The sequence below is a fragment of the Parapedobacter composti genome (assembly GCF_900112315.1).
Classification (GTDB): Bacteria; Bacteroidota; Bacteroidia; order Sphingobacteriales; family Sphingobacteriaceae; genus Parapedobacter; species Parapedobacter composti.
Window position 1 is genome coordinate 57,672 of the sequence record NZ_FOLL01000004.1, and the last position, 115,343, is coordinate 173,014.

Genomic DNA, 115,343 nt, shown 5'->3' on the forward strand with positions numbered 1-115,343 from the left:
AGACGCTGAATAGATAGGCTACCCCCGTGCTCAGTGCCACCAGGGTATCCATATTGGCCGAGCGGTGCTTGGCCTGCTTGTAAGCACCGGCAAAAAACTGCCTGCCGAAGATGAAGATGATGGGGGTGGCCATCAGCCACATGACGTAGTTAGCCCAGGCCTGGGCCATCAGCGTGGGGGTCATGCCGATGATGATCAGCGGAACCGCCAGCACAATGGCACTTACGGTTCGCCTTTTCAGGGATCTGAAATGTGCCTGCCGCAGGGTCGCCAGTGAGTCGGCTGCTTCCTCGGTTTCCTCCACCATCAGGTCATACCCAACGGACTGCACGGCGGCTTTCAGTTGCCGGGCGTCCGTGATGCCAGGTACATATTCCACCCGGGCGGTAGCGTTAGCATAGTTGACCGATGCGGAAACCACGCCGGGCTGTGCCTTAAGGATGGTTTCTGTACTGCTGGCGCAAGACGCACAGGAGAGATTAAGTACGGGGAACGTTTGCTTAACGGTATCCATGCTATATTCCATTTAGCTATTATCTGCATACAAATATCGGTCAATGCGGGTTCAAGGGTTTATGGTATATTGGGAAAAGTTTATGTTTTACTTGGGAAAAACAATACATTTGGACACAGAATTTTTGGACACATGTATTTTAACCAACGCACATGCTTTGCAATGGTGCTGCCATTGCTTTTTTTGCTGACTTCTTTACAGGGCTTGGCCAAGCCCGTCGGTTTGCCAACAGACACCCTAAACTACACCACTGCACTGCCCATGGATACCGGCGTGCTCCGGGGAACACTGCCTAACGGATTCCGGTATTATATACGCCACAATGCGGAGCCGAAGGATCGCGTGGTGATGTATTTGGCCACCAAGGTGGGTTCTATATTGGAAACCGACGATGAGCTCGGTTTGGCACATTTCCTGGAACACATGCAGTTTAACGGCACTAAGCATTTCCCGAAGAACGAACTTGTTGATTACCTTCAGAAAGCGGGGGTGCGCTTCGGTTCGGATCTGAACGCCTATACGTCTTTTGACGAGACGGTATACCAGCTGCCCATTCCATCTGACGATCCGGAGCTGCTGAAAAACGGGTTGCAGGTGATGCGCGACTGGGCCCAGGACGCGTTGCTCGACGGGGATGAAATAGACAAGGAACGCGGCGTGGTGCTTAACGAGATGCTGGGCGGGCGTGGAGCACAGCAACGCATGCGCGACCAGTATTTTCCGATGATCCTCAACCAATCGCGCTATGCGGATCGGTTGCCCATAGGTACCAAAGACATCATCGAGGGGTTCAGCCACGAGACGTTGCGTGATTTCCATCGCAAGTGGTACCGGCCGGACTTGCAGGCGCTCATCGTGGTGGGCGACATTGACGTGGTGGAGATGGAGCGACAGATAAAGGTGCTCTTTGCAGACCTTAAGCAGCCGGACAACGCGCCCGAACGCGAGGAATACAGCATTCCCCTGACGGGCAAGAACCAATTTATGGCTGTAACGGATCCCGAAATGCCGCAAACCGTGATGCAGGTGATCATCAAACACCGGGAGGCCGACGTGAAAACCGTGGGCGACTACCGAACACAACTGGCCAAATCGCTTTTCAACCAGCTGGCGGCGGCTCGGTTTTCAGAACTGACCCGGCAATCCGACCCGCCGTTCATCCAGGGCGGGGGCAGCATCGGCGGCTTCCTTCGAGGGCTGGATGCGTTTACCCTCTACATGGCAGCCAAACCGGGCGAAATAAAACGGGGATTTGATGCCGTGGTAACCGAGTTTGAACGCATCAAGCGGCATGGCTTTACGGCTACCGAGCTGGATCGGGCAAAACGCAATTTCATCACCAGCGTGGAGTCTGCTTATGCAGAACGTGATAAGCGGAAGTCCGAAAGCTATGTGGCCAGTTACCTCAACCATTTCCTGCAAGACGAGAACGTATTGAGCAATGAAGACCGTTACCGGCTGGGCAAACAGTTAATCGGCACGATAACGCTTGACGAAGTGAATGCGCTTGGCCGGGAATACTATGTAGACCGTAACCGGGACATCTTGATTATGGCACCGGAAAAGGATAAAGAGACGTTGCCCGATGAACAGACAGTGGAAGGCTGGCTTGCCGCAATCGGCCAAAGCGATATCGCGCCGTATGATGACAATGTGCAGGATATTCCGTTGCTGGAAGAACAGCCTTCGGCCGGGACCGTAACGGAACGCAGGGAGCGGCCTGAACTGGGTGTCACCGAACTGACACTGAGTAATGGTGTGAAGGTGGCCCTTAAACCCACCGACTTCAAAAATGACGAAATCAACATAACAGCGTTCAGTCCGGGTGGCACATCGTTGTACAGCGACGACGAATTCCTGTCGGCTACTTATGCCGCCACCGTGGTGGGAGGAAGCGGACTGGGGCCTTACGACGCCACGCAGCTGACGAAGTACCTGAGCGGCAAGAAAGTGTCTGTACGCCCATATATCGGCGAGCGCAGCGAAGGATTCAGCGCTTCCAGCGGCAAGAAAGATCTGCAGACAGCCTTTGAACTGATACACGGGTACTTTACGGTACCGCGCTTGGACTTGGCGGTGTTCCAGGGATATATGCAGCGCGTCAAAGCGTCACTCGCCAACAGACTTGACGACCCCAATGCAGTGTTCGCAGATACCATAAACGCCGTGCTGTATAACAATAATATCCGACGGACGAGTATGACCGTGGAGCAGGTAGACCAGATAGATCCCCAACGGGCTTTCGATATCTTCAAGGAACGCTTTGCAGACGCATCGGATTTTACCGTAACCATTGTAGGCAGCTTTACCGAGGATGAGATCATGCCGCTGGTGCTGCAATACCTGGCGAGCCTACCTGCAGCCGGACGGGAAGAGGCGGCGCCTGATTTGGGCATCTATCCGCCTGAGAAAGGCTTGCAGCAAACCGTTTACCGCGGAAAAGAGGAAAAATCGAGCGTACGGCTTTATTATTTCGGCGATTACGATTATTCGGAAGACGAAAACCTACAGCTGGACGCGCTGGAAAGTATCCTGAACATCAAATTGATTGAACGGTTGCGTGAAGCGGAAAGCGGTGTGTATGGCGTTTCTGCCAGTGCGAGCTACGCAAAATATCCCCGCCATCGCTATTCGTTCAGTATAGCCTACGGCACCAGTCCGGACAAAGTGGAACCGCTGATGGCTTCGGCACTGGATGAGGTCGATAAGATAAAACAGCAGGGACCGGAACAGGTGGATATCGATAAGTTCATCAGTGAGCAGAAACGCCAACTGGAAGTGCAACTGCGGGAAAACGGATTCTGGCTTGGGCACCTGTCTAATTCCTACCAAAATGAAGAAGACCCGGCCTATATCTTGGCGTATCTGGATAAATTGAGCCAGGTAACTACTGAAAGCGTGAAAGCCATAGCGAACAAGTATTTGGTCGACGACCGTTTGTTCCGGTTTATATTGATGCCGGAAGCAGCGGCCGAAACCCCATAGCGCAGCGGCCCGGATTAAGCCGTACTGACGAATAAAAAAAACGCCCCGCGAAAATGCGGGGCGTTTTTTTTTGGGGCTATACCTCGTATAGGCTAACCCAAATAAGATTTCAAAATACGGCTGCGCGACGTATGGCGAAGCCGTTGCAAGGCTTTGTCCTTGATCTGCCGCACCCGTTCACGGGTGAGGTTGAATTTCTCGCCGATTTCTTCCAACGACAATTGATGGTTGGAACCGAGACCGAAGAACAGGACGATAATCTCGCGTTCCCGTTCAGTCAACGTAGCCAGCGAACGCTTGATCTCTTCCGAGAGCGATTCGTCAATCAACGTGCTGTCCGTATCCGGGTCGCTGTTTTCCAATACATCAAGCAGCGTATTTTCTTCGCCCTGTACAAAGGGAGCGTCCATGGACACGTGGCGGCCGGAGTTGCTCAGCGTATCGGATACCTTGTCTACCGTGGTTTCAAGGATATCTGCCAACTCTTCAGGTGAGGGTTCCCGTTCATATTCCTGCTCCAGCTTGGAGAAGGCTTTGCTTATTTTACTCAATGAACCTACCTGATTCAGTGGCAGGCGCACGATACGCGACTGCTCGGCAATGGCCTGCAGGATGGATTGTCGAATCCACCATACGGCATACGAAATGAATTTGAATCCCTTAGTCTCGTCAAAACGTTTCGCCGCTTTGATTAGACCCAGATTCCCTTCATTGATCAAGTCGCCCAAAGTAAGCCCCTGGTTCTGGTACTGCTTGGCTACGGAAACCACAAAACGCAAGTTGGTTTTGGTTAACCGCTCCAAAGCAGCCTGATCCCCTTCACGGATTTTCTGGGCGAGAATGACCTCTTCTTCGGCTGTGATTAAGTCTACTTTACCAATCTCGTGCAAGTATTTGTCTAACGACTGTGACTCACGATTGGTAATGGATTGTGTGATCTTGAGCTGTCTCATTTAATCTGTTAAGTACCTACCTTTCTAAAAAGTTCGCAAAAATACGGATTTCTTAATCATAATAACTGATTTTTTTGGAAAAAGTTGTCTGATTTAGAGGAAATTATAAGATATTTTTGCACTTTTTAAAGCATCAAAAATTGTTCCAAAAACAGGAGCGTGGCAGTAATGATCAGCCAAATCACCAATTATGAAGGAAATGTGACAGAAGAAGGGCGATATCCCCGAAGAAAGGACACCACATCCATTCGCTTTTTGCCCTCCAATTGCAGCTCTAAAACCTGAATATAACCGTCTGTACAGGCAAATTTCAGCAAGGTTTTACCGTCTGTGAAGTAAGTGCCCGGCTCATGCTGCACGGCTGTTTTCTCTTTCTTAGCCCTGAATATTTTCAACGTTTTGCCATCGAACGATGTATAAGCCGTAGGATAAGGACTTAGTCCGCGGATGTGGTTATGGATGGTATCCACTGGGCGCTGCCAGTCAATTTGACAGTCTTCTTTGAAAATTTTCGGAGCATGCTTCAGCGCAACGCCTGCCGCCAGTACTTCTTGGGGTACCGGCACGGCAGTGCCCGCGGCGATGGCCCTGACCGTCCTGACCAACAGGTCAGCACCGACAACCATCAGCTTGTCGTGGAGGTCGCCCGCCGTATCGTCAGCCGCAATGGGCACTTTCTCCGAAAATAGGATGCTGCCGGTATCGATTTCGTGGCGGAGCATGAATGTGGTGACGCCGCTCTGGTTTTCCCCATTGATTATGGCGTGGTTGATGGGGGCTGCGCCGCGGTATTGGGGCAGGAGGGAAGCATGGAGATTTACCGTGCCAAGAGGGGGCATATTCCAAACCGATTCGGGCAGCATACGGAAAGCAACAACTACCTGTAAATCGGCTTTCAAAGCCGCCAGTTCGGTCAGGAAACCGGGGTTCCGCAGCTTCTCCGGCTGCAATACCGGCAGCCCCCGGGCTAAGGCAAACCGCTTCACGGCCGATTGGTGCAGCTTCTGCCCCCTGCCGGCCGGCTTGTCCGGCGCGGTAACGACAGCGACGACGTTTTCTCCTGCCTCAAGCAACGCCTCCAACGAGGCTACGGCAAACTCCGGTGTACCCATGAATACAATGCGCATAGAACTGATTACCTCCGATTCTTCGAATTGTGATTTTTTCAAATTACCTTTGCGAAGGTACAAATTATATCGAGAGGCTTGAACTTCCCGTATTTTTTAGCGAAAAGAATTGCTGTAAGCGGCCAGCGGACGTTTTCCAAACTCATTGTGCGGGTCGCCATCGGTGCTATCGCGCTCGGTGTAGCCGCAATGATGCTTTCCATAGCGGTATTAAAAGGATTCAAAGGGGAAGTGACGGCCAAGCAACGCGGCTTCTTCGGAGACATCATGCTGAATACATACGACCTCAACACGTCGTTCGAGCAAGCGCCGTTTCGGCTCAGCCCTGCCGATATCCAGGAGCTGAAGTCTATACCCGGAGTGTCTGACCTGCGGTATTACGCCACCAAGCCGGGTATCATCAACGTTAATGATGAGGTGGAAGGTGTCTTGTTCAAGGGAATCGATGCCCAGTACGACCAACGCTTCCTTGCCGATGTACTGGTGGCGGGAAGCTCCCTGGATTTTGCGGACAGCATCAAAGCAAACGGGCAGATACTGATTTCTCAACACACGGCAAACAGGCTGCAGTTGCATGTGGGCGATGATTTTATCATGTATTTTGTGCAGGAGCCGGTGCGGAAACGCAAGTTCGAAATTGCGGGAATATACCACACGGGTGTGGAAGAGTTGGATAAAACCTATGTGGTGGGCGCATTGCCCTTGATTAGGCGGCTGAACAACTGGGAAGATGATGAGGTAGGGGGATACGAGATTTCCATCGCTGATTTTGATGGCCTTTATGAAGTGACTGCCGAGGTGCAAGATAAGTTGCCCATAGAAGTGGATGCGGTGAACGTGCGCGATCAGCTGCCCGAGATATTTCAGTGGCTCGATCTGCTGGACGTCAACACGGTGATCATCCTGGTGCTGATGATGGTTGTAGCCGTAGTAAACATGGTCTCTGCTTTGCTCATCACTATTCTGGAACGCACATCCATGATTGGTGTACTGAAAGCCTTAGGATATACGGATGGCGGTATCCGGAAAGTGTTTTTGTACCACGCTGCGTACCTGGTGGGGTTAGGGTTGCTGCTGGGGAATGTACTGGGCATCGGATTGTATGCTTTCCAGCACAATACGCGCTACTTCAAATTGGATGAGGCATCCTACTACGTGTCTTATATCCCCGTCAGCATCACCACCCTCGAAGTGGTATTGCTTAATATGGGCGTAGCCGCTATCGCCCTGGCTGTACTGCTGGTGCCTTCGTACCTTATTAGCAGGATTAGCCCTGTGAAGGCCATCCAATTCCGGTAAAATGACGGTTGGCTAGAAAAACGGCTTAATTTTAACTATCTTTGAAGCAGGGTTGACGTGGTAAGACGGAGAACGGATGTATTAAATTGAATTTATGGGCAGAGATATTTTCAACCATTTAAACCATGCTTTTGAAACGCCGCTGAGTAATCCGGTGCTTATTTTCGCTCTAATCCTGTTCATTATCCTGCTGTCTCCGATACTCCTGCGCTGGATCAAGATACCCGGCATCATCGGGCTTATACTTTCGGGGGTGATTATCGGACCGCACGGGCTTAACCTGCTGGAAAAAAATTCGGCGGTAGACTTGTTTTCCACCATTGGGTTGCTGTATATCATGTTTATCGCCGGTTTAGAGCTGGATATGAACGAATTCCGCAAAACGCGCCATAAGAGTGTGCTGTTCGGTTTTTTCACGTTCGCTATCCCGATTGCCATAGGTTATCCCGTATGCCGCTATGTCTTGGAATATGATGTGCTTGCCAGCATCATGATTTCCAGCATGTTTGCAACCCACACGCTGGTGGCCTATCCGGTGGTAAACAGCTACGGTATATCCAAGAACGAGGCGGTGGCCATTACGATAGGGGGAACCATCCTGACGGACACGGCCGTGCTGATCATCCTCGCCGTGATTATCGGTGCTTCGCAGGGACAGCTTGACCAACAGTTCTGGGTTACCCTGGGTATATCGTTTGCGATATTTCTGTTTATCATGTTTGGCATTATCCCCCGCGTGGCAAAATGGTTCTTCCAGAAAGTGGAAGCAGAAAAGACCTCTCATTATATTTTTGTACTGTCTGTGGTGTTCCTGGCTGCTTTCCTCGCCGAGCTGGCCGGACTTGAACATATCATAGGGGCATTCGTTGCCGGATTGGCGCTGAATAAGCTAATCCCGCATTCTTCGGCGCTGATGAACCGTATCGAGTTTATCGGCAATGCGATATTCATTCCGTTTTTCCTGATAAGCGTGGGCATGATTGTCGATGTAAGCGTGCTGGCCAATGGCCCCACCGCGCTGCTGATTGCTTCAACGCTGACCATAGCGGCCATTTTCAGCAAGTGGGTAGCCGCTTGGTTCACCCAATTATCTTTCGGTTACTCCGCGGCCCAGCGGAAGGTGATTTTCGGGCTAAGCAGCGCGCATGCAGCAGCTACCCTTGCAGTGATTATGGTGGGGTACCGGAATAACATTATTGATGAAAACGTGCTGAACGGCACAATTGTGCTTATCCTCGTTACGTGTATCGTGGCGTCATTGGCCACGGAATCAGCGTCCAAGAAAGTGGTGCTGGCCGGAGACCAGGATGAGATAACCAGCGAACGCAATGTGGCGCGCGAAGAGCAGCTGATGCTGCCCATCGCCAACCTGAACAATATGGAGGCGCTGCTGGACTTCGCCACGTTAATAAAGAGCAAACATTCGCCCCATCCCATTACGGTGCTGACCGTGGTACCCAACAATGAGATGGCCGAACATAATTTGCAGCGCGCGCGAAAAAACCTCGATTCAACAGCCAAGTATGCCTCGGGCAGCGAAATGGAAGTCAGCGTTACGGCAACCATCGACCATAATATTGCCAATGGCATCAGTCGGGCGGCCCGCGAGGTTGGGGCCGATGGTATCCTGTTGGGGTGGCCCAGCAAGCCCGGCATCATCGAAAAGATGGTGGGTGAGAAAACGGAGAGTATTCTGAATCAGACAGACACCAGCTTGTTCATGTGCCACGTGGACAAACCATTGGTAACGCATGGACGCATTGTGCTTTTCTGTCCGCCGCTGTCTGAGTCGGAGCTCGGGTTTGACTATTGCATGGAAAAGGTATTGCGGCTATCCCAGGAGCTTACTGTGCCGGTGCAGTGCGTTTGCGATGAGCGCACGGAGCATGCCTTATCCGACTACTTGAAGCGCAACAAAAGCAGCACACGGATGTTGTTTTCACTACATAATGAATGGGATGACCTCGGCTCGCTTCGTCAGTACGTAAAAGACAATGATCTCATCGTTTTCCTTTCGGCAAGGCAGGGGGAGGTATCATACCGCCACTCGTTTGATGGGATTCCCAAAAAGTTGGCTCAGGTATATGCCCAATACAACCGCGTGCTGGTGTTTCCGAAGCGAAGGGCAGGGTATCAACTGGACGAGTATGAAGATGTTTCCACCGCCCCGATTTTACAACGCATCGGACGGGGCATTGAAAATATTTTTACACGAGATAAGCATTAATCCGCATGGCAACGACGAAGATTTCAAAAAAGGACGACGGCACGCTTCATGTGCCCGATGATGTCGACATCCCGTTTATCATCGGAGATGGCATAGGACCGGACATCTGGCATGCTTCGGTGCGTGTGTTTGATGCAGCCGTTGCGAAGGCTTACGGCGGCCGGCGGAAGATAAACTGGAAGGAGGTGCTGGCCGGAGAGAAGGCTTTCCAGGCCACCGGCGAATGGCTTCCCGAAGAAACGCTATCCACCATCGCCGAACATTTGGTTGCGATTAAGGGGCCGCTGACCACGCCAGTGGGCGGAGGGATACGCTCACTGAACGTGGCGATACGCAAAGCGCTCGATCTGTATGTGTGTCAACGGCCGACAAGGTGGTTCCAAGGTGTGCCATCGCCCGTGAAGCATCCGGAGCGGGTGGATATGGTTATCTTCCGGGAAAATACAGAAGACATCTATACCGGAATAGAGTTCGAGGCGCGGTCGGCCGAATGCAGCCGGTTGAAAGCGTTTCTCAAAGACACGATGGCCGTGGATTTCGGATTTACCGATGATACAGCCCTCGGTATCAAAACCGTATCGGAAACCGGCTCAAAAAGACTGGTGCGGGCGGCTATCGAACATGCTATCCGGCTGGGCCTACCGTCTGTAACCCTGGTTCACAAAGGAAACATCATGAAATATACCGAAGGGGCCTTTAAGAACTGGGGGTATGAGGTGGCCGAAACGGAGTTCGCTGAGCAGACCTATACCTGGGGCCAGTGGGAACGAACCAAGGCGGCTAAAGGTGAGCAGCAGGCCAATGAGGAACAGAGACTGGCAGAGGCACAAGGTAAGGTAATTGTCAAAGATGTTATTGCGGATAATTTCTTGCAGCAGATATTGCTGAATCCGGCGGATTACGCGGTAATTGCCACGCTGAACCTGAACGGCGATTATATTTCCGATGCACTGGCCGCCATCGTCGGAGGTATCGGTATTGCTCCGGGTGCCAATATCAATTATGTCACGGGCCACGCCGTATTCGAAGCCACGCATGGTACCGCCCCGAGGTTTGCCGGCACTGATAGCATGAACCCATCGTCGGTCATCCTCAGCGGGGTAATGCTGTTGGAGTATATTGGCTGGCCCGAAGCGGCAACCCTGATTGTGGAGGCGCTTCAGGAGACAATTTTGCAAAAAACCGTCACCATCGATTTTTTTAACCAAATGGAAAACGGAAGACTGCTGAAAACAAGCGAATTTGCTTCGGCCATCGTGGATAAAATAAAAGCCGGGTTCATCCGTTCGTTATAACATAAGGACGCAATTTTTTTAATCAATAATACATGGCTAATATACTGCTGGTAGAAGACGATACCACATTTGCCGCAATATTGGAAAACTTCCTCCGGAAAAAGGGGTTTGACATTGTCGTGAAATACAGCGTGAAGAGTGGGATAGAGGCGCTGAAAAACAATACGTTTCACCTGATTTTGCTCGACTACCGCTTGGGCGACGGCATCGGTTTAGACGTGGTGGATGCTGTCCGTGCGGAGGGCAAGGCGATACCTTCCATTATCATGACAAGTTTCAATGATGTGCGGACAGCGGTAAAGGCCATCCGTCAGGGGGTGTTCGACTACATCACCAAACCGGTGAACCCCGATGAGCTCCTGATGGTGGTGAACGAAGCGCTGGAAGGGAAGTCGGCCGAAAAGGAACGCCCGGCCTCCAAAGCGCGCTCAGCCAAACTGGATACACCTGCCGATTTTGTAGAAGGTACCAGTCCGGCCGCCCGTAAACTTCATGAGTACATCGCCTTGGTGGCGCCCACGGATATGTCTGTGCTGATTCGGGGCGAGAGCGGGACGGGCAAGGAATATGTAGCCCGTTCAATCCACCGGATGAGCATGCGCGCCGACATGCCGTTCGTGTCCATTGACTGCGGTACACTTTCCAAAGAACTGGCGTCGAGCGAACTCTTCGGCCACATCAAAGGGTCATTCACAGGAGCATTGAACGATAAGACGGGGCAGTTTGTGGAAGCTTCCGGAGGCACACTTTTCCTTGACGAAATCGGCAACCTATCATATGACGTGCAGGTGAAACTGTTGCGGGCCCTGCAAGAAAAGGTGATACAACCCGTTGGGGCCAATAAAACCGTCAGTGTAGATGTGCGGGTAATTGCCGCCACCAATGAAGATCTGCTCGGGACGGGCAAGTTCAGGGAAGACCTTTACCATCGCATCAACGAATTTGAGATTATTGTGCCGGCATTGCGCGACCGCCGGTCGGATTTCCAGCAATTTGCCGATTTTTTTATTGCACATGCCAACGAAGAGCTGGGACGGGATGTGCAAGCGCTTTCTGACGAAGTCAACGAAATATTCCAGGCGTACGATTGGCCGGGTAACCTCCGGGAGCTGAAAAATGTTATCAAGCGCATGGTACTGCTCTCTCCGGGCAACGTAGCAGAGGTGGCGGCCCTGCCGGAAGAAATGGTCTTTGCTATTAAAAACCAAGGCATAGCGGAGCCGGAGCCTTCCGCCGGTAATCCCGACCTCCGCCTGCATAGCGAAGCGCACGAACGCAAACTGATCCTTGACGTGCTGCAAAAAGCAAGGTATAACAAAAGCAAGGCGGCGCAGATGCTCAACATCGATCGCAAAACCTTGTATAATAAGATGGAGAAGTATGGGATTGAATAATCCGGCGGGTGTACGACAGACTTAACCGCAATCCGATTTCCGTTGAATTATTTGCAATATATTATCGGAATTATTGAATGAATTTCAATAGATAATTGCTATTTTTGCCGCCAATTAAATCGGGATACACCTTATTCAACATTAGTAACGATGAAACACAACTTTGGAGCGGGACCATGCATATTGCCCCAGGAAGTTTTTGAGGAAGCCGCCCGCGCGGTGGTGAATTTTAATGACACTGGCTTGTCTATCCTCGAAATATCGCACCGGAGCAAGGAGTTTGAAGCGGTGATGGCTGAAACTGAGCGTTTGGTACGTGAGCTGCTTGCCGTACCGCACGGGCATTCCATCCTTTTCCTGCAAGGAGGGGCCAGCACCCAGTTCGCCATGGTGCCGATGAACCTGTTGCCTCCGGGGGGCAAGGCGGCCTACCTCGATACCGGCACATGGGCCAGCAAAGCCATCAAGGAAGCCAAAAAAATCGGCGATGTATCCGTAGTGGCTTCTTCATCTGACGCAAACTATACATACATTCCCAAGGGGTATGAAGTACCCGGCGATGCCGCTTATTTCCACTATACCTCAAACAACACCATCTTCGGAACGGAAGTGTTTGAAACGCCTCAAAGCCCCGTACCCGTGGTGTCCGACATGTCGTCGGATATCCTGAGCCGCAGAATCAATGTAGCGGATTTCGGGCTTATCTATGCGGGTGCGCAGAAGAACATGGGGCCCGCAGGTGTGACGCTGGTTATCGTAAAGGACGAACTGCTCGGCAAAACAGGCCGTACGTTGCCTGCCATATTCGACTACCAGCCGCATATCGCTGCAGGATCGATGTACAACACGCCGCCTGTTTTCTCCATATATGTTTCCATGCTCAATCTCCGGTGGCTGAAAGCCAAGGGGGGAGTGGATGTCATTGAACAGGAGAACATCATCAAGGCCCGCACGTTATATGACGAAATCGACCGGAACCCCCTGTTCAGGGGAACGGCAGCACCGGAAGACCGCTCGCGGATGAACGTGACGTTCGTAACCGAAAACAAGGAACACGAGGCGCCATTCCTCGAACTTGCCAAGGAACGCGGATTGGTTGGCCTGAAGGGGCACCGCAGCGTGGGCGGTTTCCGGGCATCCATTTACAATGCGTTGAGCATTACCGGAGTGAATGCATTGGTAGACGCCATGCAGGAATTTGAAGAGCAAAATAAATAGACTTGGGGAACATGAAAATATTAGCAAACGACGGAATCGATCCGCTGGGTAAGCAACTGCTTGAAAATGCAGGGTTTACAGTAGACACCAACCATATACCGCAAAACGAACTGGCGCTTAAATTACCCGACTACGATGCCATCACGGTGCGCAGTGCAACAAAAGTGCGCAAAGACCTGATAGATGCCTGCCCTAATCTAAAACTCATTGGTAGGGGAGGTGTCGGGATGGACAATATCGATGTGGAATATGCCCGCTCCAAAGGCATCGCCGTGGTAAACACGCCTGCAGCATCGTCTCTTTCCGTGGCGGAACTGGTGTTTGCCCACCTGTTGAGTGGCGTACGCTTCCTATACGATGCGCAACGTAAAATGCCCGTGGAGGGGGACACCAACTTCGGCGGTCTGAAAAAGGCTTACGCCAAAGGGGTGGAGCTGCGCGGCAAAACACTGGGCGTTATCGGTTTCGGGCGTATCGGCCGCGAAACAGCCAAAGTCGGCCTCGGATTGGGAATGGATGTCATCGTGAGCGATCTCTTTGAAGCACCGAAGACGCTTCCATTGACGCTTTCTGGCGGCATCACGGTTGATGTGCCTATCACACAAGTGGAACTTCAGGAGCTTTTCCAACGGGCGGATTTCATTTCCCTGCATGTACCGTTTACGGAAAAGCCCATTATTGGCGAAGCAGAATTCGGACTACTGAAGCCGGGCGTAGGTATCGTCAACGCGTCACGAGGCGGCGTGATAGATGAGTCGGCGCTTATCGCCGCGCTGGACAGCGGCAAGGTGGCTTTCGCCGGACTGGACGTTTTTGATAACGAGCCTACACCCCGGAAAGACCTGCTCACCCATCCGAAGGTATCCCTGACCCCGCATATCGGGGCCGCAACCGGAGAAGCCCAGGAACGGATAGGTGAAGAACTGGCTAACCTGATCATTCAACACTTGAAGAAATAGTTTCCACTGTACCAAGGACATGAGGATAAGGTTACTTATCTTTGCGCCCTTGGTTCCTGTTTGCGGGGCGTAGTACCCGCAGATAGTTTATTCAGTATACCATCGATGAAAGTATTAAAATTCGGAGGGACATCCGTGGGAAGCGCTGAACGAATTAAAGCGCTGCTTGATATCGTTAATCCAAATGAACGTCAGATCATCGTTCTTTCCGCGGTGGCAGGCACCACCAATGCATTGGTAGAAATAGCCCAGGCGTTTACCGCGGGCGACAAGGATAAGGCTGATGCGTTAATCAGCGCGTTGCACGTGAAGTACGATGCGCTGGTGGCTGAACTTTTCACTACAGATGAAGGCCTGAAAAACGGCAAGGAATTGATTGATTATCACTTCGGATTAATCGCTTCTTTCTCCAACCAGCTGTTCACCCCGATAGAGGAGAAAATCATCCTTGCACAGGGCGAGCTGATTTCCACCACGCTGTTCCACTTCCACCTGACGGAGTTGGGCATCCGGTCGAAGCTGCTCCCTGCGCTCGATTTCATGAAAATCGATGAAGACAATGAGCCGAAAATCGACTTCATCCGCGATAATCTGAATGAACTATTGCTGCAATCCAGCGACCATAACTTTTTTATAACTCAGGGATATATCTGTCGTAACGCATTCGGTGAAATTGACAACCTGCGCCGCGGGGGGAGCGACTATACGGCCTCGCTTATCGGTGCCGCCATCGGTGCCGACGAAATCCAGATATGGACCGATATTGACGGAATGCACAACAACGACCCGCGTATTGTCAATGGAACCAGGCCCATTGCCCACCTGAGTTTTGACGAAGCTGCCGAACTGGCTTACTTCGGCGCCAAGATCCTGCATCCGCAAAGCGTTTTTCCGGCCCAGCGTTTCAACGTCCCGGTACGGTTGCTGAATACCATGGAACCGCAGGCGCCCGGAACGCTCATCAGTAAAGAAGGGGCAGCCAAAGGGGTGGTGCGTTCCATCGCTGCCAAAGATGGCATCACAGCCATTCGCATCCATTCGTCGCGCATGCTGCTGGCCTACGGCTTCCTGCGCCGGGTTTTCGAGGTGTTCGAACGCTATAAAACCCCGATTGACATGATTACGACATCAGAGGTTGCGATATCGCTGACCATAGACGATACCACATACTTGACGGAAATCGAACAGGAATTGAAAGACTTCGGCTCTGTTGAAATCGATCGTGAACAGACCATCGTTTGTGTGGTTGGCGATTTCGGACTGGATACGCACGGCTACGCGTCGCGGGTGCTGGATGCGGTAAAACACATTCCTGTCCGGATGATTTCTTACGGAGGAAGCAATTACAACATTTCCATGCTGCTGCAAACGGAATATAAAGTGGAAGCTTTGCGATCGCTGCACAACAGACTTTTTTAACCCTTAGCAATAAATGATGTTTGATACCGGGCTCGTTGCCGCCTTTTCTCATAAAGAGACGCCGTTTTACTACTATGATCTGGCATTGCTGCAACGCACATTGGACCAAGCAAAACAGGCGGCTACTGCGCATGGCTTCCACGTGCATTATGCACTTAAAGCGAATTTCAACGACCGTGTGCTGGACCTTATCCGCGACGCCGGATTCGGAGCCGACTGCGTTAGCGGCAATGAAGTGAAAAAGGCAATCGAAACAGGCTTCAGTCCCGATGCCATAGTGTTTGCGGGTGTAGGCAAGTCCGACAAAGAGATTCAATATGCACTTGATCACGACATTTTCGCGTTTAACGTGGAGTCGGTTCAGGAATTGAAGGTCATTGATGGTTTGGCGGCCGTACGGGGGAAGAAAGCTAATGTTGCCCTCCGCATCAACCCGAACGTCGATGCGCAGACGCACCATTATATTACCACAGGGCTGAACGAAAACAAATTCGGCATCTCGCACTGGGAACTCGGCGATGCCATTGACACCCTCAGGGCCTGCCAACATATAGAACTGATAGGTATCCATTTCCATATCGGATCGCAGATAACCGATCTCAATGTATTCAAGAGCCTTTGTGTTAAAGTCAATGAACTGAACAGTTGGTTTGATGAACGCGGATTCCGCCTCCGCGTATTGAACGTAGGCGGGGGATTGGGGGTCGACTACCACGACCCTGATGCCAACAGCATACCCGACTTCCGGTCGTATTTCCAGGTGTTTGCAGATTTTATCGAACGCAAACCGGGCCAGGAAGTTCATTTTGAACTGGGGCGGGCGTTGGTATCGCAATGCGGCAGCTTGATAAGCCGTGTGCTGTATGTCAAGCACGGCATTAAGAAAAATTTTCTGATTCTGGACGCCGGGATGACCGAACTTATGCGGCCGGCGTTATATCAAGCCTATCACAAGATAGAGCGTTTGGGTGCACCTTCCGCATCCGAAGCTGAACTGGTGCATTATGACGTGGTCGGACCCATCTGTGAAAGCAGCGACTGTTTCGGCAAAGAAGTACTGCTTCCACCGTCAGCCCGCGGCGATCTGATCGCTATCCGTACCGCGGGAGCCTATGGCGAAGTCATGGCTTCGCGCTACAACCTGCGCGACGAGATTCGCTATGTTTACGGTGAGCGCCATTAGGCATTAAATAAGGCGAGCATCTCCGCAGTATTGCGTACACCCAGCTTATGCAGGATATTTTTGCGGTGGGTCATTACGGTATATACAGAGAGGAACAGCATATCGGCAATTTCCTGATTGGTATGGCCGTTGCGTACCAAGCCGGCGATTTCAAGCTCCCGCCGTGAAAGCCTGAATTTATTCAGGAATTTATCGTCAAATATGCCGTTGGTTTCCTGCGGCATGGCGGCACGGTCATAGTCAAACCGGTTTTCGCCCCGGTGTATGGCTTTTATGGTATCGATCAGGTGCTGTGCGTCGGTGTCTTTATGCAGGTAACCGTTAATGTCCAGCTCCCGGCATTTGGCATAAATATGCTCGTCGGCATACATGCTCAACACCACAATCTTGCAGGACACGAAATTGTTCTTCAGTAAGCGGATAGTGGCCGGACCGTCCAATACAGGCATATTCAGGTCAACCAGCACCATATCCACGGTATTGGTCTTCAGGTATTCAACAAGCTCCTTTCCGTTTGAGCAGATTTTAACAACCGATAATTCCGGATCCGACCGGAGGATCAGGGCAATGCCCTCTGACATGAGCTTATGGTCATCAGCGATGGCGATCGTTATCATGGTTTGCTATTCCTGTGGAATGCGGAGTGTGATACTGGTTCCAAGGCCGGGGGAAGAGGCTATCCGGATATCACCCCCGATAAGTTTAGCCCGATCATGGAGATTGACAAGCCCTGTTCCCCGATATCCATGCTCCGGATCAAAGCCCAAACCGTCATCGGCAATGGACAGTATACAGCTCCCATTTTCAGTGGCTAACTTAACAAATATCTGGTTAGCTTCCGCATGTTTCAGGATATTGTTTATACATTCCTGAAATATCCGGATGATCATCAGCCGTCTTTGGCTATCTGCCGGTTCGCAAAATCCTTCGTGTGCAAAGGAGATTTTCATCGTCCCTGCTTTCTGTACCTTGGCAAGCTCCTGCGCGATGAAATCCCGGAGCGTATAGCGGTCCACACGATTGATGTTCAGGGTGTGCGCCAGCGACCGGATATCGCGGATTGCCTGATCAATCAAAAGCGTGACATCGGTCTTTTGCTGAAGTTGCGGACGGGAGAGGTATAGCTTGATCAATGAAAGCACCTGGCCCACATTGTCGTGGAGCTCTTGCCCCACGTACTTTAGGGTTTCTTCCCGGATTTCCACTTTTGCTTTTAATACGGAACGCTCATACTGCGCCATCAATTGCTGTTGTTCTCTGATGTGCCGGATTTTTCTCCGCTGGTAAAAAATGACCATCACGAACATGAAAACCCCGATCAATGCCAGCATTAAACTGCCGAACAAGATAGCTATTACAATCTCGTTGCCTGAGGTTTCCATGGATTGAGCTGTTCCTGTCATTCTTTTCGGTTACGGATCGTCGGCCGGTTTGTGAAGCAGGATCCCCACAATATACATCGTGTACAATACGAATGCAAATATACGCATCATCACCGATCCGAAGTAGGTATTATTCAGCACGAAATAGTTCCAGAAAATTGTCGTAAGCGTACTGCTCAGGTAAAAGAAAAAAACAGCCGTAACTATCCAGAATGACGCATTGCGGACAGGATTTGTTTTGTGCCCGTCGTCTGATGTAATGACCCCATGGAAATACAGCAGGCTGAACAAAACCAGCGAAACAGCCATGGCCGTGCGTGAATATGTCATGAAGAACGTAAATCCCTGTATAAAAAACAGGTTGACGAAGTAAAATAAAAGGTTCAGCACCGTGACGATGGCAACGATGTTGCCCTTAGCACGGTGCTGCACGAGGCTATGGAACAGGAAGCCAAAGTACAAAATATTGATTGGGAGGGATAAATTAAATATAAAATGATTGGAAGCATGTTCAGTAAGGATAAACGAGTAGACGGATGCCACTAATTGATAGCCGAACTGGAACAGCAGAAAATAAGGAAACATCCGGAGTGCCGGATTCTCCAGTTGTTTCCTCCGGTAAAAACCTATTCCAGAGCCGATGAGCATCAACCCCAACAATACCACAGTCGCAGCGTTCATGGATCCCTTTGCTTGAAATTCAATACGTGCGGGCCGTTATAATCGCTGGCCGGGCGGGGAGGGGGGCGGACACAGGTCCACGTCATCCGCGGGTAACCCGGCTTGGGACGGTGCGATTGGCAGTACAACGGTGCCGATCTTTCCGTCGGAGGCATGTGCGGCCGGTTGGGCGCCCGGGATGTTCAGGCAATCCACGCTGTTTTCCATGGTCGGATTATCGGGATCACCAGACTTCGTAGCCACCATTACCACCGTATGCGCCTTCTTGTATTCCTGCTTTTTCAGTTCAAATCCCGGATAGTCGTCTGCAATGGCATAATAGAACCGGATGCCGTCTGCATCGTTGAGGCTCATGAGCTCCAGTAAAGCCGCTTTGCTTACCCAGAATGAACGGGGCTCCTCAACCTTTTTACCCAGTTCCCTGCTTCGCTGCGCTGCCGCGGGTTCCCGCCGCTGCTTATCGTAAGCATTGACCATTTGCTGCGCCAGTTCCACGGGGATCAGGGTCAGCTTGCTTTTCTTTCCGTTTTTTTCCATCGTGTAAGGTATTAATGATTAGTTGTTGCCGCTAACATCGGAAAAACGGTTGGATTGGACAATACACCAAAATAGGTATTTTACAGACCGGATTCAAACGCCACATCTGCCTTCCACGCTGCGGCGTTCTGCGATGCCTGCACCGCCAAGCGATCGCAGCGCTCGTTTTCCGGATGCCCTGCATGGCCCTTTACCCATACGAAACGTACTTTGTGAATCCGGTAAACCTGAAGAAAACGCATCCATAGATCCGGGTTTTTCTTGCCCGCAAATCCTTTTTTTACCCAGCCATGCAGCCACCCCTTCTCCACGGCATCAATAACATACTTAGAGTCGGAATAGACAATAACTTCCTGGCCGGGCTTCTTGATCGCCTCCAGCCCCTTGATGACGGCCAATAGTTCCATGCGGTTATTGGTGGTTTTACGGAACCCTTCGGACAGTTCCTTGTAATGCGGCCCCGACCGTAGGATAACCCCATAGCCGCCCGGGCCAGGGTTGCCGCTTGACGCCCCATCGGTATACAGTTCGATCATGGGCAACAAAGGTAGCCATTCGGGCTGGAATCCCTCGTTAAATTCATCGGAAATTGCTTATTTTGTGCAAATGAAGCATATCGTTGTATTTACAGGAGCCGGCATATCAGCGGAAAGCGGGCTGAAGACGTTCCGCGGCGATGATGGGCTATGGGAGGGATACCGGGTAACGGATGTGGCCACACCGCAGGCATGGGCGCGCAACCCCGGATTAGTGCAACAGTTTTACAATGAACGCCGGAAAGCCGTGCTGGAAGCGCAGCCCAATCCGGCGCACCGTGCCCTGGTAACACTTGAGGAAAAGTACAACGTCTCCATCATCACGCAAAATATCGATGATTTACACGAGCGGGCGGGGTCCGGTTCGGTGTTGCACCTGCATGGGCTGATTACCCAATCGCGGTCAACCGTGAACCCTAACCTGACTTACCCCGTTAAGGGATATGAAATCCACATGGGCGAGCGCTGCGAACTGGGCAGCCAGCTCCGTCCGCATGTCGTATGGTTCGGAGAAGCGGTTCCGGCGATGGGGGAGGCCATACCGATCTGCCGCCGGGCCGATATCTTTATCATTATCGGAACGTCCCTGCAAGTTTATCCGGCAGCCGGATTGTTAGATGAAGTGCCGGCGACCGCCGTCAAATATTTCGTGGATCCAGCCGCTTCACAACTGGCCGGGAATACCGATGTAATCTGCATTGACGATAAGGCCAGCGTGGCGGTGCCCCGGATAACAGCCCAACTGATGGCCGCGTTTCCCGACCCGCGCTGAGAACTATCTAATATTCATGCCGTTTATACGCATCGTTGAACGCCCGGCGCATTTCGGTGAACTGAGCCGAAACCGATTGGCTGAACACCTCGTCTATCAGTTGAAACACCCCGTTAACGCCGTCCGTGACATCAATTTCCGGTATTTTGTAAACCTGTTCCAGCGTACCTTGTTCAAATTTGATGATGAATTTCTGGTTCATGGAAAACACCGTGATTTTAAAATCAGGGTGGGGGAGTTCGGCAATCGTTCTCATGGCTTATCGTTCATTATACGAGTCCTTGCGCTTTCATTGCGGCGGCCACTTTCACGAATCCGCCGATATTGGCGCCTTTCAGGTAATTGATGGCACCGTGTTTATCCTTCCCATAATGGACACAGGTATCATGGATGTCGTGCATGATCTTTTTGAGCCGGTTTTCCACCTTTTCGGCAGTCCATTGCTGACCGATCCGGTTCTGTGACATTTCAAGTCCGGATACAGCTACACCGCCAGCATTGGCCGCTTTGCCGGGAGCATAAAGTATACCCGATTTCAGGATGGTTTTGACGGCTTGCTCGGTGCAGGGCATATTGGCGCCTTCGGCGATGCATATGCAGCCATTTTCGAGCAACATGCCGGCGTCGTGTTCGTCAAGTTCATTTTGCGTGGCGCACGGAAGGGCAATATCACATGCAAACCGCCAGGGCTTTTGCCCGGGATGATACTCAGCGTCATAGCGTTTGGGGTATTCCCCGAAATTCCGGTTCAGCGAATTCACATAATCCAGTTTTTCCAGGGAGAACCCGTTTTTATCGTATATGGTGCCCTCGCTATTAGAAACCGTAATTACCTTGGCTCCGAGAGCAATTGCTTTTAACGCGGCATAATAGGCAACATTGCCCGCTCCGGAAATCGCCACCGTTTTCCCTTTCAGCACACCTCCGGTTTCATAAAGCATACGCTCAACGAAATAAAGCAAACCGAATCCGGTCGCCTCGGGCCGCATAAAGCTTCCGCTCCAAGCAGTTCCTTTGCCCGTAAGCACCCCGGTAAAGTTGTTCTGCAACCGCTTATACTGGCCGAACATATAGCCGATTTCGCGTTCACCCACACCAATATCCCCGGCCGGAACATCGGTTTCCGAACCAACATGGCGGCATAGCTCTGCCATGAAGCTTTGACAGAAACGCATGATCTCGTTATCCGATTTGCCTTTGGGATTGAAATCCGCTCCGCCCTTGGCACTTCCCAGGGGCAAGCCAGTCAGACTATTCTTGAACGTCTGTTCAAAAGCAAGGAATTTCAGGATACTTAAATTGACTGTCGGCGAAAACCGCAAACCACCTTTATATGGGCCAAGCGCACTGTTCATCTGCACCCTGTAGCCGCGGTTGACGTGTATTGCATTGCTGTCGTCCTGCCAGACCACACGGAACGATATGGTCCGTTCCGGTTCAATCATGCGTTCGAGCAATCGCTGGCGGACCAATTCCGGAGCATGCGCTTCAAGGTAAGGGATAACGTCCTCCGCGACCTCGCGCACCGCTTGGAGAAATTCAGGTTGATGGGGATTTGTTTCCGAAACGTAATGAATAAAAGACGTTAAATAACTTGACATGGAAATTTAATATAGTGTTTATCAAGTCGGTAAAATTAAAAAGAAAACGCGGATTCTTTGAAAAAATGTCAAAATCTGCCCCAGATAAACGCATAATTCTTATTTTTAACCCGCATTGGCACGCAGCTCCATTGCGTTGACTTCCATCTCCCCATAATTGACGTTATGTTAAATAATAAAAACGGCAGCCCTCGCCTGAATTGCGGCTGCCGTATTGGTATGTATAAGATGGGGTTACTCGGATTGGGTAATCATCAGCGCGGCAACGGTCAGGTTATTGCGCGCATCGATTAAGATGGCGCCGCCGTTAGCTTTGTTTGCCACGTAAGAATCAATGGCCAGCGGGTCGGCCGATTTGAACTGGACTTTACCGATATCATTCAACCCGAAATCGCCGCCCGGCGATTTTTCCAGCGTTTGCATGTCAACGCGGTAAACCACGTCCTGTATTTTCACCTTGGCCACTTTGCCATGGTGCTGCAATAGGTATACCTGGCCGGTATCAAGCGGGCGTGTATCCATCCAGCAGATTTCCGCTTCGAACTGTTGCGACACAGCCGGCTGTTCATTTTGCTTGACCAGAATATCGCCCCGGCTGATATCGATATCGTCCTTCAGGTGAATAACCACGGATGCGCCGTCCTCGGCAACATCCAGCGTTTGCGCGGCCAACTCTATGCGTTCGATAACGCTGCTGAACCCCGAGGGCAGCACAACTACCGGATCCCCTACCCGGAATTCGCCACCGACGACGCGGCCTGCATACCCCCGATAGTCATGAAGTTCGTCTGTCTGCGGCCTGATGACCCATTGCACGGGAAACCGGGCCTGCGCGGTTTCCCTCGCTTTGCTGACAGTAACCGTCTCCAAGAACCCAAGCAGTGGTTTCCCTGTATACCACGGCATGTTTGCCGACGGGTTAACGATGTTATCACCCTTTAAAGCACTGACAGGGATATAGTCGACTTGGCGGATATTCAGGCTTTCTGTAAGCCGCTCGTAGTCTTCTTTCACCTTATCGAACACCGCCCAGTCATAATCGACCATGTCCATCTTGTTCACGCAGACCAAGACATTGGGAATAGCCAGCAACGATACGATGAATGAGTGCCTGCGCGTCTGTTCTACAACCCCCTTCCGGGCATCGATCAGGATGATGGCCAGGTCGGAATTGGAAGCACCGGTAACCATGTTGCGGGTATATTGGATATGTCCGGGCGCGTCCGCAATAATGAATTTGCGCGCTTCAGTTTGGAAGTATTTGTATGCTACATCGATGGTGATACCTTGTTCCCGCTCGGCTTTCAGCCCATCGGTCAGTATCGCCAAATCCAGCGTACCGTCGTTATTCTTGCGGTTGGCGCGTTGTATGGCCTCTAATTGGTCGTCCAGCACCGAATTCGTGTCATATAACAGCCTCCCGATAAGGGTACTTTTCCCGTCGTCCACACTGCCCGCTGTGATGAATTTGAGTATATCCATTACTATCAGATTATCGTTCGTCTTTTCTTTGTTATTAAAAATATCCGCTCTTTTTGCGGTCTTCCATGGCGGCTTCAGATACTTTATCGTCCATCCTTGCACCGCGTTCGCTAATCTTGGATAAGCGAATTTCTTCGATGATATCATCGATATGGTAGGCCTCCGAGGGTACAGCTGCGGTGCAGGTCATGTCTCCTACCGTACGGAAGCGTACTTTCCGGTATTCGATTACATCTTCGTGATCGATATTCAGGAACTCCGCTGCCGCCATCAGCTGGCCATTGCGGGTAATGACATCCCGTTCGTGTGAGAAATAGATGGACGGAAGTTTAATGTTCTCCCTGCGGATGTAGTTCCAGACATCCAGTTCTGTCCAATTGCTGATGGGAAATACACGTACGTTCTCCCCTTTCTGGATTCGGCCGTTGTAGATGTTCCATAATTCAGGCCGTTGCCGTTTCGGATCCCATTGGCCAAACTCATCGCGCACCGAAAAGATCCGTTCTTTGGCTCGTGCTTTTTCCTCATCCCTCCGCGCGCCGCCGATACAGGCATCAAACCCGTGCTCGGCAATCGTGTCGAGAAGGGTAACAGTCTGCAATGCGTTACGGCTTGCGTTTTTTCCCTTTTGTTCCACCACTTTGCCGGCGTCTATGCTATCCTGTACGTATCCTACGATCAACCTTTCGCCCAGCCGGGCCACAAGCTCGTCACGGAACGCGATGGTTTCCGGAAAATTATGCCCGGTATCGATGTGTACCAGGGGAAAGGGAAATTTACCCGGCCGGAATGCCTTTTCAGCCAGGTGGACCAACGTAATGGAATCCTTTCCTCCGGAAAACAGCAACGCAGGCTTTTCGAACTGCCCGGCCACTTCACGCAGAATGTATATAGCCTCTGCCTCTAAATGGTCTAAATAATCCATGTTTGTTGTCTGTATTATAATAATGTGTTCAATCTTACCGCACTATGACGCCGCATGTAGCCCGCATTCTTTCTTGCTTTGGTCTTCCCACCACCAGCGCCCGGCCCGGAAGTCCTCCCCTTCCCTGACCGCCCGTGTGCACGGTGCGCAGCCGATACTCGGAAATCCTTTGTCATGCAACGGATTATACGGAATGTGGTTCGCCTTTGCATACGACCATACCTGATCCAATGTCCAATCGTATATGGGATGAAACTTGGCGAGCTGGTTGCCGGCATCCCATTCCACCTGCGACATGCCCTGCCTGTTGTCTGACTGTTCTGCCCGGATGCCGGTTATCCAGCATACTGCGCCTGCCAATGCCCGCCGGAGCGGTTCTATTTTACGGATACGGCAGCATTCTTTCCGGTTTTCAACGGATTCATAGAAGCTCGACGGACCTTTTTGGCTAATGAGCCGTTGTACGGCTTGAGTGTCGGGAAAATAGGCCTCAATGTCTTTTCCATAGGTTTCCAGCGTACGGTTCCACACGTAATACGTTTCGGGGAACAGGCGGCCGGTTTCCAGCGTAAATACCCGTATGGGCAGGTCGTTGCTGAAAATAAAATGGCTAATCACCTGATCTTCTATCCCGAAGCTTGTGGAAAACACGATCTCACCGGGAAACCGGTCGGCCAGTATCGTCAGTGCTTCCGTCACCGGTTTGCCTTCTGCCAATTGTTTTATCTCATCCAGCAATATGTTCATGCGTCCTCCTTTGATGCTATAAGCGAAGCGGTATGTGCATTCAGCTGTTTCACTTTATCGGTGAAATCTCCTTTCAGCAAATCCCGCAACTGGCTCATGTAGGTTAAAGTTTCGTCAATCTCCTCCGGCAGCGCGTCATTCAGCAGTTCCTTTATCCGCTTGGCGATGGTGGGTGATTTGCCGTTGGTGGATATCCCCAATTTAAGGTTCCCTTTCTTGACCACAGATCCCAGGTAGAAATCACAGAGTTCCGGTTTGTCCGCCACGTTGAGCAGCAAATGCCGTCTGCGGCACGCCTGGCGGATGCGGTTATTCAAGGCCGGGTTATTTGAGGCCACCACCACCAGGTCCACGTTGTCCAAATCATGTTCGTCAAAAGCGCGTTCGTATAACCTTACCCCGGGAAAATCTTTGGTAAATGTGCGGACGCCTTCGCTTATCTGCTTGGCGACCACCGTGACGGAAGCATACGGACTATTTCCCAGTAACGCCGTGAGTTTTTCAAGCGCTACATGGCTACCGCCTACCAGAAGCGTATGCAACTGGTTCAATTGCAGAAAGACAGGAAACAATTCGTTGCTGGCTGCCGTTGTCATACCGCTATGCTGTTATGTTGCTGTACGGCAAAATGCTCATGCTTAGCCACCACGTCGCCGATAATGATTACCGCCGGAGCCGCAATTTGCAGTTGCTTTACCCGCGCCGATATGGTGTCCATGGTACCGAGCGCCACTTTTTCGTCTGGGAGTGATCCGTTTTGCACCACGGCCACGGGCAGACCGCCCTTTCCCTCGCGCTGGTAAATTCCGGTGATTTCGGCGAGCTTATTGAGCCCCATTAAAACGACGACTGTGGCGTTCGTTTTGGCTGCGGCATACAGGTCGTCGGAAACGACACCCGCCGTGGTTGCACCGGTGATAACCCAGAAACTCTCACTTATTCCTCGGTATGTCAGCGGGATTCCCTGCAATCCGGCCAAAGCAATGGCGCTGGAGACGCCGGGGATGGCCGCGGCAGGGATATGGTGCTTGGCTGCGAAATCAAGTTCCTCCCCTCCCCGTCCAAACACAAACGGGTCGCCGCCCTTAAGGCGTACAACATGGCCATGGGACCGCGCATACGCTACCATCATCTCGTTGATCTGCTGCTGGCTATATGCATGGTGGTTAGCCCGCTTCCCTACAAACACATGGACGGCCTCCTTGGGCGTGTATTCCAGTAACGCCTCATTAACCAGCGCATCATAAAGCACCACATCGGCGGTTGCCAACGCCTTCAACCCCTTAAGGCTTATGAGGTCGGCATCGCCCGGCCCTGCTCCCACCAACGTTATTTTTGGATAACGGTTCATTCGTTCAATCATTAGTTATTATGCGCTGACCGTGTCACTGGATTCCCTTTTGGCAAGTGACGCTCCGTAAAATGCCGTGGCAGCAGCCAGGTATTCTTTTGCAAAGGATTCCGACGGCTCGTGCTTATTGATTTCCAGCACCTGCGCACCAAAGCTGCCCGCGAAGGGAAACTCTCCCGTTTCAACGAAATGCGTGTCAAAATCTTTGATGATGGCGTGCTGTGAACTGCTGTGGACGCCCTTATCGAGCAGCAACGCCTTTGCGGCGCTGACAAATACGCTGTATGCATGATAAATGGCATCCGCATAAGCCCCGGCGTTGAAGCTTTCGTTGGCCCACCCGAGTTTTTCCTCCGCTTCAAACAACAACGTGGCAACCAAATCAATCACCACACCTGCACATTCGCCCACGCCAATTGCGGTCTGGAAAGTTTCTTCATGGCCCCAATCCACGAACTCATCATCCGTTAAGGTAGTGAGATCGGCCAGGGGTTTCAGCAACCGGTAGAAATAATCTTTTGTCTGCCTGTCGTAATACTGGTGGAACAGCTCGCCCTCATGCGCATTCGCTGCATAATCGTCCAACAGGAGGCGCAATACATCCGTCACTCTTTTGGAGGGCACTTTTACAACCCTATCTGCGGCACGCCCGATGCCATCGCCAAGGGTACCGCCCCCAAGCATCACCTGGGCAGCCGGCACCACTTTACCTGCCGCTTTCAACGAACTGCCATGCAGCCCGATATGAGCCAGCCCATGCTGGCCGCAGGAGTTCATGCAGCCGCTGATTTTAATCTTCAGCTCCCGGTTATACACCAGATCTGCATACTCATCGTAAATCAATTTTTCAAGCACCCGGGCCATTTCCGTGCTATTTGAAATGCCCAGGTTACACGTATCCGTACCGGGGCAGGTCGTCACATCGGCTACGCTGTCGAATCCCGGGGCTGCCAGCCCGAGTTCGTCCAATACCGCATAGATATGCGGCAGGGATTCCTTGCGGACAAATTTAAATAAGAAGCCTTGGTTTTGCGTGATGCGGATTTCGTCAGCAATGTGTCCCCGCAAACCGTCAACCAACTTCCTGGCCTTCCAGGTAGGCAGGTCGCCGGTAGACACCTTTACGTATACGATGTAGAACCCAGCTTGCTTCTGTGGTGACACATTTGTTTTTTCCCATAATTCATAAGCTACTGGATTTTCAATTGTTACCGATGGCACCTGAACCGTTTCCGGAGGTTCGGGCTGGGGTACCGTATCGCGATCAATCACAAATGACTTCACCTTGTTGGCCGTACGTTCCTCGTCTATCAGACGCAACACCTCTTCCAGTCCTATTTTTTGAATCAAAAACTTAAACCGTGCCTTGTTGCGATTGTTACGTTCGCCGTAACGGTCGAATACCCGGATAACGCTTTCTGAATAGGGAATCAGTTGGTCTTCCGGCAGAAACTCATGCACCACATGCGCAATCATCGGCTGGGCGCCCAGTCCGCCCCCGAGCATCACCTTAAAACCACGCTGCTCTACGCCATTCACCGTCCGGATTTTCGGGATAAATCCTAAATCGTGTGCATAGGTAAAAGCCGTATCCCGCACACTGGAGGAAAATGCGAACTTAAACTTGCGTCCCATTTCCTGGCAAATCGGATTGCGGAGAAAATAAGCGAACAACGCATGCGCGTATGGCGACACATCAAAGGGTTCTTCCGGATCGATGCCTGCCGTGGGCGAGGCCGTAACATTGCGCACGGTGTTTCCGCAGGCTTCCCGCAGGGTTATATCATCCTGCGCCAGTTTAGCCCACAATTCAGGCGTCTTATCAAGACTCACATAATGGATTTGAATGTCCTGGCGGGTGGTCAGGTGTAGATTGCGGCTCGCATATTCGTCTGAAATATCAGCAATGCGCAGCAATTGTTTAAACGTTACTTTGCCGAAGGGCAATTTAATCCGCACCATCTGAACCCCCGGCTGCCGCTGGCCATAAACGCCGCGGGCAAGCCGCAGGCTGCGGAACTTTTCATCGGCAATTTTGCCTTCATGAAACGCCCGGATCTTGCGTTCGAGTTCGATGATTTCTTTTTCGACAACGGGATTTTCCAGTTCGGTCCTGAAACTTTGCATGGATGTTGTTTAGCTTTATGTATAATAAAAAACCTCCCTAAATCAATTAGCGGAGGCTGTCTTCTACTTATGCAGCGGACACGGTGTGTAACAGCCTCCCTTTAAACAAGGGCCATACAACAGGGCACCGGCATAATCGTTTGTTCCATAAGGCAAATATACGTAATGTATATAGAAATAGTAGAATAAATTTTTCAATTTAATCCATACGTCATCATAAACGATTTATAATGAACATATTACGATATGTATTTGAACGCTTTTAAAAGTCTGTTGCCTGCCATTATATAAAGTCTATCAATTTTATATATATTTGTCGCCGTCAATAATGCGGGCATGAAGATAAGATTAGCCAGACGTTTTAACGCACTTTTTGGGGTTGCCGGGATACTACTGTTCCTCCCGTTTTGGAGCTGTGCGCCGAAAAATTCATCCGGAAGGGACGGCAAGAATGGTTTGCGCGGCACGGTCAGTATTTCGGGTGCATTCGCTTTATATCCTTTGGCGGTCATGTGGAGCGAGGAGTTCAAAGCCATTTACCCCGATGTCCGTTTTAACATTTCAGCCGGCGGCGCCGGTAAAGGGATTGCCGATGCGCTGAGCGGCATGGTGGATATCGGGCTGGTCTCAAGGGATGTCCATGAGCAGGAATTCGACCGCGGCGCATATGTGGTCCACGTGGCGAAAGATGCGGTGGTGGGCACTGTCAGTGCCCGTAACCCCAATCTTGACGCCATACTGGCAAGGGGGTTAACGCAGGAGGAACTGCAGAAAATTTTCGTTACGGGTACCGTATCCCGGTGGAATGAGGTGGACCCATCATTTACGGCTCACGACTTGCACGTGTATGTCCGATCGGATGCGGCGGGGGCAGCAGAAACGTGGGCGGCATTTTTCGGGAAATCACAAGAAGACCTCAGGGGGATCGGCATTTTCGGCGATCCGGGCGTCGTACAGGCCATACAGCAGAACCCTTTGGCCATCGGGTTCAACAATATCAACTATGTTTATGACCTCAAAACAAGGAAGCAGGTGGCCGATATCCGTGTGATACCCATTGATGTGGACGGCGATGGAACCATCGGACCGGACGAGGCATTTTATGGCAGTATCGACAGCCTGACCGATGCAGTGGCAAGGGGAGCTTACCCCGCCCCACCGGCTCGCAATCTGTCATTCCTGATAAAGGGCAAACCTGAGGATGTGGTTGTGGTGGAGTTCATCAGGTTTGTGCTCACCAAAAAATCGCAGTCTATTCTGCTGGAAAACGGCTATATTCCGCTGAATGACGAACAGTTGGAGGAGGAACACGCTAAACTGAACTGATTTGAAATTTCGGATAATAAAAGACAGATTGATTGCTAATGCGATGCTGGTCCTTGCCATCGCGTCGATGTCCTTTGTTTTACTGATAGGCATCGGTCTTTATTGGAGAGCATCGCCGTTGTTCGAGACCCACAGCCTATGGTCGTTATTCAGCGGAAGCGAGTGGTCGCCCGCTTCCGGCAAGTTCGGCTTCTACCCGTTTATCATGGGAACACTGTGGGTCACGTTTATCGCTGTTGTGGTGGCACTGCCCTTATGCTTGCTTACCGCCATCTATCTGACGGAATATGCCAAATCGAGCGTACGCAAGGTTATTCTGCCCCTGGTGAATATCCTTGCCGGCATTCCACCTGTCATTTATGGCGTATGGGGTATCTTTTTTGTGGTACCGATAGTGCGGGAATATGTAGGCCCCGCGTTCACCGAGTATTCCAGCGGATATACCGTGCTGACCGGCGGAGTGGTGCTTGCCGTAATGATTTTTCCCATATTGGTGAGCATAGTGTCTGAAGTGCTGCGCACCATCCCCAAGGAATTAAAAGACGCTTCCCTGTCGCTGGGCGCAACAAAGTGGGAGACCATCAAGAAAGTTGTGCTCAAGCGGGCGCTTCCGGGCGTATTTGCCGCTACGGTTTTGGCAATATCGCGCGCATTCGGCGAAACGGTGGCCGTGCTGATGGTATGCGGCAATGTGCCGTTGGCTCCTGGATCCGTCTTTGATGGCGGGTATCCGCTACCCGCGCTTATAGCTAACAATTTCGGCGAAATGATGTCCATACCGCTATACGATGCAGCGCTGATGTTTGCTGCGTTATTGCTGTTTGTCATCATTTTCCTGTTCAACTGGGGTTCACGTATTATCTTAAATCGTATTGAACATAAATACAGTTCCTGATGGGTATTAGAAAGCGAAAAGCAGAAGAATGGGTTTTCAAGGCGCTGATGGTGGCTGCTTGTTTGGTGGTCAGCTCAAGCCTTTTCCTTATTGTGGGAACCATTGTGGTAAAGGGTGTGCCTTACCTCACGTGGGACATGGTCACCCAGGTACCCCAAGGGGGGTTCTATATCGGTAAGGAAGGCGGGGTGCTCAATGCGATTATCGGTTCCCTTTACCTCGCGGGGGGAGCCACGGTGCTGGGACTGCTGGTCAGCATTCCCATTTCAATCTACCTGAACATTTACCTGAAACATGGGAGCTTGCTGGGCAAATCGGCCAAATTGGCTTACGATGTGCTGTTCGGCATCCCCTCCATCGTATATGGCGCATTTGCATTCAGCATCATGATATGGCTCGGCGTGCGGGCGTCTTTGCTGGGCGGTATCATTGCGGTGACCCTGCTCATCATCCCCATTCTGGTGCGCACATTGGATGAAGTGATTGCCACGGTACCGCGGGAACTGAAGCATGCGGCGCTATCCCTGGGCGCTACGCGGTGGGAAGCCGCCAAAGTGGTGCTTAAACAGATTAAGCCGGGCATCTATACGGCGGTATTGCTTGCTTTCGGCCGCGGCATCGGTGATGTTGCCGCAGTGCTGTTTACAGCTGGATTCAGCGATAATATCCCGAAGTATATCGATGAACCGGCCGCCACGCTGCCCCTGGCGATATTTTTCCAGTTGAGCAGCCCGATTCCCGAAGTACAGGGGCGGGCGTATGCCTCTGCGCTTATCTTGACCATCATTATTCTCGTGATTGTGGTGGTCTCGCATTTTCTTTCGGCCAAACACTCGAAACATAATCTGTAATATGACGCAACATCCGCTCATCAGTGTAAAGAACCTGAATGTCCACATCGATGGACACCATATCCTCAAGGACATTAACATCAATATTCCTGATAAAAGCGTTACATCCATTATCGGTCCGTCCGGCTGCGGTAAAACCACGCTGCTCAAAACATTCAACCGGTTGCTGGATGATACGGCAAACGTCAGCGTAACCGGCAGCGTCCTGGTGGACGACGAAGACATCTACGCGCCCCATGCTGAAGTAACCCACATCCGCCAGAAAATGGGGCTGCTTTCGCAGCGCCCTTACCCCCTGCCGATGTCTATATTTGACAATGTGGCCTACGGTCCGAGAATCCACGGCATACGGAAGAAGAGCGAACTGGAGGCCATTGTGGAGAAACAGCTGAAAGACACCGGACTCTGGGAAGAAGTGAAAGACCGGCTGCACAGCCCGGCGGCTAAACTATCCATCGGCCAGCAACAGCGGCTGTGCTTAGCCAGGGGACTGGCTGTAGAGCCTGAAATTATCCTGGGCGACGAATCCACTTCAGCACTTGATCCCGTATCCACCCATAAAATCGAAGACCTCTTCGTGCGGCTAAAAGAAAAATACACGATTGTGCTGGTGACACACATCCTCCGCCAAGCCCGCCGCATTTCAGACTATATCATTTTTGTCTACATGGGAGAAATCATCGAATTCGGCCCTACCGATGAAGTACTGCTCAACCCCAAAGAAGAGCTTACCCGCCAATATGTGAAAGGATTTATCAGTTAAATCGAAATAGCCCATACCCCGGCCCCCTGTGCTGCGCCGGGCACGGCACCGGCGTTACACTGCCGCCGTTTTCCAGCGCCCCCTGCTGAACAACCAAAGGGTGAACAGGCCCACCGAGGTTTCCGACACGAATACACCCCAGAATACGCCTGAATGCCCCCACCCCAGCACCTCTGCCAACAAATACGATAACGGAATCTGGATTAACCAGAAAAACACCACGTTTATTTTGGTCGGTGTGCGGGTGTCCCCCGCGCCGTTGAAGGCCTGTACGGATACCATCCACCAGCCATAAACGAAAAAGGAATACGACAGGATGCGCAACCATTCCCCTCCGATGGCTATCACCTGCGCGTCATCGGTGAAAATACGCATCAGCGGCTCGTTAAAGAAAAAGTAGCCGGCCGATATGGCCAGCAAAAACACCATGTTATAAAGCCCGATATGCCATACGGCCGCCTCCGCACGTTCAGGGCGGCCCGCCCCCAGGTTCTGCCCCACCAGCGTAGCAGCCGCATTGGCCAGTCCCATCGCCGGCATCATGGTAAACATCATAACCCGCAAAGCGATAGTAGCTCCCGCCACCGCCTCGCTCCCGATGCCGGCGAGGATACGCATCAGGAAGATCCACGACGTCATGGACACGATCATCTGGCCGATACCTCCGACTGATGTACGCAAAATGGAAAACGCGGCTTTTGCATCCCAATACAGCTGCGAAAAACGCACATGGATATGCCGGCCGCCTTTTCCGAAAAGTACCCGCAACTGCATGGCCACCCCTATTCCCCTCCCCACATTCGTTGCGATGGCCGCCCCTTCCAGTCCCATTGCGGGTATAGGCCCCCAGCCGAATATAAAAATAGGATCGAGAATGATATTCACTGCATTGGCAACGAGCAGTACCCGCATGGCGATAGCCGCATCGCCTGCTCCCCGGAATACCGCATTGATAACGAACAGCAACATGATAACCACATTCCCCCCAAGCATCCATTGGGTATAGCGGTAGCCTTCAGCAATACCTTTGGCGTCGCTCCCCATCAGCGCCAGTAATTCCTTGGGGTAGATGATTCCGGCAATCGCAAACGGCAGGGACGCGAGCACAGCGATAAACAGCGACTGAACAGCGGCCAACGCGGCCCCTTCTTTGTTTTTTTCGCCGACACGCCGGGCCACCACTGCCGTAACGGCCATGGAAAGCCCTATGCCGATGGAATACAGCAGGTACAGAAACGTTTCGGTGAGTCCCACGGTGGCCACGGCCCACGCACCCAGCTTGCCCACAAAAAAAATGTCCATGACGGCAAAGGTCGATTCCATGACCAATTCAAGAATCATCGGCGCAGCCAGCAATAAGATGGCCCTTTTTAATCCGATCTGGGTGTAATCGGCTTCTGTGCCGCGTATGGCATTTTTGATTTCCTGCCAAAGGGTTCCCCGCCTGTCCGCGTGCACCGCGGTGTTGTCATTTGTCTGATAGCCCATCATGATTGTTTTTACCGCTAACCAAGTAGCTGGCCAAATTTAGTGCATGCAATTGACATACACCATGTGCGAAAGAGACAATCCGGGGGGGTATTTGCGTTATTTGAAACTACCGGTTTCCTGGAACGCTCGGCAAAGCTTTTCGGCAATAATCTCTGCTGCAGCGGTTTTGACGAGGGCGATATCCACGTCTATAAGCTGTATAGGCTGAAGGCGTGGCAGGTTTGCGCGATCCACGAAGACCGCGATCTTGGCCCCCGGATATTTCTTCCGGAGCGCCTCAAGGTGCGGCGTGTATTGCTGGTTAAGAAAATAGCGCTCTTCAAGTATTATCAGATCGTATACCTCGCCCTCCCGTATCAGTTCCGTCCGTATTCCAGACTGGCTTATCGCACTCGCACAGACGTCGGGCAAGTAATAATTTACGGTTTTCAGGAGGGCGCTCCGTTCCGGGGCGATGTCATCGATGATGAGTACCCGGAGCCCCCTCTTGGTCCTCGATATCGAAGCGAGGTACTGGTTGATACTGTTCGGATCCATTTAGCAGTTTACTGGATAGTTAAAATATTAGTCATTGTTTGTGTAAACCGAACCGGTTGAGTGCTTCAGGTGCGGATGCCCTGCTGCGCCTCGCGTCGTTTTATCCTCTCACGATTGGTGGTAGCCGGATTTCAGCATGACGGTTAACACTGCCACGGCGTGACATAAATCCGGCCACCACCAGCAAACCTGAGCTTGAACAAGATGAACAGCAAAAATGTGAGCTGGCTACAGACCTAACTGTTATATTGCTTCATGCTTCAAAATGCGATAAAATGAGTTGATTCGGTTGAAATTCCTGGCAAAGACAAACGTGTTTTAATTTAATTTATCATACAGTTTATTGATTTTCATATTATTCAATCACTACACTATTAGGATATTCGGGGCTTTGGCATCATTTATGGTTAGGCAGCAAAATCTATTTGTACGCTCGTTATTGGTCTGTTCATAGGAGCAACAATACTTAGAAACAACGTGGCTAATATATAGAATATATCTTAATAAATTCTAATAATTATTAGAATTTATTCAATTATTTGCTTAGCATGTCAACTCCGCTGAAAAGAATAAAGCATTTTATTGATTTAAAAGGGATAACGGTTAGTGCGTTTGAAAAATCAGTTGGCTTTTCAAACGGCTCATTCAGTGGTCAATTAAAAAGAAACAGGACGATTGGTGTAGATAAATTAGAACATATACTAAAAACTTATCCCGACCTGAATGCCGAGTGGGTATTGACCGGTCGCGGGCACATGTTAAGGGATGCGGAAAAGGAAAGCGACACCCCTCCCCCCGCCTTCCAGGAGGCTATAACCGTTATGGAACGGAACTATGAACGGACCATTGAATCGTTGAACCAGGTCATCGCGGCACAGCAGAAAACCATTGCCGTGCTGGAACAATTAGTGGCCCGGAAAGGGGAATAACCCGCCGCAGGAAATCCGCCATATCGGGGCAACCGGCTGAAGGCCTGCAACGCGGATCGGCGGAGATTAGTTCCCCAACTCAGACATAAACTTAATGCGCATCAATTGGATTTCTTCATACGTGTAATCGTCCGGCCCGAGGTCGCGGAGTGCCTGATCGATTGAATCCACCTCGGCACTGCGAAAATAATCGAACACTTCATCCTGCCGCTCTTCGTCAATGATTTCATCCACAAAATATCCGAGGTTAAGTTTGGTTCCCGAATTGACGATGGATTCCACTTCTTTCAGTAAATCTTCATAACTGATACCCTTGGAATGGGCGATGTCTTCCAGACCGATTTTGCGGTCAATATTCTGTATGATGGATACCTTGAGTGCAGACTTGTTCGCCGTGCCTTTGATAACCAGGTCCTGCGGGCGATCTACTTCGTTTTCTTCGACGTATTGTTTTATCAGTTCAACGAACTGTGAGCCAAACTTCATGGCTTTGCCTGCACCCACTCCATGTATTTGTTTCAACTCGTCGAGCGTAATCGGATAGTGCGTGCACATTTCCTCCAATGACGGATCCTGGAATACCACAAACGGCGGGAGCCCCTTTTGTTTGGCAATTTTTTTCCGCAGTTCTTTCAGCATCTTGAGCAGTTGGGTATCCACGGCCCCGCCACCCTGCTGTAAGGGTTCGTCGCTGCCGTCTTCTGTAGCGGCTTCCATGGGCTTGTTCAGGATGAACTTAATACCGTATGGGCTTTCGATAAAGCGTCTACCGGTTTCCGTGAGCTTCAGCAATCCATAGTGGTCAATATCCTTCGCAAGGAAATTATTCAGCACGGCCTGCCGGATAAGGGATTTCCAATAGATAATCCCCTGCTCTTTTCCGCTACCGAACAAAGGGTGGCTGTCGTGCTTATAAGACGCAATCGGCTGATTGTTCTGCCCGATGAACACATTGATGACGTGGTGGTCATCGAACTTCTCACCTTGCTCCTGGATGAATTTCAAGACATCCAATAAAGCGTCTTCCCCATCAAAGTATGTTTGCTGTGCGCTGCAGTTATCGCACATGCTGTTGCAGCCGGTCTCATCGAAATTCTCACCGAAATAGTGAAGTATTTGCTTACGGCGGCACACCGACGACTCCGAGTAGTCGATAACCTCCTTCAGGATCTGTGTACCGATTTCCCTTTCGGATACCGGTTTGTCCTTCATGAACTTGGTCAGCTTTTCAATATCCTTTTCCGAATAAAACGCCAAGCAATGGCCTTCCCCCCCATCGCGTCCCGCACGTCCGGTTTCCTGGTAATACCCTTCCATGCTCTTGGGGATATCGTGGTGGATGACATAGCGCACATCCGGTTTGTCGATGCCCATGCCAAAGGCAATGGTGGCTACGATAACTTCCACATCCTCCATGAGGAACTTGTCCTGCGTTTCGGCCCGGGTTTTGGCATCCAGCCCGGCATGGTATGGCAATGCCCGGATGCCGTTGATGTTAAGTATTTCGGCAATTTCCTCTACTTTTTTCCGGCTCAGGCAGTATATGATGCCGGATTTGCCGGTGTTGTTCTTGATGAAACGCACGATTTCCTTGACCACGTTTTTCTTGGGGCGCACCTCATAAAACAGATTGGCCCGGTTGAAAGACGACTTGAACAGCGTGGCGTCATTCATCTGCAGGTTCTTGCGGATATCGGATTGCACCTTCGGCGTAGCCGTTGCCGTAAGGGCAATCACCGGTATATTGTTGTCAATGGCATTGATAACCGACCGTATTTTGCGGTACTCCGGACGGAAGTCGTGCCCCCACTCTGAGATACAGTGCGCCTCATCCACCGCCACGAACGACACGGTAATCAACTTGAGGAACTCCATGTTTTCGGCCTTGGCCAGCGATTCCGGTGCTACGTAGAGCAACTTGGTTTTGCCAGACATCACATCTTGCTTAACGCGGGTAACGTCGCTCTTGTTTAACGATGAATTTAAGAAGTGGGCGATGCTGTCGTCGCCCCCGAAAGACCGGAGCTGATCCACCTGGTTTTTCATCAATGCTATCAGCGGGGAAATCACGATAGCCGTACCTTCGCTCATCAACGCGGGCAACTGGTAACAGATGGATTTTCCACCGCCCGTAGGCATGATAACGAATGTGTCTTTTTTTTGTAAGATATTGGTGATTATTGCTTCCTGATCACCCTTAAATGTATCAAAACCAAAAAATTCCTGTAAATTGTCGAATAATCTTTTCTCTATTTCCATTGCGCCTTTCGCAAATTTAGCCAGACTGATATCAAAAGAATGCCCAAAATAACATATTTTTGCGCATATCAGTATCTAAAATTATAAATAATATTTGGGAAAAGCAATTCCGTATCAAAAATGTCACTGAAGACACCGTACGCCCAAACACAAGGTGTTCCGTCTGGATGGACGGGGGATCGGGCAGCGGTTGGATGCGCGTGCTGAAGACCCGCGGCACCTCGGGTTGACCGGTCATTAGTTAAATACTGTAAAAGAAATGCGTAAAGCAATTAAACCGAAATAAACTGATAAAATAAGACAGAATACACATGAAGAATTATTATGCCGTTATCATGGCTGGCGGTATCGGAAGCCGGTTCTGGCCGGTAAGCCGTACCAGCTTGCCCAAGCAGTTTATCGACATGTTAGGAACGGGTAAGACACTTATCCAAGCCACCTACGATCGCTTCCGGAAAATCGTTCCCGAATCCAATATTTTCGTGGCCACAAACGAATCGTATGCAAGCCTGGTCCGCGAGCAATTGCCTAACTTGACGCCCCAGCAATTGATACTGGAGCCGATTATGCGCAACACCGCTCCGTGTATCGCTTATGCGAGTCACAAAATACAACAGCTGAACCCCGACGCCACGGTGGTAATCGCCCCGGCGGATCACCTTATCCTTGATACGGAAGCTTTTGTAAGCGACATCACCAAGGGGCTTAAATGCGCGGAGCGCCACGACTGGCTGATTACGCTGGGGATCAAACCCTCACGCCCGGATACGGGCTACGGCTATATCCAATACGGGAAAAGCGCTTCGGTGCAGGGATTTAAGAAGGTCAAGACGTTTACGGAAAAGCCGAACCTGGAACTGGCCAAAACCTTCCTGCAGAGCGGCGACTTTCTCTGGAATGCGGGAATTTTCATCTGGTCGGTCAAATCCATCATCCAGGCCTTCGACAAGTATCAGACGGAAATGAACGATGTTTTCAAAGAAGGCAGCGAGGTCTATAATTCCGCACGTGAAGCCAAGTTTATTTCCGGTGCTTTTGTGCGCTGCGTCAATATTTCCATAGATTTTGCCATCATGGAAAAAGCGGACAACGTTTACGTCCTCCCTTCGGACTTCGGATGGTCTGATTTGGGCACCTGGGCTTCCATTTATGAACTGGCGGAAAAGGATTACCTTGGCAACGTGTCATCGTCTGCCGAGAATGTCATTGTCTACGATTCGTCCAACTGTATGATCCACGCCCCCAAGGATAGGCTTGTTATCATCAAAGGGCTGCACAATTTCATCGTGGTGCAGTCGGACGATACGCTGATGATCTGCCCGAAAGACCAGGAACAGGGAGTTAAACAGATCGTTGCCGATGTAAAAGATAAATTCGGGAATAAATACATCTGATGGATTCTGGGTTTGTAACAACTGACTTCAGGGATAACGGCCTGGCGGCTGTCACATTCGGCCATCCGGCGCACAACGCCCTGCCTTCCGGCTTGCTTGCGGAACTTACGGCCGCGCTTCGTCACGCGGGCGGGCAGCCCCATGTCCGCCTTATCCTTCTGCAAAGTGCCGGCGACCGTACGTTCTGCGCCGGAGCGAGCTTTGACGAGCTGCTGGCGCTGGAAGATGAAGAAGCGGGCACGGCATTTTTTCGGGGCGTGGCCGATGTGATCAATGCCATACGTACCGTTCCGAAGCTCGTCATCGGAAGAACGCAGGGCAAAGCTGTTGGTGGGGGTGTCGGCTTCATGGCCGCATGTGATTACTGCTTTGCCACGGAGCAGGTTGCTGTACGGCTGAGCGAAGTTAGCCTTAATATCGGCCCGTTTGTGATTGCCCCGGCATTGGAACGCAAGATTGGCCTCGCGGCATTTACGGAACTGGCACTTAACCCCTCCCGTTTTTTTGACGCTCAGTGGGCCCTGCAAAAGGGGCTCGTCCATCACCTGTCGCCCAGCATCGGCGCAATGGACGATGCCATCCGGCAATTTTGCGGACCGTTGCTGGACAAAAATACCGAAGCGCTCAGTGCGCTGAAACGCACCTTGTGGAGGGGTACAGAAGACTGGGATGAACTGCTCGCCCGGCAGGCGGCCATCAGCGGCCGCTTGGCGTTGAGCAACGATGCAAAACTATTACTACGGAAACTTAAAAAATAATGCGGAACCTGCTGTGCGCCCTATTGTTCGCCTCACTGACATTTGCCCTTCCGCTATGCGGCCAGGTGCATTCCGGCAACAAAAAGGCCCAGGCAGCCTTCGCACGGGCGTCCGAGCAACTGCGTAACCGCCAATATGCGCAGGCCATCCGGTCGCTGGAGGCCGCGCTGGCTCTTGATACCGCTTTCGCGGCAGCGCACCAGCAGCTTGGCGATATCCGCCGCCAGCAGAAAGATTATGAACAGGCGGTACGACACTATCAGCACGTTGCCCGGTTAGACCCGGCGCTGACGGCGCTTACGTGGTTCGGGCTTGGCGAAAGCCTGTTGCATACCGGAAGATATGCCGAGGCTTTGCAGGCGCTGCGGAAGTACCTCACCACGCCGGGGTTGAGTGCCGAAGGGCAACGGCGCACCACCAAATACATTGCCGACTGCACCTTTAGCCTGGAGGCGTTGAAACAGCCGCGGGCGTTCTCTCCAAGAAACGCCGGGAGCGCCATCAACAGCGAGCATGACGAATACTTCCCGCGGCTGACGGCCGATCACCGGACCATCATATTCACCCGCAAGGTGGCAGACAATGAAAATTTCTACGAAAGCACGCAGGACAGCAGCGGTCAATGGACGGTTGCCCATCCGCTTCCGGGCGAAGTGAACTCCGACCTGTATAACGAAGGTGCCCATTGCATTTCCCCCGACGGCAAATACCTGTTCTTCACCGGCTGCAACCGGCCTGACGGCATGGGAAGCTGCGACATCTACGTTTCCAGGCGGGAAGGCGACCGGTGGGGCCAACCGCATAACCTGGGGGCGCCCGTCAACACCCGTGGCTGGGAGGCGCAGCCATCGCTCGCGGCCGATGGCCGTACGCTGTATTTCGTAAGCAACCGCACCGGAGGGCAGGGCGGATATGACATCTGGCGATCAGCGCTCCTGGACGACGGGCAATGGGCGCCACCGGAAAATCTTGGGCCCGCCGTCAATACGCCCGATGACGAAAGCTCGCCCTACATCCACGCGGATAATCAAACGTTGTATTTCGTATCGGACGGATGGCCCGGCTTCGGCGGAAAAGATATTTTCAAGAGCCGGCTGAACAAGGAAGGGATATGGCAGCAGCCCGTCAACATCGGCTACCCCATCAACGACCACCACGAACAACGGGCGCTTTCCGTAAGCATGAACGGCAAGTGGGCTTATTTCGCAACCCACAGGCCAGACGCCCTTGGCGGGCTGGACATTTACTTCTTTGAGCTCCCCCCTGCCGTGCAACCGCATCCGGTGGCCTACCTAAAGGGCGTAATCGTGGATGCGGACAACAGGGAACCCCTGCAGGCGACGGTCACGGTGACCGATGTCTCGGCCAACCAGGTGCTTTACCGGGAACAGTCCGATTACGAGAACGGATCGTTTCTCGCTCCCCTGCCTTTTGGCAGGACCTATGCGCTCCACATCAAACAACCGGGTTACCTTTTCTTTTCTGAACATTATGCGCTTGATGATTCAGCTAAAATCAACGATGCATATGAAGTGCGTATTGAGCTTTCCCGCATAAAAACCGGGAGCACCGAAACACTCAACAATATTTTCTTCGACGTGGATCGCTATGAATTGCTGCCGCAGTCGAAAACGGATTTGGATCACCTGGTGGAGTTCCTGAACATAAACCACGGGGTACGTGTTGAAATCGGTGGGCATACGGATAACACCGGGAACGAAGCCTATAATCAGTCGCTGTCGGAACGCCGCGCAAAAGCGGTGCACGACTACCTCGTCAATGCCGGTATTTCCGCCTCACGGCTGCGTTATAAAGGTTATGGACAATCGCAACCCGTAGCCAGTAACGATACCGAGGAAGGACGGCGACTTAACAGGCGGACCGCTTTCAAAATCATTGACTAACATAAATTTAACCGGCATGGAAAACCGCTTTCATTTTATTTTTTGGCCATTGGTCGTCTTGGGCCTGGAATGCAGCGCTCAGGTGGTGGCTCCCGGAGCCCAGTTGCAGTTGGTGGGTAACCAGTTCACTTTTACCGAAGGGCCGGCGGCTGATCGCGATGGCAATGTCTATTTCACGGATCAACCCAACAACCGGATATGGAAGTATAGCATAGACGGGAGACTGTCTGTATTCATGGAAAATGCCGGCCGGTCCAACGGGCTCTATTTCGACAAAGACGGTTCGCTGATTGCCTGTGCTGATGAGCGATTCGAACTATGGCGGATAAGCATGGACAGACAAGTAGAAAAACTGGCCGTTGATTACCGCGACTCGTTGTTCAACGGCCCGAATGACGTATGGGTGTCGCCGCAGGGTTTTCTTTATTTCACCGATCCCTATTACCAGCGGGATTACTGGACGCGGAAAGCGCCCGGCATGCAGGTACAGGCCGTATACCTGTACCGTAAGGGCCGGGTAACGCGTGTAGACGATGATCTGAAAAAGCCGAACGGCATCATCGGGACGCCGGACGGCAGGTTCCTCTACGTAGCGGATATCGGCGACAGCAAGATTTACCGATACAACATCAAGCGCAATGGAATGCTTGCCGGCCGCCAGTTCTTCGCGCCCCAGGGTTCTGACGGCATGACCATCGATGAACAGGGTAACATCTATCTTACCGGCAAGGGCATAGATGTATATAATCCGAAAGGCGAGAAAATCGCCCACATTCCTGTGCCGTCAAACTGGACCGCCAATGTCTGCTTCGGCGGCCCGGACAATGACCTACTGTTCATCACCGCCACCGATAAGGTATTTACCTTGAAGATGGCTGTAAAAGGCGCTACGCGTGTTGCCCAGCATGCTTCCCCTCGGCAAACTCCTCGATGATCTTTTCGTTAAAGTCCGGCAGGTCGTTCGGTGTGCGGCTCGTTACCAGTCCCTGATCTACCACCACGGCGCTGTCCTCCCATTGCGCACCGGCGTTGATCAGGTCTTTCCTGACGTTCTTTACGGAAGTCATCCGCCGGCCTTCCACCACTTCGGCATCGATCAGCACCTGCGGACCGTGGCATATCGCGGCAACGGGCTTGCCGGCATCAAAAAACGCCTTCACAAAAGCCAGTGCCTTCTCATTTACCCGCAGTTTGTCGGGGTTAATAACCCCGCCCGGCACCAACAGCGCATCATAATCGTCCGGGTTTGCCTCATCTAACGGAACATCAACATCAAAGTCAAGGCTCCATTCATCGCCTTTCTTCGCCCGCACCATTTCCTTGGCCGGCGAGACGATATGCGTGGTTGCACCAGCCAGCTGCATGGCATCACGCGGACTGGTCAATTCAATCTCTTCAAATCCATCGGCCGTCAAAATAGCCACTTTCCGATTTTTCAGTTTATCAGCCATGATTTCATCCTCCTTTTTTAAGATTGGCATTTTTAAATAGTTACAGGAAAGTAAGGGGATTTGTTTTCCGGAATCTTACCTTTCCGGCGGCTTCCACTCCCACACGCCGTTTCCGGCTACGGGGTAAATCTGGGCGCCCCGCGAAGGCCGCAGCAGATGCAGGCCCGTTAACGCGCCGAAGGCGGGCAATAACAATGTCTGGCGATGGCGGTAGAAACAGGGCAGCCGGTAAGCCTGTCTTCCCGCCGCCGGGATAAGGCACCCTGGATGCACGTGCCCTGCAATGTTGAACTGGAGCGGACTCACGTGCGCCATTGGATGGTGCGTGCAGACGATGTGGGGAGCTACGGAAAACGCCGGCAGCACATCAACGTCATTTTCCACCAGTAAGTTTTCCGGCAGGATATCATGATTGCCCCGGGTAAGCACAAAACGGATGCCCGGATTATCCTCACGGAAACGCTCAAAAACCAGCCATTCGCTGTTCAGTTCGCTATGGAAGAGATCGCCCAAAAAAACCACCGTACGAACCGGATACAGGTCCATCAGCGATTGCAGCCGCACAACGTCGTTATCTTTCCGCGGGGTCGGCATGAAAATACCGGCCTTGCGGAAATGCGCAGCCTTTCCCAAGTGCCAATCGGCAACGACAAGCGTTTCCTGATCGGGAAGCAGGAGCGCCCTTTCGGGAAGCAAAACAGCGGGGGTGTCCGTAAGATGGATAGTCTTTCCCATGCTATTACGCTTCCAACTGTGCCTTCAATTTTTCCAGTCGAGCCTGCCAATCCTCGTTGCTGTACCGCTCGCGGAACGATTCTGCAAATACCGGAAAGGCAAAGGGCGTGAGGTTAGCGGGCCGCTGCAACACGATGCGGTGCGTGCTTATCCGGTCAAACGCTTTGTACATGCGCGATGCCTCCAACTGGAAATCATACACCTCATCATAAGCCTGCCGCAACAGCAGGTTGCCGGGGTCGTAATCCTCAAATACCGAAAAGAACAAACCCGAATTCGCCTGGAGATGCTTGGTCTTCATGGGTTTGCCCGGATAGCCCTGAAACACCAGGCCCGCTATGCCGGCGATATCCCTGAACTTACGCCGTGCCATTTCCCGGATATTAATACCGTTCCGTATATCATCAAACAACTTTTCGGTTGAAAATAACCCGCGCCGCAGCGCCTCTTCCAGCGGTATCGGATCATCGCAGAGCAACTCAAACCCATACTCATTGCTCGCGATACTGAACGAAGCTTTCCGTATGCTGCTGAGCCGGTAGGCTATCACGGCTGCCATGCCCTCATGCACCAGCTTGCCCTCAAACGGAAACACGAAAAGGTGGTGGCCGTACCGCGTACGGATGTATTCCACCAGCAGCTCATCTTCGGCAGGCAACTCGGATATCCTTCGCTGCTCATCGAACAACGGCTGCAGGAAAAGCAGTTCTGCCGGGTAGGCAGGCGGTTTTCGTTCGTTGAGTTCCGCAAACGTATGCCGCAACGCTATGCCGAAATTGTCCGAAATCGGAAAGCGCCCTCCCATCCATGAAGGCACGGCCCCCTTCCTGCCCGCCGCCGGGCGGACAACGGCCTGTATGTCCTTTACGCGGACCAGTTCCAGCAGTCTACCCGAAAACCAGAACGTATCGCCGGGTTGCAGGCGCGAGATAAACCATTCTTCAATGGTGCCAAGGTGTTTGCCACCCAGGAGTTTCACCTGCATCATCGCATCGGAAACAATAGCACCGATGCTCAGGCGGTGCCGCATGGCTACCCGTTTGCTGGTGACCTGGTAGCGGCCGTTTTCGGCGACCACTTTATGGAACTCTTCATACGTGTCCAGCGTGCGTCCCCCCTTGGTAACCAACAACAGGCATTCATCAAACTCCTCCCTCGTCACGGAAGCATAACAATGCGTGCGTTTTACTTCGGCATACAGTTCATCGGCGCGGAATCCATCAGACACCGCCAGGGAGACCATGTACTGCACCAGCACATCAAAAGAACGCACATACGGCAGGCGCTGTTCCAGCAATCCGTTATATACCGCATAACGGATTGCCGCCCCTTCCATAATCTCGAGCGAATGCGTGGGCAGGAAATAGATTTTACTGGTTTCACCGGGGCGGTGTCCGCTCCGGCCCGCACGCTGGATGAAACGGGCAACCCCTTTCGGAGATCCGATTTGCACAACGCAATCCACCGGTCGGAAATCCACCCCCAAATCAAGGCTGCTGGTGCACACCACGGCCTTTAATATGCCGCGGTGCAGGGCGTCTTCCACCCAGGCACGGAGTTCATTGCTAAGCGAACCGTGGTGGATGGCTATGGCACCTGCCAAATCCGGCGCTGCCGCCAGCAGCTGGTGGTACCAGATTTCAGCCTGTGAACGGGTATTGGTAAACAGCAGCGTCGATTGATGGGCATAGATGATGGGCAACACCTGGTTTATCATTTTGGTGCCCAAATGCCCCGCCCAGGGAAACTTTTCCAGCGCTTCCGGAAGGAGCGTTTCCATCCGGATGTCTTTTTTCAGGTCGGCCTGCACCAAAACGCCTTCCGCTTCCGCCCCAAGCAATATATCCATGGCCTCCTCCAGGTTGCCGATGGTTGCCGAGATGCCCCACACGCGGAGCGCCGGGCAGATGGTACGCAACCGGCTGAGCGCCAGTTCTACGAGTACTCCTCTTTTGCTGCCCACCAGTTCGTGCCATTCGTCTACCACAACAAATTCCAGCTCACTGAAATAATCCCGGTATCCCTTTGAGGCCAGCAGCAGGTGGACGCTTTCCGGTGTGGTAATCAAGGCTTGCGGGGGCGCTTTTCGCTGGCGTTGCCGCTCATTGATATCCGTATCTCCCGTACGCAGCCCGATGCGGTAGTCGAGTTCCAGATCTTCGCTCACCCGCCGGGTGGCCTGGAGGATTTCGGCTGAAAGTGCCTTAAGCGGTGTAATCCAAAGGCAGTGAAGCCCCTTTTTTCGGCGTTCCATACGGTAGTACCGCTGGAGTACGCCAAACCACACAGCAAAGGTCTTTCCGTACCCTGTAGGCGCATTCAGCAATCCCGAACGGCCGTCAGCAATAGCTGCCCAGGTATCCTGCTGGAAACGGTGCGGCTGCCAGCCTTTATTAAAAAACCATGTATCTGCAAATACGTTCAACGGCAGTATAACCCCTTGAACAAAGATACGGTTTTGAGCAGATTTACCAACGCCTTATCCCCGTAATTCCCTTACATTGTTAAAAACCATATTAACCTTGATTATAAAATAAGCCAACATTAACAATTCATCGTATTTTCATCGTATTTCTATCGTATTTTCATCGTATTAAATACGATGAAAATACGTTAATCATAGGTATCTGTATAGTTTTTCAGTCAATTTATTATTGAACTTTGATAGGCTCAATATCGGCTTTGACATATACCGGTTATGAGCGGTTCCCCGACACGATCCAAAGCGCACCGTTCCGCTCATTTACATTGCATCAAGCAGCTGCTGCAAATCCGCGCGCGTGTTCGCCTCGCCGGCCTTTTTGTCGCGCCGCCAGCGCAAGATGCGCGGAAAGCGCAGCGCCACGCCCGACTTATGCCTGCTGCTTTCCTGGATCCCCTCAAAAGCGATTTCGAACACGTGGTAGGGCTCCACGCTACGCACGGGTCCGAAACGCTCCAAGGTATGTCGCTTTATCCATCCATCCAGTTCGGCGATTTCCTTGTCGGTAAGTCCGGAATAGGCCTTCGCAAAGGGCACGAGCGTGCCATCGTCGCCCCATACAGCAAATGTATAATCGGTATAGAGATTAGCCCGCCTTCCATGGCCGCTTTGCGCATAAATCAACACCCCGTCTACTGTCAGCGGATTAGTCTTCCACTTCCACCATTGACCTTTCCGGCGGCCGCTTCCGTACGCGCTGTCTTTGCGCTTGAGCATCACCCCCTCACAGCGGAAATCCCGGGCCCGCTGACGAAAAATCTCCACCTCGCCCCAATGGTTAAAGGGCATCAGGTCTGACAGCAGCAACACATCAGGAATGGCGGTGGAAGACAATAACGTTTCCAGCAGGTTTCTGCGGTATTGCATGGGCATTTCCCGGATATCCTGCCCTTTCCATTCCAGCAGGTCAAAGCATACCATCGCCAGCGGCGCCTCCCGGAGTATTTTCGGCGACAGCGCCTTCCGCCCGATACGCGTCTGCATCACCTGGAATGGCAGCGGTTGTCCGGCCCGCCAGGGGATTATTTCACCATCGATAACCGTGCCGTCCGGCAACACGTCTTTCAGTGGTCCGAACTCTGGAAATTTATCCGTGAGCAGATCCTCCCCCCTGCTCCATACGAAAAGCTGTCCATTGCGTACGATAATCTGTCCGCGGATGCCGTCGAGTTTCTTTTCGATGTACCACTCCGCGATGTCTCCGAGCAATTCCGGCGCGCCTTCCAACTGGTAGGCTAAGTAGAACGGATACGGCTGGAAATCCCGTATGCCGCGTTCCGGTTCTGCAAATAGCGTCGCCATTGTTTCTTTTGCAGGCAGCCATTTGCCCATCAAACGATGGGCTACCGCAGCCTCATCGATGTCCAGGTAAACAGCCAGTGCCTTAATCACCAACTGGCGGGATACGCCCATCCGGAAGTTGCCGGTAATCAGCTTCGTGAAAACAAACCGTTCGTCTTTGCCGAGATGCCGCCAGTAGTTGGTGATGATTTCCTCTTTTTTTTCATCGTTCAGTTCCGGCAACGTTGCGAGTTCCTCAATAACCGATGGCAGCGGATAATCGACAGCCGACGTGCCTGGCGGCAGCATAAGCGCTATGGCCTCGGCCAGGTCGCCCACGATATGGTACGATTCCTCAAACAGCCATTGCGGGATTCCGCCCATGTCAGCCGCCCAACGTTTAAGGTCGGCCGTCCGCACAGGCCGCTTCGGGCGGTTACCTATCAGCAGCGCAATGGCGTACAGTTTGCTCCGGTCGTCGGTCAGCCGCAGGTAGTCCACGATGGCGGCCACCTTGTCGTTTGTCTTGGTGGTCCGGTCGATCGCCACAAACAGCTCCGTAAACAACTTCATGGCTCGTCCTCCTCGGCAGCAGCCCCCTGCAGGTGCACTTCAGACGCCCGGAGTCCGTAGCGTTCGTGCAGCCACCGGGCAAAAGGTCTCTCATAGCCATGCGTAACGTATACATGTTCGGCACCCGTGGCGGTCACCGCACGATTGAGCTGTTCCCAATCGGCATGGTCAGAAAGCACAAATCCGCGGTCTACCCCTTTGCGCCGCCGCGCACCGCGCAACTGCATCCACCCACTGCACATCGCCACACGGTAAGGCATCAATTTTTTCAGCCACGGGGAACCCAAGGCCGATGGCGGAGCTACAACGGCATAGCCCCTTCGTTTTTGGAGGTTCGTTTCCGGAGAGAGGTACTCACCCGGAAAACGGTAACCGTCGGCGATAAGCGCCGCATTCACATTGGCCACGGCTCCGTGCAGGAATACCGGGCCCAGAGCAACATCCAGGTGCCGCAGGAGGGTCTGCGATTTTCCAAGCGCATAACCCAGCAACACCGTATTCATGCCCTCGGAAGCATTTTGTGCCCACCAGGTGTTGATTTCAGAAAAGACGGCCTCCATACGCGGAAACCGGTAGATAGGCAGGCCAAAGGTAGATTCGGTTACAAAATGGTGGCACCGCACCGGCTCATAAGGCGTGCATACCCCATCGTCGGCCAATTTATAGTCGCCTGACACCACCCATATCTCGCCCGCATATTCGAGCCGTACCTGCGCCGAACCAACGATGTGCCCCGCCGGATGCAGGCTTATCCGTACGCCATTGGCCGTGAAGGATTCCCCGTAGTCCAGCACCTGCACGGCGATCTCCGGTCCCAGCCGAAGCCGGAGAATAGGCGCCGTATGCCGGTGGCACAGATAACATCCCATACCCCACCGGGCATGGTCGCCATGCCCATGGGTGATGACGGCCCGCTTCACGGGCTGCCAAGGATCGATATAGAGATCCGCCTGTGGGCAATAAATGCCCTGTTCAGTAAATTCCAGCATCGTTGGATGGTAAACAAAAATAGTCCCCCTTGGTTTATGTAATTATTGCTATGTTTGATGCAGTCTGTATGACTGCTGCTCGGCTGTCACGTGCAGCAGCCATGCCGGATCCATCCGATTAAAAAAACAATTATGCAGATCAAGAACGTTTTCTACGAAGGACAGGTCATTTGGGCACAGATTGATGCCAACAGGCACTTACGGCATTCCGCCTATGCCGATTTCTGCGCGCAAGCCAGAAGCAATATGCTGGATAAAATCGGACTTTCGCTCGGCCGGATTGCCGAGGCCGGCATAGGGCCCGTGCTTTTCCGCGAAGAACTGGTATATCTGCGGGAGATACACCTTAACGATGCCGTGGCGGTAACGGTTGAGCTGACCAGATATAACGCCGCCAATTCGCGGTTTTCGTTCCGTCATGAAATTTACCGGTCGGACGGCACGAAATGCGCCGTGGTTACGGTGGATGGCGCCTGGCTGGATCTCCGTAAGCGGAAGCTTACCGTTTTACCCGCCGACTGGCAGGCCATCGTGGAGCAGCTCCCCAGGAGCGAAGACTACCAGGAGGTATCCACCTGATGCCCCGAAGAAGAAAAAACCCGCGAAGCTCCTGGCCTCGCGGGTTTTCCAGCTGGTTACCCAATTAATCCTCCGCATTGATGCTTACTGCACTTCAATCAAGCGGGAAGCTATCTTGGCTTCTTCTTTTTTGGCGATGTCGACCCTCAAAACACCATCTTTGTAGTTGGCGCTGATTTGGTTGTGGTCAATACTGTCCGGCAACGTAAATGAACGGGTAAATGAAGTATAGCTATATTCACGCTTGCTGTACTTTTTGTTTTCCTCAGCGTTTTCTACCTTCTTCTCGCCGGAAATCGTCAGTACATCACCGTCCACATTGATTTTAAAATCCCCCTTGTCCAGACCCGGAGCCGCCAGCTCGATATGGTAAGCATCGTTGGTCTCGGCTACATTCACCGCGGGAACCCGTGAAATGAAGCGATCCGAAAAAAACGAATCATTAAAAACCGGGCTGAAAAAGTCATTTACCCAATTATCCACGCCCCTGTTTTTGTTGCTGTTTGAAAATTTAACCAATGTCATTGTTCAATCCTCCTTTGCTTTTAATTTCTGGTAACCGCTTTCCAAAAGATATACCAACAGGAAAATCAAACTGTTTAAATGACTTTTTGTCATCAAATTAAAATAACAAATGACTTTTTGTCACCAATCTAATTTTCCCGCTGCCAGAACAACGCAACCTGGGCTTTGGCATGATCGCCGCCGAAAGGAGGCCGGAGCTTGGTAATAGCTACCTCCGCATCGCAGATGAAGGGAAACTCCTGCAACACACGGTTCAGTATCGCTTCTACCACGGTTTCCAACAGTTTGCGTGGTTGCTGCATTTCGTCTTTAACGATGCTGTACAACACTTCGTAGTTTACCGTATTAGTGAGCACATCTTGCTGTTCTCCCGTTTTGGTAAACCCCACGTGCAAGGCCACGGTAAACTCATTTCCAAGCAGCTGTTCTTCCGGATAGAAGCCATGATAAGCAAAAAAGCGCAAATCGGTAAGCGCCACCCGTTGACGGACTTTTTCCATACAGCAAACCTACCGATAATACAGCAATTACACCAAATCAAATACCTGTGCAAACCTGATGATATCCGCTGATGTTTGTTGACCCCCGCATCGCATAGCAAAATGAAAAATACCCAAAAGTGGGTATTTCCTGAACGATGACCGCCGGGTAAATTTGTACCATAATAGCCGAAACTTACGTAATTGACAACCTAACGAGACACTGTGCCCTGAAATAGGATAGAAAGTGTAGCTATCATAGCAAGCAAACAATATCAATGAACAAAAACACAACGGAGATGAAACAGGCCAAGAGAAGCCTGGACGAATGGGTTGCGAAACAGAGAAGAGAGGGATATCAAGTTATCCTTACGGATTTTCGTTCTCGGTGCAGGGATTTGTAAAATAACGAAAGAAATGAAAACAGTCAACTTAATCTTAATTCTATCTTTTTGGTCCGTTGCCCTATGGGGGCAGACAAACTTTGTGGATAGCACTTCATGGATCCAGTATAACTTTCAAACAGGGAGTTATTTAAAGGACATCAAGCGGATTAAGGTACACACCCCGGTGGTTTTTGAGATTCGGAACATCAATCCATTTGCCTATACTGTAACTGTAACGCCTAAAGATTCGGTTGTGGCAAGATCTTCTTTTGACAAGGAACTGCTGGAAGCAATTACGAATTCGGAACTCCAAAAAGGAGCTGAAAAGTTATCGGCTACGCAGGTCGAAGTAAATAGTAGTGTGGCGAACCAAGCGCCGGAATTGGTGACAGCTGATTTCAAAAACGGAACGGACGGGAAATCGAAAAACCAGGAATCTTTTAACAAGATTTCTGAAATTGTTAAACTGCAAGAACAGAGCTGGGAGTTGAAGGAAAAGCTTCAATCTTATCAAGACAGCTTGAACCGGATAGAAAGCCATATATCGAAAATAGGGAACGACACCACTAATGCTCAATCTAAAGACAGCGCAGCGATAGCAAAAGTGAAGGAAATGGAGGAAATAAGGAAAGCCGAATATGATACCCTGCAGTCCGAGGCAAAGAAACGCCTGACGGAAATCGAGTATAAGACAAAGAAATTGCAAAAAGAAGTCAATGACGCGTTGAAAACATACGAGAGCCTGCTATCTACCTTTATTCAAAAGTATGATGCCTTTCTCATCGACAGCCGTTATCTTCTCAGAATGCTGCGTTACACCAATTCGATCAATGCCGTAGCGGATAACCCGCAACTGGATTACAACCTGTTTAAACGGCAATTCAAAGGAGATGTTGATAGGATGTCAGCGGAGCTCTTCAAAAGCCTCAATGAAATAGACAATTATAAACGTAGTCATTCCGAATTAGCGGATGCCTATTTCCGGTTGATTTACACACCGGCGTTGGACAGTATCATGGAACCCAGCGGTATTGCCAAAGCGCAGGCCTACCCCAATTTTTTGAAAGCAAAAGCCGATGGACTTTCGAAATGGTTCGCAGATTATGCGGCTGACAATATTATAAAACAAGCCATTTGGGTAGCATCAATTCTCAGTGACAGCACGCAATACAATTTTCATTCAAGCCCAATCCAGCCGGAGAACGACTTGCTGCAGTTTGAGGTCAAGATTGCTAAACGGCGCCCTGTCCATCCAAACGCACTGTACCGGGAAAAGAATTTCACTTACCGCCAGCCTTTGTATGGAGGCACACGGGTCGACTTCAGTCTTGGATTGGCCGCAAGCTATTATTGGAATGCTCCCACCTATGAGTTAGATACAGAATCGCGGATAACCAAGGCCGGTCCAGACCATATGGTTGCGCCCGCCGTGTTGGGTATGGTTACCATGAGCCGGCGAAGAACCGGGTATATCGCTTGGGGTGGCAGCGCCGGACTGGGGCTGGACATCAATGAAGGCAAGATTCAACTGAGCAACTTCTTTATCGGCCCCACAATGCTTTTGGGAAAATCCGAACGCATATTCCTGTCATTAGGCGCGTCATTGAAAGATGTAGGCCGTTTGAAGTCGGGATATGAATACACAATTGGTGATAAGTTGGGAACTGAGATCCCTCCCACCTCGGATTTATCTTCTTATATGGCCAAACACTATAGAATCGGGGTCTTTGCTTCGATTACTTATAGCCTTACCAAAGACGCCTTGGCGATGATTAAAAACCTCAGGTGATTTTTGGACTTCGCCCGAATATAATTCCCCCAAAACTTTGGACAGATTTTGTTAAAAAATTAAGTGATATCTGGTTTTCCATTATGCTGCTTTTTTTGGCACCATTTTGTAAACGGTCTTTGGGATTTGATCTTCCAGACTCTGGTGTCTTCTTTCCGAGTTATAGTATTCAAAATAGGTTTGTAACCCCTGATAGCACTGCAAGCCATCGCTGGCGGGGAACAGATATACATGTTCGTATTTAACACTCCTCCATAACCGTTCGACGAAGATGTTGTCGATCGCCCGTCCATTACCATCCATGCTGAGCCGGATTCCCTGATGAGGATGAGTGACCCAATCACAGAATTCATAAGCGGTGAACTGGCTGCCCTGATCGGTATTAAGTATTTCCGGAACGCCATACTGTTCTGTGGAGGCTTGCAGGGTCTGCCTGCACCATTCCGAGCTCATCGTATTAGACAAAGACCAGCCCACTACATAGCGGCTGTACAGGTCAATAATGGCACATAAATACGGATACCCGCCCTGGACGGGAATATAGGTGATATCCATAGCCCAAACCTGATTGCAGCGTTCTACCTTTACATCCCTAAAAGATATTTATAAACCCGGTGCTGCGATCCCTTACCACGTTTACTCGTGTTGGGTTTAGGTCCAACGGCCGAGAGCCCCATCAGACGGTAAAGGGGCTCAATGCGTTTGGGATTGATCTGATAACCCTTATCTTTCCGTAGCCAGGTGGTCGTCCGCGGGACACCCAGCCAAGGGTGCAGCATATATTCTTCGTCGATCAGACGCATCAGCTCTAGGTTAAGCCTGCTCTGGGTTACCGGTTTATAGTAAAAACTACTGCGCGATACCCCAACCAACTCACCTTGTCGGCCAATACTCAAACGCCTCGCCTTGTCAATCAGCTGCAGTCGCTGCCGTCTATTTCTGTTCATGACAAGGCTTTTTTTAAAAAATCAATCTCAATCTTCTGCTGACCGATTACCTTCAGGTAGTGCTCTTCTTTCTCCTGGGCTTCAGTCTTGGCGTCCTTGACCGGCTGGTCAAAAACTGAGCCCGCGTTTTGCAGAAACTGGGCCTTCCAAGCGCTGATCTGCGCAGGATGGATCTCATGCTTACGACCCAATTCCTGGATCGTGTAACGCTCGCTCAAGGCCTCCAAAACAACTTTGGTCTTGAAGTCCGAAGTGAATTTCCTTCTACTCATAATACAGTAAATTTAAACAAAGTTATAATTTAATCTACTGCCCCAGTTTCCGGGGGAATTATACTCTGGTATAAATCACGGTCCGACATCCCTTACCAGATAAGCTTCAACGGCTTTCTTTTCTGAGGAAAAACGCACGCCGATAGCCACTTTCTTTCGGCCGTCGGACTGGAACGGGCGGAAATAATCCTTTTCGATGATCTGGTTCAGCGCCGTTTCGGCAGGCTGGTCCAGCTTGAACTCCAGCACGTAGATGTGCGTGGGCGTGAACACCGTGATGTCCGGCCGCGTAGCGGCGTAGTTCCGGTCGCTCTCCATCATCACATCCAGCAGGCCGAAGGTATTCTGGATGATGGCGTGGTAAAACTGTTCTTTCGCTCCCGCCCACAGTGTGTTGGGAATGTGGGAAAACAGCGTATCGACCAGTGTCATCACCTGTTTGATGTCCCCGGCACGGAATGCCTGCAAAAGGCGCAGCACGTTGGGGCGTACCTTGCCCGAGGTTTCGTAACTGTACGCAGATAGCAGGAATACCTGCATGCTTTCCCTTACTTCCAGATTGGGGAAGTCCAGTGTATATATCCGGGTTTTTGCATCGTAATCCTTGACAGTCAGGTACCCCGTCTGGAAAAGGATGGTCACCGGTTCGATGCTGTCGGGGCCGCCGTAGGCTACGCTGTGCCCCAGCAGGTCGTTGAGCGACTCCGGCCCTACGAGCACTTCCCCGCTGGGAAATTCCAGCCTCGGGTTGCGGCGGATCATATCGTAGAAAAATGCGGGTGTACCGGTCTGGAACCAATAATTCTGAAACTCCCGGCTTTTCAAAAAGTTGAGCAAAGAAAACGGATTATACAATGTATCTGTTCCTCCCCACGTATAGCCGTTGTACCAATGCTTGATGGTTTCGAGGATAGCAGGGTCGGCGGCCCGGAGTTCTTCGATTTCCGGGGCGAATGTCCGCTCCAGCTCCGGCTGGGTAATGCCGACCAGCGGATTGAACTGCCTGCCGAGTGTGATGTCTTCCAGATGATTCAAGTCCGAAAACAGACTCACCTTACTGAACCGGCTCACGCCGGTGAGCAATAACAGCCGGATATGTTCGTCCTGCCCCTTCAATACCGAGTAGAAGCTCTTCATCACCGAGCGGTGTGCTTCCAGTTTGGCCGGATCATCGAGATAGTCGATCAGCGGCTTGTCGTATTCGTCGATTAATATCACCACCTGCCCATGGGTGGTCGACGCCTTGACAATCAGCTCTTTGAATTGCTGGTCATAGCTGAAATCGCTCAGCTGTATGCCGAGTTGTGCTGCATTGTCGGCAAGCCCTCGGTGGATGGCCGCTTCCAGCCCCTCCGTGCGGACACCCAGGTCGGCAAAATTGAAATGGATTACCGGATGGGTTTTAGACCAGTCCCATTTATCGTATATCCACAATCCTTCAAACAGCGCTTTGTTCCCCTTAAAAAGCTCCTCTATTGTGTCCAGCAGGAGGCTTTTGCCAAAACGCCGGGGGCGGCTCAGGAAATAATAAACACCGGTAGTTACTAGCTGGTAGATGATCTCCGTCTTGTCGATGTAGATATAACCGTCTTCCCGGATTTTCCGGAAGCTCTGGAGGCCGATGGGGTATTTGCGTAACATGTAACGAAGATACGTCTTTTAAGCGGAAGCCGAAAGCGGAATCCAACGGAGGGGACGAATAAAAATACCTACTTTTGAGTATTTTATGCATATGTTTGATCTCCTATTTTTACAATAGACTGATATCCTCTTCGGCCGGAAAAAGAAACGTCATCAGATGAAAGTAAAAGTCATTCTGTTCACCCTAATTATCAGTCATATATCTTTATCGTTGCGAGCTCATACGATGAGTGAGACCGCTGCATGGCACGCGGTTTACGGAAACCAGCGGGATACACTGGCGATGCTCGTAAGCCGCATAGCCGGATTGCAGCAACAGGCACATGGAAGCCGGCATGGGGCCGGCGAAGACAAAATACGCCTGCAGTTTGCCGGCGATAATTTCCGCGTAGCGGAAAACGGGGAGTTCCGCTACCGGGCTGTTTTTACCAAGCGGGGTGAGAAACCCATGGTCATCGATAAAACGGTTGATTTTACCGGTATCGCTTCGATTTATCCCCTGCCCACCTCGGCTGATGATATCGGTGCACTCCTGATACGTTACGATAGCGGCGATACGGTCTCGTTTTTCTACAGGGACAGCGGTACGGCAGGCGGTGAATTGCTGGGCTACGTCCTGGACCTGGTGTATCACGTGAATAAAGCGAACGGAATAAACCTGGACAGGCTGTTTTCCGACTGGGAAACCGATGTAATAAGGGACCAGACATACGATTCGGTTTCGCGGTTCATTGCCCGGCATCCCGACAGTTTCCTTACGGAGTTTGCCCGCATGGTACGCAACAATAAACAGTCAAAAGATTAACACATGACCACACATTCCTATCCTTCACCGCCTGACATCCCTGCCTTGCAACTGGTCTACCGAAGCTATGCAGGCATACACAGTCTGCTGCGGTTGTTGTCGGCCGGTTTACCGGAACTGCAGCTTGAGTTTTCACCGGACAGCTTCATGGCTTTTTATGAGGATTTCCGGAATCGGGAAACGGAAATCGACCATGCTGCGGGGGAAGCGCTGGAACCCGAATTTTACTGGACAAAGGGCGACGGCTGCTGGGTGCGTGTGTGTTTTGAAGCGCACGAGGGCTATTATGAATGGGGCTGCTATACGTCGCCGCCCAACGTTGACCGCCTCCGGGCGTTTTTCGAGGACGTGAACAGCAACAACGCTAACTCAACTGACTAACATAATTTCTTTTTGTAACTTTAGTGCTTATAGATACAAAAAATGGCAAAAGGAAGAATTCTACAAGTTATACAATCGAGTATAAAGGTCATTACCCAAGACGAAGCCGATTTTATAAGCCTTACAGATATTGCCCGACATAAAGATGCTGGACATACGGACGATATCATCAAAAATTGGATGAGAAACCGGAATACCATTGAATTACTGGGTTTTTGGAAACGATATACAACCCTAATTTAAACCCGTCGAATTCGACGGGTTTAAAAAACAAGCCGGATTAAACAGTTTTGTGATGACCCCAAAACGTTGGATAGAAAGCACCAATGCCATTGGAATAGTATCAAAATCGGGAAGATATGGCGGAACTTATGCACACAAAGACATCGCTTTAGAGTTTGCTTCATGGATTTCCATAGAATTTAAGCTCTACGTTATCAAAGAATTTCAACGCCTAAAAGACGATGAAAACAACCGGCTGAAATTAGAATGGAACTTGCAACGGACATTAGCCAAATGTAAATTATCATATCCACACAGACGCCATCAAAGAAAATCTGATACCAAACAAAATTACCAAACAACAGGCAAGTTTTGTTTACGCCAACGAAGCCGATTTGTTGAATGTTGCCCTGTTCGGGATTACCGCAAAAGAATGGCGAGACAACAATCCTGACAAAGACGGAAATATCAGAGACGATGCAACATTGGAACAATTAGTCGTATTAAGCAACATGGAAAGTATTAACGCTTTACTTATCCGACAAGGGCTATCACAAAAAGAACGTCTCATCGAACTCAATAAAGTGGCGATAACCCAAATGAAATCTTTACTTGAAAGTAATGCAATCAAAAATTAAAATAAGGGAACGAAATAACAATGAATCCAAAGAGACCGGGATCGCGAATTTTTAACCTTTATCCTGATAAAAAAACTATTTTTTTTACCTGAAAGCACAGAATAAGACTGAAAAATACCAGAAACAGGGTGTTTTTTTGCTTTTGCCCCGTTAAAAATTTCATCGATTGAATCATGCAAATCACCTTCAAACGCCCCGTCAGCATCATCCAGATTTTCCGCAATATTCATGTTTACGGTAAAGAGGGGAAAGCGTATGCGGACAGGGCTGAGCAACTGGCATGGAAAGAAATCTCCTCGAAAGCGGGCTACATACAAGACCAGCAACTTTTCCTGCCCCGGACCATTGTGGATGACCCCAGTTTCAGCGGCTGCGACCTGATTACGATGGAAGACAATAATGATACCGGCCAGGGCACACCCAATCGTTGTTTCCATTTTGCAAGACGCAACGTACTTGACATTTTCGAGTTAAAAAAAGGCCCTCCGATTGAACTTCACCTCCGGTACGACCATTTCGAAGTCGGCATGCCCAAAAGGAACAACTTTAAATTGTGTGAGCTGAAAATCAATGAGCCTGTTGAAATCAAAATCAATGGCAAGCTGGATCATACGCTCACCGTCGGGCGCGCACGGACATTCAAAGAGCAGCATTACATTTTTGAATACCTCGGAGACTTTGACGCTTGCCAGTTGCTGCGGGAGCCCTGTCCACCCTATGGAAAGAAAATCCCCGTACACCGGAAAACCGTGGATCTGATCAAGCCGCTCTGGTAAATCGCTTGCTACACCAGATTGAATGCCTGTGCAAACCTGATGATATCATAGTGTGTTTTTGCACCTAATTTCCGTTTGATGTTTCTCCGGTGGGTATTCAGCGTCTTTTGCGAGATATAAGCCCGTTCGCTGATGTTTGTTGGATTTTCGCCCGAGGCGATGTATTGCAGCAATTCCTTTTCCCGTTTGGTCAACGAGGCGAAACGATGGTAATTATCCTTCAGCAACAGGTTTTCGGCCATGAGCCGTTCCGCCTTCTCGGCGAGGTGATGGTTTGGATCCAGTTGCAGGGCAAAGGTGAGCGACAGCAGCGGCCTATCTTCTTCATCGTAAACGAATGGCCGGGATGCACTCAGGTACCATTCAAAAGATTGGTTCTGCCCGGTGGCCACCTGTTGGAAAAAGGAAAACCATTGTGTTTGGTTAGGAACCTTCAGCAACTCCATGAACTTAGGCAGGTAGAACTGCACATCGTCCGGATTGAAAAACTTGGTGAAATAGTCCTGTCCAAGCTGCCGTATTTCTTCTTGGGTAGCCCCCAGCGCCTGCAAGCCACGCTGTGACATGTAAACCACGGTAAAATCACGCACATCATGGATGATATAAACCGGCAGTTCATCAGCAATCGCCTCAAGCGCAGCCAGTTTTCGCACGGCCACATTGCGCACCGCATCACTGCAATTGAATCCAGCAGGCAACAAATCGGTCATCAGTCTAAGTTTTAGGTTATTTCGCCCGGTAAAGTTAAAAAAATACCCGAAAGTGAGTATTTTTTTTCATAGAAAAAGTTCATAACACTGTTCGTCACATTGCAGGTTATATTTTTACGGCTGGGCAAATAGTGGCTGGTATAGGGAAGTACGCCTCCGGGCCTTTTTTTTTGAAGACTGCTAAAAACGCGAAAAGAAGGCGGTTTACCGGATAACCATCGGGAATTACCTATTCATTAAACCAGATTTTATCCCTATACTTGTATGCTAAATAGACGATATGAGCCAATATAAAGCGCCGGATTATTACCTCCTGGACGAACTCATCGGTGAGGAGCACCGGCTTATCCGCGACAGCGTGCGGCAGTGGGTCAACAGGGAGCTGCTGCCGATCATTGAAGAATATGCCCAGCGGGCGGAGTTTCCGCGCCAGCTGCTTCCCGGCATGGCACAGTTGGGGCTGTTCGGCCCTACCATCCCCGAGGAGTATGGCGGTGCCGGGCTCGACTACCTGGCGTACGGCATCATGATGCAGGAGCTGGAACGGGGTGATTCGGGCATCCGCTCAACGGCTTCTGTGCAGGGGTCGCTGGTGATGTACCCCATCTATGCGTTCGGCAGCGAGGAGCAGAAAAGGAATTACCTGCCCAGGTTGGCCAACGGGGAACTCATTGGCTGCTTTGGCCTTACCGAGCCTGACCACGGCTCCAACCCGGCGGGAATGATCTCGCGCTTTGAGGACGACGGGGATCATGTGGTGCTCAACGGCGCCAAGATGTGGATTTCCAATGCGCCCTTTGCCGATATCGCCATCGTGTGGGCCAAAAACCCGGAAGGAAAGGTACAGGGCATCATCGTGGAGCGCGGCATGGAAGGGTTCAGTACGCCGGAAACGCACAATAAGTGGAGCTTGCGGGCTTCGGCTACGGGCGAACTGGTGTTTGACAACGTGCGCGTACCCAAAAGCCATATCCTGCCGGGTGTTACGGGGATGCGCGGACCGTTGAGTTGCCTCAATCAGGCCCGCTATGGTATTGCATGGGGCGCGCTGGGCGCGGCAATGGATTGCTATGACACCGCGCTGCGCTACGCCAGGGAACGGGAGCAGTTCGGCAAGCCTATTGCAGGGTTCCAGCTGCAGCAGAAAAAACTGGCCGAAATGATCACGGAAATTACCAAGGGGCAATTGCTGGTATGGCGCCTGGCCACGCTGAAAAATGAAGACCGCGCTACGCCGGCCCAGATATCCATGGCTAAACGCAACAGCGTGGCCACAGCACTCCACGTGGCCCGAGAGGCCAGACAGGTGCTTGGCGGCATGGGCATCACCGGCGAGTACCCCATCATGCGGCACATGATGAACCTGGAATCCGTGGTTACCTACGAGGGTACTCATGATATCCATCTGCTGATTACGGGGATGGACGTCACGGGAATAAATGCGTTTAGTTAGCCTAACGCAACGGCATGTAAATAAACCAAGTAAGATAATAGTAATGAATTGTAACGCGTTAATTTCTACCGGAGCACTGGCGCTGTTGGCGCTTCCGGTGTTGGCACAGCAGACTAAAATGAAACCTGAAGAAACTGAAGTATGGGAGCCGGAACCGCGCGTGGTTACCACGGCACCGGACAAGGCGCCGTCAGATGCCATCGTATTGTTCGACGGTACGTCGCTGAGTGAATGGGTGAGCGCTAAGGATGGTTCTTCGCCCGCCGAATGGGATGTGGCCGACGGTGCTTTTACCGTGGTAAAGGGCAAGGGAAATATCCAGACCAAACAGGAGTTTACGGATTACCAGCTGCATGTGGAATGGCGGACACCGACGGAAATCGAGGGCGAAGGCCAGGGCCGCGGCAACAGCGGCGTCTTCATGCAGGGGCGTTATGAAGTGCAGGTGTTGGATAGTTATAATAACCGCACTTATTCCAACGGTCAGGCGGCCAGTCTATATAAACAGCGTATGCCACTGGTGAACGCGACCAAGGCGCCCGGTGAATGGCAGACGTATGATATTATCTGGACGGCACCGCGCTTCAATGCGGATGGCATCTTGATAAGCAAAGCCCGCGTAACAGTGCTACACAACGGTGTTCTGGTGCAGAATAACGTGGAGCTCGACGGCGCAACCCAGTTTATCGGTATTCCCAAATACCAGGCGCATGGACCGGGCCCTATCGTATTGCAGGACCACGGAAATCCGGTGAGTTTCCGCAATATCTGGATTAGGCCGCTTTAATGGTGACTGGTGACTGGTGACTGGTGATTGGTGATTGGTGATTGGTGGTTGGTGTTCGTGAAGCCAACCACCAACCACCTTCCACTAATCACAATGCTTCGGCTACTTTGGATTTCTCTTTTTCGTAGCTTTCGTTGTGGACTGCAGCGACGGCGCGTCCGGACGGGTCGTTCAGGTTCTGGAACGATGCGTCCCAAGCCAGCGCCTCGGGCGTGCTGCAAGCCACGGATTTAACCGAAGGCACGGTCAATGCAGCAGTGTCTGACGGGAAATGCTCGGCGAAAATAGACCGGTATAGGTATTCCTCCTTGTTCTTCGGCGGATTGATGGGAAACCGCTCTGCGGCACCTGCAAGCTGTTCGTCGCTTACGCGTTCCTCGGCTTGTGCTTTCAACGTATCTATCCAGCTGTACCCGACCCCGTCGGAAAACTGCTCCTTTTGCCGCCACGCAATGCTTTCGGGCAGGTAGTCTTCAAAGGCTTTGCGCACAATCCATTTTTCCATGCGCCCTTCCCTGATCATTTTGTCTTCGGGATTGAGCCGCATGGCAATGTCGATAAACTCCTTATCCAGGAACGGCACCCGGCCTTCTACGCCCCAGGCGGCAAGTGACTTGTTGGCCCGCAGGCAGTCATACAGGTGCAGCTTACCCAGCTTACGGACCGTCTCCTCGTGGAACTCCTTGGCATTCGGCGCCTTATGGAAATAGAGATAGCCGCCAAACAGTTCGTCCGACCCTTCTCCGGAAAGCACCATCTTGATGCCCATGGATTTAATGACCCGCGCCAACAGGTACATCGGCGTAGACGCGCGCACGGTGGTTACATCATACGTTTCTAAATGATAGATAACATCGCGGATGGCGTCCAGGCCTTCCTGGATGGTAAAGTTAATCTCGTGGTGGATGGTGCCGATATGGTCGGCCGCCTTCTTGGCCGCCACCAGGTCCGGTGATCCTTTCAGCCCCACGGCGAACGAATGCAGCCGTGGATACCAGGCTTTTTCCTGATCGTTTGATTCTACCCGTCGGGAGGCGAATTTCTTGGTTATGGCCGCAATGACCGACGAGTCTAAACCGCCGGATAGCAGCACTCCGTAAGGCACGTCAGACATCAGCTGGCGGTGCACGGCGTCTTCCAGGCCCTTGCGTAGGGTGTCGATATCGGTTACGTTATCTTTCACATGGTCATACTGTTCCCAGTCGCGCGTATACCACTTCTTCGGCTCGCTGCCTTCCTTGCTGTAAATGTAATGCCCCGGAGGGAATGTTTCTATGTGGCTGCAATACCCCTCAAGCGCCTTCAGCTCGGAGGCTACAAAAACCGTCCCCTTTTCATCGCGACCGATATAGAGCGGGATGATGCCGATGTGATCACGCGCAATAAGGTACGCGTCGCGCTCAGCGTCATACAGCGCAAACGCGAAGATTCCATTCAGGTCTTCAATGAAATGCGGTCCTTTCTGTTCATATAAGGCCAAGATGACCTCACTGTCACATTGTGTGGAAAATTGGTAGCCGGGCAGTTGGTTCCGGAGCTGCTGGTGGTTGTATATCTCGCCGTTTACGGCAAGCACGATATTCCGGTTCGGGCTGTACAAGGGCTGTTGCCCGGATTTGGGATCAACAATTGCTAAACGTTCATGCGCTAAAATAGCTCTTTCTGAGCTATATATCCCCGACCAGTCCGGTCCGCGATGACGGATTTTCTTCGACATCTTCAGTACCTGGGGACGTAACTCTTCCGACTTTGTCTTTAAGTCAAAAGCTCCGATGATTCCACACATATATGAATGAGTTAAGTGTTACTTACAATTATATGCTGCAAAGTAACGAATTAAATATTGAAGTTTGCAACAAAATATGTAATTTTTAATGATTTTTTCAATAAAAAGACATTTTTTAAGAAATACTATTAACAAAACAACCGATAGACTGTCACAATTCCAATACAACTCCAACATGTTGAAACGTGGATATCGAACAGTGAATGGATATGTTTTTTGGTTAGCCGCTGTATAAAAACTATTTTTGCGTGCCCAAAGATAATGGCTTTGTTGAATTTATTCAACGTTTGGGGCATTTGTTTTATTTAACGAACTTTTCTAAGTTTGGATACGCCATACGTTGCGCAAACGGAGGGCCTATCACTCCGGCGGTGCGGTTAGGGCACTGCGGAAAGACGCATATCAATCATTAATAACGTGAAGAAACGAATCGCTATTTTTGCTTCAGGCTCCGGTTCGAATGCCCAGAAGATCATGGAGCACTTTAAACATCATGACACTGCCGAAGTGGCGCTCATCCTGAGCAATAATCCGGACGCTTACGTATTGCAACGGGCAGATAATTTTGAGGTGCCCACGCATGTCTTCGACAGGCAGGCGTTTTACGAAACCGATGAGGTGGTACGGTTGCTGGAAAAACTCCACATCGACCTGGTGGTGCTGGCCGGTTTTCTCTGGCTGGTGCCGCAAAACCTGCTGCAAAAATTCCCCAATAAAATCATCAACATCCATCCGGCGTTATTGCCGGCTTATGGGGGCAAAGGAATGTATGGCGACCGCGTGCATCAGGCGATACTGGATGCGGGGGAAGAGGAATCAGGCATTACCATCCATTTTGTAAACGAGCATTTCGACGAGGGGGAGATTATTTACCAGGCGCGTTTCCGCATCGAGCCGGGCGACAGTCTGGAGGTGGTCAAATTCAAGGGCCAGCAACTGGAACATCTGCATTATCCCAAAATAATTGAAAACCTCCTGAAGAAGATGTAAGTTTGCGGCTCGTAAATTAAATAGCTACATTATACATGAGCCATCCTGTCAAAATAAAAAATGCGCTGGTCTCCGTTTATTACAAAGAAGGCCTTGCCCCGTTAATCCGCTTGCTGCACGAATTCGGTGTTACCTTTTATTCTACCGGCGGCACCGAAACATTTATCCGTGAACTGGGGTACGACGTGGTGCCGGTAGAGGACCTTACCGGTTATCCTTCGATACTTGGGGGGCGGGTAAAAACGCTGCACCCGAAAGTCTTCGGCGGTATCTTATCGCGCAGGCCCCTGGAAGCCGACGGCCAGCAGTTGCAGGAATACGAAATACCGGAAATAGACCTGGTGATTGTAGACCTCTACCCGTTTGAAGAGACCCTGGCGTCTGGAGCGGCTGAGCAGGACATCATCGAGAAAATAGATATCGGCGGGATATCGCTTATCCGTGCGGCAGCCAAGAATTTCAACGACGTGGTCATCCTTGCTTCCAAAAATGACTATGGCCGGCTGGCGGATATCCTTGCCGAAAACGAAGGGTATACTTTTTTGCAGCACCGCAAGGATTTTGCCAAGCGGGCGTTCAACGTGTCGTCGCACTACGATACGGCGATCTTTGAATACTTCAACCAGGACGAACCGCTTCAGGTATTCAAAAAAAGCGAACAGCAGGCACAGGTACTCCGCTACGGCGAGAATCCTCACCAGCGGGGTGTCTTCTATGGCCAGCTGGATAAACTGTTCGACAAACTGAACGGAAAAGAGCTGTCTTACAACAACCTGGTGGATATAGACGCCGCCGTGGCGCTGATAGACGAGTTTGAGGCGCCCACTTTTGCCATCCTGAAACATACCAATGCCTGCGGTGTGGCGTCGCGCAGCGATCTGCTGTCTGCTTGGCTCGATGCACTGGCCTGCGACCCGGTTTCGGCCTTTGGCGGGGTAATTATCTGCAATGGTGAAATCGATGCAGAAACGGCGGCCGAAATCAACAAGCTCTTTTTTGAGGTGCTTATCGCACCCGGCTATTCAGCGGAAGCTTTGCAGCTGCTGGCCGGCAAGAAAAACCGGATATTGCTTAAGCGGAAGCCCACCGTGCTTCCTCCCACGCAGTTCAAGTCGCTTTTAAACGGCGTCATCGAGCAAGACAAAGACGCGGTTATTGAAGGCGCTGAACAAATGGAGCCGGTAACAGACCGGCAGCCTACGGAGCGGGAACTGGAAGACCTGTTCTTTGCCAATAAAATCGTTAAACATACCAAATCAAACGCCATTGTCCTTGCCAAAGACGGGCAGCTGTCTGCCAGCGGCGTGGGCCAGACTTCGCGGGTGGATGCGTTGCGCCAGGCTATCCTGAAAGCCAAATCGTTCGGGTTTGACCTCAATGGCGCGGTGCTGGCTTCTGACGCGTTCTTTCCCTTCTCAGACTGTGTGGAAATCGCCGCCGAGGCGGGCATCACGGCCATCGCCCAGCCGGGCGGGTCGATACGCGATAAAGAATCGGTGGAGATGGCAAACGAGAAAGACGTGGCCATGGTGATTACAGGAGTGCGGCATTTTAAACATTAAACAAAAGGCAGGCGTATGAAATTCGGAAGCGTTGACAACCCCGAGGCAGTGGACTTTACGCTCCCTCCTACCCATCCGGATACCTTTGCGCTGCTGGGTAAGGAGAAAACGGACGCGGAGTTAACGGTATCTGTGGGGTGCGCCAAATGGAACCGACAGGATCTCAAAGGATTCTACCCCAGGGGCACCAAGGATGAACTGGTCTATTACGCCACCCAGTTCAACAGCATCGAACTGAACGGCACGTTCTACAATTCGCCCGACAAACAGCAGGTGGAGACCTGGAAGGCCAAAACACCCGCCGATTTCAAGTTTTTCCCCAAGGTGCCGCAATCCATCAGCCACTACGGCCGTCTGCTGAATGTGGATGATAAAATGACAGCGTTCTGTGATGCCATTGCCCTGTTTGAAGAGCAGTTGGGGGTCAGTTTCCTGCAATTGCACGACAACTTCAAGCCCAAAGATTTCCAGCGCCTGGAGCAGTTCATCCGCAAGTTTGCCAACGCTGTCCCCCTGGCGGTGGAAGTGCGCAATGCCGAGTGGTTTGCCGACGCCGATGTAAGCCAGCGCTTGTACCGCTTATTGGAAGAAACTGGGGTCGCCAACATTATCGTGGATACCGCAGGGCGCAGGGATATGCTGCATATGCGGCTTACGACGCCCACGGCGTTTGTGCGTTATGTAGGTGCCAACCACCCGACGGACAAAAGGCGGCTGGATGACTGGGTGGCCCGCATCCGGGAATGGCGGGATGCCGGCCTGCGCTCGCTGTACTTTTTCGTGCATCAGAACGTTGAGCTTGAATCGCCCTTACTGTCCACCTATTTTATCGGCGAACTGAACAAGGCACTGGGGCTTAACGTCCGCGGCCCGGCCCACCTGTTGTAGCAGCCTTCGGCCATTACGGTGGGTCAGTCGTCGAATTTCTCGAGCTGCCTGAGCAAGGTCGCGAAATCTTTTGGATAAGCTGCCTCAAAATGGTATTCTTCGCCTTCAATGGAAAAGTGCAGTTCACGGGCGTGGAGGGCAAACCGCCGCATGATGGGCTGCTCTTCCTGCCCCTTGCCCAACGTAAATCCCCGCTTCTTGATCTGTGAGAGGTAAACGGGCTGTCCCTTATACAGCGTGTCGCCCACGATGGCCGCGTGCTGGGTGGCCAGGTGTATGCGAATCTGGTGCATCCGTCCGGTAACCGGACGGCATTCTACCAATGTGTAATGCTTGAAATAGCGCAGCGACCGGAAATAGGTTTCGGCACGCTTGCCGTTGGCACGATCGATGGTGACATTCTTGTTGCCCAGGTTCAGGATGGGCAGATCCACCAACAGGTCTTCGAAAACGTGTGTGCCCCCGATGACGGCATGGTAAACCTTCGTTACCCTGCGGCGTTCAAATTCGATGGACACCAGCCGGTAAGTTTCGGGGTTTTTGGCTATCAGCAGCAGTCCGGAGGTTTCCTTATCCAGCCGATGGCACACCTGCGCGTCGGCGTGGTATTTCTTCGCCAGCCGCAGTACGCTCAACTCTCCCCCCTCGCGCTCGTCCAGCGACGCCAGAAACGGCGGTTTGTTGATGACAATCAGGTTGTCATCTTCATGGATTACCATATCGGCAAATTGGGGAAATTTGTTCCCGCGCACGTCAAGCGTTTTCATAGCGCAAAAATACACATTACGGGGCAATTCAGGGAACCCCGCATCAATACTTATAAAACCCCTGCCCGGATTTCCTGCCCAGCTGGCCGGCCGCCACCATATTGACCAGCAGCGGGCATGGGGCATACTTGGGTTGCCCGAAGCCTTCATGCAGCACCCGCAAAATCGAAAGGCACACATCCAGGCCGATGAAGTCGGCCAGCTGCAGCGGCCCCATGGGATGCGCCATACCGAGTTTCATCACGGTGTCAATCGCTTCCGCGTCTGCTACTCCCTCATAATAGGCGTAAATCGCTTCATTAATCATGGGCATCAAAATCCGGTTGGCCACAAAGCCGGGATAATCGTTCACTTCTACCGGAACTTTATCCAGCCGTTCAGAAAGTGCTATCACCGTGCTTGTTGTATGCTCGGAAGTACGGTATCCTTTAATCACTTCTACGAGTTTCATGACCGGCACCGGATTCATGAAATGCATGCCGATAACTTTGTCGGGGCGATGCGTGGCCGCAGCGATTTTCGTGATGGAAATGGAGGATGTATTGGAGGCGAGGATGGTATCTTTGCTGCACAGGCCGTCCAGGTCGCTGAACAGTTTCAGCTTGACAGACTCGCTTTCCGTTGCCGCTTCTACCACCAGTTCCGCCTGCCGTACGCCTTCGTCCAGGCGCGTATAAGGGGTAATACGATCGAGTATGGCGACCTTGTCGTCTTCAGAGACAATACCTTTGGCCATTTGGCGGTCCAGGTTGCTGCTGATGGTGACCAGCGCGCTTTCCAGCGCCCCGGGCTTAATGTCTATCAGTGCGACTTTGAACCCGAATTGCGCGAATGTATGGGCGATGCCGTTGCCCATGGTGCCTGATCCGATGACGGCGATGTGTTGCATTTGTGGCATTGAGATGGTCATGAGCAAACATAACGAAAAAACGCCCATCCACCAAGCGGTGGAATGGGCGCTCATCATCAAACTTAACCAAAAAATATAAACAATTATCGCTTGCCGTGGAATCCCCTTCTATGCCGGTCTTTGCCTTTCTCGCCACGCTTTTCACGCTGGGCCTTCATCTTCTCTGCACGTGCTGCCTGCTCTTGCTCCAGCAACTGGCGCTGTTCATCGGTAAGAATACTATGCAGCCGTTCCTGTTCGGCTTTGCGTTCGGCCTGCATGGCGGTCATTTTCGCTTCGCGCACTTTCCGCATTTCAGCCGCCCTGGCCATCTGCTCTTGACGTGCGGCTTTCATTTTTTCCGCTTTCTCCAGGTTCAGTGCGTACACTTCTTGCTGCTGGGCTTCCGTCAACCCTAACTTTTCCGTCATCCGTTCGGTGCGTATCTTGGCCAGCTCCTCCACGTTTTTCGGTTGCCTCGGTTGCTGGGCCATCGCGGCAACTGTTACCGCCGCGGTTAAAATCGTTATCAAGGTTGCTTTTTTCATGGTGTAACTCCTTTTTGTTATTCGCTGTTTTTATTACCGGCGCCTTTATTTCATAAGAGCCCGTTTGACGGTAATGGTTTAATGGAGCGGATTGTTAAAAAGTGTTAAAGCATGTTGTAACAATACCGCCGGTTAGGCGTCTAAACAACATGCTTGATATCAGGAACATTGTAAAACAATATGCCAACCACCGCGCGCTGGATGACGTTTCCACCCAAGTGGCCAAAGGGAGTATTTTTGGACTATTGGGACCGAACGGCGCCGGCAAGACGTCACTCATCCGCATCATCAACCAGATTACCGCTCCAGACAGCGGCGAAATTTATTTTGATGGCGAACGGCTCAATCCGGGCCACATAAGCCGCATCGGCTACCTACCTGAAGAGCGCGGACTGTACAAGAAAATGCAGATTGGCGAACAGATGCTTTACCTCGCCCAATTGAAGGGGCTTTCACAGCAAGAGGCATCCGTTCGCATCAGGCACTGGTTCGAGAAGATGGAAATGCAAAGCTGGTGGAACAAAAAAGTGGAGGATCTCAGCAAAGGGATGCAACAGAAAGTACAGTTTGTGGCTACCGTTGTGCATCAGCCCGATCTGATTATACTGGATGAGCCGTTTTCGGGGTTTGACCCGGTGAATGCCAACATCATCAAGGAAGAGATACAGGCCTTGAACCGCAACGGTGCGACGATTATCTTTTCTACCCACCGCATGGAATCGGTGGAAGAGCTGTGCGACAGCATTATCCTCATCAACAAGTCCAAAAAGGTTCTGGATGGAAAAGTGAAAGACATTCGAACGGCATACCGCACCAATACCTACCGCCTGGAGCATCTGCCCTACGACGGAGTGGTTGCAGACCGGGAAGGGCTGTTTACGATAACCCAGCGGGAAGATACGGGCGGCAACACCACCTTAACCATCCGCATAGCGGAGGGCAAAACCATCAACGACGTGCTGGCCTATCTCATTCCCATTGTTCAAATCCATGAACTCGCCGAGGTAATCCCCAGCATACATGACATCTTTGTACAGCAGGTAACTGCTCAGGCCTCAACCCATTAAATGAACCATACGAATGAACAAGATACTACTCATCATCAAACGCGAATACCTCAGCCGGGTCAAAAAAAGGTCTTTTCTGCTTGTTACATTCCTGGTGCCGCTTTTCATCATCGGCATTTATGCGCTCACCATCTACCTCACGGCCGAAAGTTTCAGGAACAGCGATGCCCATGTGTACGTAATCGACCAAAGCGGGCTGTTCAAAGACGGGCTGGCCGACTCGAAATCCATCCGGTTTACGGAGGTTACCGGCGATGTCCAGGAGCAGAAAACACGTATCTTATCCGAAAAGGAACGGACGTTTCTGCTGATTATCCCTCCGGACGTTGAGCAAACCCGCGCCATTGAGCTGTATGCCAAAGAAACCGCCAGCCTGAACGTCCAGGAAGCCGTCAGCAAAAAAGTGGAAAATGTGCTCCGCGACAGTGCATACGCGCGCGCCGGCATTGATCCGGTTGTGCTGAAAAGCATTAACCCGCAGGTTAAGGTCATATCCCGCGAAATCACCGAACAGGGCGAGAAGGACAGCAGCGCAGGGGCAGCCATGGGCATTGCCATGACCCTCTCCATATTGGTTTACATCTGCCTTTTCCTCTACGGCGCCCAGGTGATGCGCGGCATCATTGAGGAAAAAAACAGCCGCATCGTGGAGGTCATCATCTCTTCGGTAAAACCCTTCCAGCTCATGATGGGCAAGATCATCGGTATCGGCCTGGTTGGGCTAACCCAGTTCATCCTGTGGATTGTGCTGTCATCGGCATTGGTTGCCGTGGCCAGTGTGGGCATGGTTAACGAGGAAGCGGTTAAAGCCCAGCTGGAATACCGGCAGGCCGACTCAACCGCTGCGGTACCGCAAAGCGGGGCAGCGGACGGTATGTGGAATACCGCGATGGAAGAATTGGGTAAAATCGATTTCCAGACCATCATCATCACGTTCCTCGTATATTTCTTCGGCGGATACCTGTTGTACAGCGCCCTGTTTGCCGCGGTGGGCTCGGCGGTCGACAGCGAGACAGAAACCCAGCAATTCATGTTTCCGATAACCATCCCATTGCTTTTTACATATATCCTTTCGTTCGGGGTATTGGTAAACGATCCGCACGGGCCGCTGGCGTTCTGGCTGAGCATGATTCCGTTTACCTCACCCATCGCCATGCTGGTGCGCATCCCGTTTGGCGTTCCGATATGGCAAATCGGCTTGTCATTAGCGCTGCTGATCGGCGGCTTTATCCTGACCACATGGGTGGCGGGCCGTATTTACCGCGTGGGCATTCTGATGTACGGCAAAAAGGCCAGCTACAAAGAACTGGCCAAATGGTTCCGGTATAAGGGGTAACATTCCGCTGGCTGAAGGGCCGCTTAGATGATGCCGTAAAGCGGTCCGCCTGTTGTACCCAGCGTATCCACCCGTTTTTCGACATCCGGGTCTTTAACCAGTTCGGGGGCGTGGTGCGGTTTCTTCCGTGCATCAATGAGCAGCGGTCCGCGGCAACCCCAGTGTTTATGCAGGGTAAAGCTGTCTATACCGTGGATATCATGCGAAGGATTGCTCCGGGTAAATGTGACCCATACAAAATTATGGATATTGGCGGCGGTAAAACCGGCATCGTCGCAAAGCACGATCAGCTGGATGCCGGTCATATCCATCCCCTGCACCTCCCTGCACCAGGTTCCGATGGCTTCCGTTTCCCGGGCATAGTCCGTAAACCCGGGCGCTTCCACAGCCAGCACGCCCGGCAGCGCAAGTTTGCCGTGCTGGAAAGGCCGGGGCAACGGGAAACCATCCCTTAGTTCCGTGGCCAATGCCCGCTTCTTGCTGCCTGCGGCGGCAAACACTACCTTGGAGCCCGCGTTGAGCCCGTCGCCGGTGTAATCCAGCGTGTCTATGGTGGTCTGCGTATGGAAATGCAGGTCGCGCGTAAAATCAATCCGCTCCAATATATGCGTTAGAAACGCTTCTACGTCATGGATATCCAGGCGCGGATTATCCTGATATGCCGAAATAAACAGGTACTTGGCCAAGCTCAGCTGGTTCTTACCCAATATCTGGTTCGCGATGGTCAGGATCTCCTGCGGCCGGTCTACCTGCAAGTAAGGGGTATACCGTTCGCTGCCGATGGCGAAGAGCAGTGGATGCACACCTGCGGCGTCTACGGCGTGCACAGCATGGAGCCCGTTGATTTCCTGAGGGATGGCCGCGCCCGTGATTTCATGGATCAGCGCGCCGAAGCTTGTATCTTCTTGCGGAGGGCGCCCTACCACGGTAAATGACCAAATGGGGTTTCGGCGGTGATATACCTTGTGCACCCGCATCAGCGGGAATGGGTGTACCAAGCTGTAATACCCCAGGTGGTCGCCGAAAGGGCCTTCGGGCTTGTTTTCACCGGGATAGACCGTTCCGGTGATGACGAAGTCGGCATCCGCCGAAATGCAGAACCCCTCATCATCATAGAAGTAACGGAACCGCCGGTTGCCCAGCGCTCCGGCAAACGTCAGTTCAGAGAGTCCTTCCGGCAGGGGCATCACAGCAGCAAGCGCATGGGCGGGCGGCCCTCCCACAAAGATGCTCACCTTCAGCGGCTGGCCCAGGGCATTGGCCTTGGTCTGGTGCACTCCGATGCCCCTGTGGAGCTGGTAGTGCAGGCCCACTTCGGTATCCGGCTGGTAGTCGTTGCCTGCCATCTGTATGCGGTACATTCCCAGGTTGGCCTGCATCACGCCGGGTTTGGACACGTCTTCGGTATACACCTGCGGCATGGTGATGAACGGTCCGCCGTCCATGGGCCAGTTGACCACCTGGGGCAACCGGCTGATGTGCGTAGTGCCGTGAAGGATGGGTGCACCGCTTTTTTTCTTCCAGGGAAGAGCGGACAATGCCGTGGCGGCCACATGTCCGTACCGCAGCGGATGCTTAAGTGCGGCCATGGGGTTTGACTTGACATCCACCAGCACCTTAATCTTGTCCAGCGTATCGCGGAACATGAAACGGGAGCGATCCAACGTACCGAACAGGTTGGACACCGCCGGAAACGGGCTTCCCTTTACCCGTTCAAACAACAACGCCGGGCCCTGCGCATCATATACGCGCATGTGGATGGCTGCCATTTCCAGGTAAGGGTCTACTTCTTGTTTGATACGGACAAGATGCCCGTGACGTTCCAGGTCATTTATACATTCGGCGAGGCTACGGTATCCCATGATGTTCTATTGTTCTTGGGCAACAAAGATAGGCTAAATCCCCCAGCAAAACCGCAAATCTTCTTACCTTTGCACCATGCAAGTGTACCTAGACAATGCAGCCACTACGGCGCTTGACCCCGAAGTCATCCGGGCCATGGTAGAGACCATGGAGCAGCATTACGGCAACCCCTCCTCTATCCATGCCCATGGCAGGCAAGTGAAGACATTGGTGGAAAAGGCCCGCAAAACGGTTGCCGGACTGCTGAATGCGGCGCCTGCGGAAATTTTCTTCACGTCAGGCGGTACCGAGGCGGATAATACGGCCATTGTGCGGGGGATTATCGACCATGGCATCACCCATGCCATCACATCGCCGTTGGAACACCATGCCGTGCTGCATACCCTGGAGGCGCTTGAAAAAAACGGGGCCGTCACCCTGAGCCGGGTCGGGGTGGACGCGGAGGGTCACATAGACCTCCAGCAATTGGAACGGTTATTAAAACAGCACCCGCGATCGTTTGTGTCGCTGATGCACGCAAACAACGAAATCGGCACCCTCACCGACATTGAATACGTGTCGGCCCTTTGCCAGCAATACGGTGCTGTCTTCCATTCCGATACGGTGCAAACCATGGGGCACTACGTACACAATTTCCAGCAGCTGCAACTGGACTTCGCCACGGGGGCGGCGCATAAATTCCACGGACCGAAAGGCGTTGGATTCCTCTATGTTAACCACCGCACAAAGATAAAACCGTTCATTCATGGCGGTGCCCAGGAGCGCAACATGCGTGGCGGCACCGAAAACGTTTACGGCATCGTGGGGTTGGCCAGGGCATTGGAAATCTGCTACGCCAATCTGGAAGAGCACCGCCGGCATATCCAGGGCCTGAAGGAATACATGATTGCCCAATTGCAAACCCATATCCCGGACGTCCGCTTCAACGGCGACATTACGCCCGGAAACAGTTTGTATACGGTGCTCAATGTCTCTTTTCCCTGCATTGGCATCGCAGACATGATGCTGTTCAGTCTCGACATTGCCGGCATTTCGGCATCCGGCGGAAGTGCCTGCAGTTCCGGATCCGACATCGGTTCGCACGTGTTAACAGCTATTGGGGCAGACCCCCAGCGGCCCAACGTACGCTTCTCTTTCTGCAAAAACAATACCCGCGAAGAAATCGACTTCGTGGTCGGTAAGCTCCGCGAACTGTGCATGGAGAAAGCTTAATGCGATTTGTCAGAACAAAAAGCGGATAATTGCTGTTACCTTCTATGTAATAACTCATGGAAAGGAGGAAAACAGACATGGATCCGAAAAAGCCGTTTGCAGAAAACCCAGAAGACAAGCAATTGGAACGTCCGGCAGATGAATTAGAAAATACGGACACAACGGAAGAAACCGATGAAAATACGGGTGTAGACATTGACGAAGTCGTCGATCGGGAAAGCTACGCCGACAGGCGACATGGAAGAACCAACGAAGGGCCTGCCGATGTCAGCAACCCCGGAACGATATAGTTAGTCGTCATCATCTTCTTCATCGAAGCCGGCCGCCGCTTGATAGGCGGCTTGCAGCTCAGACAGGGCATGCATATCGCGTTTATCCTTTGCGACCTGCATGCCCTGTTCGTATGCAGATATCGCTTCATCCGGTTTGCCCAAGGCCTCGTACAATTTACCCAGGTGATAATAGGTGCCCACGTAGTCAGCATGATTGGTGCGCAGGTCTTCATAGTACCGGAGCGCCTGGTCCGTATTACCGGATTTAAGGTATTCCGTGGCCAGTGCATATTTCACAAACGGATCAGCGGGGCTTTCCGAAAGAAAGCCGATAAGTTGTGTCAGACGGTCGTTCTTCATATCGCTACTGCAAACATAGTTAAAATTCACCAGTCTGCCATCCAGCACTTCAGCAACGATTATCCAGCTTGCAATTAACGGGAAGAATAACGATGTTTGTGAAAAACCGATAGACATGAAGATATTAGTATGCATCAGCAACGTCCCGGACACAACATCAAAAATCACTTTTACGAACGATAACACCGCACCGAACACGGCGGGCCTCCAATACATCATTAACCCGTATGACGAAATTGCACTATCTAAGGCCATTGCACTGGCGGAGGGCGGTCAAGGCACCGTCACGGTAATCAACGTGGGGGAAGCCGGTACCGAAGCGACCATCCGGAAAGCGCTGGCCACGGGGGCGGACGAGGCCGTACGCGTCGATGCGGCGCCCCGCGATGCATGGTTCGTAGCCAACCAGATTGCACACTACGCAAAGGATAAGCAGTTTGACCTTATCCTTACGGGAAGGGAATCCATCGACTACAACGGCGTGCAAGTGGCGGGGTTCGTAGGGGAATTACTGGATATCCCTTCAGTTTCCACTGCCAAGAAACTGGAAATAAACGGCACTACGGCCACGGTGGAGCGGGAGATAGAAGGCGGCAAGGAAGTGCTGTCCATTCCGCTTCCTGCGGTTGTGGGCACGGCGGAGGGCGTAGCCGAGCCCCGTATCCCGAACATGCGTGGCATCATGAGCGCCCGTACCAAGCCGCTTTCGGTGGTGGAGGCTATTGAAGTACCTGTTTTATCCCGGATTGTCCGTTATGAACTTCCCGAACCCCGGGGCGCGGTTACGTTGGTGGATGCCGCGGAAGCGGAAAAGCTGCTCGATTTATTACACAACAAAGCCCGGGTAATTTAATGTACATATAAACCGAATAAATAACAGTAACACAACGATATGTCAGTTTTAGTTTATGCCGAAAATACCGACGGGAAATTCAAGAAGCCCGTATATGAGGTGGTTTCCTATGCCAAAGCCATTGCCGACAGCCTGAACACGTCCCTGGCGGCGGTATCCATTGGCGACGTGGATGAAGCGGACCTCGCTGCATTGGGGAGTTACGGGGCATCCACCGTGCTCCATGTGACGTCTGAACAACTCAGGCAGTTCGTCAACCAGGCCTACGCGTCGGTTATAGCGGCGGCTGCCGATAAGCTGAGTGCCGATGTTGTGGTGATTTCCAATTCATTCAGCGGCAAAGGGCTGGCGCCGCGCGTAGCTGCCAAACTGAATGCCGGCTTAGCCGACGGGGCCGTGGAACTGCCTCAGGTAGACGGCGGCAAGCTGACGGTGAAGAAAACCGCCTTTTCGGGAAAGGCTTTTGCCATCACCGAACTGACATCGGCTAAAAAAGTCATCACGTTAAACCCCAATGCCTTTGAGCTGCGCGAAACCGGAGGATCCGCCCAGGTAGAAGCCTTCCAGCCAACGGTAGCCCAGGGCGATTTGGCAACGGTTATCGAGGATATTGTACGGACCACCGATAAAGTTACCTTACCGGATGCGGAAATAGTCGTGTCTGCGGGCCGTGGCCTGAAAGGCCCCGAAAATTGGCATATTGTAGAGGAATTGGCGGAAGCGTTGGGGGCGGCCCTGGCCTGCTCCAAGCCGGTATCCGACGCCGGATGGCGTCCCCACTCCGAGCACGTGGGACAGACCGGTATCGCCGTAAGCCCTAACCTGTATATAGCCATCGGTATTTCCGGGGCCATACAGCACCTGGCGGGTGTCAGCTCGTCCAAAACCATAGTGGTTATCAATAAAGACCCTGAAGCACCGTTTTTCAAAGTAGCTGACTACGGCATCGTGGGCGATGCGTTTGAGGTTGTACCTAAACTTACCGCCGCTATCAAAGCCCGTAAAGGCCAGTGAGGTGATGATTTTCAGACCAGGCAGCTGCATTTTTGAAGAACAATTCGCATATTTGTATTTCCAGGACGGAATGAGGCATGAAGAAGATTAAGTTAGATATTGTCGGTTTATCCTATAGCCAAACCCAATCCGGCGCCTATGCGCTGGTCCTGGGCGAGGTTTCCGGGCGGCGCCGTTTGCCCATCATCATCGGCGGCTTTGAAGCGCAAGCGATTGCCATTGAGATTGAGAAAATGACTCCCAGCAGACCGCTGACCCATGATCTGTTCAAAACATTTGCAGAAACGTACCATATCCGTATCGATGAGGTGATTATTTACAACCTCGTGGACGGCATTTTCTATGCTAAAATTCTTTTTAATGACGGCCACAAGCAGACAGAGATCGATGCCCGCACATCAGATGCCATCGCGCTCGCGGTACGCTTCAAAGCGCCGGTATATACGTATGAATTCATCCTGGCGTCGGCCGGTATCGTAATCGAGGGCAACGATTTCGTATTTCTGGAAAACATCGAATCAACGGGCGCCAACGACCCTGAAGCAATGTCTTCAAAAGAAAGCGCGTCATCATTCGCTTCCATGACCGACGAGCAACTGCAGGAAACGCTGTCCAAAGCGCTGGCTGAGGAAATGTACGAGAAAGCGGCCCGCATACGGGATGAGATAACCCGGAGAAAATCATCGTAAACCCATCAATCCACACAGCCGCCGACCACCCCATATCAACACCAGGTACAGACCCATTCACCGCTAAGCCATGCCGATAAAAATCCGACTCACGGTGATGAACTTTTTCCAGTTCTTTGTGTGGGGATCGTGGCTGATATCGCTTGGCGGGTATATGGGAAACCAACTGGGATTTTCGGGGCTACAGATAGGGTCTGTATACTCCACCATGGGTATCGCATCGGTATTCATGCCCGGCCTGCTTGGAATCGTGGCCGACCGCTGGGTAAATGCCGAGCGGGTGTTTGCACTGGCCCACTTCATTGCCGCTGGGGCACTGATAGCCGCAGCTGGCATGACGGATTTCGCCTCGTTCTATACCTATATGCTCGTCCATTCATTATTTTACATGCCCACTTTGGCCCTGTCGAACTCGGTTTGCTATAATGTGCTGACACGCCGGAACTTCGATGTGGTCAAGACCTTCCCCCCCATCCGGGTATGGGGAACGGTAGGCTTTATCGTAGCCATGTGGGCCGTGGATTTGCTGGGATGGACGAAAAGCGCGAACCAGCTATACCTCGCCGCAGGTGCTGGCCTGTTCCTCGGCTGCTACGCGTTTACCGTACCACCTTCGCCGCCCTACCTTGATGAAACCCGCAAAAAGTCGCTCATGTCGTCGCTGGGGCTGGACGCTTTTGTGCTGTTCAGAAAAAAGAACATCGCGCTGTTTTTTGTCTTTTCGTTACTATTGGGCGCTGCACTGCAAATCACCAACGCCTTCGGAGGACCGTTTCTGGATGATTTCAAGACAAAATATCCCGATTCTTTCGGCGTGAAACATCCCAACCTGCTGCTCTCCATATCCCAGATCTCTGAAACGCTCTTCATCCTGCTGATTCCGTTTTTCCTCACCCGTTTCGGCATCCGTAACGTTATCCTGTTCAGCATCGTGGCGTGGGTGCTGCGGTTTGCGCTTTTTGGTCTTGGTAATCCCGACGACCGGCTGTACTTACTGATCTTATCCATGATTATTTACGGGATGGCCTTCGACTTCTTTAACATTTCCGGCTCACTGTATGTAGAGAAGATGGCCGAACCCACCATCCGATCGAGCGCGCAGGGGCTATTCATGATTATGACCAACGGTTTCGGGGCCATCATAGGCAGCTATGGCAGCGGCTGGGTGGTCGATCATTTCACGGATTCGGGAGGCGTAAGGGATTGGCCCAACATCTGGTTTACTTTTGCCGGCTATGCCCTGGCGCTGGCTGTCCTTTTCCTGTTGGTTTTCCGTGACAGGCGCATTGAAGACATTAAGCGTTGAGCAACTACAGAAATGCTGCCCTGAGGGAGCCGAGGAGTTGGCCGAAAGGCGTATCGCCGCCTACCAGTCCGTCTGCCAGGGCGCTCTTGGTTGCCTGCAACTGCAGCACCTTTTCTTCCACCGTGCCAGGCGTTACCAATCGATAGGCCATCACTTTCCGCTGCTGGCCGATGCGGTGCACCCGATCGATGGCTTGACGCTCGGCCGCGGGATTCCACCAGGGATCCACCAGATAGACTACGTCTGCCGCTGTTAAATTCAGGCCTGTGCCGCCTGCTTTGAGGCTGATGAGGAACACCCGTATCTCCGGATCCTCCTGAAAGGCATTCACCACCTGTTCCCGGAGTCTTGTGCTACCCGTCAGGCTCACATGCCGGATACCTATACCGTCCAGCATATCCCCTATCAGGTGCAGCATTGACACGAACTGTGAAAACACAACCACCTTATGATGCGGCGTTTTATCCTGTAGTTGCTCCTGGAGGAGTTCCAACTTGCCCGAAACCCGGTCATTCAGCATGCCGTCGGGCAGCAGGGCGGGCGAATTGCAAATCTGCCGCAACCGCGTAAGCCCACGAAGCACATGCATGGCCTGTTTGTCCAACTCTTCGCCGGAAAGCGCGCAGATGAAATCACGGAATTCTTTTTCATATGCCTCGTATATCCGGCGTTGATGCTCGCCCATTTCACTGTATAGGATGGCGGTGACCTTTTCAGGTAATTCCGTAGCTACCTCCTGTTTCGTACGTCTCAATATATACGGCTGGATGAGCCGCTGCAGCTCCAGCCTCCGCTTTTTGTTGTTGAACTGATCGATGGGTCTGCCATATACATCACGGAAATAGCGCTTATCGCCCAGTAATGCCGGACAGGCAAATGAGAGCTGTCCATACAGGTCGAATGAACTGTTTTCGAACGGTGTGCCGCTGATGGCAATGCGGTTACGGGCCTGCAGCAGGCGGACGGCTTTATAACGTTGCGATTCGGGGTTCTTGATATTCTGGGATTCATCCAGGTATACGTAATTGAAGGCAAAGGTTTTTAAAAAACGGATATCGGCCAGCAGTGCGGTATAGGACGTCAGCACCACATCATATTGCCCCAAACCCGTCGCTGTTTTGGCCCTGCCGGGCCCATATAATGTAAACACCGCCAGGGATGGTGCCAGCGTATGCAGTTCCCGTTGCCAGTTGAAAATCAGCGTTGCCGGTACTACCACCAGATCGGTTCCGGTGCGACCGGCTTCGCGTTGCGATAGCATGAAAGCAATAATCTGCACGGTCTTTCCTAACCCCATCTCATCGGCCAGTATGCCGCCGAAACCGACATCATCCAGAAAATGCAGCCAGCCTAATCCCTTCCGCTGATACGGCCGGAGCGAAACCTTCAGGCTTGCAGGCGCATCCCTGGGCGCTATGGATTCAACCTGTTTCAGGTGTTCCGTTAATTTACTGATTTCGAGCGTAGCTCCCTCGTCCAGCACCGCCGTATCATACCATGCGGAAACCTTTTCGAAATTAACTTTAGCAATCCGGAGGGTTTCATCATCCACCACCTCTCCGGCCTGGAAATAAGCCGTAAACTTTTCTATCCACGTTTCGGGCAAGATGCCCATCGTTCCATCGTCCAGTACCACGTACCGGCGCTTGTTCCGCAATGCAGCCGCCACCTTTCTCAACGATGTTTTTTTTCTGCCAAAACGAATATTATACGTAGCGTTAAACCAATTAAGGCCGCTGGTCACTTTAATGTCTACGGCGACCCGCTGGCACGTTATTTTATTATCAGTCAACTCATTGAATCCATACACCTCAATTCCGTCTTCATACCATTTATCAAAGGCGGCCAGGAACCATTCCTCAGCAAGGAAATGGCGTTTGTGCAAGTAAAAGTAGTAGAGCTGGTTTTCCAGTTGCTCGGGCAGGTACGGATGTTGCTTGATCAGCAACGCGATGAAAGCCTGTTCAAGGTCGGCATCGCGCGGTACAAGAAAGTTATTCCCTTCACTGTCTATGCCTTTCAGCTGCCGTTCCGTACGGATGGCTACTTCGGCCTCGCCATAGCGCATCACGGGAATAATCATCACATGGTCGCCAAAGTCCGATAAATAAAGTAACCGTTTGGGAGGTGCCGAAAACCCCGCTTCCGCAAGCTGTCTGGCATCGCCTGGCCGGATATCCGGATAGGTGACCCGGATATTATCGGCCAGTTTATCCAGCACCCGTTGCTGGAATTCGCGGTATTTTCCTGCATGAATGAGCAGTTTGCCTGCATGGGCTTTCAGCAACGCTATCGTTGACAGCAATAATGCATTGTCTATCAAGTATAATGTATCTTTTAATTGAAGGAAATATCCGCATTTCAACGGCAGCTCATGCAGGCTATAGAGCATGCCGTCTATGTCAATTTTTCCGGTAATGGCATAAAAGGCACCCTCCGCCTGCACGGAAAGGCAAGCTGTATCGGGCGCGCGGGCTACCCTCACTGGGAGTAATGCCTTGACAGTCAGGTTCTCGCTCAGACTATCGTCATGATAGTAAAACGGATAACCTGCTCCATGTGTTAAAGCGGCGCACAGTGCTTCCAGATCAGACGCGGTGCGGTCTCCATCCATCACCTGCTGCAGCTTGGCTACCGCCGCATAGAAGCGGGCCTCACCGACATCCGCAGCAGCGACTGCCCGTTCCAGCGGCTGGATATTGCTGAACGGGGGTTTTAGTTTGCCTGATTTGGTGCGCTGGGCATCGATAAGCGTGATCACCGGGTTCCGGTAGTATTTATGGCGGGTGATGACAACTGCCATCCGGTCGGTCCCCGCCGTAACGCGCGGGAGACTGTGGTGGCGCGCCGCATGTTCGGCCAGTTCCTGCAACCTGGGTGAGACAGGCGATATCAATCCCTGAAGGCAGGGCTGGACGGATAACCTACCGTCGGCAAATACCGGCGACAGGTAACGTGATAAATCAGGCTCATGTTCCAACCCGTAAACAGCGGCTGCGCGCCGCAGGTATTGCTCTCGCCTCAGGGGATGGAAAAACACCCCCAGCTCTTCACGGTATAGGATAGCGGCCAGCACAATGGCTTCTGCCGGTGATAGCCGATCGGCAGCGCCCGGCCGATCACTCGAAACGGTCAGCTGCCGGGCTTCTTGCACCACCCCGACCATGACTTCCCCGCCCCCTGCGGCCTGTTTGCAGGCAAACACCCCGCTATTCACCTGTAATTCGTGAGGCGTTACAGACAAACAGGCTTTCCTTTCGACAAAAAAGCCCCCGCCCACCGCCGCGGCTACCTCCCATTCGGAAAGCTGGTCGATTAGCGTATCACGGAATACGAATACGTGGAGCTTTTCAACATCGGGCATCTGCAAATATATCCAATTCCCTCGATGAACTCATGGTAGGCAAGCTTTTCTTATCTTTGATGCCAAATGGCCGTAACGTTTAATCTTTCAGGCATAGACCTCCCCATTAACGCGGTTGTTCCTCAAGTTAGGCAGCAACTCAGCACGCATAATACACTTATTATCAGCACGCCTCCGGGTGCGGGAAAAAGCACCATTGTTCCCCTTGCATTGCTGGGAGAACCTTGGCTTGGGGGCAGGAAAATTATTATGCTTGAGCCGCGCCGGCTGGCGGCAAGCAGTATTGCGCACCGCATGGCGTCGCTGCTCGACGAAAAGGCCGGTGAAACCGTCGGGTACCGGGTCCGTTTTGAAAACCAGACGTCAGCCCGTACCCGTATTGAAGTGGTTACCGAAGGCATCCTTACCCGGATGCTTCATCATGATAATGCGCTGGAAGATGTGGGCATCGTGATTTTCGATGAATTTCATGAACGGAGGCTGCATACCGACCTGTCGTTGGCGCTCTGCCGCGAGAGCCAGCAGGTGTTGCGTCCCGACCTGCGTCTGCTCATCATGTCGGCCACGCTGGATACCGGGCAACTTGCTGATCTCCTGGGAGCACCGGTGGTGGAAAGCCGGGGCCGTACTTATCCGGTTGAGATTATCCATACGGAAGATCCGGATCCCAAGGAAATGCCGCGGGAATGTGCCCGTACCATCGCCCGTGCCTTCCGGGAAAAGGCGGGCGACGTGCTGGCCTTTCTGCCGGGAGAGGCCGAGATCAGGCAATGCGCGCAACTGCTCCAGGAGGGCGGCATTCCGGCAGCCATCCACCCTTTATATGGGCAACTATCGCTTGCCGAGCAGCATGCGGCCATCCAACCGAACCGGCATGGACAACGGAAAATTGTGCTGGCTACCGCTATTGCAGAAACCAGTCTTACCATTGAAGGTATAGCTGTGGTAATCGATTGCGGATATACCCGCACCCCGGCGTTCGATCCCGCATCGGGCCTATCGCGCCTCAAGACCGTGCGTATTTCGCTGGATGCCGCAGACCAGCGTGCAGGGCGCGCAGGACGGCTGGGGCCGGGTACCTGCTACCGTATGTGGACAATAGCTACCGAGCAGCGCATGGCCCCTTACCGCAAGCCTGAGGTACTGGAGGCAGACCTTACCGCGCTGCTGCTCGACATCGCCCGATGGGGTATTCAAGACCTGAAACAGCTGGACTGGCTTACTGTGCCGCCGCACACTGCGGTAATGCAGGCAACAGACCTGCTCCATGCGCTGGGTGCGCTGGCACAGCACCGCATTACCCCTCATGGCAGGGCCATACACGCATTGCCGTGCCATCCCCGCATTGCCCACATGCTGCTCACGAGTGTTCCGCTGAACCTGGCCGGCCTGGCTACGGATATCGCTGCCTTATTGGAAGAGCGCGATCCGCTGGGCCGCGAAGCGGGAATAGACCTCAACCAGCGCATCGAAGCACTGCGGAAACACCGGGTTTACGGAAAACAGGGCAAGCGGTTTGATAATATCGAGAAGATTGCCCGTTCCTACCGGAAATTGCTCGATATACCGGAAGAAAACGGACCGGTGGAACCCCGTCGCACAGGCATGCTGCTGGCATACGCTTACCCGGAGCGCATTGCTAAGGCTCGCAGCGGCGGAGATGGCACCTTCCAGCTCGCCAATGGAAAACGGGTTGCCGTGGCTTCGCACGATAGCCTGGCCCATGAGCCGTGGTTGGCCATTGCTTTGCTTGATGCACGTGAAGGAATGGGAAAAGTATTTATGGCTTCGGCCGTTGATCCCAACGATTTGTCCGATTTCATCCGCGAGACGGACCGCGTCATATGGGATACCCGGAGAGGCGGCATCGTTGCGTCACGCGACCGCCGCATAGGCCATATCACCGTAGCATCGGCGCCGCTTGCGGCTGCCGACGAAGAAAGCGTTGTCCGGGCAATACACGAAGCTATCCGATCCGAAGGTGCCCAACTGCTGACCTTTGACGATGCAGTAGCGCAATGGCAGAACCGGGTGCTGAGCCTTCGCCGGTGGCGGCCGGACGAAGCTTGGCCCGACATATCCACAGACACCTTGCTCCGTACACCGGAGTTGTGGCTCACACCCTACCTTCAGGGTATCCGGAAGGTGGAGGAACTGAAGAAGCTGAATCTGGCAACCATCATGGCCCATAGCTTGGATTATGCGCAGCAACAGGCACTGGAGAAGCTGGCACCAACCACACTGGAAGTTCCCAGCGGCTCGTTCATCAAACTAAGGTATCACCCAGGCGGAGAACCGCCCGTATTGGCGGTACGGCTTCAGGAAGTTTTCGGTCTTCTTGACACCCCCCTTATCAATGGCGGGCGGACTGCCGTGGTACTCCATCTCCTCTCTCCCGGTTTTAAACCGGTTCAGGTGACGGCAGACCTCCGAAGCTTTTGGCAGACGGCCTATTTCGAAGTGCGTAAGGAACTCAAAAGGCGTTACCCTAAGCACGCCTGGCCCGAAGACCCCCTCGCTGCCACGGCTGTGCGCGGGGTGCCGAAACGATCAACGCCGCCCAAAGACGCATTGTGATAGAGCGGCTGTTATTTCTATTTTTCTTAAATTTGGCCGTACTGAGAAATTTAACGACCCCATGGAAAATCCCTTGTTGAAACCCTTTGACACACCGTTTGACAGCGTACCCTTCCACCGCATAAAACCCGAACATTTCAAGCCGGCCATCCTGCATTTGATTGAAGCGGCAAAAAAGGAAATCGATGCGATAGTACACCAGCCCGCCGCGGCAGATTTTGCCAATACCATCGCAGCGCTGGAACATGCTGGCAAACAGCTGAACATCGCATCCGCTACGTTTTTCAATCTGGATGCTGCGGAGACGAACGACGAAATCCAACAGCTTGCACAGGAACTATCGCCCTTGCTGGCTGAATACAGCAATGATATTATGCTCAATGAAGCGCTGTTCCAACGGGTAAAGCAGGTGCATGACGAGGCGGACGAATCAGCGTTGTCTGCCGAGGAAGTGCGGTTGCTGGACAAGACGTATAAGGGATTTGTGCGCAACGGCGCATTGCTATCGGCTGAAGACAAAGAACAGTTGCGGGATATTGATAAGCAACTGGCTACGTTGACCACAAAATTCGCGCAAAACGTGTTGCAGGAAACCAACGCGTACCAGCTCCAACTGACCGACCAAGGCCAGTTGGCCGGGCTGCCGGACTCTGTTGTGGCTGCGGCCAGGGCCGAAGCCGAAAAACGGCAACTTGATGGCTGGGTGTTTACGCTCCATTTTCCCAGTTTCGTGCCATTCATGAAATATGCAGCAAACCGCGAACTGCGCAGGGAGCTTTATATGGCATCAACTACGCGGGCCTTGAAACCGAATGAATATAATAACGAAGGGATTATACGGGAAATCGTGAAACTTCGGGAACGCCGCGCAAAGCTGCTGGGCTTCGGTACGCATGCTGATTTTGTATTGCAGGAACGCATGGCTGCCTCCCCGGCCATCGTGGCGAGTTTTCTGGATGACCTGCTCCGGAAAGCCAAGCCCTACGCCACAGGCGAGATCGCTAAACTCCAAGCGTTAGCCGAAAAAGACGGTATCGCTCCCCTTATGCCCTATGACCATGCATATTACGCAGAAAAATTGCGGGAAGCCACATTCCGGCTTTCCGACGAAACACTGAAACCCTATTTCCCGCTGCCGCAGGTGCTTGAAGCCGCCTTCGATGCCGCAAGCCGGCTTTATGGCCTCGTATTCGAGCTGCGTACGGACATTCCGACGTACCATCCGGAGGTAACCGTATATGAAGTACTGGAGAATGGCGAGCACAAAGCCCTGTTGTATACCGACTGGCATCCGCGGGAAGGCAAACGCGCCGGTGCATGGATGACCGCCTTCCGTGGGCAGTGGAAAGAAGATGGCCGGCAGGTGCGGCCGCATATCTCCATTGTATGCAATTTCTCCCGTCCGACGGGCGACACCCCGTCTCTGCTCACGTTCAACGAAGTGACTACGCTTTTCCATGAATTTGGCCACGCCCTGCACGGCATGCTGGCCGATACGGTGTTCGAGAGCCTGTCGGGCACCAACGTATACTGGGATTTTGTGGAACTGCCCTCGCAATTTATGGAGAACTATTGTTACGAAAAGGAATTTCTGCAATCGTTCGCCCACCACTACCAAACCGGAGAACCGCTGCCCGACGAAGAGATTGACAAGATTGTGGCCGCGGCGAATTTCATGGAAGGTTACCAGACCATGCGCCAATTAGGTTTTGGCCTTTTAGATATGGCTTACCATACCGGAAGGTTAAAGGGAGACCTGCCTATTGAGCAATTCGAGAAAGAAACCATCAAGGAGACCTTGCTCTATCCCGACGTGCCGGGTACGGCGCAGAGCCCTTCATTCTCGCATATTTTCGCGGGAGGCTACTCCGCTGGGTATTATTCGTACAAGTGGGCGGAAGTGCTGGACGCCGACGCGTTTGCCTATTTCAGGGAAACGGGAATATTCAATGCCGATACCGCCGCTAAATTCAAGGCACTTCTGGCCAGCGGCGGAACCGTGGATCCCATGGAATTGTATATCCGCTTCAGGGGACGGAAACCGGAACCTGATGCGCTGCTCAAACGTGCCGGACTGCTGTAGTCCGCATTGGCACGCACGTATCCCTATCAAAAAAAAGGCCGGCATTTACGTATAAGTGCCGGCCATTGCATGTCAAAAAACGTTTACCATTAATACCTAATACCCTGGATTCTGTTCCAGTGCGGGCTCTACCTTTAACACCAGCTCATGGAACGGCCACAAGTAATTATGCGATGCAAACGAGCGATCTTCGATGTGGAGCGACTGCAACTGTCCGTTGACCTCGCGGGTATGGCCTAACGCTGGCTGGTTCAATACCCTTTCGGCGATGCGCCAACGGATGATATCGTCATACCGAAGGCCTTCACCGGCAAACTCTACCCGGCGTTCGTTACGGATAAGGTCGATCCATTGTTGCTGCGTATATGCGCTGTATTGCGGCAGGGTTACGTTGGCATAAGCCATATCCAGCCCGGCCCGTTCCCTTACCTGATTGATACAGCTTTTGGCCAGGTCATCTACGTCATTCTGCATAATCTTCGCCTCCGCATAGGTAAGCAGCACTTCGGCATAACGCAGCAGACCATAGGTGAGGTTGCCATTGCGAAAAGCATCTGCTTCCGAAACGAACTTGCGGAACCAATAACCGGACTTACTGGCCCGCTGGTTCTGATAATACATGGGGTTGCCCGGAGAGTAGACATCGATCTCCTCGCCATAGAAAATATCGCCATGGCCCATGATGCTCGCCTCATAGCGCGGGTCGCGGTTCAACTTGGGGTTCAGTTCATATTCCCGTTTGGTATGCAAAGGACATTGGTCAATTGGCCTTCCCTGTGCGGTCCAGTAGGCATCCACCAAGCTTTTCAGCGGCACGTTATAGGATTCGCCCCGGCCCGTACGGAAATGCGGTCCCAGATCCCTGAACGAGTGGGTAACGTTGGTACCCACTGACTCCAGGTTCTGGTGGATGATAAACTCCCTGTTATTTGCATGCCCTTCGTACTGGAAAAGATCGCGGTAATTAGGATACAATTCGTATTTACGGCTGTCCATGATTTCCCGGGCTAACCGTGCGGCCAGCTCCCAGCGTTCGTAGTACAGTGCGTAGCGCATAACCAATGCCTTGAAGGAATACCGGTTGAACATGTACTTGTCTGTCGTATACTCGTCCGGCGGCAACCGGTTGGCGATGTCATCTGACATCTGAAAGAGCTGTTCCAGGATTTCCTCTTTGGGGACTGGCGGCGATTTGGCCTCTTCGATGGTCGCCGGCGTCAACAGGAAGGGAATATCGCCCCAACGGGAAACCATCTCAAAATAATGCCATACCCGTAATCCCTCCAATATCGCCTTGTACCGCTGCCGGATGGCTTCATCTTCCACATACGGCACGTCTATATTAGCCAGATAGGTGTTTATCCGGCCTACATGCTTCATCTGCAGCGTATAATAGTACTCAAAAGCACGGGTATTGCTGTTCATTGTACCATTAGCGATACGCAGGTGGTGATCGCCGTCTACACGGGCGTAAGCATTGTCGCTCCGTCCATCTTTCATGTAAAACAATAACCTGCGGTTATCACGCGGGGTGAAGTAATCCAGGTAGGAGCTATACGTCACCCGCTGCAGGTCTGCCTCGGTATTAAAGAACTCTTGAAACGTAGTGGCCGTAGGATCGCGTTTATCCAGGAATTTTTCGCACCCGGTAAATCCCGCCAATAGTAAGGGGATCAGATATAAAACTCGTCTCTTCATTGCTTTGTGCTTTCGATTACAATATTGTTGCCTTTATTCCTAAACTGTAGCTTGCCATGCGTGGATACGCACCGTTACCGGTAAACCGGTCATCACGTTCGGGCTCCAGCCCCTCCCACCTCGTGAAGGTCAGCGCATCCTGCGCATTCAGGTAAAACCGAACGTTCCGGATGCTGCCCCCGATGTTTGGGATGGTATAACCGATTTGCAGGGTTTTCACCCGGAAATAAGCAGCGTTGCTCAACCAGACATCGCTCAGCACCGCATTGGAACTGGCCCCCGTCCATACCCTGGGAAAGCGGCTGTTCGGATTGTCGGGTGTCCAGCGGTTTTCCATGTACTCCTGCCGCGGCGTGCCTAAACTGTTGTTGGTGCCGTCCATCAGCACCGGGTAGCCTTCCATGCCGCGGAGGCGTTGCATGCGTTTGCCAACGCCTTGACCAAGCATGCTGAAATCCCAGCGCTTGTAGCGCAAGTCCAGTGTAACCGAATAATTCATATGCGGGAATGGATCCCCCAGGTTCACCCGGTCGAGTTCATTGATGATGCCGTCGCCATTTTGATCCACATAGCGAATATCTCCGGGAAGGGTATTCGGCAGCTTGGCTGTGGTAGCATCCACTTCTTCCTGCGTCTGGAAATAGCCGTTGCTCTGATAGCCGTAATAGTTATCAATTGCGATGCCCCTGTACCATATCTTGTCTGCGTTATCCTTGAAGACAAGCGAGTCGCCAGCAGAATAGCCTGCTCTGAGTACCCGGTTCTGGTTGTCAAACAGCATTCCGCCTACAGCATAGGTAACATTACCCACCTTGTCACTCCAGCGGGCGGCGATTTCCCACCCTTTATTTTCCACTTCTCCGATATTGACGGATGATTCCAAAACATTCGCACCTGTCAACGGTGGTACTGGAAAACTTTCATAAATTAAATCGTATGAATGTTTTCTGTATATTTCTGCCGTGACATTCAGCCGGTTATCCAGGGCCGTAACATCCATACCGACGTTCCATTGTTTTTGCTTTTCCCAGCTAAACTCGGGGTTCGGCACACGCATCACCCATCCCCAGTTGTTCACCACTTCCTGCCACAGGTAAGGGGCTACGTCTTCGTTACCTATCAAACCATAAGAAAAGCGGAATTTCAGGTTATTGATTGCGCCGCTTTCGCGAAGGCCGGCCATAAAATTTTCATTGTGTGCGTTCCATGCCAGTGCCGCTGAAGGGAAGAAGCCCCACCGGTGTCCCGGAGCGAATTTGCTGCTTCCATCGGATCGGGCCGTCACTTCCAGGAGATACCGTTCGTCAAACGCATAATTCAGCTTACCGAAAAACGAAGCTTTGTTGATTTCGCGGTAATCGGTAAAATTATAGGTCATTACTTCCGTTCCCGCAATCAGGTACAGCTTATCCTTGTCTTTCCGGAGCGGCTGCTCGTAATTGATGTTGGCACGCGCAGTCAGCTGGCTTTCACTGACGCCCTGATCGGCCCCTACGCTGTTGGCCCATATCTCTGTGGGCTTGCCGTCACCGTCATAAAAACGGAATGTCTCCCTCTTTTGCTTCCATGCCGATTTGTTAATCATGTATGACACGTTACCGTCAAGGGAAAAATTCGGCGTGATGAAGTAACGCGGACGCAGGTTAATGGTGCTTCTGTCGTGCACATTATTACGTACGCCGCCGTGGAGAATGGACGCAATGGGATTAAGATTATTATGCAGGATGTAATGGTTCTCCCGGTCACTGTCGTAAAAAATCTGCTGTGTGGGGTTCATCTTCCAGGCATCTTCGTACAGGCCGTTTCCGTTGGTATTGGCCATTAAGCGGTCTACCTGTAAGCGATGAGCATAAAAGTCTGCCAAAAGGATAAACTTATCCGCCATGTTGATGTTCGTATTGAACCGGGCACTGAACTTTTCTGCCCCTTCTCCGTGGTTCAAGCCATTATCGGTCAGGTACCCCAGCATCAGGTTGAATGCACCGACACCGCCACCCCCTGAAATGCTGGCTGTGGTATTGTGTGAATGAGCCCTGCGTTGCATCACCGCATCAAGCCAGTTTACCGACGGTAACTCGCCGCTTTCAGCCTTTGCGATATCGTCATCTGAAAACAAGAGCGACTGCCCTTGCATTCCGCGGGCCTCGTTGTTGAGCCGCATGTAATCCGCAGCGCCCACAAAATTAGGCTGATCTATCGGGTTGCTCACAGCTGTCCATGAGTGAAGGTCTACTTTGAACTGCCCGGTCTCGCCGCGTTTGGTTTCAATGATGATTACGCCGTTAGCGCCCCGGGAACCGTAAAGCGAGGCCGAAGCAGCGTCTTTCAACACAGTGATACTTTTAATCTGGTTAGGGTCAATGTCGGTGAGCGATTGTTCCATACCGTCTACGATAACCAGCGGGGCCTGGCTCTGCAGGGTGCTGACGCCGCGGATGGAGATGGTTCCCGGCACACTGCCGGGCAGGTTGCTTCCCTGCATCATGGTAACGCCCGGCAGCGTACCACTGAATGCTTCTTCCAGTTTAAAAATAGGCCGGTTAACGACCCTTTCCATATCGATCTCTGCCACGGACGAAGCCAAGTGCCGCCGCTCGATGGTGCTGTATCCGGTTACGACCACTTCTTCCAAGCCCGTGGTCTCCTGCCGTAACACCACGTCAACCCTGGTTCGGTTCTGCGTGTTTATTTCAACCGTTTGAAATCCCATCAAACTGAAAATCAACGTAGATTCTTCATTGATGACAATCTGGTAGTTGCCTTTACTGTCGGTAATGGCACCGACCGTAGACCCTTTTACCAATACGTTCACTGAAGCAAGCGGAGTACCGTCTTCGTCCGTAACCGTCCCCTGTATGGTCCGCTGCTGGACCTCTTCCCGGGCTTTTATCGTGATTTGATTGCCGGTGATCACATAATCCAGCTGTTCCTTGGCCAGCACCTTCTTGAGTAACCGGTGAAGGTTTTCGTTCCGGGCCGACACGTTTACTGTTTTGTGTTTAACTAATTTATCTTGATAAAAGAAAATATAATCGCTTTGCTGCTCTATTTCCTTGAACAAATCGGTAAGATTACCGTTTTTTATGTCGATATTGATATGTTGCGAATACGTTTCAGCGTGAACGGAAACCATGCCTACAATCAAAAGAAAAGCGACAATTTTGAACATTAGAACCGTTTTTTTGAGAAAACCATAGCCTATGCCGCCACGGGATGGCAGGGATTGCCAGGCATAAAAATATTTCATACCTTTGTTAATCGTTATAAGTTTATACATCAATTAATTAATTAACGTGAAACGGGTGGATGTGCCAGCATCTGCCCGTTACTGATCATTATCTGATTAGTTAAGTTTTTCCTGTATAACTATCCTCCTTTCTTCTTGTTTGATAACATACGCCTGTTGGTCATAGATTATAGCCAGCAGACTGGTGAGTGGTTGGGTCAGGTCAAGCCTGCCTGAAAAAGTTTCGTCTGTAAACACTTCATTCGCTGTTACGATTTCAGTATTATAGATGCGTTCCAACCGAATGAGTAACTCGGCCAGCGGCGTACTTCTCAGGATTAATTGCCGTCTGGTCCACGAAATGTGGCTTTCCACATCGTCTTGGCGAACCTCCAGGCGGCTTGCTTCTTTTTGCAGAACCGCTGTATTTCCGGGCTCTAAAACCAGCTTTTCGAACTGCTGCTTGCCCACTCCCTGCAATTCAATCTTACCGCTTACCAAAACCGTGGACGTAAAGGCGTCATCACGGTAAGAGCTCACGTTAAAAGCAGTACCCAAAACCTTTATCAGGAAATCAGCCGTATGCACGAAGAACGGCTTTCGGGCATCATGCGCCACGTCAAAATACCCTTCGCCTTCAAGGTACACCTCCCGCTTTTGTGTATCGAAGCGCTGGGGAAAGGTCAGCTGCGAGCCAGCATTGAGCCATACCTTGGAACCGTCTGGCAGCACGACCTCGGTACGTTTGCCGTACGGTACGGTGAGTGTAGTGAATGTATTATCTTCTTCTGTGTCGGCCTGGTTAGGAAACGAAGATAAATCTATGACCGGCGCATCATCCAGGATAAGCATCCGCTCATCGCCACCCATCAGTTTAATGGCGCCAGTGTCCATAAGCAGGTTTTGATTGCTCAATGCGGCAAGGGCAATCGGCGCTTGTACAGGCCCCTGAGACAGCCAAAACCATGCGGAAACGGTAACAACAGCCGCTATGCCGGCGGCCACGGCTAACGTCAACCAGCGTATTTTCTTACTCCGCTTCTGGTCCGTTTCACTGATGGTTGATGTTATCCTTTTCCACAATTGTTCCCGGTCTTCCGGACCCAGCCCCGGAGTTTTTTGGCCACTCAGCACCTTAAATATAGACATGGCCATCTTTTTTACGGGACCGTCCGGTTCCCTTTCCAGATTTTGGCGGGGAGCATCGTCTCCCCCTAATATATCTTCGACGTTACGGTTCATTCAAATTGGAACGTTACTTCTCTCTATATAGAGAAACGAAAAGACGATTTATAGACAAGTTTTTTTAAAAAAAATTCACAGGTGTACAGCCACGGGCACGTTTTATTTCCTGGAGTGCATCAAGGCGATAAAAAGCACGTTTGACACGGGGATGTCGGCCAATTTTTTTCGCAGTTCCTTGACGGCGCGGTATACCATTGTACGGCATGACGCTATGGAAACACCCATCACATCCGCTACTTCAGCATAATCCAGCTCACAGGTAAAACGCAGGTAAAGGGCTTCCTGATGCCTGCCGGAGAGCCTGTTCACTTCTTTAACAACGCGGCGTAACAATTCGGCTTCTTCTTCATTACGGATGGCCATACGCTCAATATCCCATTCGATTAAGAAAGGGATGCCCTCTTCAAAGGCGGCATACAGTTCCATATGCCGTTGCCTCTTCTTGACAGCCGAAGCGATTTTCCGCCGCAACGAACTGAAAAGATAAGCAGTAGCATTGGCATTGGCGTCTAACCGGGGACGGTAATGGTGGATATCCACAAACAAATCATGGATAAGATCCCTTATCAGTTCCGTATCCTGGCTATAACGGCAGCCGAACGCGAATAGGCGATCGGCATAGTAATCGTATAGCACCCGGAAAGCATATTCCTTTCCGGACACAAAATCTTTCCAACAGGTATTTTCAGTCAAACCAGCCATTCAGCGCTCTACTCCTCACAAAATCCATTGTTGCAAATATCCATAACGCATTGTTACGGTAATGTTAATATTAAATAATATTAAAATTTAAGACAGGCCTGCTGGCATATTCGCATAGCGAGGATATCCCGATGCCATTTTCAAAAATAGCTATTTATATCATGCCAACAAATTAAGTACGCTATAAGCTAATCGCGCCCTCCTCAGGCCTACGTTATCAGCTAAAATTAACATAACGCAACGAATTGCGGGTAATTTCCCTATTTTTGCCGCTGCAGCAATCAACCGTAATGAAGCGGTGAACGGCGGTGCATTGCATCCTTATAATAATAAATCAATATGAGCGAACGGTCAAAAAAGATTTTTCTGGCTATATGTATTATCATTCCCTTCATTGTTTATTGCTATGTGTATTATAGCCAGATGTTCCGGAACGCCCCTTACCGGTTTGCCGACTTTGAATCGATTGTGCTGGCATACGGCGAAGGGGATAGTTTGGTGAACCGGTTCGACTCAAAGACAGGCATATACCAATACCTTGATAGACGGGACTCTTTGGTGAGCGATACGGTGCGCCTGCGCAACGATGACCTACAGTACCTCCACGGCAAGGCTGCCCAGCTCGGCTTTTGGAACCTGCCGGAAGACATGACATCTGCTGAAGACAATGCCACAGCCGCACGGCCGGCACCGCGTTTCCATCTGCAGTACAACTATAAGGAAAAAAGCAAGACGGTTACGCTGGACAGCGATTTCGATGGTAATCCCAAAATGATGGAAGCCGCGAAATCCGTTATCGACGAAGTTATACGGGTCATCAACGATGCGCGCGACCGTTAGTTCACCTGGACTGCTTCACCGGCGGACGCCGACAGGCGCAGGCTCCGCACATCATCCGAAGCCGGTGCTTCAAACACTTCCAGACCAAAGTACTTGATGGCCGCCAAAAGATGGTCAAAGATATCAGACATAATATCTTCGTATACTGCCCACCGGGTATCGGAAGTAAACATATACAGCTCAATGGGCAATCCCTGTGCCGTTGGTTGAAGCTGCCTGACCAACAAGGTCATATCTTTGCGTATGAGCGGATGCTGCTGTGCATAGCGGTTGATGTATTGCCTGAATAATCCCACGTTGGTCATGTTGCGGCCGTTCACAGGCATGGAGCGGTCGGCCCCCGTCTGGGCATTGTACTGATCGATTTCTGCCTGCCTGCCCGCGATATAGGGCGTTAGGATCTGGATTTTCCGGAGATCAGCAATTTCTTCCTGAGTCAGGTACCGTATGGATGATATTTTGATGTTGATGGAACGTTTGATGCGCCGTCCGCCGGCGTTCTGCATTCCCCGCCAGTTTTTGAAGGAATCTGTAATAAGGTAATACGTGGGGATGGTGGTGATGGTTTTATCCCAATTCTGTACCTTCACCGTATTCAGGTTGATCTCGATGACATCGCCGTCCGCTCCGTATTTCGGCATTTCAATCCAGTCGCCTACCCGGACCATGTCGTTTGTTGCTACCTGGATGCTGGCAACGAACCCAAGAATCGTATCTTTGAACACCAGCATGAGGATGGCCGACGCCGCACCCAGCGCTCCAAGGAACGCCCAGGGAGATTTTCCGGTAACCATAGAAAACACGACAATGCCGGCAATGAAAAACATGAATATGTTAATCACCTGGAGATAGCTGTCCAAGGGTTTGTCTTGGAACCCTTTTTTGGTACGGAGATGATCACGTACCGACCGGAAAAGTGCACGGAAGAGCATCACCCAGCCAAACACCAGCAGGATGTCGATAAACTTGCGCACGGGGCCAATCCATTCGGGGAAACCCGAAAAAACCACGGGAATGAAATGGATGGATACAATCAGCGGCACCAACCGTGCAAAGTGCACCAGCGCTTTGTTCCGCACCAGCAGATCGTCAAATTTGAGCGGCGATTTGCGGGCAGCCCTGCTAAGCAAATCGACCAGCACCTTACGAACAACAAAATCAACGATGCCGAGCACTACCATCAGCAACCCCAACAAGACAAACAACGTAACCAAATCGGCCTGCGCTTCGGAGACACCCCAGCGCATGAGCAATCCATGTGTCTGTTGATAAATCAGGTTCGATGAGTCAGTGATTATCTGTACTTCCATAAAACAACGATGATGTTAGCTGGATTGAAAAAAAGATGAATAAAATCGCTGCAAAGGTAACCAATTTCCGACGGACTTCAAAAACGCCCCTACTTTCTCAGGAGCCATCCACCGGGCAGCAATGCCCGTGCCGCGGTAGCCAAAAAATTGCACAATCCGTTAAAAATTTCGTAACTTCGCATGCGCAATAAGCTAACCTCCCTAACCTTGTTGTGCTTGTGATTGAAGAACTGTAAATAGTAATGGCTGAAGAAACAGAAAACGACAACAACCTCGTTCCGGCGAACGACCGGATTATCCCCATCAATATTGAAGACCAAATGAAATCGGCATACATCGACTATTCGATGTCTGTTATCGTGTCGCGCGCTTTACCTGATGTTCGCGACGGGTTGAAGCCGGTACATCGCCGGGTATTGTATGGGATGCTCGACTTGGGTGTCACCAGTGGCAAACCTTATAAGAAGTCTGCCCGTATCGTCGGGGACGTATTGGGTAAGTATCATCCGCATGGCGACTCTTCGGTATACGATACGATGGTGCGTATGGCTCAGGAATGGAGCTTACGCTACCCGTTGGTAGACGGGCAAGGCAATTACGGTTCTATAGACGGCGACCCTCCCGCGGCCATGCGTTATACGGAGGCGCGACTGAAAAAGATTGCCGAAGAACTACTCTCCGATATCAATAAGGACACCATTGATTACCAGCTCAATTTCGATGACTCGTTGGAAGAACCAACGGTGCTGCCTACGCGCATACCCAACCTTTTGGTTAACGGAGCTTCCGGCATTGCTGTGGGCATGGCTACCAACATGGCTCCCCACAACCTCTCGGAAGTGGTGGACGGTATCGTGGCCTACATTGACAACCGGGATATTGAAGTGCCTGAACTGATGCAATACATCAAGGGCCCCGATTTTCCGACGGGGGGGATCATTTACGGCTATGCCGGCGTGCAGGAGGCGTTCCAGACCGGCCGCGGCCGGGTAGTTATGCGTGCCAAGGCTGAAATTGAAACCACCAAAACCGGGCGGGAACAGATTATCGTAACGGAAATACCTTACCAGGTGAACAAATCGGACATGATAAAACGGACCGCCGATCTGGTTAATGAGAAAAAGATTGAAGGGATTTCCGAAATCCGTGACGAATCAGACCGGCAGGGACTGCGCATCGTTTATGAGATAAAAAGAGATGCGAATGCTTCCATCGTGCTGAATAACCTGTATAAGCATACCGCGCTTCAGACATCGTTCAGTGTAAACAATATTGCGCTGGTACACGGAAGGCCCATGCTGCTTAACCTGAAGGATATGATATACCATTTCGTGGAACATCGCCATGAAGTGGTTGTCCGCCGTACGCGGTTTGAACTTGCGGAAGCAGAGAAACGCGCGCATATTCTCGAAGGGTTACTTATTGCGCTCGACCACCTCGATGAGGTTATTCAACTGATCCGGGCATCTGAAACACCGGACGATGCCCGCATGGGCCTAATGGAGAAGTTCGGCCTGTCTGACATCCAAGCCCGGGCCATCCTTGATATGACCCTACGGAGGCTTACCGGACTCGAGCGGGACAAAATCAAAGAGGAGTATGCAGAGCTGATGAAAACCATCGAGTACTTGAAATCGGTGCTCGAGGATGAAGGACTCCGCATGAAAATCATTAAAGATGAACTGCTGGAAGTCAAGGAAAAATATGGCGATGACCGACGTTCTACCATCGTGCATTCGGCAGAAGATATGCGCATGGAAGACTTCATTGAAGACGAGGAGGTGGTCATCACGATTTCTCACGAAGGATATGTGAAGCGCACCCCGCTTACCGAATACCGCAGGCAGGGCCGTGGCGGCAAGGGGCTGATGGGAACCAACACGCGCGAAGAAGATTTCACCGAACATATCATCACGGCATCGGCCCATAACTACATGCTGTTCTTTACCGAAGCCGGCCGCTGTTTCTGGCTGCGGGCCTTTGAAATTCCAGAAGGCGGACGCACGTCGCGGGGGCGGGCCATCCAAAACATCATCAATATTCCTAAAGAGGAAAAAATCAAAGCGTACATCAAGGTGAAAAACCTCAAGGACCAGGAATACCTTGAGAACAATTTCATCATCATGTGTACCAAGCGGGGCACCATCAAAAAGACATCATTGGAAGCCTACTCAAGGCCCCGGGCCAATGGCATTAATGCCATTAACATCAACGACGGCGACCAGCTGCTGGAAGCCTGCCTGACCGACGGTAACAGTGAAATTGTAATGGCCCTGCGTTCTGGAAGAGCCATCCGGTTCAATGAATCGACCGTACGCCCCATGGGACGTACGGCCACCGGTGTGCGCGGAATCACGCTGGCCGGTGCCGATGATGAAGTAGTTGGCATGATTAGTGTTAATAATCCAGAGACAACGGTCTTGGTCGTGTCTGAAAAAGGGTATGGCAAGCGCACGGATATTGAAGATTACCGCGTGACCAACCGGGGCGGCAAAGGCGTCAAAACAATCAACGTTACCGACAAGACCGGCAAGTTGGTTGCTATCAAGGATGTGACGGACGATGATGACCTGATGATTATCAACAAATCGGGCATTGTTATCCGGATTGCCGTCAGTGAATTGCGGGTGATGGGCAGAGCGACCCAGGGGGTACGCCTGATTAGCCTGAAAGGCGATGACGAAATTGCATCGGTCACCAAAGTGGAACATGAAGAAGATGTTGACAGCGATGAGCAAGAAAACAGTGGAAATATCAATGAAAACGGCACAGCTAATGATGAATCCGCGTCGTCCGAAAACTAACGGAAACTTGGTTTACGCGGTTGCCTTGGTCATTTTTATGCTGGCAGGCGCGCTTCCGGTTGCCGCCCAGTCTAACCTGAAAGAAGGCAACAATAATTTTGCGCTATATATGAAGTCGAAAGACTTCAAGCATCTGGAAGCGGCGCGCAAATTTGCCGACGCAGCATTTAAAACCAAACGTGACTCCGTAAATTTCCGGAACAATTTGCTCCGCGGATTGGTGTACAGCACCCTTGCCATGGTCGACTCAAACCGCACGCAGAAATACAGTGCGGATCCCATCGACGTCGCATCGGCTGCGCTGAAGCGGCTGACCAACAACCGGCAGGCTGGATACGAGCACGAAACGGAAATCGATTACATCAAGAAGTCGCTGGCCAACGCTTATCTTATCAAAGCCAACCGCGCAGTGGGTAAGGGTAACTTCGAGGAGGCGCGGAGCCAATACCACAAAGTGGATTCGCTGAGCGGCGGCGCTATTGATGTGAAACATAACCTTGCGGTCTTGAGCGCAAAAACCGGCGGAGCAGATGATGCCATTAAGCGTTATGAGGCATTCATCAATCAGCGGGAAACGTCGTCTCCGGTTTATATCCTTGAACTGGCCAAACTTTACCGTGAAAAGAAAGACCGCCGCGCAGTGTTGAATACGCTGCTCAAAGGCAGGCAACAGTTTCCGGAAAACAAGGAAATCCTGTTTGAGCTAATCAGTACTCATGTGGCCAATGAGGCTTATGCCGCCATTGTGCCGCTTGTGGACGAAGCCATTGCGCATGAACCGGAAAACGTAAATCTCAACTACATTGCCGGTTATGCCAACGAGATGGAAGGCAACCACGCCGCGGCAAAGAAATATTATGAAAAGGTCATCCGTTTAGATGCCAATAACTTCGATGCCAACTTTGAATTGGGGCTGCTGTACCTGAAAGAGTTCATTGCCAATCCCGATGACTCAGAAAAACAAAACAAAGCACAGGAATATTTGTTAAGAGCAAATCAAATAAGACCTTCTGAGGTAAACGCATTGAAATCCCTGGCGGTATTGTACGACCAGTCAGGAAACATCATTCAATTGGAACGAGTAAATAACATATTAAATCAACTCACAATAGACTAAAAACATGAAAATGAAATCCATTTTGTTAGGTACACTGGTACTTACCGCCTCGGTAGCGTTTTCACAGACCAGTAACCTGAGAAAGGCAAAAGCCAGTTATGACAAGTTTACCCAAGTTAAGAGCATGGGTACCCCAGAATTGGGAGCCAACGATTTGAATACCGCCAGGGAAGCCTTGGAAAAGGCCATCGAACATGAGAAAACCAAGGACTTGGCTGAAACCTGGACATATTATGCATTGGTGAATGCAGACCTTGCTTTATTGGACTCTACCGATGCTTCCGATGGCTATATCAAAAAAGCTGTTGAAGCCCGGGAAAAAGCGATAAGCCTTGATACCGACAAACAAAACGAGCAAAACCTCAGTGTCCTGAATTCCATCCTGGCCCAGCGTGAATTAAATAGCGGTGTCAAGGCTTGGGATAGCCAGGACTTCCAAGCTGCGTACCAAGCATTCAACAACGGTTTGACCTACCTTCCCGGCGACACCACGTTATTGTATTATTCGGGTCTGGCTGCGGTGAACGCACAGCAGTATGATAAGGCCTTGGAAAAATACGTGGAGCTGGTGCCTGTAGATAGCTTTTCAAATAACAGGCAGATTATCCTGGATGTGTCTCGTCTCTATCTTATGGAAGGCGACACGTCAAACGCCATAAAATATGCGGAACTGGGTGTCCAGAAATACCCTAATGATAAAGAGCTGGCAACCCAGAATATCGAACTGAACTTAATGGCGGGCAATGAGCAGGGAGTTATCAGCGCCATCAACGATCAGGTGGCTAAAGATCCGGATAACAAAAACCTCCATTATTACCTCGGAATAGCCTATTCCGCAACCAATGACGTGGAAAATGCAGAAGCCGCTTACCGGAAAGCACTGGAAATCGATCCGAATTACCTGGATGCCAACATCAACCTCGGCGGTTTGATCCTGAATAAAGGTATCGATCATTTCAACAAAACGAACAACGCCAACCTATCTCAATCCGAGTACGACGCCGAAATCAAAAAGGCTTATGACATTTTTGACCAAGCCCTCCCCTACTTGGAAAAAGCGGTGGAAATTGACAGCAAGTCTGTTTTGGCGCTAAGCAACTTGAAGAAGTACTACGAGATTAAAGAAAACAAAGCAAAGGTCGATGAGTTGGATCAACGCATAGACGCACTGCAATAGCAATAGGCTGTTAGCTTAAGTCTGAAATAGCCCATGGACAGCAATTATCCATGGGCTATTTTTTTGCATATCCGTTTTATCAGCCCCGGGCCTTCGTAAATGAAACCGGTATATAGCTGCACCAGCGAAGCGCCTGCGTCCAGCTTCTCGCGGGCCTCCGCGGCGGTATGAATGCCTCCTACACCGATAATCGGGAATGCGCCGCCCGACCTGTCGGCCAGGTAACGAATCACCTGGGTTGACCGTTTCGTGAGCGGCCTTCCGCTCAGTCCGCCAGCTTCCGTTGTTAAACGGCCTGCACTTTTCAGCCCTTCGCGGGAAAGCGTAGTGTTTGTTGCTATCACCCCTGCGATTCCGGTTTCCTTTACAATGTCCACGATGTCATCCAGTTGGCTGTCTGTCAGGTCAGGAGCAATCTTAAGCAGAATCGGCCGGGATACATCACCCTTACGGTTACGTTGCTGTAACGTGTTCAAAATATGGGTTAACGGTTCCTTTTCCTGCAAAGCCCGCAAACCTGGCGTATTGGGAGAACTTACATTAACCACAAAATAGTCGACAACGTCGAACAGTGCGTCAAAGCAGTAAATGTAATCGTTCACGGCTTCTTCGTTCGGGGTGTTTTTGTTTTTCCCGATGTTACCCCCGATGACGACGGACCTGCGGTTTTTCAGGTGGCGTAGCCGTTCTGCGGCAACATCCACCCCCTGGTTGTTGAACCCCATTCGGTTAATCAACGCTTCATCGGCCTTCAGTCTGAATAAACGGGGCTTTTCATTTCCCGGCTGCGGGCGCGGTGTTACCGTACCGATCTCGATAAAGCCAAACCCCATGGCTGCCATTTCTTCGACATAAGCCGCGTTCTTGTCAAAACCCGCCGCTAAACCCACCGGGTTCTTAAACGTTAATCCGAAGACTTCACGGGTAATGCCCGGGTGTTCGAAGCCATAAACGGATTTCAAGAGTTTTTTGCCGCCCCACAGCTTGCAGAACGTTTGAAGGCCGCCGGAAACGGTATGATGTGCCGTTTCCGGATCCATTGAAAAAAGCAAAGGTTTCACCAGTTTATACATGCGGCAAAGATAGGTTTTATCTGCATTACCCGGCTAGTTTTAAACATACGGGCAAAGCGTATACCCTAAAAGCCTTGTTACTTTTTAGTACCTTTGCCGTTGAAATGATTGCAATTAATAATCTTACATTCGAAATCGGTGCCCGGGCGTTATATGATGAAGCGAATTGGCACATCAAACCCGGCGACAAAACGGGGCTTATCGGTGCGAACGGCACCGGTAAAACCACCCTGCTGAAAATTATCGTTGGCGAGTATACCCCCACGTCGGGTACGATATCGATGGCCAAAGACATTAAAATCGGCTACCTTAACCAAGACTTGCTCTCGCACCAGTCGGATAAGAGCATTCTGCATGTGGCTATGGAGGCTTTTGAACGCCAGAACCAGCTGCATACTGAAATTGAGCGCTTGCTGGAAAAACTGGAAACGGATTATTCAGAAGATCTGATCCAGAAGCTGAGCGACAAGCAAATGGAGTTTGAAGCCTTGGATGGATATAATATCGAATACCGCGCACACGAAATACTTGCGGGACTGGGTTTCAGTGACGATGACCAGAAACGGCCATTGTCGGAGTTTTCGGGCGGCTGGCGCATGCGCGTCATGCTGGCAAGGATACTGCTCCAAACACCGGACATCCTATTGCTCGACGAGCCGACAAACCACCTTGACCTTCCCTCCATCAAATGGCTGGAAAGCTACCTACAGGCGTTTGAGGGTGCCATTGTTATTGTTTCGCACGACCGCTATTTCCTTGACCGGGTGGTGAACACCATTGTTGAATCCAAACGGGGAAAGCTGATCCAATATGCCGGGAATTACAGCTTTTACCTGGAAGAAAAAGCGCTCAGGGAAGAAATCCAAAGCAACCAGTACAAAAACCAGCAAGCCAAGATAAAACAGGAGGAGCGGCTGATTGAGCGGTTCCGCGCTAAAGCGAGCAAAGCCAAGATGGTGCAATCGCGGATAAAGGCGCTTGAACGCATGGAAAAAGTATCGGATGTAGAGGATTATAACCCGACCGTCAATTTCCGTTTCAAATTCAGCAAACAATCGGGCAGGCATGTGGCCCGCCTTGAAAATGTGAGTAAATCGTACCCCGGCAACCCGATTCTTGAGCGTGCTGACGCGGTTATCGAAAAAGGCGACAAAATTGCCCTTATCGGCGCAAATGGCAGGGGTAAGTCAACGTTGCTGCGCATCATCGCCGGCACGGACAACGATTTTTCCGGCGTCTGCGAAACCGGCCATAACGTAACGCAGACATTTTTCGCGCAGCACCAACTGGAAGCGCTCCACCTTGAACATGAGATATTGCAGGAGTTGCAACAGTTTGCACCTAAGCACACCGAAACCGAGCTGCGCTCCATATTGGGTTGTTTCCTGTTTACGGGAGACGATGTCTTCAAAAAGATAAGGGTGCTATCGGGCGGCGAGAAATCGCGCGTGGCACTGGCCAAAGCCCTTACGGCCGACGCCAATTTCCTGATATTGGACGAACCGACCAACCACCTGGACATCCAATCCGTCAACATCCTTATACAAGCGCTTCAGCAGTTTGAAGGAACCTTCATCGTGGTGTCGCATGACCGGTACCTGCTGGATAACGTGGCTAACAAAATATGGTATATCGAAGACCGTAAGATAAAGGAATATCCCGGCACTTACGAGGAATATGAAACCTGGCAAACCAAGCGCGAATCCAAACCGCCGGCCGTGAAAAACACGTCTAAACAGGCTGCCCCCAAAATGGAGAAGCAGCCTAAAAACGATGACAAAGACCGGCAGAGCAAAAAGCTGCATAAAGATCTTGAAGCGACCGAACAGCGCATCGCTGAAAAAGAGCAGTCCATAAAGGACGCCGAACTGTTGATGGCCGACGAACAGCTATATGCCGATACCGATAAACTAAACGAAGCTTCCCAGCATTACGAACAGCTAAAAAAGGAATTACAGGTTTTACAGAACCAGTGGGAAGCGCTTGCCGAAGAAATTATGGCATTGGAGAACGGTGTATCATGACAAAGAAAGTTATTGTACTCTTGGTATTTTCCCTGTTGAGCTCGGGGCTTATGGCGCAAAAACAGAAAAAGAAGCGAGCATCGCGTGAACGCAGTCCGCAACAGGAACTGATATACGACAATGTTAACTACCTCGCTGATATCAAAACCGTGCAATGGCATCCGCGGGAGATGGAAAATGCCATGCCCGTTATTGAATTGCACAGCGACAGGCGGCTTATCCTGGCATTTGATGATCTGCGCGGAGATGTCCGTAACTACTATTTCAGCATTGAGCATTGCGACGCTGACTGGAAGCCCAGCAGGCTTTCGCCATTGGAATATGTAGATGGATTTAACGAAGACCGGATAACGGCATATCAGTCATCGGTAAACACGCTGCAGCCCTATACACATTACAGAACCGAGTTTCCCTCCCCGCATGTACGTCCGAAATTGGCCGGAAATTACCTGCTCAAAGTCTATGAGGATGCCGACAAGAGCCGTTTAGTCCTGACCAGAAAATTCTACGTACTGGCTCCATTGATGACAATCTCCCAGCAATTGGTTCCGTCAATGGACGTCGCTAAACGACGGACTAACCAAAAGCTCAACCTTAACGTCAATACCGGCGGGATTACCGTAAATAATCCCTATCAGGATATCAAAGTACTGGTTATGCAGAACCAGCGGCCTGATGTGCAACAGTGGCTTTCGGCCCCGGCATTCATTCGCAATAACGAACTCGTATATAATGAAAACCATACGCTGGACTTTGGGGGTGGAAACGAGTTCCGGTATATCGACCTGCGTAGCTTACGGCTTGCTTCGGAACGTATTGCCGGTATTGCCATGGATAGCACCGTGCGGGTAAAATTGCTGCCAGACGAAAGTTACCATACCGCCTCCTATGCGTCAACATTTGATGAAAACGGGGCCTATTTCATCCGGAATCTGGATAAGCCGGATGCCGAGACGGAGTCTGACTATATATGGGTAACTTTTACGCTTGAAAATACGTCTGTGGAGGATGGCTCGGTATATGTTGTCGGCGGATTCAACAACTATACGCGCAACGACGCGAACAAAATGGTGTACGACCACATGCAAAAAAAATGGCAGGCGTCGATATTACTCAAACAGGGGCTGTATGACTACGAATACGTTTACGAGGATCCATCCGGCAAAATCGACGCAGCGTTTTCGAGCGGAAACCATTTTGAAACCAATAACACCTACCAGGTACTGGTTTACCTCCGTCGTCCGGGTACCACGTGGGACGAACTCGTTGCATTTACGGCAATCAGCAATTAACAATTAACCGCGGCCAGCCGTTCCTGCAACATGCGCGATATCCGGTTGAAATAGCGCTTCTGTTTGTAACCCATTACCCATTGCACGCCATGAATGGCGTTGGTATGGAAAATTTCATCGGCTTCCTGCATGATATCTGGGCTAATCTGTGCTTCAATCACATCCAGCCCGCTGTCTAGCGCGATTTCGATGACGACCTTGCGCATAACCCCATCAATGCATCCTTCACTGATGGCCGGGGTATACAGTTTCTTACCGTACCAGAAAAAAATATTGGAACTGAGCGACTCACAGATATACCCATCCCGGTTCAGTATGACCACATCGTCAAGTCCTTTTTGTTTCCGGTACAGGCCGGCCATGACATACAATAGCGCGTTAGCGGATTTCAGTTTAGACAATTCACTGTACGGCTTGCGGTATTCGGTATAAACGTCTACAATCAACCCGATTTTCCGGTGCTTTACATCGTCAGGATCAAGCTTGGTCACGCTCATCACGTAAGCGGCCCTGTTCTGCTGCGGACTGTACAGCCCGCCCCCGTCACGGTATACCTGAAGGCGCACACGTGCGTGCTGACCCTCCAGGCCATTTTTCCGAATCAATGCCGCAGCCCGGTCACGGACAAACTGCTCGTTGAAGTCAGACACCCGGTCCAGATGCAGCATGCGCATGCCTTCATGCAACCTGTTCAGGTGGTGATGCAAAAAACGGATATCCCCGTCCATCCACCGCATGGTTTCAAAGAGGCCATCGCCATACCGGAAAGCCCGGTTTTCGGTGGTCAGGACGGCTTCGTTTTCCGGAATAAGCTTATTGTTGAAATCGATATAGTGTACCGGCATGTATGCGTGTTAAATATGCTTGTTGTTCAATTTTCGCGATATACCCTCAGGCATTGTACGCGACGTATCCTTTCCATTTTTCTAAACATAAACGGAAATCATCGGGCAATGGTGTGCTGAACTCCATTTTTTCCTTGGATGTCGGATGCACAAATCCCAAAGTTTGCGCGTGGAGGGCCTGCCGGGGCAAAAGGGCAAAACAGTTCTCTACGAATTGCTTGTATTTACTGAATACAGTGCCCTTTAAGATACGGTCGCCCCCGTAAACGGCATCGTTAAATAAGGGATGTCCAATGGACTGTAGATGCGCCCGGATTTGGTGTGTACGGCCGGTTTCCAGCCGGCATTCGATAAGGGTGACATAACCCAGCCGTTCAAGCACACGATAGTGCGTTACAGACCATTTTCCTTTTTCTGGGTCGTCATATACTGCCATGACCTTGCGATCCCGGGCGCTGCGACCAATATAGCCGGTGATGGTGCCATCCTCGGCGATATCGCCCCATACCAGGGCGATATATTTGCGCGATATACTATGGTCAAAAAACTGCTTGGCCAAAAAGGTCATCGCCCATTCGTTTTTTCCGATTACCAGCAGGCCGCTGGTGTCCTTGTCTATCCGGTGCACCAGCCCCGGCCGCCCGTCGTTTCCAGGCAATTGGGGGAAGTTGGCAAAATGATATACCAGGGCGTTCACCAATGTGCCTGTATAATTGTTGAATCCCGGATGCACCACCATACCTGCCGGCTTATTCACAATCAGCACATCATCGTCTTCATATTGGATATCCAGCGGAATGTTCTCGGGGTAAACTTCAGTATCTCGCGGCGGATGCGGCAGAACCACCGAAATGACATCCAATGGCTTTACCTTATAGCTGGCTTTTACCTGCTGCCCGTTTACGAGTACGGTTCCAGCGGCAATGGCATGTTGAATACGATTGCGGGACGCATTCTCCACCCTGTTCATCAGGAATTTGTCAATGCGCAGCAGGGCCTGCCCCTTGTCTACCACAATGCGCAGGTGCTCAAATAAATCCTGCTCATCAGGTTCCTGCAATTCCAATTCATCTGCCATGGCGCAAACATAGGTAAATTGCCAGTTATATGCAATTTGCCTATGTTTGCAGAAAAAACAGCCCATGTTTGCCATGGATATCCACAGCCCCGTTCATGCCCTTGACTTCCAGTTGTTCCGCGAAAAGCAGATCCGGGTTTATATGAAACGGGACGACATGATCCACCCGTTTATTTCAGGCAATAAGTGGCGAAAACTGAAATACACCTTGCAAGCTGCTCGCGCGCAGAACCGGACACACCTCGTTACGTTCGGGGGCGCTTGGTCCAACCACCTGCTGGCCACTGCCTGCGCCGGTGCCCGCTTTGGTTTTAAAACCACGGCTTTCGTGCGCGGTGAAGCGGTGTCGAACTTCCAGTTGTCGCTGTGCAGGCTTTTCGGTATGGAACTCCGGTTTGTCGACCGTTCGGCTTATCGCGACAAATACGCTTTGTTTGACCAATATTACGGAGAGAATGAGCAGGCCTACTGTATCGACGAAGGCGGTTACAGCGTGGAAGGCGCCAGAGGCTGTGCGGAACTGTTTGACGAACTGGACCAACAATACGATCATATATGCTGTGCCTGCGGTACCGGCACCACGTTGGCCGGACTGTACTTAGGTAAAACGGCAAGGGGAATCCCGGGACAGTTGCACGGCATTCCGGTATTGGCAGGCGGAGGATTCATACGGAAGTCGGTGGAAGACCTGTTGCAGCAACCGTTGGGCGATGATATCGTGCTCCACACGGACTACCATTTCGGAGGATATGCGAAGACTTCGCCGCAGCTCAATGCGTTTATCCATCAGTTCTGCCGCCGGACCGGTATACTTATCGAACCGGTATATACCGGAAAACTCTGCTACGGGGTGTTCGATCTTGCCAGACAAGGCTATTTCCAGCCCGGTACCTCTATACTCCTTATCCATACCGGGGGACTTACAGGGATGGCCGGCCTGCATGACCGGCTGGAACATCGGCATACCGAATAAGGGTTTAAACGCTTTAAACCCAGAAAACCGCAAAAACACGCAAATACCTGCAAAAAAAGTTGTGCCCAATGGCCTGAAATCCTATATTTGGGGATAACCAATTCCGTATAGTATGTATAGCATCAGCGTAACACCCGACAAGGTGCATCAAACACTGGCCAAGCATATCCTGGCCGATGGGTATGACATAACGTTTGACATGGCCCGCAGCCATGGCGTTACGATTTACGACGCCAAATATGAACGTGAACTGCTCGACTTCTTTACCTGTTTCGCGTCGGTGCCCCTGGGGTATAATCACCCTAAAATGACCGGTGACCCGGCATTCACCACGAGCCTACTCAATGCCGCATTGACCAACCCGTCCAACTCTGATGTCTATACGGTGGAATACGCGCATTTTGTCCAAACATTCGAACGCGTAGCCATCCCTGCCTACCTCCCTCATGCCTTCTTTGTATCTGGCGGCGCATTGGCCATTGAAAATGCGTTGAAGACGGCGATGGACTGGAAAGTACAGAAGAACTTCCAACGGGGATACGCGCAAGAAAAAGGCACCATGGTACTCCACTTCAAACAGGCATTCCACGGGCGCTCGGGCTATACACTTAGCTTAACCAATACGCAACCCGATAAAACCAAGTGGTTTGCCAAATTTGACTGGCCCCGGATAAACAATCCCAAACTGGCGTTCCCACTTACGGCGGCTAACTTACAAGATACGGAAAAACGTGAACAGCAAGCGATAGCGCAAATAAAACACGCATTCCTTGAGTACCGGGATGACATCTGCGCCATCATCATTGAGCCCATCCAAGCGGAAGGTGGTGACAATCATTTCCGCAGGGAGTTCTTCGAGCAACTCCGAACACTGGCAGACGAAAATGAAGCGTTGCTGATTTATGACGAGGTTCAGACCGGCGTCGGCCTGACAGGCAGATTCTGGTGTCACGAACATTTCGGGGCGCTGGCCAGGCCTGACATCATCGCCTTCGGAAAGAAAATGCAGGTTTGCGGTATCCTCGCAGGCCCCAGGGTGGATGAGGTGGACACCAACGTATTCCGTGTACCCTCCCGGATCAACTCCACTTGGGGGGGAAGTTTAGTAGACATGGTACGTGCGACAAAAATTCTGGAAATCATTGAAGAGGATAAGCTCCTGGGCCACGTCGAAAGCACGGGTAACTATTTACAACAGCAGCTGGCCGATCTGGCAGCCCGCCACAGTTCCCTGTCCAGTGTGCGCGGAAAAGGTTTCCTCTATGCATTTGACCTGCCCGATAAGCCAACACGCGACACGTTCCTGAAAAAGGGCATGGAATACGGAGCGCTCTTCCTGGGATGCGGCGAGCGGTCTATCCGGTTCCGGCCCGCGCTGATTATGCAGCCGTCGGATATCGATAAAGGAATGGCAATAGCTGATCGTATCTTGTCAGGTATTTAGAACTTCATTCTCATATGGGTTCAACCAACCCGAAGTTCAACAACACTATACAATAGTGGGATTACCAACCCACCCACCTGTTTATCGGATAAAATGAAACAAGGCTGTCAATCTGCAGGAGACAGCCTTGTTTCATTTGCGCTATGGTTATGGTAAGCCTTAGGGCCGGCTGTGGTAATTGGGTGCCTCCTTGGTAATCGTAATATTATGGGGGTGGCTCTCACGCAGGCCGGCGCCGGTTATCCTTACGAACCGCGCCTGCTGCAGCGCGGCGATCGTCGGTGCACCGCAGTACCCCATACTTGCCCGCAGGCCGCCTACATACTGGTAAACCACTTCGGCCAAGGTGCCTTTATAGGCCACCCGGCCCACGATACCTTCCGGAACCAGCTTTTTTATATCGTCTTCCACGTCTTGGAAATACCGGTCTTTCGATCCCTGTTCCATCGCTTCCACCGAGCCCATGCCACGGTACGACTTGAATTTGCGGCCCTCATAGATGATCGTTTCGCCCGGGGCCTCTTCAACGCCGGCAAACAAAGACCCCGCCATGACCGTGCTGGCTCCAGCAGCAATGGCCTTGGCAATATCGCCTGTCTGCTTGATGCCTCCATCGGCAATCACCGGGACATTCCGGCCGCGCAGCGCTTTGGCCACTTCATACACCGCGTATAGCTGCGGAACCCCCACTCCCGCAATAACGCGGGTCGTACAGATGGAACCCGGACCGATACCTACCTTCACCGCATCGGCACCCGCGTCCGCCAAATCGGTGGCTGCTTCCGCCGTGGCGATGTTCCCAACGATAACCTGAAGGTCGGGGAAGGCGGCTTTCACTTCCTTCAGCTTGTCGATAACACCTTTTGAATGGCCGTGTGCCGTATCAATTGTCACCACATCCACTCCGGCTTTTACCAACGCTTCCACCCGGTCCATCGTATCGGGCGTCACTCCTACCGCCGCGCCCACAAGCAGCCGCCCATGGTTATCCTTCGCGGCATTCGGAAAATGTTTGTATTTCTGGATATCCTTAAAGGTAATCAACCCAACCAACACATGGTTATCATCTACCACCGGAAGTTTCTCTATTTTATGGTTCTGCAAGATGGCCTCCGCTTTGAGCAGATCCGTACCAATCGGGGCGACCACCAGCCCTTCTTTGGTCATCAGTTCCGTAATGGGCCGCTTCATGTCCTTCTGGAACCGCAGGTCGCGGTTGGTAACAATGCCCACCAGTTTATTCGTGCTATTAATAATTGGAATGCCCCCGATTTTATGTTCCTTCATTATCTGGAAGGCATCCCCCACCGTGGCATTTTCACCCAGTGTTACCGGATCCTGTATCATACCGCTCTCGGAACGTTTTACTTTGCGCACCTCTGCTGCCTGATCGGCAATACTCATGTTTTTGTGGAGCATGCCTAACCCGCCGGCTTGCGCCAAGGCAATCGCCAAGTCGGCACCCGTAACCGTGTCCATCGCCGCTGATACCAACGGAATATTCAGTTTGACGGTTTTAGTCAGGTACGTGCTCGTGTCCACATCACGCGGAAGCACTTCGGAATATGCGGGGATTAGCAGTACGTCATCGTAGGTAAGACCTTCTGCTACGAATTTTTCTGGGGCTGAATGCATGGCAAATATGTATTGTAATTACTATTTGCCGGGCAAAATTACTTATTTTTTATGTCATTAACAAATAAAAAAAGTTTGTGGGGTTTTTACGTGTAAACAGCTGTATCCATTTTTTGGTATCCTTTTTGCATATGGTCAGGCAACATTGTTTAATTAAAACCAAAACAACATTATTAATTAAAATTAGCAACCCAGAGTAACATGAAAAAAACGATTATCAGCTCATTGTTTTGCGTATTGTTTTTACTTACTGTCCAACACGAGGTCCGGGCGCAGTCTTACCGCACAGCCGCGGGTTTATTCATCGATGCCGGAGACGGAACAACTTTCGTGGGGCCGCATATTAAGCATTTCTTTTCGGCAAGCAATGCCGGTCAAGCCATGATTCTGTTTGCCGGCCGCACAACCATCATTGGCGCTGAATATTCCTACAACCAACCTATTGCGGGGGCTCCGGGGCTAACATGGAACGTGGGTGTAGGACCGCAGTTGGCCATCCGCCGCGAAAACTCCGATTTCTATATTCGTCCGTTAGCGGGCCTTGAGTTTAAGATTCCGTCCGCTCCGTTGGCGTTCGGCCTTGATTGGCGTCCTGCCTGGGATGTAAGCAACAGCTACTTCACTGCCGGACGTTTCGGTGTTGCATTTAAATTCACCTTCTAGAAGTCCGCCCTTTAAAATCAATAAAATACAGGCCCCGCCACGTGCGGGGTTTTTTATTGCCAAACCCTTCCATTATACAAAAATTTTATACCTTTGCCGTTCTTAACAAAACTCTATACAAAATAGAACGAAGTAATACTATAGCTAACGAAAAAAATGCAAGGTAAAGGGCTGATTCAATTTTTGGTGATAGCGGTCACGATAGCGTGTCTCTATTCCCTATCGTTCACATTCGTTACCCGTAAGGTGGAGCGCGATGCGGCGGCTTATGCCAAAGGTGACATCGCGAAGGAAAAGGCGTATCTGGATTCTATGGCAGGTGAAGTGGTTTATAATTTGGGTATCGCCAAATACACTTACCGCGAAGCCAAAGGAAATGAAATCGCGTTGGGGCTTGATCTGAAAGGCGGCATGAACGTGACCATGGAAGTATCATTGCAGGAATTGATACGCAACCTGGCCAACAATCCGAAAGACGGCCACTTCAATAAGGCGCTGGAAAATGCCAATGCCAGAAGCAAAAGCAGCCAAAGCGGGTATGTTGACCTGTTCGTTCAGGAACTGAAGAAGCTTAGCCCGAATACGTCCCTGGCCAGCTATTTTGCCACGAAAGACAATAGCGCCTATGTGAAACCCAACAGTACGGACGCGGAAGTACAGCGTTTTCTGGAACGGGAAGCCGAAAGCGCTATCGACAACACCTTTAAAGTACTGCGCACACGTATTGACAAGTTCGGGGTGACCTCCCCGAATATCCAACTGCAGCAGGGTACAAACCGCATCCTTATCGAGTTGCCCGGAGTAACCGACGAGGATCGTGTCCGCAAACTACTCCAGGGATCCGCAAAACTTGAATTCTGGGAAACGTATGACAACATGGAAATCTACCCCATGTTGGAAAACGTCAATACCGCCTTGGCCACGGCGCAGAAGAATGCTGAAAAAGCCAGCAACGACAATCCGGCCACCACTGCCAACGCGGCCGATACAGCAGATGCGGGATTGCTTGCTACACTGGGCGCCGGAAAAGACTCATTAGCGACCGATTCACTGGAAAACCAGCTTGCGCAGCAAAACCCGCTGTTCAACGTATTGCGACCCGTTACGGTCATGGCCCCGAACAATCAGGTAGTACTCGCCTCCGGTCCTGCCGTGGGGTATGCGCGTTTGCGGGATACGGCTAAAGTGAACCGTCTCCTTTCGGATCCGGTAGTAAAGCAGATCATCCCGTCCAACGTCAAACTGCTGTGGGCTGTCAAACCCAGTCCCCGCACGCCGGATCAACTTGAATTATACGCAGTCAAACCAAGCGGCGTAAATGCAGGCCCCGTATTGTCGGGCAACGTCGTTACGGATGCAAAGGACGATTTTGAGCCGGAAACCAACAACCCGATGGTCACCATGTACATGAACAGCGAAGGTGCCCGGGAATGGAGAAGGATTACGGCTGCGGCTGCACCGAAAAGCCCTAACGAATCCGGACAGGCCATTGCCATTGTATTGGATGGCGTGGTATACTCCGCACCTTCCGTTAGCGGTGAAATCCCGAACGGCATATCACAGATTACCGGTAACTTCACTATTGAAGACACCAAAGACCTGGCCAACGTCTTGAAAGCGGGACGTCTGCCTACAACGGCAAAAATTGTAGAAGAAGCAGTGGTGGGGCCATCATTGGGCCAGGCGGCAATTGATGCCGGTGTTAATTCATCGGTAATCGGTTTGGTTATCGTCCTCATCTTCATGATCGCCTACTACAACCGGGCGGGCTTGGTCGCGAATGTCGCGGTATTGTTCAACGTGTTCTTCATCATGGGGGTTTTGGCCTCGCTGAATGCCGTATTGACGCTTCCCGGTATCGCTGGTATCGTGTTAACAATGGGTACGGCCGTAGACGCCAACGTCTTGATTTATGAACGTGTCCGGGAGGAATTGAGGCTGGGGAAATCGATTCGACAAGCCATATCCGACGGCTATAAACACGCCATGTCGTCCATCTTGGATTCCCAGATTACTACTTTCTTGGTCGGCCTGATCCTATTCTTCTTCGGCAGCGGTCCCATCCTCGGCTTCGCCACAACGTTGATGATCGGTATTATCACCTCGTTGTTTACCTCCATCTTTATCTCACGCGTGATATTCGAATGGATGCTGAACAAAGGTTGGTCTATCGCCCTATCCAACCCATGGAGTGAAAACACGTTGCAAAAGGCCAATTATGCCTTCGTGCAAAACCGCAGAAAATTCTATTTGGTATCTGGGATTATCGTGGTAATCGGATTGGCGTCTATCTTCACCAAGGGCTTCAGCCTCGGGGTAGACTTCCAGGGCGGACGGACATACACCGTGCGGTTCGAAAAGCCTGTTGATCTGGAGGAGGTACGATCAAACCTGAATAACGCCTTCGGTATGACGACCGAAGTGAAGACTTTCGGTGCCGATAACCAAGTACGCGTAACCACTGCTTACCACATAGAAGAAACCAGTGACGAAGCCGATAAAGACGTACTGGAGAAATTAACCAGCGGATTGGAAAAAATCCAGGGCAATGACTATGAGATAGCAAGCTCGCAGAAAGTTGGTCCTACAATTGCCAATGACATGAAGGTACGGGCGTTCTACGCCGGTATTGCAGCCGTTATCGTTATTGCGCTTTACATCCTGTTACGCTTCCGGAAATGGCAATATAGTCTTGCGGCAGCGATTACTACAGCCCATGACGCAATTGTTATACTCGCATTATTTTCAGTGCTGGACGGCGTCGTACCCTTTTCCATGGATATAGACCAACACTTCGTGGCGGCATTGCTGACCGTGATCGGCTATTCGATTAATGATACAGTGGTCGTGTTCGACCGCCTGCGGGAATACCTGGGATTATCCAAGTATAAAAAGGAGGGTTTCGGCGAAACCATCAACCTCGCCATAAATAAGACACTCAGCAGGACGGTGATTACCTCGCTTACGGTTATATTTGTACTTGCCGTTTTGTTTGTGTTCGGTGGTGAAGTAATACGGGGTTTCTCGTTTGCCATCTTGGTGGGCATCA

The 115,343-nt window shown here is 51.5% G+C and carries 98 protein-coding genes (2 of these 98 cut by a window edge); 51 read left to right on the plus strand and 47 right to left on the minus strand.

Annotated elements, in window-relative coordinates:
* Positions 1–526 carry the beginning of a heavy metal translocating P-type ATPase gene (locus BM030_RS06350; RefSeq protein ID WP_090972374.1) on the minus strand. 1,700 nt of this gene lie to the left of the window's left edge, so the window shows 526 of its 2,226 coding nt (coding positions 1–526); the start codon lies at positions 524–526; its stop codon lies beyond the left edge, outside the window.
* Positions 527–646: 120 nt separating this feature from the next.
* On the opposite strand from BM030_RS06350, the gene BM030_RS06355 reads away from it, so the two are divergent.
* Positions 647–3,499 carry a M16 family metallopeptidase gene (locus BM030_RS06355; protein ID WP_090972376.1) on the plus strand — a complete coding sequence of 951 codons (2,853 nt, stop codon included), beginning with the start codon at positions 647–649 and terminating at the stop codon, positions 3,497–3,499.
* Between the two features lie 92 nt (positions 3,500–3,591).
* On the opposite strand, the gene BM030_RS06360 is transcribed toward BM030_RS06355, so the two are convergent.
* Positions 3,592–4,452, minus strand: a complete 861-nt coding sequence (locus BM030_RS06360) for a sigma-70 family RNA polymerase sigma factor (protein ID WP_090972378.1) — start codon at positions 4,450–4,452, stop codon at positions 3,592–3,594.
* Positions 4,453–4,640: 188 nt separating this feature from the next.
* Positions 4,641–5,579: a methionyl-tRNA formyltransferase gene (gene fmt / locus BM030_RS06365; RefSeq protein WP_090972694.1), complete on the minus strand. Its 939-nt coding sequence runs from the start codon at positions 5,577–5,579 to the stop codon at positions 4,641–4,643.
* A 78-nt stretch (positions 5,580–5,657) separates the two neighbouring features.
* On the opposite strand from fmt, the gene BM030_RS06370 reads away from it, so the two are divergent.
* The 8 genes from BM030_RS06370 to lysA all read left to right on the plus strand — a co-directional run bounded on the left by BM030_RS06370 (position 5,658) and on the right by lysA (position 16,573).
* Positions 5,658–6,878 carry an ABC transporter permease gene (locus tag BM030_RS06370; RefSeq protein WP_090972380.1) on the plus strand — a complete coding sequence of 407 codons (1,221 nt, stop codon included), beginning with the start codon at positions 5,658–5,660 and terminating at the stop codon, positions 6,876–6,878.
* Between the two features lie 94 nt (positions 6,879–6,972).
* The gene (locus tag BM030_RS06375) at positions 6,973–9,105 is read left to right on the plus strand and encodes a cation:proton antiporter (RefSeq protein ID WP_090972382.1); all 2,133 of its coding nucleotides are present in this window, start codon (positions 6,973–6,975) and stop codon (positions 9,103–9,105) included.
* Between the two features lie 5 nt (positions 9,106–9,110).
* Positions 9,111–10,400, plus strand: a complete 1,290-nt coding sequence (gene icd, locus BM030_RS06380) for an NADP-dependent isocitrate dehydrogenase (protein ID WP_090972384.1) — start codon at positions 9,111–9,113, stop codon at positions 10,398–10,400.
* 32 nt (positions 10,401–10,432) lie between these two features.
* Positions 10,433–11,794 carry a sigma-54-dependent transcriptional regulator gene (locus tag BM030_RS06385; protein ID WP_090972386.1) on the plus strand — a complete coding sequence of 454 codons (1,362 nt, stop codon included), beginning with the start codon at positions 10,433–10,435 and terminating at the stop codon, positions 11,792–11,794.
* A gap of 150 nt (positions 11,795–11,944) precedes the next feature.
* Positions 11,945–13,012 (plus strand): 3-phosphoserine/phosphohydroxythreonine transaminase, encoded by a 1,068-nt coding sequence (gene serC / locus BM030_RS06390; protein ID WP_090972388.1) that lies wholly within the window; start codon positions 11,945–11,947, stop codon positions 13,010–13,012.
* 11 nt (positions 13,013–13,023) lie between these two features.
* On the plus strand, positions 13,024–13,971 hold the full coding sequence (locus tag BM030_RS06395) for a D-2-hydroxyacid dehydrogenase (RefSeq protein WP_090972390.1): 948 nt from the start codon (positions 13,024–13,026) through the stop codon (positions 13,969–13,971).
* A gap of 105 nt (positions 13,972–14,076) precedes the next feature.
* Positions 14,077–15,390: an aspartate kinase gene (locus tag BM030_RS06400; protein ID WP_090972392.1), complete on the plus strand. Its 1,314-nt coding sequence runs from the start codon at positions 14,077–14,079 to the stop codon at positions 15,388–15,390.
* A gap of 16 nt (positions 15,391–15,406) precedes the next feature.
* Positions 15,407–16,573, plus strand: a complete 1,167-nt coding sequence (lysA, locus tag BM030_RS06405; RefSeq protein ID WP_090972394.1) for a diaminopimelate decarboxylase — start codon at positions 15,407–15,409, stop codon at positions 16,571–16,573.
* Here lysA and BM030_RS06410 read toward each other — a convergent pair.
* From BM030_RS06410 to rnhA, 5 genes are all read right to left on the minus strand, one after another.
* Entirely contained in the window at positions 16,570–17,190 is a 621-nt protein-coding gene (locus tag BM030_RS06410) for a response regulator transcription factor (protein ID WP_090972396.1), read from the minus strand. The genes lysA and BM030_RS06410 overlap by 4 nt on opposite strands.
* 6 nt (positions 17,191–17,196) lie before the next feature.
* Positions 17,197–17,976 (minus strand): sensor histidine kinase, encoded by a 780-nt coding sequence (locus BM030_RS06415; protein WP_090972398.1) that lies wholly within the window; start codon positions 17,974–17,976, stop codon positions 17,197–17,199.
* A 9-nt stretch (positions 17,977–17,985) separates the two neighbouring features.
* Entirely contained in the window at positions 17,986–18,636 is a 651-nt protein-coding gene (locus tag BM030_RS06420) for a hypothetical protein (RefSeq protein WP_090972400.1), read from the minus strand.
* 36 nt (positions 18,637–18,672) lie between these two features.
* Entirely contained in the window at positions 18,673–19,173 is a 501-nt protein-coding gene (locus tag BM030_RS06425; RefSeq protein ID WP_090972402.1) for a hypothetical protein, read from the minus strand.
* Positions 19,174–19,253: 80 nt separating this feature from the next.
* The gene (gene rnhA / locus BM030_RS06430) at positions 19,254–19,709 is read right to left on the minus strand and encodes a ribonuclease HI (protein ID WP_090972404.1); all 456 of its coding nucleotides are present in this window, start codon (positions 19,707–19,709) and stop codon (positions 19,254–19,256) included.
* 70 nt (positions 19,710–19,779) lie between these two features.
* Between rnhA and BM030_RS06435 the strand changes: the two genes are divergently transcribed.
* On the plus strand, positions 19,780–20,481 hold the full coding sequence (locus tag BM030_RS06435; protein WP_090972696.1) for an SIR2 family NAD-dependent protein deacylase: 702 nt from the start codon (positions 19,780–19,782) through the stop codon (positions 20,479–20,481).
* A 7-nt stretch (positions 20,482–20,488) separates the two neighbouring features.
* Here BM030_RS06435 and BM030_RS06440 read toward each other — a convergent pair whose 3' ends face one another.
* The 8 genes from BM030_RS06440 to BM030_RS06475 form a co-directional block, all read right to left on the minus strand.
* Positions 20,489–20,737, minus strand: a complete 249-nt coding sequence (locus tag BM030_RS06440; protein WP_090972406.1) for a hypothetical protein — start codon at positions 20,735–20,737, stop codon at positions 20,489–20,491.
* 13 nt (positions 20,738–20,750) lie between these two features.
* On the minus strand, positions 20,751–22,082 hold the full coding sequence (gdhA, locus tag BM030_RS06445; protein ID WP_090972408.1) for an NADP-specific glutamate dehydrogenase: 1,332 nt from the start codon (positions 22,080–22,082) through the stop codon (positions 20,751–20,753).
* A gap of 234 nt (positions 22,083–22,316) precedes the next feature.
* Positions 22,317–23,564 (minus strand): sulfate adenylyltransferase subunit 1, encoded by a 1,248-nt coding sequence (locus BM030_RS06450; protein WP_090972410.1) that lies wholly within the window; start codon positions 23,562–23,564, stop codon positions 22,317–22,319.
* Positions 23,565–23,598: 34 nt separating this feature from the next.
* Positions 23,599–24,489, minus strand: a complete 891-nt coding sequence (cysD, locus tag BM030_RS06455; RefSeq protein ID WP_090972413.1) for a sulfate adenylyltransferase subunit CysD — start codon at positions 24,487–24,489, stop codon at positions 23,599–23,601.
* A 42-nt stretch (positions 24,490–24,531) separates the two neighbouring features.
* Positions 24,532–25,236: a phosphoadenylyl-sulfate reductase gene (locus tag BM030_RS06460; RefSeq protein WP_090972416.1), complete on the minus strand. Its 705-nt coding sequence runs from the start codon at positions 25,234–25,236 to the stop codon at positions 24,532–24,534.
* Complete coding sequence (locus tag BM030_RS06465) at positions 25,233–25,832, minus strand: precorrin-2 dehydrogenase/sirohydrochlorin ferrochelatase family protein (RefSeq protein ID WP_090972419.1); 600 nt, start codon at positions 25,830–25,832, stop codon at positions 25,233–25,235. Before BM030_RS06465 ends, BM030_RS06460 begins: the two co-directional genes overlap by 4 nt.
* A complete protein-coding gene (gene cobA / locus BM030_RS06470) occupies positions 25,829–26,599 on the minus strand; it encodes a uroporphyrinogen-III C-methyltransferase (protein WP_244518725.1) in 771 nt (256 codons plus the stop codon). Before cobA ends, BM030_RS06465 begins: the two co-directional genes overlap by 4 nt.
* Before the next feature lie 6 nt (positions 26,600–26,605).
* The gene (locus BM030_RS06475) at positions 26,606–28,714 is read right to left on the minus strand and encodes a HEPN domain-containing protein (protein ID WP_090972424.1); all 2,109 of its coding nucleotides are present in this window, start codon (positions 28,712–28,714) and stop codon (positions 26,606–26,608) included.
* A 336-nt stretch (positions 28,715–29,050) separates the two neighbouring features.
* Between BM030_RS06475 and BM030_RS06480 the strand changes: the two genes are divergently transcribed.
* From BM030_RS06480 to BM030_RS06495, 4 genes are read left to right on the plus strand one after another with little or no spacing between them, the layout of a single operon-like run.
* A complete protein-coding gene (locus BM030_RS06480; RefSeq protein ID WP_090972427.1) occupies positions 29,051–30,040 on the plus strand; it encodes a PstS family phosphate ABC transporter substrate-binding protein in 990 nt (329 codons plus the stop codon).
* Position 30,041: 1 nt separating this feature from the next.
* Entirely contained in the window at positions 30,042–30,935 is an 894-nt protein-coding gene (pstC, locus tag BM030_RS06485) for a phosphate ABC transporter permease subunit PstC (RefSeq protein ID WP_244518727.1), read from the plus strand.
* Complete coding sequence (locus BM030_RS06490; RefSeq protein WP_090972431.1) at positions 30,935–31,786, plus strand: PstA family ABC transporter permease; 852 nt, start codon at positions 30,935–30,937, stop codon at positions 31,784–31,786. Before pstC ends, BM030_RS06490 begins: the two co-directional genes overlap by 1 nt.
* Position 31,787: 1 nt before the next feature.
* Positions 31,788–32,549, plus strand: a complete 762-nt coding sequence (locus tag BM030_RS06495; protein ID WP_090972432.1) for a phosphate ABC transporter ATP-binding protein — start codon at positions 31,788–31,790, stop codon at positions 32,547–32,549.
* Between the two features lie 54 nt (positions 32,550–32,603).
* On the opposite strand, the gene BM030_RS06500 is transcribed toward BM030_RS06495, so the two are convergent.
* Together BM030_RS06500 and BM030_RS06505 are read right to left on the minus strand one after the other, a co-directional pair.
* The gene (locus tag BM030_RS06500) at positions 32,604–34,040 is read right to left on the minus strand and encodes an MATE family efflux transporter (protein WP_090972434.1); all 1,437 of its coding nucleotides are present in this window, start codon (positions 34,038–34,040) and stop codon (positions 32,604–32,606) included.
* Positions 34,041–34,136: 96 nt separating this feature from the next.
* Positions 34,137–34,577 (minus strand): hypothetical protein, encoded by a 441-nt coding sequence (locus BM030_RS06505; protein ID WP_090972436.1) that lies wholly within the window; start codon positions 34,575–34,577, stop codon positions 34,137–34,139.
* Between the two features lie 548 nt (positions 34,578–35,125).
* Between BM030_RS06505 and BM030_RS20030 the strand changes: the two genes are divergently transcribed.
* A complete protein-coding gene (locus BM030_RS20030; RefSeq protein ID WP_211657537.1) occupies positions 35,126–35,506 on the plus strand; it encodes a hypothetical protein in 381 nt (126 codons plus the stop codon).
* A 66-nt stretch (positions 35,507–35,572) separates the two neighbouring features.
* On the opposite strand, the gene recQ is transcribed toward BM030_RS20030, so the two are convergent.
* Complete coding sequence (gene recQ, locus BM030_RS06515; RefSeq protein ID WP_090972438.1) at positions 35,573–37,765, minus strand: DNA helicase RecQ; 2,193 nt, start codon at positions 37,763–37,765, stop codon at positions 35,573–35,575.
* Between the two features lie 311 nt (positions 37,766–38,076).
* Here recQ and BM030_RS06525 point away from each other — a divergent pair, with 311 nt between their 5' ends.
* The 4 genes from BM030_RS06525 to BM030_RS06540 are packed head-to-tail and all read left to right on the plus strand — an operon-like array spanning position 38,077 to position 42,755.
* On the plus strand, positions 38,077–39,159 hold the full coding sequence (locus BM030_RS06525) for a mannose-1-phosphate guanylyltransferase (protein WP_090972442.1): 1,083 nt from the start codon (positions 38,077–38,079) through the stop codon (positions 39,157–39,159).
* The gene (locus BM030_RS06530) at positions 39,159–39,917 is read left to right on the plus strand and encodes an enoyl-CoA hydratase/isomerase family protein (protein WP_090972444.1); all 759 of its coding nucleotides are present in this window, start codon (positions 39,159–39,161) and stop codon (positions 39,915–39,917) included. The genes BM030_RS06525 and BM030_RS06530 overlap by 1 nt, the downstream gene beginning before the upstream one ends.
* Positions 39,917–41,821, plus strand: a complete 1,905-nt coding sequence (locus tag BM030_RS06535; protein WP_090972446.1) for an OmpA family protein — start codon at positions 39,917–39,919, stop codon at positions 41,819–41,821. Before BM030_RS06530 ends, BM030_RS06535 begins: the two co-directional genes overlap by 1 nt.
* A gap of 16 nt (positions 41,822–41,837) precedes the next feature.
* On the plus strand, positions 41,838–42,755 hold the full coding sequence (locus tag BM030_RS06540) for an SMP-30/gluconolactonase/LRE family protein (RefSeq protein ID WP_090972448.1): 918 nt from the start codon (positions 41,838–41,840) through the stop codon (positions 42,753–42,755).
* Here BM030_RS06540 and BM030_RS06545 read toward each other — a convergent pair.
* The 5 genes from BM030_RS06545 to BM030_RS06565 form a co-directional block, all read right to left on the minus strand.
* Complete coding sequence (locus tag BM030_RS06545; protein ID WP_244518729.1) at positions 42,709–43,302, minus strand: type 1 glutamine amidotransferase domain-containing protein; 594 nt, start codon at positions 43,300–43,302, stop codon at positions 42,709–42,711. The two genes, BM030_RS06540 and BM030_RS06545, sit on opposite strands and share 47 nt — an antisense overlap.
* A gap of 45 nt (positions 43,303–43,347) precedes the next feature.
* On the minus strand, positions 43,348–44,007 hold the full coding sequence (gene pdeM, locus BM030_RS06550; RefSeq protein ID WP_090972450.1) for a ligase-associated DNA damage response endonuclease PdeM: 660 nt from the start codon (positions 44,005–44,007) through the stop codon (positions 43,348–43,350).
* A gap of 4 nt (positions 44,008–44,011) precedes the next feature.
* Positions 44,012–46,432: a ligase-associated DNA damage response DEXH box helicase gene (locus tag BM030_RS06555; RefSeq protein ID WP_090972452.1), complete on the minus strand. Its 2,421-nt coding sequence runs from the start codon at positions 46,430–46,432 to the stop codon at positions 44,012–44,014.
* 318 nt (positions 46,433–46,750) lie between these two features.
* Positions 46,751–48,343 carry an ATP-dependent DNA ligase gene (locus BM030_RS06560; RefSeq protein ID WP_090972454.1) on the minus strand — a complete coding sequence of 531 codons (1,593 nt, stop codon included), beginning with the start codon at positions 48,341–48,343 and terminating at the stop codon, positions 46,751–46,753.
* A complete protein-coding gene (locus BM030_RS06565) occupies positions 48,340–49,332 on the minus strand; it encodes a ligase-associated DNA damage response exonuclease (protein WP_090972456.1) in 993 nt (330 codons plus the stop codon). Before BM030_RS06565 ends, BM030_RS06560 begins: the two co-directional genes overlap by 4 nt.
* Positions 49,333–49,464: 132 nt before the next feature.
* Between BM030_RS06565 and BM030_RS06570 the strand changes: the two genes are divergently transcribed.
* Positions 49,465–49,911, plus strand: coding sequence for an acyl-CoA thioesterase (locus tag BM030_RS06570; RefSeq protein WP_211657538.1), 447 nt, complete (start codon positions 49,465–49,467; stop codon positions 49,909–49,911).
* An 84-nt stretch (positions 49,912–49,995) separates the two neighbouring features.
* On the opposite strand, the gene BM030_RS06575 is transcribed toward BM030_RS06570, so the two are convergent.
* Together BM030_RS06575 and folB are read right to left on the minus strand one after the other, a co-directional pair.
* Complete coding sequence (locus tag BM030_RS06575) at positions 49,996–50,436, minus strand: Hsp20/alpha crystallin family protein (protein ID WP_090972458.1); 441 nt, start codon at positions 50,434–50,436, stop codon at positions 49,996–49,998.
* 128 nt (positions 50,437–50,564) lie between these two features.
* On the minus strand, positions 50,565–50,936 hold the full coding sequence (folB, locus tag BM030_RS06580) for a dihydroneopterin aldolase (RefSeq protein ID WP_090972460.1): 372 nt from the start codon (positions 50,934–50,936) through the stop codon (positions 50,565–50,567).
* 396 nt (positions 50,937–51,332) lie between these two features.
* Between folB and BM030_RS06585 the strand changes: the two genes are divergently transcribed.
* The gene (locus BM030_RS06585; protein ID WP_090972463.1) at positions 51,333–53,090 is read left to right on the plus strand and encodes a coiled-coil domain-containing protein; all 1,758 of its coding nucleotides are present in this window, start codon (positions 51,333–51,335) and stop codon (positions 53,088–53,090) included.
* 81 nt (positions 53,091–53,171) lie between these two features.
* Here BM030_RS06585 and BM030_RS06590 read toward each other — a convergent pair whose 3' ends face one another.
* The 4 genes from BM030_RS06590 to BM030_RS06605 form a co-directional block, all read right to left on the minus strand.
* Complete coding sequence (locus BM030_RS06590) at positions 53,172–53,693, minus strand: DDE-type integrase/transposase/recombinase (RefSeq protein ID WP_262987341.1); 522 nt, start codon at positions 53,691–53,693, stop codon at positions 53,172–53,174.
* Positions 53,675–54,037 (minus strand): IS3 family transposase, encoded by a 363-nt coding sequence (locus BM030_RS06595; RefSeq protein WP_090972467.1) that lies wholly within the window; start codon positions 54,035–54,037, stop codon positions 53,675–53,677. The genes BM030_RS06590 and BM030_RS06595 overlap by 19 nt, the downstream gene beginning before the upstream one ends.
* Positions 54,034–54,309, minus strand: a complete 276-nt coding sequence (locus BM030_RS06600; RefSeq protein WP_090972469.1) for a transposase — start codon at positions 54,307–54,309, stop codon at positions 54,034–54,036. The genes BM030_RS06595 and BM030_RS06600 overlap by 4 nt, the downstream gene beginning before the upstream one ends.
* Before the next feature lie 75 nt (positions 54,310–54,384).
* The gene (locus BM030_RS06605; RefSeq protein ID WP_090972471.1) at positions 54,385–55,950 is read right to left on the minus strand and encodes an ATP-binding protein; all 1,566 of its coding nucleotides are present in this window, start codon (positions 55,948–55,950) and stop codon (positions 54,385–54,387) included.
* Positions 55,951–56,107: 157 nt separating this feature from the next.
* On the opposite strand from BM030_RS06605, the gene BM030_RS06610 reads away from it, so the two are divergent.
* The 5 genes from BM030_RS06610 to BM030_RS06625 all read left to right on the plus strand — a co-directional run bounded on the left by BM030_RS06610 (position 56,108) and on the right by BM030_RS06625 (position 58,772).
* The gene (locus tag BM030_RS06610; protein ID WP_170845651.1) at positions 56,108–56,755 is read left to right on the plus strand and encodes a hypothetical protein; all 648 of its coding nucleotides are present in this window, start codon (positions 56,108–56,110) and stop codon (positions 56,753–56,755) included.
* A 3-nt stretch (positions 56,756–56,758) separates the two neighbouring features.
* Positions 56,759–57,136 (plus strand): hypothetical protein, encoded by a 378-nt coding sequence (locus BM030_RS06615; RefSeq protein ID WP_090972476.1) that lies wholly within the window; start codon positions 56,759–56,761, stop codon positions 57,134–57,136.
* A gap of 42 nt (positions 57,137–57,178) precedes the next feature.
* Positions 57,179–57,379, plus strand: coding sequence for a KilA-N domain-containing protein (locus BM030_RS20325; protein WP_262987339.1), 201 nt, complete (start codon positions 57,179–57,181; stop codon positions 57,377–57,379).
* A gap of 52 nt (positions 57,380–57,431) precedes the next feature.
* Complete coding sequence (locus BM030_RS20330) at positions 57,432–57,812, plus strand: KilA-N domain-containing protein (RefSeq protein ID WP_262987340.1); 381 nt, start codon at positions 57,432–57,434, stop codon at positions 57,810–57,812.
* A gap of 357 nt (positions 57,813–58,169) precedes the next feature.
* Positions 58,170–58,772 carry a hypothetical protein gene (locus BM030_RS06625; protein WP_090972478.1) on the plus strand — a complete coding sequence of 201 codons (603 nt, stop codon included), beginning with the start codon at positions 58,170–58,172 and terminating at the stop codon, positions 58,770–58,772.
* An 8-nt stretch (positions 58,773–58,780) separates the two neighbouring features.
* On the opposite strand, the gene BM030_RS06630 is transcribed toward BM030_RS06625, so the two are convergent.
* Positions 58,781–59,482, minus strand: a complete 702-nt coding sequence (locus tag BM030_RS06630; RefSeq protein WP_090972480.1) for a helix-turn-helix transcriptional regulator — start codon at positions 59,480–59,482, stop codon at positions 58,781–58,783.
* A 280-nt stretch (positions 59,483–59,762) separates the two neighbouring features.
* Here BM030_RS06630 and BM030_RS06635 point away from each other — a divergent pair, with 280 nt between their 5' ends.
* Both BM030_RS06635 and BM030_RS06640 read left to right on the plus strand, forming a co-directional pair.
* Positions 59,763–60,935, plus strand: a complete 1,173-nt coding sequence (locus BM030_RS06635; RefSeq protein WP_090972482.1) for an acyl-CoA dehydrogenase family protein — start codon at positions 59,763–59,765, stop codon at positions 60,933–60,935.
* 43 nt (positions 60,936–60,978) lie between these two features.
* A complete protein-coding gene (locus BM030_RS06640) occupies positions 60,979–61,722 on the plus strand; it encodes a 3-keto-disaccharide hydrolase (RefSeq protein WP_090972484.1) in 744 nt (247 codons plus the stop codon).
* An 88-nt stretch (positions 61,723–61,810) separates the two neighbouring features.
* Here the strand turns inward: BM030_RS06640 and asnB are convergent, their stop codons facing one another.
* Positions 61,811–63,508 carry an asparagine synthase B gene (asnB, locus tag BM030_RS06645; RefSeq protein WP_090972486.1) on the minus strand — a complete coding sequence of 566 codons (1,698 nt, stop codon included), beginning with the start codon at positions 63,506–63,508 and terminating at the stop codon, positions 61,811–61,813.
* 417 nt (positions 63,509–63,925) lie between these two features.
* On the opposite strand from asnB, the gene purN reads away from it, so the two are divergent.
* From purN to BM030_RS06660, 3 genes are read left to right on the plus strand one after another with little or no spacing between them, the layout of a single operon-like run.
* Positions 63,926–64,498, plus strand: a complete 573-nt coding sequence (purN, locus tag BM030_RS06650; RefSeq protein ID WP_090972488.1) for a phosphoribosylglycinamide formyltransferase — start codon at positions 63,926–63,928, stop codon at positions 64,496–64,498.
* Between the two features lie 35 nt (positions 64,499–64,533).
* A complete protein-coding gene (purH, locus tag BM030_RS06655; RefSeq protein ID WP_090972490.1) occupies positions 64,534–66,060 on the plus strand; it encodes a bifunctional phosphoribosylaminoimidazolecarboxamide formyltransferase/IMP cyclohydrolase in 1,527 nt (508 codons plus the stop codon).
* Positions 66,061–66,075: 15 nt separating this feature from the next.
* Positions 66,076–66,948: a DUF72 domain-containing protein gene (locus BM030_RS06660; protein ID WP_090972492.1), complete on the plus strand. Its 873-nt coding sequence runs from the start codon at positions 66,076–66,078 to the stop codon at positions 66,946–66,948.
* A 23-nt stretch (positions 66,949–66,971) separates the two neighbouring features.
* Here BM030_RS06660 and BM030_RS06665 read toward each other — a convergent pair whose 3' ends face one another.
* From BM030_RS06665 to BM030_RS06675, 3 genes are read right to left on the minus strand one after another with little or no spacing between them, the layout of a single operon-like run.
* Positions 66,972–67,715, minus strand: coding sequence for an RluA family pseudouridine synthase (locus tag BM030_RS06665; RefSeq protein ID WP_090972494.1), 744 nt, complete (start codon positions 67,713–67,715; stop codon positions 66,972–66,974).
* 43 nt (positions 67,716–67,758) lie between these two features.
* Entirely contained in the window at positions 67,759–68,682 is a 924-nt protein-coding gene (locus BM030_RS06670) for a 3-hydroxybutyryl-CoA dehydrogenase (RefSeq protein ID WP_317615099.1), read from the minus strand.
* 26 nt (positions 68,683–68,708) lie between these two features.
* Positions 68,709–69,152 (minus strand): Spy/CpxP family protein refolding chaperone, encoded by a 444-nt coding sequence (locus BM030_RS06675; RefSeq protein WP_090972496.1) that lies wholly within the window; start codon positions 69,150–69,152, stop codon positions 68,709–68,711.
* Positions 69,153–69,301: 149 nt separating this feature from the next.
* On the opposite strand from BM030_RS06675, the gene BM030_RS06680 reads away from it, so the two are divergent.
* Complete coding sequence (locus BM030_RS06680; protein WP_090972498.1) at positions 69,302–70,219, plus strand: ABC transporter ATP-binding protein; 918 nt, start codon at positions 69,302–69,304, stop codon at positions 70,217–70,219.
* 13 nt (positions 70,220–70,232) lie between these two features.
* Positions 70,233–71,555 (plus strand): ABC transporter permease, encoded by a 1,323-nt coding sequence (locus tag BM030_RS06685; RefSeq protein ID WP_090972500.1) that lies wholly within the window; start codon positions 70,233–70,235, stop codon positions 71,553–71,555.
* Between the two features lie 23 nt (positions 71,556–71,578).
* On the opposite strand, the gene BM030_RS06690 is transcribed toward BM030_RS06685, so the two are convergent.
* Positions 71,579–73,417, minus strand: coding sequence for a UbiD family decarboxylase (locus BM030_RS06690; RefSeq protein WP_090972501.1), 1,839 nt, complete (start codon positions 73,415–73,417; stop codon positions 71,579–71,581).
* A 76-nt stretch (positions 73,418–73,493) separates the two neighbouring features.
* Between BM030_RS06690 and BM030_RS06695 the strand changes: the two genes are divergently transcribed.
* A complete protein-coding gene (locus tag BM030_RS06695; protein ID WP_090972502.1) occupies positions 73,494–74,630 on the plus strand; it encodes a cysteine desulfurase family protein in 1,137 nt (378 codons plus the stop codon).
* A 56-nt stretch (positions 74,631–74,686) separates the two neighbouring features.
* Positions 74,687–74,920, plus strand: a complete 234-nt coding sequence (locus tag BM030_RS06700) for a hypothetical protein (protein WP_090972504.1) — start codon at positions 74,687–74,689, stop codon at positions 74,918–74,920.
* On the opposite strand, the gene BM030_RS06705 is transcribed toward BM030_RS06700, so the two are convergent.
* On the minus strand, positions 74,921–75,262 hold the full coding sequence (locus tag BM030_RS06705) for a tetratricopeptide repeat protein (protein WP_090972705.1): 342 nt from the start codon (positions 75,260–75,262) through the stop codon (positions 74,921–74,923). It abuts the gene before it with no gap.
* Positions 75,263–75,377: 115 nt separating this feature from the next.
* On the opposite strand from BM030_RS06705, the gene BM030_RS06710 reads away from it, so the two are divergent.
* The 4 genes from BM030_RS06710 (at position 75,378) to BM030_RS06725 (ending at position 79,124) form a co-directional block, all read left to right on the plus strand.
* The gene (locus tag BM030_RS06710; protein WP_090972506.1) at positions 75,378–76,115 is read left to right on the plus strand and encodes an electron transfer flavoprotein subunit beta/FixA family protein; all 738 of its coding nucleotides are present in this window, start codon (positions 75,378–75,380) and stop codon (positions 76,113–76,115) included.
* A gap of 39 nt (positions 76,116–76,154) precedes the next feature.
* The gene (locus BM030_RS06715; protein WP_090972508.1) at positions 76,155–77,129 is read left to right on the plus strand and encodes an electron transfer flavoprotein subunit alpha/FixB family protein; all 975 of its coding nucleotides are present in this window, start codon (positions 76,155–76,157) and stop codon (positions 77,127–77,129) included.
* 77 nt (positions 77,130–77,206) lie between these two features.
* Positions 77,207–77,818, plus strand: coding sequence for a bifunctional nuclease family protein (locus tag BM030_RS06720; protein ID WP_090972510.1), 612 nt, complete (start codon positions 77,207–77,209; stop codon positions 77,816–77,818).
* 70 nt (positions 77,819–77,888) lie between these two features.
* Positions 77,889–79,124, plus strand: coding sequence for a nucleoside permease (locus BM030_RS06725; RefSeq protein WP_090972512.1), 1,236 nt, complete (start codon positions 77,889–77,891; stop codon positions 79,122–79,124).
* Between the two features lie 4 nt (positions 79,125–79,128).
* Here the strand turns inward: BM030_RS06725 and BM030_RS06730 are convergent, their stop codons facing one another.
* Positions 79,129–82,488, minus strand: coding sequence for a DEAD/DEAH box helicase (locus tag BM030_RS06730; protein WP_090972515.1), 3,360 nt, complete (start codon positions 82,486–82,488; stop codon positions 79,129–79,131).
* A 66-nt stretch (positions 82,489–82,554) separates the two neighbouring features.
* On the opposite strand from BM030_RS06730, the gene hrpB reads away from it, so the two are divergent.
* Entirely contained in the window at positions 82,555–85,065 is a 2,511-nt protein-coding gene (hrpB, locus tag BM030_RS06735; RefSeq protein WP_090972517.1) for an ATP-dependent helicase HrpB, read from the plus strand.
* A gap of 61 nt (positions 85,066–85,126) precedes the next feature.
* Positions 85,127–87,148, plus strand: coding sequence for a M3 family metallopeptidase (locus tag BM030_RS06740; protein ID WP_090972519.1), 2,022 nt, complete (start codon positions 85,127–85,129; stop codon positions 87,146–87,148).
* A gap of 96 nt (positions 87,149–87,244) precedes the next feature.
* Here BM030_RS06740 and BM030_RS06745 read toward each other — a convergent pair whose 3' ends face one another.
* The 4 genes from BM030_RS06745 to BM030_RS06760 form a co-directional block, all read right to left on the minus strand.
* Positions 87,245–88,846, minus strand: a complete 1,602-nt coding sequence (locus BM030_RS06745; RefSeq protein ID WP_090972521.1) for a RagB/SusD family nutrient uptake outer membrane protein — start codon at positions 88,844–88,846, stop codon at positions 87,245–87,247.
* Positions 88,847–88,862: 16 nt separating this feature from the next.
* Positions 88,863–92,015 (minus strand): TonB-dependent receptor, encoded by a 3,153-nt coding sequence (locus BM030_RS06750; RefSeq protein WP_090972707.1) that lies wholly within the window; start codon positions 92,013–92,015, stop codon positions 88,863–88,865.
* 174 nt (positions 92,016–92,189) lie between these two features.
* Positions 92,190–93,314, minus strand: coding sequence for a FecR family protein (locus tag BM030_RS06755; RefSeq protein ID WP_090972524.1), 1,125 nt, complete (start codon positions 93,312–93,314; stop codon positions 92,190–92,192).
* Between the two features lie 102 nt (positions 93,315–93,416).
* Positions 93,417–94,019 (minus strand): RNA polymerase sigma factor, encoded by a 603-nt coding sequence (locus tag BM030_RS06760; RefSeq protein WP_090972526.1) that lies wholly within the window; start codon positions 94,017–94,019, stop codon positions 93,417–93,419.
* Between the two features lie 339 nt (positions 94,020–94,358).
* On the opposite strand from BM030_RS06760, the gene BM030_RS06765 reads away from it, so the two are divergent.
* Positions 94,359–94,859, plus strand: coding sequence for a hypothetical protein (locus BM030_RS06765; protein WP_244518731.1), 501 nt, complete (start codon positions 94,359–94,361; stop codon positions 94,857–94,859).
* On the opposite strand, the gene BM030_RS06770 is transcribed toward BM030_RS06765, so the two are convergent.
* Positions 94,856–96,169: a mechanosensitive ion channel family protein gene (locus tag BM030_RS06770; protein ID WP_090972528.1), complete on the minus strand. Its 1,314-nt coding sequence runs from the start codon at positions 96,167–96,169 to the stop codon at positions 94,856–94,858. The two genes, BM030_RS06765 and BM030_RS06770, sit on opposite strands and share 4 nt — an antisense overlap.
* Before the next feature lie 242 nt (positions 96,170–96,411).
* Between BM030_RS06770 and gyrA the strand changes: the two genes are divergently transcribed.
* Genes gyrA through BM030_RS06785 form a run of 3 tightly spaced genes read left to right on the plus strand, consistent with a single transcriptional unit; the run spans position 96,412 to position 101,267 of the window.
* Positions 96,412–98,973, plus strand: a complete 2,562-nt coding sequence (gene gyrA / locus BM030_RS06775; protein ID WP_090972530.1) for a DNA gyrase subunit A — start codon at positions 96,412–96,414, stop codon at positions 98,971–98,973.
* On the plus strand, positions 98,945–100,090 hold the full coding sequence (locus BM030_RS06780; RefSeq protein ID WP_244518733.1) for a tetratricopeptide repeat protein: 1,146 nt from the start codon (positions 98,945–98,947) through the stop codon (positions 100,088–100,090). Before gyrA ends, BM030_RS06780 begins: the two co-directional genes overlap by 29 nt.
* A 10-nt stretch (positions 100,091–100,100) precedes the next feature.
* Positions 100,101–101,267: a tetratricopeptide repeat protein gene (locus BM030_RS06785; protein WP_244518735.1), complete on the plus strand. Its 1,167-nt coding sequence runs from the start codon at positions 100,101–100,103 to the stop codon at positions 101,265–101,267.
* 44 nt (positions 101,268–101,311) lie between these two features.
* On the opposite strand, the gene BM030_RS06790 is transcribed toward BM030_RS06785, so the two are convergent.
* Entirely contained in the window at positions 101,312–102,340 is a 1,029-nt protein-coding gene (locus BM030_RS06790; protein ID WP_090972536.1) for a quinone-dependent dihydroorotate dehydrogenase, read from the minus strand.
* A 104-nt stretch (positions 102,341–102,444) separates the two neighbouring features.
* Here BM030_RS06790 and BM030_RS06795 point away from each other — a divergent pair, with 104 nt between their 5' ends.
* Both BM030_RS06795 and BM030_RS06800 read left to right on the plus strand, forming a co-directional pair.
* On the plus strand, positions 102,445–104,364 hold the full coding sequence (locus BM030_RS06795; RefSeq protein ID WP_090972539.1) for an ABC-F family ATP-binding cassette domain-containing protein: 1,920 nt from the start codon (positions 102,445–102,447) through the stop codon (positions 104,362–104,364).
* A complete protein-coding gene (locus BM030_RS06800) occupies positions 104,361–105,656 on the plus strand; it encodes a type IX secretion system plug protein (protein ID WP_090972541.1) in 1,296 nt (431 codons plus the stop codon). The genes BM030_RS06795 and BM030_RS06800 overlap by 4 nt, the downstream gene beginning before the upstream one ends.
* Here BM030_RS06800 and BM030_RS06805 read toward each other — a convergent pair.
* Positions 105,653–106,501 carry an aminotransferase class IV gene (locus tag BM030_RS06805; protein ID WP_090972543.1) on the minus strand — a complete coding sequence of 283 codons (849 nt, stop codon included), beginning with the start codon at positions 106,499–106,501 and terminating at the stop codon, positions 105,653–105,655. The two genes, BM030_RS06800 and BM030_RS06805, sit on opposite strands and share 4 nt — an antisense overlap.
* 46 nt (positions 106,502–106,547) lie before the next feature.
* Positions 106,548–107,579 (minus strand): RluA family pseudouridine synthase, encoded by a 1,032-nt coding sequence (locus tag BM030_RS06810; RefSeq protein ID WP_090972545.1) that lies wholly within the window; start codon positions 107,577–107,579, stop codon positions 106,548–106,550.
* 73 nt (positions 107,580–107,652) lie between these two features.
* On the opposite strand from BM030_RS06810, the gene BM030_RS06815 reads away from it, so the two are divergent.
* Positions 107,653–108,552 carry a 1-aminocyclopropane-1-carboxylate deaminase/D-cysteine desulfhydrase gene (locus BM030_RS06815; RefSeq protein WP_317615100.1) on the plus strand — a complete coding sequence of 300 codons (900 nt, stop codon included), beginning with the start codon at positions 107,653–107,655 and terminating at the stop codon, positions 108,550–108,552.
* 112 nt (positions 108,553–108,664) lie between these two features.
* Positions 108,665–109,996: an L-lysine 6-transaminase gene (lat, locus tag BM030_RS06820; RefSeq protein WP_090972549.1), complete on the plus strand. Its 1,332-nt coding sequence runs from the start codon at positions 108,665–108,667 to the stop codon at positions 109,994–109,996.
* Positions 109,997–110,155: 159 nt separating this feature from the next.
* Here the strand turns inward: lat and guaB are convergent, their stop codons facing one another.
* Positions 110,156–111,631 carry an IMP dehydrogenase gene (gene guaB, locus BM030_RS06825; RefSeq protein ID WP_090972551.1) on the minus strand — a complete coding sequence of 492 codons (1,476 nt, stop codon included), beginning with the start codon at positions 111,629–111,631 and terminating at the stop codon, positions 110,156–110,158.
* Positions 111,632–111,832: 201 nt separating this feature from the next.
* On the opposite strand from guaB, the gene BM030_RS06830 reads away from it, so the two are divergent.
* Positions 111,833–112,294: a hypothetical protein gene (locus tag BM030_RS06830; RefSeq protein ID WP_090972553.1), complete on the plus strand. Its 462-nt coding sequence runs from the start codon at positions 111,833–111,835 to the stop codon at positions 112,292–112,294.
* A 156-nt stretch (positions 112,295–112,450) separates the two neighbouring features.
* A protein-coding gene (gene secDF / locus BM030_RS06835; RefSeq protein ID WP_090972555.1) for a protein translocase subunit SecDF crosses the window boundary here: on the plus strand, positions 112,451–115,343 show its 5' portion. 128 nt of this gene lie beyond the right edge of the window; the window shows 2,893 of its 3,021 coding nt (coding positions 1–2,893); the start codon lies at positions 112,451–112,453; its stop codon lies off the right edge, out of view.

Bases quoted from the DNA above. Each gene is read 5' to 3' on its own strand.
- BM030_RS06670 (WP_317615099.1), bottom strand. From the start codon at position 68,682: ATGATGAGCGCCCATTCCACCGCTTGGTGGATGGGCGTTTTTTCGTTA.
- BM030_RS06635 (WP_090972482.1), top strand. From the start codon at position 59,763: ATGAGCCAATATAAAGCGCCGGATTATTACCTCCTGGACGAACTCATC.
- lysA (WP_090972394.1), top strand. From the start codon at position 15,407: ATGTTTGATACCGGGCTCGTTGCCGCCTTTTCTCATAAAGAGACGCCG.
- BM030_RS06830 (WP_090972553.1), top strand. From the start codon at position 111,833: ATGAAAAAAACGATTATCAGCTCATTGTTTTGCGTATTGTTTTTACTT.
- asnB (WP_090972486.1), bottom strand. From the start codon at position 63,508: ATGTGTGGAATCATCGGAGCTTTTGACTTAAAGACAAAGTCGGAAGAG.
- BM030_RS06615 (WP_090972476.1), top strand. From the start codon at position 56,759: ATGACCACACATTCCTATCCTTCACCGCCTGACATCCCTGCCTTGCAA.
- BM030_RS06785 (WP_244518735.1), top strand. From the start codon at position 100,101: ATGAAATCCATTTTGTTAGGTACACTGGTACTTACCGCCTCGGTAGCG.
- guaB (WP_090972551.1), bottom strand. From the start codon at position 111,631: ATGCATTCAGCCCCAGAAAAATTCGTAGCAGAAGGTCTTACCTACGAT.
- BM030_RS06800 (WP_090972541.1), top strand. From the start codon at position 104,361: ATGACAAAGAAAGTTATTGTACTCTTGGTATTTTCCCTGTTGAGCTCG.
- BM030_RS06710 (WP_090972506.1), top strand. From the start codon at position 75,378: ATGAAGATATTAGTATGCATCAGCAACGTCCCGGACACAACATCAAAA.
- BM030_RS06795 (WP_090972539.1), top strand. From the start codon at position 102,445: ATGATTGCAATTAATAATCTTACATTCGAAATCGGTGCCCGGGCGTTA.
- cobA (WP_244518725.1), bottom strand. From the start codon at position 26,599: ATGATTGAACGAATGAACCGTTATCCAAAAATAACGTTGGTGGGAGCA.
- BM030_RS06755 (WP_090972524.1), bottom strand. From the start codon at position 93,314: ATGAACCGTAACGTCGAAGATATATTAGGGGGAGACGATGCTCCCCGC.
- BM030_RS06760 (WP_090972526.1), bottom strand. From the start codon at position 94,019: ATGGCTGGTTTGACTGAAAATACCTGTTGGAAAGATTTTGTGTCCGGA.
- cysD (WP_090972413.1), bottom strand. From the start codon at position 24,489: ATGGATTATTTAGACCATTTAGAGGCAGAGGCTATATACATTCTGCGT.
- BM030_RS06790 (WP_090972536.1), bottom strand. From the start codon at position 102,340: ATGTATAAACTGGTGAAACCTTTGCTTTTTTCAATGGATCCGGAAACG.
- recQ (WP_090972438.1), bottom strand. From the start codon at position 37,765: ATGGAAATAGAGAAAAGATTATTCGACAATTTACAGGAATTTTTTGGT.
- BM030_RS06450 (WP_090972410.1), bottom strand. From the start codon at position 23,564: ATGGATATACTCAAATTCATCACAGCGGGCAGTGTGGACGACGGGAAA.
- BM030_RS06780 (WP_244518733.1), top strand. From the start codon at position 98,945: ATGATGAATCCGCGTCGTCCGAAAACTAACGGAAACTTGGTTTACGCG.
- BM030_RS06745 (WP_090972521.1), bottom strand. From the start codon at position 88,846: ATGAAGAGACGAGTTTTATATCTGATCCCCTTACTATTGGCGGGATTT.
- BM030_RS06665 (WP_090972494.1), bottom strand. From the start codon at position 67,715: ATGAAAACGCTTGACGTGCGCGGGAACAAATTTCCCCAATTTGCCGAT.
- BM030_RS06425 (WP_090972402.1), bottom strand. From the start codon at position 19,173: ATGGAAAAAAACGGAAAGAAAAGCAAGCTGACCCTGATCCCCGTGGAA.
- BM030_RS06640 (WP_090972484.1), top strand. From the start codon at position 60,979: ATGAATTGTAACGCGTTAATTTCTACCGGAGCACTGGCGCTGTTGGCG.
- BM030_RS06610 (WP_170845651.1), top strand. From the start codon at position 56,108: ATGAAAGTAAAAGTCATTCTGTTCACCCTAATTATCAGTCATATATCT.
- BM030_RS20325 (WP_262987339.1), top strand. From the start codon at position 57,179: ATGGCAAAAGGAAGAATTCTACAAGTTATACAATCGAGTATAAAGGTC.
- BM030_RS06630 (WP_090972480.1), bottom strand. From the start codon at position 59,482: ATGACCGATTTGTTGCCTGCTGGATTCAATTGCAGTGATGCGGTGCGC.
- lat (WP_090972549.1), top strand. From the start codon at position 108,665: ATGTATAGCATCAGCGTAACACCCGACAAGGTGCATCAAACACTGGCC.
- serC (WP_090972388.1), top strand. From the start codon at position 11,945: ATGAAACACAACTTTGGAGCGGGACCATGCATATTGCCCCAGGAAGTT.
- BM030_RS06725 (WP_090972512.1), top strand. From the start codon at position 77,889: ATGCCGATAAAAATCCGACTCACGGTGATGAACTTTTTCCAGTTCTTT.
- BM030_RS06490 (WP_090972431.1), top strand. From the start codon at position 30,935: ATGGGTATTAGAAAGCGAAAAGCAGAAGAATGGGTTTTCAAGGCGCTG.
- hrpB (WP_090972517.1), top strand. From the start codon at position 82,555: ATGGCCGTAACGTTTAATCTTTCAGGCATAGACCTCCCCATTAACGCG.
- BM030_RS06805 (WP_090972543.1), bottom strand. From the start codon at position 106,501: ATGCCGGTACACTATATCGATTTCAACAATAAGCTTATTCCGGAAAAC.
- BM030_RS06660 (WP_090972492.1), top strand. From the start codon at position 66,076: ATGAAATTCGGAAGCGTTGACAACCCCGAGGCAGTGGACTTTACGCTC.
- BM030_RS06815 (WP_317615100.1), top strand. From the start codon at position 107,653: ATGGATATCCACAGCCCCGTTCATGCCCTTGACTTCCAGTTGTTCCGC.
- BM030_RS06750 (WP_090972707.1), bottom strand. From the start codon at position 92,015: ATGTTCAAAATTGTCGCTTTTCTTTTGATTGTAGGCATGGTTTCCGTT.
- BM030_RS06695 (WP_090972502.1), top strand. From the start codon at position 73,494: ATGCAAGTGTACCTAGACAATGCAGCCACTACGGCGCTTGACCCCGAA.
- BM030_RS06400 (WP_090972392.1), top strand. From the start codon at position 14,077: ATGAAAGTATTAAAATTCGGAGGGACATCCGTGGGAAGCGCTGAACGA.
- BM030_RS06375 (WP_090972382.1), top strand. From the start codon at position 6,973: ATGGGCAGAGATATTTTCAACCATTTAAACCATGCTTTTGAAACGCCG.
- BM030_RS06465 (WP_090972419.1), bottom strand. From the start codon at position 25,832: ATGACAACGGCAGCCAGCAACGAATTGTTTCCTGTCTTTCTGCAATTG.
- BM030_RS06700 (WP_090972504.1), top strand. From the start codon at position 74,687: ATGGAAAGGAGGAAAACAGACATGGATCCGAAAAAGCCGTTTGCAGAA.
- BM030_RS06360 (WP_090972378.1), bottom strand. From the start codon at position 4,452: ATGAGACAGCTCAAGATCACACAATCCATTACCAATCGTGAGTCACAG.
- BM030_RS06540 (WP_090972448.1), top strand. From the start codon at position 41,838: ATGGAAAACCGCTTTCATTTTATTTTTTGGCCATTGGTCGTCTTGGGC.
- BM030_RS06475 (WP_090972424.1), bottom strand. From the start codon at position 28,714: ATGCAAAGTTTCAGGACCGAACTGGAAAATCCCGTTGTCGAAAAAGAA.
- BM030_RS06690 (WP_090972501.1), bottom strand. From the start codon at position 73,417: ATGGGATACCGTAGCCTCGCCGAATGTATAAATGACCTGGAACGTCAC.
- icd (WP_090972384.1), top strand. From the start codon at position 9,111: ATGGCAACGACGAAGATTTCAAAAAAGGACGACGGCACGCTTCATGTG.
- BM030_RS06575 (WP_090972458.1), bottom strand. From the start codon at position 50,436: ATGACATTGGTTAAATTTTCAAACAGCAACAAAAACAGGGGCGTGGAT.
- BM030_RS06810 (WP_090972545.1), bottom strand. From the start codon at position 107,579: ATGGCAGATGAATTGGAATTGCAGGAACCTGATGAGCAGGATTTATTT.
- folB (WP_090972460.1), bottom strand. From the start codon at position 50,936: ATGGAAAAAGTCCGTCAACGGGTGGCGCTTACCGATTTGCGCTTTTTT.
- BM030_RS06535 (WP_090972446.1), top strand. From the start codon at position 39,917: ATGCGGAACCTGCTGTGCGCCCTATTGTTCGCCTCACTGACATTTGCC.
- BM030_RS06495 (WP_090972432.1), top strand. From the start codon at position 31,788: ATGACGCAACATCCGCTCATCAGTGTAAAGAACCTGAATGTCCACATC.
- BM030_RS06765 (WP_244518731.1), top strand. From the start codon at position 94,359: ATGAGCGAACGGTCAAAAAAGATTTTTCTGGCTATATGTATTATCATT.
- purH (WP_090972490.1), top strand. From the start codon at position 64,534: ATGAGCCATCCTGTCAAAATAAAAAATGCGCTGGTCTCCGTTTATTAC.
- gyrA (WP_090972530.1), top strand. From the start codon at position 96,412: ATGGCTGAAGAAACAGAAAACGACAACAACCTCGTTCCGGCGAACGAC.
- BM030_RS20030 (WP_211657537.1), top strand. From the start codon at position 35,126: ATGTCAACTCCGCTGAAAAGAATAAAGCATTTTATTGATTTAAAAGGG.
- BM030_RS06600 (WP_090972469.1), bottom strand. From the start codon at position 54,309: ATGAGTAGAAGGAAATTCACTTCGGACTTCAAGACCAAAGTTGTTTTG.
- BM030_RS06715 (WP_090972508.1), top strand. From the start codon at position 76,155: ATGTCAGTTTTAGTTTATGCCGAAAATACCGACGGGAAATTCAAGAAG.
- BM030_RS06440 (WP_090972406.1), bottom strand. From the start codon at position 20,737: ATGAGAACGATTGCCGAACTCCCCCACCCTGATTTTAAAATCACGGTG.
- rnhA (WP_090972404.1), bottom strand. From the start codon at position 19,709: ATGATCGAACTGTATACCGATGGGGCGTCAAGCGGCAACCCTGGCCCG.
- BM030_RS06595 (WP_090972467.1), bottom strand. From the start codon at position 54,037: ATGAACAGAAATAGACGGCAGCGACTGCAGCTGATTGACAAGGCGAGG.
- BM030_RS06685 (WP_090972500.1), top strand. From the start codon at position 70,233: ATGAACAAGATACTACTCATCATCAAACGCGAATACCTCAGCCGGGTC.
- fmt (WP_090972694.1), bottom strand. From the start codon at position 5,579: ATGCGCATTGTATTCATGGGTACACCGGAGTTTGCCGTAGCCTCGTTG.
- BM030_RS06585 (WP_090972463.1), top strand. From the start codon at position 51,333: ATGAAAACAGTCAACTTAATCTTAATTCTATCTTTTTGGTCCGTTGCC.
- BM030_RS06675 (WP_090972496.1), bottom strand. From the start codon at position 69,152: ATGAAAAAAGCAACCTTGATAACGATTTTAACCGCGGCGGTAACAGTT.
- BM030_RS06395 (WP_090972390.1), top strand. From the start codon at position 13,024: ATGAAAATATTAGCAAACGACGGAATCGATCCGCTGGGTAAGCAACTG.
- BM030_RS06530 (WP_090972444.1), top strand. From the start codon at position 39,159: ATGGATTCTGGGTTTGTAACAACTGACTTCAGGGATAACGGCCTGGCG.
- BM030_RS06525 (WP_090972442.1), top strand. From the start codon at position 38,077: ATGAAGAATTATTATGCCGTTATCATGGCTGGCGGTATCGGAAGCCGG.
- BM030_RS06410 (WP_090972396.1), bottom strand. From the start codon at position 17,190: ATGATAACGATCGCCATCGCTGATGACCATAAGCTCATGTCAGAGGGC.
- BM030_RS06680 (WP_090972498.1), top strand. From the start codon at position 69,302: ATGCTTGATATCAGGAACATTGTAAAACAATATGCCAACCACCGCGCG.
- pdeM (WP_090972450.1), bottom strand. From the start codon at position 44,007: ATGGGAAAGACTATCCATCTTACGGACACCCCCGCTGTTTTGCTTCCC.
- BM030_RS06385 (WP_090972386.1), top strand. From the start codon at position 10,433: ATGGCTAATATACTGCTGGTAGAAGACGATACCACATTTGCCGCAATA.
- BM030_RS06570 (WP_211657538.1), top strand. From the start codon at position 49,465: ATGCAGATCAAGAACGTTTTCTACGAAGGACAGGTCATTTGGGCACAG.
- BM030_RS06420 (WP_090972400.1), bottom strand. From the start codon at position 18,636: ATGAACGCTGCGACTGTGGTATTGTTGGGGTTGATGCTCATCGGCTCT.
- BM030_RS06730 (WP_090972515.1), bottom strand. From the start codon at position 82,488: ATGCCCGATGTTGAAAAGCTCCACGTATTCGTATTCCGTGATACGCTA.
- BM030_RS06355 (WP_090972376.1), top strand. From the start codon at position 647: ATGTATTTTAACCAACGCACATGCTTTGCAATGGTGCTGCCATTGCTT.
- BM030_RS06625 (WP_090972478.1), top strand. From the start codon at position 58,170: ATGCAAATCACCTTCAAACGCCCCGTCAGCATCATCCAGATTTTCCGC.
- BM030_RS06480 (WP_090972427.1), top strand. From the start codon at position 29,051: ATGAAGATAAGATTAGCCAGACGTTTTAACGCACTTTTTGGGGTTGCC.
- BM030_RS06505 (WP_090972436.1), bottom strand. From the start codon at position 34,577: ATGGATCCGAACAGTATCAACCAGTACCTCGCTTCGATATCGAGGACC.
- BM030_RS06460 (WP_090972416.1), bottom strand. From the start codon at position 25,236: ATGAACATATTGCTGGATGAGATAAAACAATTGGCAGAAGGCAAACCG.
- BM030_RS06560 (WP_090972454.1), bottom strand. From the start codon at position 48,343: ATGAAGTTGTTTACGGAGCTGTTTGTGGCGATCGACCGGACCACCAAG.
- BM030_RS20330 (WP_262987340.1), top strand. From the start codon at position 57,432: ATGACCCCAAAACGTTGGATAGAAAGCACCAATGCCATTGGAATAGTA.
- BM030_RS06770 (WP_090972528.1), bottom strand. From the start codon at position 96,169: ATGGAAGTACAGATAATCACTGACTCATCGAACCTGATTTATCAACAG.
- BM030_RS06720 (WP_090972510.1), top strand. From the start codon at position 77,207: ATGAAGAAGATTAAGTTAGATATTGTCGGTTTATCCTATAGCCAAACC.
- BM030_RS06705 (WP_090972705.1), bottom strand. From the start codon at position 75,262: ATGAAGAACGACCGTCTGACACAACTTATCGGCTTTCTTTCGGAAAGC.
- BM030_RS06500 (WP_090972434.1), bottom strand. From the start codon at position 34,040: ATGATGGGCTATCAGACAAATGACAACACCGCGGTGCACGCGGACAGG.
- BM030_RS06565 (WP_090972456.1), bottom strand. From the start codon at position 49,332: ATGCTGGAATTTACTGAACAGGGCATTTATTGCCCACAGGCGGATCTC.
- BM030_RS06545 (WP_244518729.1), bottom strand. From the start codon at position 43,302: ATGCCAATCTTAAAAAAGGAGGATGAAATCATGGCTGATAAACTGAAA.
- BM030_RS06605 (WP_090972471.1), bottom strand. From the start codon at position 55,950: ATGTTACGCAAATACCCCATCGGCCTCCAGAGCTTCCGGAAAATCCGG.
- gdhA (WP_090972408.1), bottom strand. From the start codon at position 22,082: ATGTCAAGTTATTTAACGTCTTTTATTCATTACGTTTCGGAAACAAAT.
- BM030_RS06415 (WP_090972398.1), bottom strand. From the start codon at position 17,976: ATGACAGGAACAGCTCAATCCATGGAAACCTCAGGCAACGAGATTGTA.
- BM030_RS06435 (WP_090972696.1), top strand. From the start codon at position 19,780: ATGAAGCATATCGTTGTATTTACAGGAGCCGGCATATCAGCGGAAAGC.
- BM030_RS06740 (WP_090972519.1), top strand. From the start codon at position 85,127: ATGGAAAATCCCTTGTTGAAACCCTTTGACACACCGTTTGACAGCGTA.